The sequence below is a fragment of the Bacillus sp. SSR7 genome, from assembly GCF_055902415.1.
In genome coordinates this window covers 1-115,064 of record NZ_JBVVXV010000012.1, presented here as the reverse complement: position 1 = coordinate 115,064, position 115,064 = coordinate 1, and the positions used below count along the sequence as shown (strand labels likewise).

Genomic DNA, 115,064 nt, shown 5'->3' with positions numbered 1-115,064 from the left:
ACGTTCAGTTTGTTGCTAAAGGTCAAAAGTGCCTCGGATTGTTAGTTGGATCAAAAATAGCAATTGTTCCTGAGTTTGCAGACATCTTTCTTAAGTTAAACGAAAATAAATGTGCGATAGCTGTTATGGAAAATAGTTTGAATATGAATAAGAGTGTTCTTACGCAATACGGTATTGATGTAAGTTGGCAACATAGCGATGTTGTAGAGCGTGTAGAGCGTATTCGTTCGAATGGGGAAGAAGTATTATTTGTATGTGAAAATGATATTGAATTTCCGTCTGTATCTCACCATGAAATGAAAAATATATTTCAATCTATAGCCTATGCAGAACGAATCGATTTATTGGTGAAAGAACATTTTCGAGTAGCAAAAATGTGGAACATTGCTGGAGAGATGTTGGCTGTTTGGTCTATATTTACTGCACCTGTCATCGCTTTAATGGCGAATGCTCTATCTTTAACATTTTTATCTAGGGCGAAGCGGGTGAGTGAGAAGATTTTTTCTAATAAAGAGATAGGGAATAAGAACGACTCGCCAGTGAGAGAACCTTCTACTAAATGGTATACACTCTCGCAAGAAGATGTAATAAATGATTTACAAGTGGAGAAACAGCAGGGATTAAGTGAGCAAGAAGTGCAAGTGCGACAAGAAAAGTATGGGGTGAATACAATTGAACCGAAGCAGTCTGTTCCTTGGATTGTTTCATTTATGGGCCAATTTAAAGAGTTTACATCGCTTATTTTACTTGGAGCAGCTGGAGTGTCTGTATTATCAGGCGGTGTGTTTGACGGGTTAGCAATGGGCATAATCCTCGTTGTCAATGCAGTAATTGGAACTCTTCAAGAGCGGAAGGCCGAAAAAGTAGTGGAAGCTTTAAATCAATTCCATGCGCCGAATTGTACAGTACTTCGAGAAGGAGAAGAAGTAGAAATAGCAAGTAGTGAGCTTGTTCCCGGTGATATTGTTTGCCTGCAGGCTGGAGACCGTGTACCTGCTGATCTTCGTACTATACATTCTTGGAATTTGGAAGTGAATGAAGCGATGTTAACGGGGGAGTCTCTACCTGTTGAGAAGAAAGTGGATGCTATAGGAGAAGAATGTTCGTTAGCGGAGCGGAATAATATGCTCTTTATGGGTACGTCTGTAACGCGCGGTAAAGCGAGAGCTATAGTAGTAGAAACAGGGATGAGTACAGAAATGGGCTATATGATTTCCTTGATGAAAGGAGAAGAAACAGAGCCTACACCACTCCAGCAAAAGGTGACGTCTATTAGTAAAACATTTATTAAAGGGGCTTTTGTAGCTGGTGGTATTGTACTTGTAGCGGGATTACTACGTGGTTTACCAATTACGCAAATGATTACAACGTCAGTTGCTCTTACAGCATCAGCTGTTCCAGAAGGTTTGCCGATTATGATTACAATCGCTTTAAGCGCAGGGATATTCCGTATGCAGAAGCAAAATGCGCTCGTTCGGAAGCTTTCCAGTTTAGAAACGTTGGGTAGAACAACGGTTATTTGCTCTGATAAAACAGGTACTCTTACGAAGAACGAAATGACGGTTAAAGTGATCGCTACACCAAATCGTGTATGGGGTGTATCTGGTGACGGATATGAACCAGTTGGTAAGATTTCGGATGTAACGTCATCTAAAGTCGCTGCTGCTGTAGAGATGGAAGTAGAAGAAGCGACTTATCATGAAAGTGAAAACACACCATTAGAACATCCAGATTTAGTTCGCGTTCTGCAAATTAGTGTCCTTTGTAATAATAGTAAATTAGAACAAGAAGAGGATCAGTGGATTGTGAAAGGTGACCCGACTGAAGGAGCTTTGTTAAGTTTGGCCTCTAAAGCGGGGGTGTCACAAAAAGATATGACATCATTTGAACGACATCATGAAGAACCGTTCGACTCTGAGACGAAAATTATGAGTGTCGTTTGTAAGGAAAATGAATCAATCTATAAGTTTTCGAAAGGATCTGTAGAGGCGATTCTTACTAGATGTAAATGGTATCAACATAATGGCGAAATCTATCCGTTATGTGATCAAGAAAAAGAAGTGATTTTACAACAAAATGAAGGTTTTGCAGAACAGGCGCTGCGAGTATTAGGTTTTGCGTATAGTAATGGTGAAAATGATGACCTTATTTTTGTTGGATTAGTTGGTATGATTGATCCGCCGAAACCTGAAGTAGAAGAGAGTATTCGTGAAGCGATTGAACTTGGTGTAAAACCAGTCATGATTACTGGGGATCATCCGACTACGGCGATCTCTATTGCGAAGCAGACTGGCATTTGGAATCGTGATGATCATGTTTTAACAGGGATAGAAATTGATAATTTAACAGATGAAGAGTTGGAAAATATCGTGAAAAGCACGTCTGTGTTTGCGCGAGTAACGCCAGCCCATAAATTACGCATAGTAACTGCATATCAAGCTGACGGTCAAATTGTAGCGATGACCGGGGATGGTGTAAATGATACACCTGCTATAAAGAAAGCGAACATCGGTATTGCAATGGGGCAAACGGGAACAGAAGTAACGAAAGAGGCTGCCGATCTTATATTGAAAAAAGATCATTTCGGTTCCATTGTGGAAGGGGTAAAAGAAGGTAGAACGATCATTGGTAATATTCGAAAAGCAGTTGGGTGTTTATTAACGGGAAATTTAGCTGAAGTATTAGTGACAAGTGCAGCAGTTATTGCAGGAATGCCCATTCCGTTAGTGCCAATTCAAATTTTATTAATGAATCTCATTACGGATGCTTTACCAGCGATGATTTTAGCTGTAAATCCTGGAAACAAAACGAAGCAAACGAAACGTCAAGATATTGTTGATAAAGAGCTATACAAAAAGGTTGTAACGCGAGGCATACTGCTTGGAGCAGGTTCACTTGCTTTATTCGGTATGAGCTTAGCAGCTGGCGTGCCTCTTGCGGTAGCGCAAACATCAGCATTTGCTGCATTAGTTGCAGGTCAACTTATTCAAACGTTCTCTTGGAGACAAGAAGGATCGGACGAAACGATGCGTGATTGGTCAAAAGATCGTTTCTTTGTGACAGCGTTAGGAACGTCTTGGCTTGTATTATTATCAGCTATATATGTTCCGCCGTTTGCTCGTATATTCCATACCGTTCCATTGACATTTATGCAATGGGTACCTGTTCTTCTTGTAGCGGGCACAGTATCTCAAATTTCAAAACCTATTATTAATGTAGTTTCATATAAGAATGATGATTCAAAAAAATTGGCAGTTAATGAACTAGCATTATTAAAAACAGTGTAAAGGAGTAATGAAAATGATACGAAAAATTGTTATTGGATCTACTTTAGCGTTAGCAAGTGCCGCTTTATTACCTGTTGTAAGAAATACACTTCGTCCACTTGTTGAATCAGGGGCAAAAGGTGTGAAGTCTACTTTTGAAACGATTAAAGAAGAAGTGGAAGATATTATTGTAGAAGCGAAAATGGATAGAATGCAAAAACAATTTGAGAAAGAGCTTTCTTATGTTGAAGATGATCATGCTGAAGAGCAAGAGGTAATAGAAGCAGCTGCAAAGGTTGAGGAAAAGGAGGAAGTAAGAAATGACGCATAAAGCTGTTGAACAAAATGTAGATTACCATTTAGAAAAAGCGTTAGAGCATTTTGAACAGGCGCTAGACTTGAGTGTAAAGGTGGCATCAGAAAATAAAGAAATGCAAAAAGAGATTGCTACTAAAATGGGATCTTTTACGGGAGATATTTTTCAATCCGTTCGTGAAAAAGGAAAAGTGAATCGCATGAATATAATGAAGTGGTTCACTTTGCCTCGTTTTTAAAAAGAATTGTTAATTGAGAGGGATATAGGGAGTGTTGTCTCCCTTATCCATATTCCGTACTATGTATGTCACTTTGGATTCTGGAATGTTTAATGAATCGAAGGGGTGAACGAAATGGCAGCATGGATGATGGTCTTGGCATTAACATTTTCATCAAGTATCGATAACTTAGGGGTAGGAATTTCTTACGGCATTCGAAATATAAAAATTAGTCATCTATCAAACTTTATTATTTCGATAATTTGTTTTTTATTTAGTGTAGTAGGAATATATTTTGGCTTATGGCTGTCAAAAATTTTACCTGGGATTATGCCTGTTGTAATCGGTTCGTTCTTATTAGTGATAATTGGTCTCCGAATTATTTTACTAGCAATTCCTCGTAAAGTTCCGGTGCAAGAGACTGAGGGAGAAGTGGCAAGTACAGAAATAAATGGTTTAACGAAAAATATCGGTAAATCTGGTGAAATCGGTTTTGTAGAGTCTATTTTTCTTGGAATTGGTTTGTCTGCGAATGCACTAACGAATGGTTTAGGAGCAGGGTTGTTCGGTTTGAATCCAATTGCCATTTGTATTGCCGCTGCAGTGGGTAGTTTTATTACGGTATGGGGTGGAGTTGCGTTAGGGAGAAAGATTGCTCACGTTCGTATCGGTAAATTCACTTTAGGTCAGTTTGGAACATTGATTAGTGGAACATTATTATTAGTTATTGCGTTTGCTGCATTTTTTGATTAATTCATAGAAGGTGAGTGAAATTGAGATTACTGTATAAAAGGCTAAAATATTCGGAGTTAGAGTCGGAGTTGCAATTAGTTGAAAGTGTTTTAACTTCAGGATACTTTATTTTATTAGATTTGCTCTTTGTGTCTTTCTTATTGATGATACTAACCTTTTCTCTACATCATTCATTTTTTATGGCCATCGTCATATTCGTGAGTTCTTACATAATTTGCGGTAGTGTATTTGTATTATTACGGAAATGGTTAAAATAATTTTAAAAAGCTATCTTGAATATAAGATAGCTTTTTTGTTTGCAAAATATAAACATATAAAGGGACTTCTATCTTGTAAATGGTCAGAAAAATTTGTTAATATAAAATGTATAGTGATGTAGTTATTTTTCATATAATAACTATGGTTATTCTCGTGAATAAAGGGGAATGAGATATGTCTCAAGATCATGAAAAAAGTAATCTTGGATTGTTGTTGAAAAAATTGCTTAAGGAAAAGTCTTTATCGATGCGAAAGCTTAGTGCGCTCACTAATATTGATACCGCTACAATTTCAATGATTGTAAATGGTAAGCGAAAGGCGAATCCAAAGCATTTGCAAAAGTTTGCAGAGAGCCTTGATGTTCCGGTAGGTGATTTGTTTGTAGCGGCAGGTTATTCTATTGACACGAAACAGGAGGAGCAATCTGATATTCACGTTTCTATTAATAATATTGAACACTTACTTGAATCTGCTCAGCTATATGATCAAAAGTTTAGTATATCGAATGTAGAGCAGCAGTTAGCGAATTATGAACAATATTCGCAAACAGAAGAAGGGAAAGAAACAATTGAAAAGGGGTTTCTTGAAAAGATTCAAAAGGTAAGCAGTATTGGCCCATTTATTAATGATTTGAAAGAATTGTACGAGAGATTTTCGAAGAAGAAAGGAACGACTGCAGAACTTGCTTTAATGGGAAGTGCGCTTATTTACTTTATATTATCGGTCGATGTAATCCCAGATTATATATTTCCAATCGGCTATTTAGATGATGCGGTTGCGGTACAACTCGTTTTAAATGCACTAATGAAAAGATAAGATGTTTATATGAATAGATAGATGAAGATATTTATATACCAATAGTTTGGGATAATTGTATCGTTATGAATATACGAAAAAGGTGTACCCCGTGTTAGAACGGAGTACACCTTTTTCGTTTTAATTAGCCGATTTTTCTACATACTCATAAGCTTTCTCCCCATGCATTGAAATATCAAGTCCCATATGTTCCTCGTGCTCATCTACCCGGACAGGGAGGAAGAAGTTAATTGCTTTAATAATCGCGTACGTCATGATGATTGTGAACGCATATGTTGCGCCGATTGCTACAAGTTGTTTCAACAGTAACGCGGCGTTTCCGTAAAATAATCCGTTAGCACCATCGCCGTTTACGGCAGTAGTTGCAAATAGTCCTGTCGCAATGCCGCCCCAAGTTCCGCCGATGCCGTGACATCCGAATGCATCGAGTGTATCGTCGTATCCAAATTTTGTTTTTAAGAAAAAGACCGCTCCGAAGCATAATACGCCCCCAATTGCTCCGATAAGAAGAGCTGAGAAAGGTGTAACGAACCCGCAAGCTGGCGTAATAGCGACTAGACCGGAAACGACGCCACAAGCAGCTCCCATCGCAGTCGGTTTTGATTGGAAGAACCACTCTGAAAGCATCCAAGTTAATGCAGAGGCAGCGGCAGCTATATTTGTATTAATAAATGCAGTTAAAGCTACATCATTTAAAGATAATGCGCTTCCGACGTTAAAACCGAACCAGCCGAACCACAGTAAACCAGCTCCTAACATCGTAAATGGTAAATGATGAGGAGAAGAACCGTTTATGTTTTTTCGTTTTCCAAGGAAAATAGCTAATACAAGGCCAGCCACGCCAGATGTAATATGAACGACATTACCACCAGCGAAGTCTAACGCACCAATTTCTCTTAGCCATCCGCCAACGCCCCATACCCAATGAGCGACAGGATTGTAAACGATTGTTGTCCATAGAAGGATGAAAATAAGGAAAGCTGAAAATCGCATTCTTTCGGCAAATGCTCCTGAAATTAAAGCGGGAGTTAAAATAGCGAACATGAGTTGAAACATCATAAATAAATTGTGAGGAATGGTAGATGAGTAGTCTGGATTTGGTGCGTAGGTAACTCCGTTTAAACCGAACCAATCGAGTGTGCCGATAAGTCCGTGCCAATCTGGTCCGAATGATAAAGAATAACCAATTATAATCCATTGAATCGAAACGATAGCCATTGCGCTATAACTATGCATTGTTGTACTGAGTACGTTTTTACTGCGAACCATACCCCCATAAAAAAGTGCTAATCCTGGTGTCATTAACATGACCATTACTGTCGCTACAAACATAAAAACTGTATCTCCCGTATTCATTCTCTCTCCTCCTGTAATGTTAGAAAAAATAACATCAATTTGTTATGTTTCATATCATATTCGAAATGAAAGGAAAAATCAACTAAAAATTCAGAAAGCTTTATGTATCATGTTAGGAAATCTAACATGGAGTATTTTGAGAAGAGTGAAATCAACGTATGCGATTCGTTCGGATAATTGGTATAATATTCTTATAATTAAAAAACATGGGGGATGCGTGTGGGGAAAATACATACTAGGAAATTATTCATTTGTTTTTGTTTAACTGTCGTTTTGTTTGTACCAATACATACATTTGCAGACGAAAAAAGAGAGTGGCGAGACGAAGTTATATATTCCATTATGATTGATCGTTTTAATAATGGGGAACCAAAAAATGACAAACAGTTAGAAGTTGGCAATTTAGAAGGATATCAGGGCGGAGATATAAGAGGCATTATAAAAAGACTGGATTACATAAAAGAAATGGGATTTACCACTGTTATGCTTTCGCCGCTTTTTGAAAGTGTAAAATACGATGGGTTAGATGTGCGCAATTTTCAGAAGGTAAATGAACATTTCGGAACAGAAAATGATGTGAAAGAACTTGTGCAAGAAGCTCATGCAAAAGGAATGAAAGTTGTATTTCAATTTCCACTTGGAGAAAACGAACAACAAGTAATCGACTCGATGAAATGGTGGATCAAAGAAGTTGATTTAGATGCAAGTTATGTAATACATAGTGAAAAAAAGTCGCCTGCTTTTTGGGATGATGTGCAAAAAGATATGCAAGTGATAAAGAAAGATTTTCGAGTTATGACAAAAGAAGATAGTGAATACAACGAAAAAATAGTAGATGCGTTTTCCAAAGCGGACGTATCGGTGAAACCTTTATATGATGTGAGTAAAAAAGACGGAGCAGCCGCTACATTTTTAGATAATCAAGATACAAAAAGATTTGCTCGTATTGCAAAAGAGAATATGAATTATCCACCATCTCGTTTGAAACTCGCTCTTACATATTTATTAACAACACCAGGTATTCCGAATTTTTATTACGGAACTGAAATTGCATTGGATGGAGGAGGTACGCCAGATAATAGACGATTAATGGACTTCAAATCAGATGAAAAGTTTATGCAACACATAACGAAACTCGGTGAGCTTAGACAAGCGAGACCATCTTTACGCCGCGGTACGTTTGAGCTTCTATACGATAAAGATGGAATGAGTGTACTAAAGAGAAAGTATAAAGATGAAGTGACAGTAGTAGCGATTAATAATACGAGAGAAACACAAAAAGTTGCTTTACCTGCAAGTGCGGTTGGTGAAAAACAAGAGTTAAGGGGATTGTTAGAAGATGAAATTATAAGAGAAGAAAACGGAAAATTTTATCTCGTTTTAAAGCGTGAGGAATCAAATGTGTATAAAGTTAACGGGGAAACAGGTGTGAATTGGCTATTTATTTCTTTAATCGTCGGTGTGAACGTATTGTTTATTGCTTTTTTAATTGTGGTTAAAAAGAGGCGGAAATAAGGGGATATTCTCTTTTGTGTTCAATTAAAAGTGCGTGATGAGGTGAGATGTTTGAGTCTTCTTATCGTATTCGTAATTCTGTATTTTGTGGATAACAGTGACGATGGGGAATTTGTTCGGTGGGACAGGTTAAGGAGAAAACTTTCTCCCTAGTCTGTTTTTCTTTGAAGTAAGACTCTCACCTCGAAATGCAACTGAGCAAAGAAGTAAAAAAATCGATAGAAGCAACAATAATTGAAAATATACTAATTTTACATTACATTAAAGGGTGAAAAGTTTTTTGTTACTCATTGAGGGTTATATTTGAGGAGGAAAAATGGAATTTTACGATTTGGGTATTACCATTAAAGAACTTAGAATGAAAAAGAATATATCACAATCTGAATTGTGTCATGGAATATGTTCGCAAAGTCAAATTAGCAAAATAGAAAAAGGTATGATTTATCCATCTAGCATATTGTTATATCAATTATCTGAAAGACTTGGTATTGATCCAAATCATATTTTCGCACTAACTCAAAACAAAAAACTAAAATATGTAGAAAATGTAAAATGTGTAATGAGAGATTGTACAAAACAAAAACAATATAATGAACTTTATGAAATAGTGAAACAAGAGAAAACCGAAAATAATTTCCAGTTAAAAGAAGATAAACAATTTCTAATATGGCATGAAGCGATTGCTATATTTTATGTGAATAAATCAATAAAAACTGCTTTAAATCTTTTAAATAAGGCACTAAAACTAACTGTAACGAATGGTGATTTTTTATCAGAAAGAGAAATAGATATTATGCAGTCGATGGCTATATTTCATTGGGCAAATAAAGAATATGAAAAGAGTATTACTATATTAAGAAGATGTTTAACTAATTTTAATAAGTTAGATTTCCCTAGAGATAAAGAGGTTAAATTAAAAATCATTTTTAATTTGGGGAAAATGTTAGGTCATGTAAATCAACATGAAGAGGCAATAAAATACAATGATATGGGTATTAAATTAGCTATTAATCTAAATACTTTATATTTATTAGGCGAATTATACTATGGAAAAGCTTGGAACATGCTAAAGCTGAAACAATGTAATGAAGAAGATGTAGCTGATAATATGAAAAAAGCATTATTTATCTTTGAACTAACAGAAAAAGAAGATCTGATAAAAATAGTTAAAGAAAAATATTTTGAACAACAAAATAAAAAAATCACTCATAATTTCTGATGAACATCTTATTATTCTCTATAAAAAAAGCACCTTATGGTGTCTTTTTTATGACTTATATCATCAATTATTACAGTTCGTAGGTTTCTTATACCAAGCTTTGTTGATGTATTTACAATTCGCAGGTGTTGAAGTTTTAGATGTATCCCCAGGTGTAGTTATATTATTAGAACACCCTGCAATATATAGACAGAATGTAGTTAATAAAAAACATAGTATTAATTTCTTCAAATAACCACTTCTAACTCTTTTTAATTAACATTTTTCATAAAATAAATTCTTTACTAATTTTACATTACAGGAAAGGATGGAAAATATTCTTATACTCATAATTTGTTACATTTGATTGGGGAGGGAGGTTTTTGTTCCGATTTTTAAAAGGGTCTTCTTCATTTATGCATAAAATTTATCCGATTGCCCGTAAGCCTAGACTTTTACACGCTAAAAAGAAAAACATCCTCTACATAGAGGATGTTTTTCTTTTTAGCGGTAGTTAATAAATTGTACGTCAATCGGTAAATCAGCGCTACGAACTGCTGCGATAACTGCTTGTAAGTCATCACGGCTTTTTGCTGTAACACGTACTTGATCATCTTGTACTTGTGTTTTTACTTTTAATTTCATTTCTTTAATGATGTTGTTAATTTTTTTCGCGTTATCTTTATCGATACCTTGTTGAAGTGTTGCGCGTTGGCGAACAGTGTTACCAGCTGCCGCTTCAACTTTGCTATAATCTAAGTTCTTAATTGGAACGTTACGTTTTACAAGTTTAGAAATAAGAACGTCTTTTACTTGCTCTAATTTGAACTCGTCGTCAGAAGTTAAAACAAGTACTTCTTTTTCAAGTTTAATATCACTTTTACTTCCTTTAAAGTCATATCGGTTTTGGATTTCCTTTAATGCGATATTAATTGCGTTTGTTACTTCAGGTAATTCTACTTTCGAAACGATGTCAAAAGAACTATCTTTTGCCATAGTTAGCACCTCCAAATATATTTCTAATCTTTTTATGTACTGTACATACTAAAGTATAGCTGAAAACGAGCTTAGACTTAAGTGTTTTCATACTTATAATGATGTAACCTCATTTTATTATAGTGAATTTTGGGCAGTTGGACAAATAAAGGAAAAATCGTGTTATAATTAACTTTTGTTTGGAATGATAAAAAGATAAAAAAGTTAATTTTATATATATAGAAGGGAATTAAAAAATATGTATTTACAAATAGGATCGATTGAACAGGTAACTGTTTTACGCGAAACGGAAATCGGATATATGGTTGGAAATGAAGAAGAAGAAATTTTTCTACATAAAAATGAAGTAGCTGGAGAAATTGAAGAAGGCGATACGATTGATGTATTCTTATACCTTGATCACCAAAATCGTATTTCGGCAACAATGAAGGAACCAATTATTACAACGTATGATTGGAACTGGGTAAAGGTTGTAGAAGTCATTCCTAGTCTAGGTGTGTTTGTTGACATTGGTGTATCAAAAGATATACTAATTCCAGCTGATGAATTCCCAATTTATATGCCAGTATGGCCAGAAGTTGGAGACGAATTATATTGTACGTTAAAATTAACGAATCGTGATCGTTTAATTGCTCTTCCAGCAAGAGACAGTGATATGCAAGAAATCGTTGTAGATGCAACGCCATCTATGCGTAATAAAAACGTAAATGGACGTGTATATCGTTCACTTCAAGTTGGTTCATTCGTCTTAACAGATGAGCATTTCCGTGCATTTTTACATCATACAGAAAGAAAAGAACAAGTTCGCATCGGTCAGCGCGTAACGGGACGAATTATTGATGTAAAAGATGACGGCACAATTAACATTTCACTTCTTCCTCGTAAAGAAGAAGGAATGGAAGATGATGCTGCAGTGATTTATGCATATATGGAAGAACGAGGCGGAGCAATGCCATTTTGGGATAAGAGCTACCCAGAAGACATTAAAGAACGTTTCAATATGAGTAAAGCTGCATTTAAGCGTGCGCTTGGTAAGTTGATGAAAGAAGAAAAGGTTTACCAAGAAGAAGGTTGGACGTACTTTAAGAAATAAAGGAAATAAAAAGCACCACCTTATATTTTACCTATAAGGTGGTGCTTTTTTAATTTCCTTGCTCATGTACAAGAGTGAACGTATCTTTCAATTCACTATCATTTATTTTAATATTTGCTTTTTTTAATTCATTTTGCAATAGTTTTTTGCCGAATATAGGGTCAGAGATACGTTCTTCTTCTAAGTTTTTGCGAATAGAGTCTTTCACTTCATCATAAGGCTTTAAAGCTTTTTTATCAGTTAATTTAATAATATGATAACCGTTTGGTGATGCAACGGGATTGCTAATTTGTCCGACCTTTAGTTTATAGGCAGCAGTTTCAAATTCAGGTGCCATTCTACCTGAATTGAAGTATCCAAGGTCTCCGCCTTTCTCTTTTGATAGCAGGTCTTGTGATTCTTGTTTTGCTAGTTCTTCAAATGAAGCACCAGCATCTAATTTTTTCTTTATTTCTTTCGCTTCATTTTCGTCACTTACTAAAATGTGGCTTGCTTTAATTTCTGGTTTATAGTGGTCTTTTACGTCTTTTTCTGTAATACTTTTCTTAATCGCTTCATTCATAGCAAGTTTGAACTTAATTTGATTTTTGAAATCAGCTTCATCTTTTAAACCATTGTTTTTCAATACGTTTTTAAATTGGTCTCCGTATTGATTTTTCGCTTTTTGTACTTCTTTATCTACATCATCGTCAGATACTTTATATTTTTTCGTGATAACGTCTTGTGCCATCATTTCGTATAGCATGTCTTTTCCATAACGATCTTTTAACTGTTTTTCGAAGTCGCTCTTCGTAATGGTTGAGTCTGTTGCTGTAGCGACTGTATCTGAGTCGTTTTTTTGTCCACAAGCAGATAGCATTAATATACTTAGTAGTGCAGTAATAATGAAAATGTGTTTCCCTCTCATGCTAACACCTCATCCGAATATGTTATCGCTATTGTAGAATATAGAAGTGAACATGAAGTGAATTTTTAATGTTTTTTCCCTGTAAACTGTAAAAAAAGTACACCAACAATATTGTTGGTGTACGATGGAATCAAAGGTGATCGGTCTTTTTAGAATAGGCACGCTTACCTTGCTCTATATTCTTTTGTTCTTGCTCATTTTTTTGCGCGCGTTTTGCATTATTATCGCGTGCTTTTTTGTCGTTATCACTCGTATGTGGCATATGTATCAACTCCATTTCTAAACGTTGTACGTTTATCATTTCCTTTTTCGTAAAGACTATGTATAGCAGTGTATTCATGAATAATGAAGGTGGATTGGAAATGGATTTGAAGTTGAATTATACCGAACTTATAAAGAAGTTAATCGTTGTAATCGTCGCAGGTTTGTTAAATGCGATTGGAATGAATTTATTTTTAACGCCAGCGAAAGTGTATGCAAGTGGCTTTGCTGGATTGTCTCAATTGCTATCACAAATATTAGGTGATTTTTTATCTATTCACATATCAACCGGTATATTATTTAGCTTGTTTAATATTCCTGTCGTTATTTTAGCCTGGAAAAAGGTTGGAAAGGCCTTTACTTTCTTTAGTTTTCTTTGCGTTATCTTTATGACTATGTTTTTAGAAATTATCCCTGTTAGGGCAGTTTCGAACGACATCATATTAAATGCGATTTTTGGCGGGCTTATTTCAGCAATCGGGGTAGGGATTGCGTTGAAGTGGGGGGCTTCTACAGGTGGTTTAGATATAATCGCCATGATTTTATCAAAGATTAAAGACAAGCCTGTCGGTACGTATTTTTTCTTCTTTAATGCACTGATCATTATCGCTGCCGGCTATGTGTATGGATGGGAAAAAGCATTATATACTTTGGTGACTTTGTATGTGTCAACGCGAATCATCGATGCAATTCATACGCGTCATGTGAAGATTACGGCATTAATCGTTACGAAAAATGGGGCGGATGTAAGAAAGGCGATTCACTCACGCTTAGTGAGGGGGATTACAACTATACCGGCAACTGGTGCTTATACGAATGAAAATAAGGAAATGTTAATGATTGTTATTACTCGTTACGAACTGTATGAATTAGAGAGGGTTATTAAACAAGTAGATCCGGGGGCATTTACAAACGTTCTGCAAACGGTTGGGGTATTCGGATTGTTTCGAAAAGATTAAAGAGGACCAAAGCTGGTCCTCTTTTTTAATGTGCATTCGTAATGTTTTGCAACTGCTCTTGCATTTCACGTAGCTGAGCTTTTTCAGCTGTTGAAGAGTTTGCGTAAGCAGAGTGCAAAGCGTTTTTTGCTCTATATACGAGATCTTGTTGCTCGGTGCCGCTTGAACAAGATACGGCATTTGCAACAGCATCTCTAGCTTGTTGAAATAGTAAATTCCCCATTTAGACCCCTCCAAAAGAAGAGTTACTTCTCGCTTTTTCTGCCTCAGCTAATGTACCTCGGTACGGGAATCTTGCATCATGCTTCATAACAGCATCGGCTCCTTGTTGGATAAAACGTTTTGATTTATTCTTTTTACCCATTCGAAAAACCCCCTTTATTTAGCTGAAAACAATCGACGCGCTAACTTTTGCGTCTAATGATAGTATGAGCGTTTGGCGAGAAACTATAAGCAGGGAATTTTTAGATTACAACCCAAGAACCTCTTCTAAATATAGTGCAATGCCATCTTCTTCGTTCGTTAGCGTCGTATGGTTTGCGAGTGATTTTAATTCAGGGATGGCATTGCCCATTGCGATGCCGTGACCAGCAAATTCAATCATTTCAAAGTCGTTATCTTCATCACCGAAAGCGATAATTCGCTCTTGTGGAATGTTGTAATGACTAGAAATTTTTTGTAGTCCAACAGCTTTATTTAGTCCGCTTTTTACAATTTCAATAATCGGCCAAGGTGCGCCCCATTTTCTATGGTCAATTACTTCAGCATGCATATCAGTTAAATGTTGACGAATTGCACTGGAATGCTCGTCATGTGCGTCAATTAATAAGCAAGTTGGATGATCGTTTAAAATATTTAATAAGTCTCCTGTAAAAATGTTTGGAGAACCGAATTCAAAAATATGTTTTTTATCTTCATCAATTTCACGAACATACACATCGTCCATTACTTCAGCGTATATATTTTTTACGCCAAAATCAAAGCAAGCTCGGACAATTTCTTGTGCTGTTGCTAGCTCAAGAGGAGAGTGATGTGTGCCCCACTTTGAATCAAGAGGGTGATGTACGTAAGCGCCATTAAAGTTTACGATTGGTGTATTCAGACCAAGTTCTTTATAGTAATCATAACTAGCGCGGAATGGACGTCCTGTTGAAATAACGACAATATGTCCTTGTTCCTTTGCTTTTGCAATTGTATGTTTCGTTCGAGTGGAAATTATTTTGTTGTCTGTTAATAAAGTGCCGTCTAAGTCTAGTGCGATTAAATGCTGTTTGTTCATAATTTCACCTCTTATAATAATTTATTTTTGTTTCTATCTGTATTTCCGTTTTAATATGCAGAAATAAGAGGTTAAGCTGGGTGAGACCACCAAAGATGGAAACTTCACTATATATCCATCTTACGTCGCAAAGTGTTACGGTGTCTACTATTTCTCGCTGGAAATTAAGAAAAGTCAACATCTTTTTAGAAAGTTCAAACAATGTTTCTTTCATTATGGACAAAATGTGAAAAGGGTTACATTGTTCGTAGGATGAGGCTTATAATGAACATGTAATCTTCTCGTATATGTTTGACTCTCCTTTGAAACTGGCCTATAGTAGGTTGGTTTCTTTTTTTTTACAAATAGGAAAGAAATCCCTGCTTTAAGCTTGTGTCATTCATGTATATGTACAAGAATGAAATGTAGTACTTGTTTCCTAAACATGACAGACAAGCTTTCTTTTAAAATGGATATACTAATGAGGCAAAGATGTCATGGAAGGAGAATGGAAATGGGACAAAATCGTAGGTTTCGTTCTGGACAAAAAGCGCCGAATGATGGCATTTACGTAGAAATTGGTGAAACGGGAAGTATGGTGAAAGATCCGCAAATGGTAAAACTAACTGCTGGTGAAAAGTTTCCAGATAACACAAATCATAACCGCCAGTGGACATATAAAAGAAAACCGTAACAAAAGCCGCAATCATTATTGCGGCTTTTTTGTCGTTATCCATTTTAATTTCATTTACCGTATATTTTTCAGTCGTATCATGCATGCTCCCTTTTTCTTTTTCCAATAATAAGTTTGAAATACATAAGCAAAATTATTGTATAAAAAAGTCAGTTGGCGTATAATCAAATCAAAGGTCAAAGAAAGTCAAACATTTGGAGGACTGTAAAGATGGACTTAAATCAAATGACAACAAAAACACAAGAGGCGATTATGAGTGCTCAATCTTTAGCGGTATCTCATCATCATCAAGAAGTAGATACTGTTCATCTCTTGTTTACATTATTAGAAGAGCAAGATGGGTTAGCAGTACGTATTTTTCAAAAAATGAACGTCGATATAGAAGCATTAAAACAAGGCGCCGAAAATTTAATTAAGAAAAAGCCTTCCGTAACAGGAAGCGGTGCAGAAGCAGGTAAATTATATATAACAGGTGCTTTGCAACAACTACTTGTAAGGGCAGGAAAAGAAGCAGAGAAATTGCAAGATGATTACATTTCAGTTGAACATGTATTACTTGCTTTTACTGAAGAAAAAGGCGATATAAACCAATTATTTACAAGATTTCATATTACGAAAGATAACTTATTAAAGTCTTTAATGACAGTTCGGGGGAATCAAAGAGTGACTAGTCAAAATCCAGAAGCAACTTATGAAGCGTTAGAAAAATATGGTCGTGATTTAGTGGCGGAAGTAAGAGCGGGGAAAATTGACCCTGTTATCGGACGCGATAGTGAAATTCGCCGCGTAATCCGCATTCTTTCACGTAAAACGAAAAACAACCCGGTTTTAATCGGGGAGCCCGGTGTAGGTAAAACAGCAATCGTTGAAGGGTTAGCACAGCGTATTGTAAAAAAGGACGTACCAGAAGGATTAAAAGATAGAACAATCTTTGCATTAGATATGAGTGCGCTTGTAGCTGGAGCGAAATTCCGCGGTGAATTTGAAGAGCGTCTCCAAGCTGTATTAAATGAAATTAAAAAGAGTGAAGGACGCATTTTATTATTCATTGATGAACTTCACACAATCGTCGGCGCTGGTAAAACAGAAGGCGCAATGGATGCAGGAAATATGTTAAAACCGATGCTTGCGCGTGGTGAACTGCATTGCATTGGGGCGACGACGTTAGATGAATATCGTAAATATATTGAAAAAGATCCAGCGCTAGAAAGACGTTTCCAACAAGTATTAGCAGAAGAACCAACTGTTGAAGATACAATTTCCATTTTACGTGGTTTAAAAGAGCGTTTTGAAATTTATCACGGTGTAAATATTCATGACCGCGCGATTGTAGCAGCATCAGTTTTATCAGATCGATATATTTCGGATCGTTTCTTACCGGATAAAGCAATTGATCTTGTTGACGAAGCGTGCGCAACAATTCGTACAGAAATTGATTCTATGCCAACAGAATTAGATGAAGTAACGCGCCGCATTATGCAGCTAGAAATTGAAGAAGCAGCTCTTGGAAAAGAGAAAGACTTTGGTAGCCAAGAACGTCTAAAAACATTGCAACGTGAATTATCGGATTTAAAAGAAGTGGCAAGCGGTATGAGAGCCAAATGGGAGAAAGAAAAAGAAGATATTCACAAAGTTCGTGACTTACGTGAACATTTAGAGCGTCTGCGCCGTGAATTAGAAGAAGCAGAAGGTAATTACGATTTAAATAGAGCAGCGGAACTTCGCCACGGAAAAATTCCTGCAATTGAAAAAGAGTTAAAAGAAGCAGAAGAAATGGGCGCGAATAATAAACAAGAAAACCGTTTATTACGTGAGGAAGTAAGTGAAGAAGAGATTGCTGATATTGTTTCACGCTGGACTGGCATTCCTGTCGCAAAACTCGTTGAAGGTGAACGTGAGAAATTATTACGATTAGAGCAAATTTTATCAGAGCGTGTCATCGGACAAGAGGAAGCAGTAAGCTTAGTATCAGACGCAGTTCTTCGTGCACGCGCAGGTATTAAAGACCCGAACCGTCCAATTGGTTCCTTCATTTTCTTAGGACCGACTGGTGTTGGTAAAACAGAACTTGCAAAAACGTTAGCGCAGTCTTTATTTGATAGTGAAGAGCAAATGATTCGTATTGATATGTCTGAGTACATGGAGAAACACGCTGTGTCACGCTTAATTGGTGCACCTCCTGGATATGTTGGATATGAAGAAGGCGGTCAATTAACAGAAGCAGTAAGACGTAAACCGTATTCCGTTATTTTGTTAGACGAAATCGAAAAAGCACATCCAGAAGTATTCAACATTTTATTACAAATGTTAGATGACGGACGCATTACGGATTCGCAAGGACGTACAGTAGACTTTAAAAACACGGTTATTATTATGACTTCAAATATTGGATCTGCTCATTTATTAGATGGATTAGAAGAAGATGGTTCCATTAAAGAGGAATCAAGAGAACTTGTCATGGGACAATTAAGAGGACATTTCCGACCAGAGTTTTTAAATCGTGTCGACGAAATTATTTTATTCAAGCCTCTTACAACGAATGAAATTAAAGGTATTGTTGATAAAATTGTAAAAGAATTACAAGGCCGTTTAGCTGATCGTCATATTACGGTACAATTAACAGACGCAGCGAAAGAGTTTGTTGTCGAAGCTGGCTTCGATCCAATGTACGGAGCTCGTCCGTTAAAACGATATGTACAGCGTCAAGTTGAGACAAAATTAGCGAGAGAATTAATTGCAGGTACGATTACTGACAATAGTCATGTAGTGGTTGATGTAGAAAATAACGAATTAGTTGTTCATGTGAAGTAAAATAAAAAAGAGTTCGGATAAAATCCGGACTCTTTTTTTAGTGTTGTTCTACTGGCTCGTTTGGAATTGCAGCTGAAATTGCTAGTACTAATACCGCAAGAACAACTGAGAAAATAGACGCTTGGTTAAAATCGTATGTACCGCCAGTCATAGAGCCGATTACGTAGCTCATCATATGTACAAGCAAGAACGACCAAATTAATGCCCAAATGAAACGCATATTTTACACCTCTATTCGTTCAATCTGTCCTTATTGTAACACAATTGAAAAAAGAATATAGAAAAATATTTGTAGATTTTTCAACGCAAATTTGCATTCCGTTCATACATTATAAAAGAGTACTTTTATACGTTTAGAAAATAAGGCGGGGGAAAAATGAGTATTACGGAACGTTTTTTTTACTTAGAAAAAGAACCATGTGTCATTTATTTACCGGAGAAGCCAAATGGATTTTCTGTCATGCTTCTAGGTGATTACAACTACTTTATTGAGAATGGTACAAGTTTATGGACACAGCATGCGGGTAGATCTTATTTTTTACATGGCCTTATTGAGGAAGGCTATACAGTCTTTTCTTCTAATTTATACGGAAGGCATTGGGGAAACGATCAATCTGTTCGTCTAGCAAAACGCCTATATGACGTTGTTCTGAGAAAAGAGACATTGAATGCGAAAATGCACATTATGGCAGATGGTATGGGGGCACTTGTAGCGCTTGAAATGATGAATAAATACCCTGAATGTATACGCTCTGTCATTATGCTAAATCCGTGTTTAGATTTACCAGAATATGTCGAGTTTGAGAAAGAGCATAAGTTTTTTTACAAGAGACTCGTGAAGGAATTATGTTTAGCGTATGATTCCAAAGAAGAAGAATTAGAATCCAAAATAAATAAGAAATCATTTACGCTTCTTCCGTCTTGTGTACCTGTTAAAGTTTTCGTATCAACACAAGAAAAAAGAGGAAGAAAACAGTTGTTACGTAAATATGAGAAAATGAGGCAATTCAATCAATGTGATACTTCTGTCTTATTCCATCTGCAAGATGTGAAATATAAAATGGTTAGGCAAACGACTGATTTCTTTAAAAAATATGAAGAAGAATTGTGAAGCTCCCATATACATAAATGAGGAGCTATTTGTTTCAAGGGGAAAGGGTTGGTGGTATGGAACGCGTGCTAATTATAGGTGCACTTACGTTTGTAGGTTATCACCTTGTGAATAAAATGATTGCAGAAGGAGTAGAAGTATATGGTCTTGATTTTGATGAATTTGATAGTATGACAAAAATTAATGAAGAGAAGTTATTGTTAATTGGGCGAAATGCGTTATTTACGTATTATTCGATAAGAGATGAAGACGGATGGAGATCCGTAGAGGAAGAGAAATTTGATGCCGTTTACTTTTGTCTGTATGAGCCTAACCAACAAAGGGGCTTTCGAAATGAAAGAGTTATATTACAGTATTTAAAGCGAATTATAAGACTGTGTGAAGAACATAAAGTGAAGTTAAATCTAATTTCTTCTATTGAAGTAGGAAACGCAGATAAGTCCGAAAATAAACGTTTATTTTCGAAAGTGGAAGAAGGATTGAAAAAAGGAGAGGTACAATATAGTGTATTTCGAGTTCCTACATTATATGGTCCATGGCAACCATCTTTTATGATGTATCATCAGCTCATTTTATCAGAACTGGGTGAGAAAGAGTGCCATTATGCGAGTGAGGAAAACGCCAGTGATCTACTGTACGTTGAAGATGTATGTGAATACTTATGGGAAAATGGAAGGAACGAGGAGCATCTCGGTATATATAATTTACTTAGTGGCAAAAAATCATTATGGAAAAAAGGTATGAACCTTTTACGCGCAGAGGATAAAGTGAATAAAGAGAATGCGGAAGAAAGAGATGGAGCGGCCGAGGATATTTCAATAAAAAGAAATACCCCGTTAGAATACGGTTTAAATAAACAATTGGCACATATGAAAAAATATAAAGAATTATACGAAGGATAGCGAGCGTGTTACACTATGTATGTGAAAGTTTTAATGGAGAGGAAGAACATAATATGAATGAGAAAAGCATGCAATTTTTACAAATCGCAATGAAGCACTTACCAGAAGCAAAGGCCATTTTAGATGATAATGGAATTGCGCTTGATATGGAGAAAGCTCAACCAGTATTAGAGTTATTGATGAAAGTTATGAACGAAGCATATGAGCTTGGGAAAGCAGATAAAGAATAAAAAGCATCTTTTTAAGATGGAAGAGAGGCCTGAACCGTGGATAGAAGCGGTTCGGGCCTTTTTATATTTCGAAAGAACAGGGAAAGGTATGTTTCCTTTTCTTTTCATAAACAATAAGGTGAATAATGCGTTAGCTTTATGTTTTAGCTGAAATATATTCTAGACAAAAATACATTTATGTTTTAAAATTAGTACCAAGTCATAATAATTGATATAAAACGGAGGGCTGCGATGTGAACGTGGGCATTTTAGGGATCGGAAGATATGTGCCGGAAAAAGTAGTCACAAATCACGATTTAGAGAAAATAATGGATACATCCGATGAATGGATTCGTACGAGAACAGGGATTGCGGAAAGACGCATTGCCGATGATACAATAGATACTTCATATATGGCCGTAGAGGCTTCTAAAAAAGCGCTTGAAGATGCAGGGGTTAGCGGAGAGGATATCGATCTTATTTTAGTGGCAACAGTAACGCCAGATCGTGCTTTTCCAGCAGTAGCTTGTGTTATTCAAGAAGCGATTGGCGCAAAACATGCAGCCGCAATGGATTTAAGTGCAGCGTGTGCTGGTTTTATGTACGGAATGATTACAGCACAGCAATTTATTCAAACGGGAACTTATAAAAATATACTAGTAGTTGGTAGTGATAAACTATCTAAAATTGTAGACTGGAACGATCGAAATACAGCAGTACTATTTGGAGACGGAGCCGGTGCGATCGTAATGGGAGCTGTTTCAGAAGGTAAAGGCGTTCTATCTTTCGAATTAGGAGCGGACGGAAGTGGCGGTAAGCATCTTTATCAAGATGAGTATGTTATGATGAATGGCAGAGAAGTCTTTAAATTTGCTGTTCGTCAACTTGGGGATTCTTGTCTTCGCGTTCTAGATAAAGCTGGTCTTACGAAAGAAGATGTGGATTTCTTAGTACCGCATCAAGCGAATATTCGTATTATGGAATCTGCAAGAGAGAGATTAAATTTACCACAAGAAAAAATGAGTATGACAATTGAAAAGTTCGGTAATACATCAGCTTCTTCCATTCCGATTGCGATGGTAGAGGAATTGCAAAACGGACGTATTCAAGATGGTGATTTAATTATACTTGTTGGTTTTGGCGGCGGATTAACATGGGGAGCAGTCGCTCTTCGTTGGGGTAAATAAGGACTGAGAGAAAAAAAGGAGTGTATTTTGTATGGAAAAAAAGAGGGTCGTAATTACAGGACTAGGAGCTGTTACACCGGTCGGTACAGATGTTGAAACAGCATGGGAAAACATAAAAAAAGGTGTATCTGGAATCGGACGACTTACAAGAATTGATCCGGAACTATTTCCAGCAAAAGTAGCAGCAGAAATTAACGACTTTGAAGTCGAGAAATATATTGATAAAAAAGAAGCGCGCCGTATGGATCGCTTTACACAATATGCAGTAGCAGCAGCGAAAATGGCAGTTGCAGATGCAAAGCTTGAGATTACAGAAGAAAACGGACCTCGAATTGGTGTATGGATTGGTTCTGGTATTGGCGGTATGGAAACATACGAAGAACAATTTAAGATTTTTACTGAGAAAGGTCCGCGCCGCGTGAGCCCATTCTTCGTACCAATGATGATTCCAGATATGGCAGCAGGCCAAGTATCAATCGCAACTGGAGCAAAAGGAATTAACACTTGTTCTGTGACGGCTTGTGCATCTGGTGCAAACTCAATTGGTGATGCGTTTAAAGCGATTCAGCGCGGTGATGCTGATGCAATGATTACAGGCGGAGCAGAGGCGCCGTTAACAAGTATGGCATTCGCAGGATTTAGCTCAGCAAAAGCATTAACATTCAATGAAGATCCAGCAACAGCTTGCCGTCCATTCGATAAAAACCGTAGTGGTTTCGTAATGGGTGAAGGTTCAGGTATTTTAATTCTTGAAGAATTAGAGCACGCATTAGCTCGTGGTGCTCACATTTATGCGGAAATCGCTGGTTACGGTGCAACTGGTGATGCGTTCCATATTACAATGCCGGCTCCTGGCGGTGAAGGTGGCGTGCGCGCAATGCGTCAAGCTTTAGCAGATGCAGGTCTACAGCCAGAAGATATTGATTACATTAATGCGCATGGTACAAGTACGGATGCGAATGAAAAGTATGAAACGATGGCAATTAAAGAAACGTTCGGTGAGCATGCGTATAAAGTAGCAATTAGCTCAACGAAATCAATGACAGGTCACTTATTAGGAGCAGCTGGTGCTGTTGAAGCGATCTTCTCTATTAAATCAATTACAGACGGAGTAATCCCTCCAACAATTAACTATGAAACACCAGATCCAGAATGTGACTTAGATTACGTACCGAATAATGCGAGACATCAAGAAGTAAACGCGGTGTTAAGTAATTCATTAGGATTCGGTGGTCATAACGCAGTATTAGTATTTAAAGCGTATAAATAATAGATGAGATAAGGAGTTTTTTCGCGATATATTGCGAAAAAACTCCTTATTTATTTTTACGTCTTTTTCTCCTTTTGCATATACATAAGAAAAAGGAGGGATAAAGATGGGGATTGTTGAAACTGCTGAGTGGTTACATCTATATTATGGACGGCCAGAAAAGCTGTGTGAGAAGTTTACGAAGTATATCCCGCTGCCAAAAGAAAGGTTGTATCGCTTTTTAATTTCTAAAGGTATGTATCGCCCTGTTATGCGAGGAGAACGAGAAATTAAAGAGTTAGAGAAAAAGGAAGTTTGGAAAGAGTTACGTGCGGAGTATGAGAAACTGAAAAATTGGTTAAAAGGTCCAGATGTCCCTGTCTTTATTCTATTATCAGATTCCTATAATCGAACTGTACAAGAAGAGTATAACGGCAGGGCTGGATTATCTATGCGTCACGTTATTTTCTTATTTGTATGTGGACGGAATTCGGTGGAAGAATTAAAAGTGTTACTAGCGCATGAATATCATCACATATGCAGGTTGCATCAAATTGAGACGAAAGAAACGGAATATACATTACTTGATACGATGATTATGGAAGGGTTAGCTGAGCAAGCGGTAACGGAAAGATATTCAGAAAAAAACAATGCACCGTGGACGACGTATCTTTCAAAAGAAGAGGCTATATATTATTGGAAAAACGTTGTACATGAAAGAATAAGTATAAAGCGAGGAACAAGGGAGCACGACATCTTATTAAATGGATTTCATTCTTATCCGAAGATGCTTGGCTATGCGCTTGGATTTCATATTGTCAAAGATTGTGTAACTTTGGAAGGAGAAGATACACTTTCTTTATTGCCTATAGATGCGAAAGAAATATTGAATAAAGCAAATACATTTCATATATAAAAAAACAGGAGCTCTCTTTCCTGTTTTTTTAGTATTAATAGAAGAAAAAATAATAATTAGAATATATTTCCTTAGGTGGAATAAAGTTAAGAAAAATTGAACATAATGATGGATACAAACAGTAGTGAAGTGAGGGGTAGTGAATGTTATATCTACATGATGTATGGGTAAATTGGTTTGAAGGTGAAGAAAATGGGTATAACGTTTGTCATTTTTACGAATGGCGGAAAGATGATACGATTGAGCTATTAGATCAAGTGCCATTATTAAAAGTAGATGCCACATTATATCATTACATCGAGAACGAATTGTTAGAGCTTCCGCAAAAAATGTTGGAAGACGTACATCATAAGGCTTATATTCGTAAAAATCATGAACGTTTGCAGCAAGAGTATTGCTTTGTAGTTACAGATGGAAAAGGAATTATTGCGATTGACACAATTGGTTACAATGTACCGATTCGAAAAAGTAGACTTATACCGCGCCAAGAGCAGATGGTATATGAGATGGTAGAAAACGTACAAGCAGAAAAGTATGAGTTCCAAGTAGAAGAAATAGAAAAAGAACATCATATTTTATCACCATCACCATTCATTATGAATGGCTTAACTCGTAAAGAAAGACAGCTTAAACAATTATTATTTATGGCGTTAGATCAATTACATACAACGAAAAACACAGCAGAGATTCGCTATTGGTTCACAGAGTGGGATCCATCAGCATACGGAATGGTTCAACATATGGAATTTGAAGATATTTGGGCTAAGCTGTATGAGGAAGCGAAAGCAGGTTGGTCTGAGAAGCACGAACAATTATGCGAGCGTCTCGTAAAAGGACAACCATTTTTTGAAAAGTTATGGGAAATGGAAAACGAGCAAAAGGTAAATTAAAAAAACCGCCAATTGGCGGTTTTTTTTAATTTGGTATAACTTAGCTTCAGCAACAAGCTCTTCGTGTCTAAGAACCTTCCGCATAAGAAGACAAAAAGCGTCTTCTATGCGAAAGAACCTTAGCCGTCAGGGCTAAGCAGTCGCCTCCGCTTTATATGTTACCTACGTTTTCTGCTTAGTCCCATTGCGTTTTCTACTTTGCGTAGTTGTTTGAATGCGACGCGGTTTGCTTTTTCAGCACCTTTGTCTAGAATTTCGTCTAGTTCTGGTGAGTTGATTAGTTCGTTATATTTGTCTTGGATTGGACGAATCGCTTCTACGACTACTTGTGCTAGGTCGCCTTTGAAGTCGCCATATCCTTTTCCTTCGTACATTGCTTCGATTTCTTCAACTGTTTTTCCAGAGAATGAAGAGTAAATTGTTAATAAGTTAGAGATACCAGGTTTGTTTTCTTTATCGAATTTCACGATACCTTCAGAGTCAGTTACAGCACTCTTAATTTTCTTTTCAATTGTTTTTGGTTCATCAAGCATACTGATCATTGATTTTGGATTCGGATCAGATTTACTCATTTTTTTCGTAGGCTCTGTTAGTGACATAACGCGAGCTCCTACTTTTGGAATGCGAATTTCAGGAATTGTGAATACTTCACGGAAGCGTTTGTTGAAACGCTCTGCTAGGTCACGTGTTAATTCCATATGTTGCTTTTGGTCATCACCAACAGGCACGATCTCAGTGTTGTAAAGTAAAATATCAGCAGCCATTAATGGTGGATAAGTTAGTAATCCAGCTGGTACTGAATCTCTACCTGACGCTTTATCTTTATATTGCGTCATACGCTCTAATTCTCCAACGTAAGCAACTGATTGCATAATCCATCCTAGTTGAGCGTGTGCCGGTACTTCTGATTGTACAAATAAAGTAGCTTTTTCAGGATCGATGCCGCATGCTACATAAAGTGCAGCAAGACTGCGGATGTTTTTACGAAGCCCGACGGGATCTTGAGGTACTGTAATCGCATGTTGATTTACAATACAGAAATAACAGTCGTGTTCATTTTGAAGCTCTGTAAATTGCTTCATAGCTCCTAAATAGTTTCCAAGTGTAATCGTTCCACTCGGCTGAATACCAGAAAAGATAACTGACATAAGTAATTCCTCCTAAATTTGAATGCGTGATAGGGAAGAGAAGGCAAACAAAAAAGCCCATTCATCCCAAAAAACTATAGGGACGAATGGACCGCGGTACCACCCTAATTATTTCACTACTGTGAAATCTCTCTAATCCATAATAACGTTTGGATATAACGCCAAAGCCTACTACTCTCGGTTCGGTTTGGAGCTCAAAAGCCCATTCCATACTGTACAATTACTTGTTCACACCAGCCACAAGCTCTCTGAAATTGCCTCAATATGTACTCTTCTTTATCATCGCATACATATAAATTTATTTATTGTTACCTGAGCTCTTTTAAATATGAAAGAACTAAAGTTTTATAACAAAATGTTTTGCTGATTATTATATCATATGGGATAGTGTTTGCAAACTACATCAAAATAGTAAAGCTAATGAAGGTCGAGAACAATCCAAGAACGATACCTGTAATGCAAATTGGATACGTCCATTTGAATGAATATGTTTTATAAATACGTTCTTTCTTATCGACAGGTTCCTCTACTTCTTCAATTAAAGAGTCAATTTTTTTGTTCGTACCAAATACTCTTTGGAAGGCGTAAATTGTTACGTTAAAAAATCCATTTTGAAATATGAATAAAAAACCGCCTATAAGAATAAAAAATAGTGCAATATAAAACGAGATGTTGACAAAATTCAACAAAAAATGCGATGAAACGAGGAATGCGCCAATACTAGAAGCGATTATCGCTATGAAAATTAGTATACAAGTATGAAAAAAAACTTTATTCAAAATGTTCCCCTCCGTCAAAATATTACTAGAATTATTATACTATAAAAGCTATAATATGTACTAGAACTAATTTTTTGAAAATTATACGCAATTAAAGGTCTGATTGCAAGATGATGGTAGCAATGTTAACGTATCCCTTTACAAAAAAATAAAAATATAAACATTTTATTAAAAATTTTAACAAAAAAACAAAAAACTATATTCACAATTGTTGTATTATATGTATAATGAAAATTGTAGAAACTTGGAGATTATTCTTTCAATTCTACTTTTTTACAAGTGAGGGTACAGGAAGTGCAATTAGGGGAGGCAACACAACATGAAGAAAAAGATACCGTTATTACTTGCATCGACGTTGACTGTCAGTATGTTAGGAGCTTGTAGTTACCAAAAAGAGGATAATAAAGCAGGCGCAAAAGAAAAATCCTCAAACAAGCAAGTGTTAAATTTAACTGAGACAGCTGAAATTCCAACTATGGATACGACGTTATCAACGGATGCAGCATCTTCTAACATCATGAATAACACAATGGAAGGGTTATATCGTCTGGGGAAAGATGATAAACTTGTTCCGGGTGTCGCTAAATCTTATGAGAAATCAGAGGATGGCAAAAAGTATGTGTTTAAGTTACGGGAAGATGCGAAATGGTCTAATGGTGAACCTGTAACAGCGAAGGACTTCGTTTATTCTTGGCGAAGAGCTGTAGATTCAAACACGGGTGCCAAGTTTGCTTACATACTATTTGATGTTAAAAATGCGGAGAAAGTTAACAAAAAAGAGTTACCAGTTGAAGAACTTGGTGTAAAGGCAATTGATGATCATACACTTGAAGTGGAATTAGATAACCCTGTTCCTTATTTTGTAAGTTTAACAGTCTATCCAACATTGTATCCTTTGAATGAGAAGTTTGTAACAGAACAAGGAGCAAAATTTGGATTAGAATCCAATACGACACTTTATAATGGTCCATTCGTATTAAATGAATGGAAGCATGAACAAAGTTTCCAACTTAAGAAGAATCCAACGTATTGGGAAAATAAAGAAGTAAAACTTGAGGAAATAAACTTCAATATTGTTAAGGATCGTTCAACTGCTATAAATTTATATGAAACGAAAGCAATTGATCGTGTAGTCTTAACATCAGAGTTTGTAGATAAATACAAATCAGATGCTGACTTTAAAACGATTAAGAGACCATCTACACAATTTATTCGTTTAAATGAAAAGAATAAATTTTTAGCAAATAAAAATATCCGAAAAGCAATTGCAATGTCCTTTGAACGTGAAAACATCGGAAAAGTGATTTTAAACGATGGTTCAGAGGGGATATATGGTTTTGTTCCGAAAGGCTTAGCAAAAGGTCCGAATGGGAAAGACTTCCGTGAAGAAAACGGAAAGCTTATAAAAGAGGATATGAAAGAAGCACAAAAATACTGGGAAGCTGGTAAGAAAGAACTTGGTGTAGAAAAAGTAGAGTTAGAGCTATTAAACTTTGATACTGATGATGCTAAAAAAATCGGAGAGTATTTAAAAGGCCAATTTGAAAAGAACTTACCAGGTTTAACAGTTCCAACAAAAATGCAGCCATTTGCACAAAAATTAAAACTTGAAGCGAGTGGAGATTATGCAATGTCATATGCGGGATGGAGTCCAGATTATATGGACCCAATGTCATTCCTTGAAATGTATACGACAGGTAATGCGCAAAACAAAGTACATTACGCAAACCCAGCGTATGATGATTTAATTAAAAAAGCAAAAACAGAAGTTGATGTACAAGCTCGTTGGGAGGCATTATTACAAGCAGAAAAACAACTGCTTGAAGATGCAGCAATTGCTCCAGTATATCAACCAGGAAAAGCTTATTTACAACGTGGCTCAATTACTGGCCTATTAGAACATAAATATGGCGGGGAATTTAGCTATAAGTGGGTTGAACTCAAAAACTAAAAATGGTTTCCATCATGAATAAGGGTATATGCCTATGATGGGCATGTACTCTTATTTTAAAAAAATAAAAGTAAGAATATTTAAAACTATCTTATTGCTTTTGAGAAAAACGGGGAGGTGCTTGACTATGGGACGTTATGTATTAAAACGTTTCGTGTACATGGCTTTGACATTATTTTTAATTACTACACTGACTTTCTTTTTAATGAAATTACTTCCGGGTTCTCCGCTTAAAAACCAGGAGAAGTTATCACCGGCACAAAAAGAAATCATTCTTGAAAAATATGGCTTAAATGATCCAGTACCAGTTCAATATGCACGTTACTTAGGTAACTTAGCAAAAGGTGATTTAGGGGTATCATTCCAATATGATAACCGTCCAGTAACAGACATGATTGTGGATCGCATTGGACCATCAGCACAACTTGGTTTACAAGCGATTATATTAGGTACATTTATCGGTTTAATTTTAGGAATCGTTGCGGCACTTCGTAATAATACGTGGGTCGATTATGGGGCGACAATTATTTCCGTACTCGGGATGTCGGTACCATCATTCGTATTCGCCGCATTACTACAATATTTCGTAGGGGTAAAACTTGGATGGTTCCCAGTAGCATTCTGGAAAGGACCAGAGTTTACAGTAATGCCTACAATTGCTTTATCGATGGCAGTTATCGCAACAATCGCACGTTTCGCTCGTGCAGAGTTAATTGAAGTTATGCAAGCTGACTACATTTTAACAGCGAAAGCGAAAGGAATTAGCCAAGGCGTTATCATTATTAAACACGCACTTCGTAACGCATTAATTCCAGTTGTAACAATTTTAGGACCAATGGTTGCAGGGTTAATTACAGGTACATTAGTTATTGAGCAAATTTATGCTGTACCAGGACTAGGGGAACAGTTCGTTAAATCGATTACAGTGAATGACTATACAGTTATTATGGGAACTACAATTTTCTATAGTGCAATCTTCATCTTAGTTATTTTCATTGTCGATATTTTATACGGAATTATTGATCCTCGAATTCGTTTAGCGGGAGGGAAAAAATGATGAAAGATGTACAAAAATTATCTCCAGACTTATTTCAACAAGCCAATCAAAATAATGTGGATAATGAAGTCATTGCCCGTCCAAGCTTAACGTTTTGGCAAGATGTAAGAAGACGTTTGTTCCAACATAAAGGAGCGATGTTCGGTTTCGTTTTATTAACGCTTATTATCTTACTAGCGATTTTCGGACCGATGGTAAGTAAGCACTCATATAAAGAGCAAGATTTAGGACGTGCGAAATTACCACCGAAAATTCCTGTTATTGAAAATGTTCATTGGCTACCATTTGACGGTACAGATCAATACGGTGTTGACCAATATGAAAAACGTGATATTAAAGAGTATTTCTGGTTTGGTACAGATGATCTTGGCCGCGATTTATGGACAAGAACATGGGAAGGTACGCGTGTATCATTATATATCGCTCTTTTAGCAGCAGCAATTGACTTAGTAATTGGGGTTGCATACGGAGGTATTTCAGCGTTCTATGGCGGTAGAGTAGATAACATTATGCAACGTATTATGGAGATTATTAACGGTATTCCATACTTAATTATCGTTATTTTAATGGTAATCATTATGGGATCTGGTATATGGTCAATTACACTCGCAATGGCAATTACAGGTTGGATAGGGATGTCGCGTATCGTTCGTGGACAAATCCTAAAATTAAAAAATCAAGAATACGTATTAGCATCTCGTACATTAGGTGCAACAAATACACAATTAATTGTAAAGCACTTAATCCCGAACGTAATGGGACCAATTATCGTAATGACAATGTTTACAATTCCAACAGCGGTGTTTGGTGAGGCGTTCTTAAGCTTCATCGGTTTAGGTATTCAGCCGCCATTCGCGTCACTTGGTTCTCTTGTAAATGACGGTTATAAATCAATTCAAACGTATCCGCATATGATGTTCATCCCTGCGGTTGTCATCAGTATATTAATTTTAGCGTTTAACTTAATGGCAGACGGATTACGCGATGCGTTAGATCCAAAAATGCGTAAGTAAAAGAGGGGAGAGGTAAAGATGAAAACATTGTTAGAGGTAAAAGATTTACAAGTCTCCTTTGATACACATGCAGGTGAAGTACAAGCTGTACGCGGCGTTACTTTTGATTTGAAAAAAGGAGAAACATTAGCGATTGTAGGAGAATCTGGTTCTGGGAAATCAGTTACTTCTAAAGCGTTAATGGGATTAATTCCGAATCCTCCTGGACGTATTAAAAATGGTGAAATCGTATTTGAAGGTCGTGACTTAACGAAATTAACAGAAAAAGAAATGCAGCAAGTACGTGGTAAAGATATTGCGATGATTTTCCAAGATCCAATGACATCATTAAACCCAACGATGACAATTGGAAATCAAATTATGGAAGGTCTTATTAAACACCAAGGGATGAGTAAAGCAGATGCACGTAAAGTTGCGTTGGAATTAATCGACCTTGTAGGTATTCCAAATCCAGAAGCTCGTTTAAAGCAATATCCGCACCAATTCTCTGGTGGTATGAGACAGCGTGTAGTTATTGCGATGGCGTTAGCTTGTAACCCGAAATTATTGATTGCCGATGAGCCGACAACAGCGCTAGACGTTACAATTCAGGCGCAAATTTTAGAGCTTATGAAAGACATTCAGCAAAAAACAGAAGCAGCAATCATTTTCATTACGCATGACTTAGGTGTAGTGGCAAACGTTGCGGACCGCGTAGCAGTTATGTACGCTGGTAAAGTTGTTGAAATCGGAACTGTAGATGAAATTTTCTACAATCCAAAACATCCGTATACTTGGGGCTTAATCGCATCTATGCCAAGTTTAGATGGTTCAGAGGAAGAGTTATACGCAATTCCTGGAACGCCTCCAGATTTATTGAAGCCGCCAAAGGGAGATGCTTTTGCACCACGTAACCCACAGGCACTGAAAATTGATTTTGAAATGGACCCACCTTTATTTAAAGTAAGTGATACACACTATGCGGCAACTTGGTTACTTCATGAGCAAGCTCCAGAAGTAAAACCGCCGGCAGTCGTTGAAAAACGCATTCTTCAAATGAAAGCAGGTGAACAACATGACTAAACAACGTGAGAAATTAATTGAAGTAAAAAATGTAAAGCAGCACTTCGACGTGAGTGGTGGTGTTGTCAAAGCGGTTAATGATATTTCATTTGATATTTACCGCGGAGAAACATTTGGTCTTGTAGGAGAATCAGGTTGTGGTAAATCAACAACTGGAAGAACGATTATTCGTTTATATGATGCAACTGCTGGTGAAGTATTGTTCGACGGTGAAAATGTACATGGTAAAAAATCACGCGCAGAGCTGAAGAAGTTCAACCGTAAAATGCAAATGATTTTCCAAGATCCATATGCATCATTAAACCCTCGTATGACAGTAGGGGATATTATTGCAGAAGGTATTGATATTCATGGATTAGCGAAAAACAAAAAAGAGCGTATGGACCGTGTGCATGAATTATTAAACACAGTTGGTTTAAATAAAGAGCACGCAAACCGTTTCCCGCATGAATTCTCAGGTGGACAACGTCAACGTATCGGTATCGCTCGTGCACTTGCTGTAGAACCTGAATTTATCATTGCCGATGAGCCAATCTCAGCACTTGACGTATCAATCCAGGCGCAAGTTGTAAACTTACTGAAAAAGTTACAAAAAGAAAAAGGTTTAACATACTTATTCATTGCCCATGATTTATCAATGGTAAAATACATTAGTGACCGCATTGGCGTAATGTATCGTGGTCAAATCGTTGAATTAACAACAAGTGATGAGTTATATGCGAATCCAATTCATCCATATACGAAATCACTATTATCAGCGATTCCACTTCCAGATCCAGATTATGAGCGCAATCGTAAACGTATCGTATACGATCCATCTCAACATAATTATGGTAGTGAAGAACCGACAATGCGTGAAATTCGCCCAGGACATTTCGTACTATGTTCTGAAGCGGAGTATAAGAAATATAAAGAGATTTATCAATAATAAAAAATCCATTCTTCTATCAAAGAAGAATGGATTTTTTTACTATTTAAAAGAATTGTCAATATTTCTCGGTAAGTCGATATATTTAAAGAATCACAGATATAAGTTGCCTTTACTAAAGGCTACGCCTTAATTAAACGAGTATTATTGCACCTGAACAGAAACAATCTCCTCTTGTTCTTCAGGTTTAACAAGTGCGTAACGCTCCCACGCTCTACTTTTCCAGCGGAAGAACATAATAATGGCACGTGTCCATTCATCAATAGCAATTGCTAGCCAAATACCAACGAGCCCCATATCTAAATGGAAGGCGAAAAAGTAACCGAGTGGCAAACTCATTAACACCATAGAGAATGCGCCGATTAAAACTGGGTACTTTGCATCACCAGCTGCGCGAAGTGAATTGATGATGACGATATTCATCGTACGCCCTGTTTCAAGTAGTACACTTAGTAAAAGAACGCTTGCACCTAACGCAATAATGTGCGGATTATCTGTAAATAGTCCCATTAATTGTGTACGGAATGTAATAACAAGAGCGACCATACATAAAGTGACTCCAATTGCCCACTTTACACTTTTCCATACGCGTTCATACGCTTCGTCTTTTTCACCACCGCCAACGAGGCGTCCGATAATAATGGCTGTTCCCATACCGATCGCAATCGCGAATAAATAAGTGAACATAGAAATGTTTGTAGCGTATTGTCTCGCCGCTAATGATTCCGTTCCTAAGTATGTTGCATAGTATAAGAAGACAATTTGGCAAGCTTGATACATAACCTGCTCAAATGCAGATGGAATCCCGATTTTTAAAATTTTCCCGATATATTCTTTTGATAAGGTGAAGTAGTATTGTAATTTCACACGGTACTCCATAACGCGGTACAGTAACCAGAAGAAAACGATAAGCGCTATAAGTCGGCTGACAGCAGAAGAAATGGCAGCCCCTTGTACACCAAGCTCCGGAAAACCAAATTTCCCAAAAATGAGTACGTAGTTTCCAGCGATATGAATAATATTCATTCCAAGTGAAATAAACATCGCTTGCTTTGTGAAGCCATGTACGCGGATAATTGCGGCTAATGAATTAATAATAGCTTGAAGGAAAATAGCTCCTCCGACGATGGATAAATAGCTCTGTGCATACATAAGTACATCGCCTTGTAAGTTCATTGCCATCATCATATGTTTTGAAAATAAAAGAAAACCAGCGCTTATAACGAGTCCGACCACTAAATTTAATGTGACGGCTAAAGCTGATATTTTAGATGCTTCCATAAAACGTTTGGAACCGAGGTATTGAGATACGACGATAGCTGCGCCGTTCCCGATGACTTCTAGTACCAAAATAGCGATATGGAGATATTGATTCGCTGCACCAACCCCAGATACAGCATCGTCTGATAATGCACTTAACATGAAAGTATCAGCGATCCCCATCAACATAAATAGAAAAACTTCTAGAAAAATAGGCCATGTTAATAAGAATAAACTTAATTTCTCAGTAGGCCCGTTTTTTGCCTGAATTGCTGCCATGTCCGTCCCCTCTTTATCGATATCTATTTTTAGCAAAGTGTATCGTAACATACTTTCTTATCCTTTGCACTCATTTTAACCTACATATCTTTATTATGAAGGAAGTGCTATTTTATGATAAAAAGAGGAGGATAATTATGCAAAAAGTATTATGGAATATAAAATTCATTTTTTTCTAATAATTTAGAAAAATATAAAAATTATTATTTCTAACACTTTAGTAGGGGAAATCAGCAATATGAAACGTTTACAAAGGTTTATTTTTAAACAGAAAATTTTAATAAAATAGAAATATAAATATACAAAAAATATATTTGTGTGTATAATATGAATTGTTAGAACATATATATATTTCTATTTGTTTGAAAATGAAAGGGCTAACATTTTTGTGGAGGGTGGAAATATGAAAAAAAAGATGCCAGTTTTTGTAGTATCAACAGTAGCGATGAGCATGATGTTAGGGGCATGTAGCTACCAAAAAGATGAACCGCAAGCGAACGCAAAAGGGGATAGCGGGAAAAGCGGTACTAAGCAAGTTATTAACTTAATTGAAACGCAAGAAATTCCAACGATGGATCCAGCGTTATCAGCTGATGCAGTTTCTTCAAGAGTAATGACTAATACGATGGAAGGCTTATACAGTTTAGGAAAAGATGATAAGCTTGTTCCAGGTGTAGCGAAGGAATTCAAAAAGTCAGAAGACGGTAAAAAATATACATTTACATTACGTGAAGACGCAAAATGGTCAAATGGTGAGCCTGTGACGGCGAAAGATTTTGTATACGCATGGCAAAGAGCAATTAACCCAGATACAGCTGCGAAATCAGCGTACATTATGTATGATATAAAAAATGCTGAGAAAATCAATAAAAAAGAGATGAGTCCAGATCAATTAGGTGTAAAAGCAATTGATGATTATACATTAGAAGTGGAATTAGACAATTCCATTCCATATCTTGTAGATTTAATGGTATATCCAATCTTCTATCCTGTGAATGAAAAGTTCGTGAAAGAGCAAGGTACGAAGTTTGGTTTGGAAGCGAATACAACACTTTATAACGGACCATTTACATTAAGTGATTGGCAACATGAACGTAGCTTTAAAATGACAAAGAGCGCGTCATATTGGGACAATAAAGAAGTGAAGATTGAGGAAGTAAACTTTAATATTGTAAAAGATACGTCTACACCAATTAATTTATATGAAACAAACGCAGTCGATCGAGCGACGTTATTAGCGGAGTTCATCGATAAATATAAAGGAAAACCAGATTTCCAAACAGTAGAAGATACATCTGTATTCTTCCTTCGTTTAAATCAAAAAGATCCAGCGTTAGCAAATAAAAATATTCGTAAAGCAATTTCACTTGCTTTTGAACGTAAACCGTTCGTTGATACATTATTAAATAACGGTTCTAAGCCAGCAACAGGATTAATTCCTGATAACTTCATTAAAGGACCGGATAAAAAGGACTTCCGTGCTGTAAATGGAGATATTGTAAAACCAAACGTGAAAGAAGCGAAGAAATATTGGGAAGCTGGTAAAAAAGAGCTTGGTAAAAATGAAATTGAATTAGAGTTATTAAACGAAGATGTTGAATTATCGAAGAAAACGGGGGAATATTTAAAAGGTGAGTTAGAAAAGAATTTACCAGGTTTAACAGTGAAAATTAAACAACAACCATTCGCGCAAAAACTAAAATTGGAAGATGCGGGCGATTTCGTCATGTCATTCTCTGGATGGAGTGCAGACTTCCCAGATCCAATTACATATCTTGATATGTTTGTAACGGATGGATCACAAAATAAAATGAAATATTCTAATCCGAAATATGATGAGATCATCATGAAAGCGAAAAAAGATGGAAGCGATGTAAATGCTCGTTGGAAAAGTTTACTAGAAGCAGAAAAAATGTTATTTGATGACGCTGCGATTGTTCCAGTATATCAACGTGGTAGAGCATACTTACAAAGAGAATCAATTAAAAATATGTACAACCATAAATATGGCGGCGATTTAAGCTTTAAATGGGCGTCAGTAGAGAAATAAGAAAAAAGCAGGTGATTACCTGCTTTTTTTAATACGTACGTTTCTTATAAATACCTTTCCCGCCAACCTCGTTCCAGCCGGATTGTACATCCAAACTTTTATTAACAAACTTCATCTTTTCTTTTCCGCCAAAGAGTTTTTCACCAATGCTATTTGTAATGACACCAATCAATGCTGTTATTCCGATGATGAGGGCAGCAACCGTGACAAAATCAATAAAAAAAGCAATCATTTGCAAATTCCCCCTTTGCCTGTCTGTATGTTTATTGTATGAGATAAAAGATAAAAAAGAAAGAAATGTCAGAAAAATATTTAATATATTTTAGAAATCGTATAGACATGAATGAGAATGTTTGTTAAGATAAGAACAAATGTTCTTTTGATTCTCACTTATATAGTCTTACATTTCTTAATTGATTTATCAAAAAAAGGTAAGAAAACGTTCTCTTTTTCATAGAAAAGATTATGAGGAAATAACTATAAATCATATGAAAAATCTATGAAAAGCAAGTGTTAAGAGGGTTGAAGGTTATTGTTAAAGAACAGCTGAAGTAAGTGTGATTATGTTACATAGCAGTGGAATACACGGAAGAGTTTTCTCAATTAGAAGGAAATTTACTGTATATTTCTTGCAAAATCTATTGTATAATGATTATAGAAGTTACTTATTAAAAGTAATTGTTGTTTACTAAAAGTTGTTGCTTACATGAAAAGCAATTTTTGCACTTTGTTTTAAGACAAGGTATCGCGAAAAATTGCTGAATTAAGAAATTTAAACTGTAATTAGTACAGAATTTGTACTCTTTAAGGAGAGTGAGCTTTGTATGGTAACATTATATAGTTCTCCAAGCTGTACGTCTTGTAGAAAGGCGAAATTATGGCTAGAGGAAAATCATATTCCTTATACAGAACGTAATATTTTCTCAGATCCGTTAACGATTGAGGAAATTAAAGAGATTTTACGTATGACAGAGAGCGGAACGGATGAGATTATTTCTACTCGTTCGAAAGTTTTCCAAGAATTAAATGTAAACTTAGAGTCTTTACCACTTCAAGATTTATATAAGATGATTCGTGACTATCCAGGGATTTTACGTCGTCCAATTATGATTGACGAGAAACGCCTTCAAGTAGGTTACAATGAAGACGAAATCCGCCGTTTCTTACCACGTACAGTAAGAACGTTCCAATTACGTGAAGCACAGCGTCTTGTAAATTAATTATAATAATATGAAAACCTTCTACCTATTATATAGTAGAAGGTTTTTTTTAATGTTTCACATTTCGTAATCGAACTCGTTGAACGATAAAGCCGATGCATAAGATGGTAAAAATAAATAAGTAAGGAATGCCTGCAGTGAAACTTGGGTTGTTATGAAAAAAGGTTGCCAGTCTGTCTTCATGTGTGACCATTTTCCCTGCTGTATAAGCGAGAATTGCTGCCCCGCAATAAATGAGGAATGGAAAGCGTTCCATAAGTATTAAAATGAGTTTGCTGCCCCAAATAATAATCGGGATAGAAATGAGTAAACCGATTATTACGAGTAAAAATCTTCCGTGAGCTGCCCCTGCAATGGCGATAACGTTGTCAAATCCCATAACAAGGTCCGCGAATACAATTGTACGCACAGCTTGAAATAAAGTTGTTTTTCCTTGAATAGAAGAAAGATCGTTGCTATTATCAGTTAGTAAATTTACTGCAATTAATGTAAGTAAAATGCCCCCGATAAGTTGCAGAAATGGAATGTCGAGCAAATAGACAGCTAGTATAGTAAGGATAATTCTTAGTACGATTGCTAAAAGAGTACCGATCAAAATAGCTTTATTTCGTTTCGATTCAGGTAAATTTCGGCTAGCTAGTGCGATGACAATTGCGTTGTCACCACCTAATACAACATCGATACCGACAATCATTAGTACAGATGTTAAAAACTCTAAGTCCATTCGTCTGCCTCCATTTATGATGTTTTAATAAGCGAACTATATGTATGCGGTGAAAAAAGAGACTAAAGGATTTTCTCTAATAAAAGTTTCACTTTAGTACAGTGTACGGGGGAAGATGGAAATGTATGTCCAAATTTTTTATAAGTGAGAAATCGCCATAATGATATATTTGTGTATAACATCGAATGAAGATAGGTATATAACTATTTTTGTAAAATAAATCGATTTTATTTCCATTCTGGAGAATCTTATCATAAAATGAGAGTACAAGAATCTATTGATTTGTCATATGAGTGGGGAATCCCTTCATAACAATTCTAAGCAGGAAGGGAGAGTTGTATTTTGGATATTGAAAGAATTAATGATCATACGATGAAATTTTTTATTACGTACATTGATATAGAGGACAGAGGCTTTAATCGTGAGGAAATTTGGTATGACCGCGAAAGAAGCGAAGAGCTCTTTTGGGAAATGATGGACGAAGCTCGTGATCATGACGATTTCTTTATTGATGGGCCGTTATGGATTCAAGTGCAAGCAGTCGATAAAGGGATTGAAGTACTTGTAACGAAAGCAGAACTTTCAAAGGATGGACAAAAGTTAGAACTACCAATAGGTGTAGATAAAATTATAGACATTCCTCTAGATGAAGGTATTGAATCATTATTCCAGCAAGAATTAGTGGAAGAGGTAGAGGAACAAGCAGGTACAAACTTTAACGAAGATGGTACGTTTGGTTTTTTAATTAAGTTTAATGATTTTGAAGATGTCATTTCATTAAGCCACCGTCTTATCTTTGAAGATATAAAAGATGAGCTGTATTCATTTGAGGACCGCTATTATGTATATGTGGAATTCGATGAAGTGCTACATGATGAAGAAGAAATTGATCGTATTTTAAGCATTGTTTTAGAATACGGGGAAGAATCCACTTTAACAATTCATCGTGTAAGTGAGTATGGGAAACAAATTGTGAAAGAGCATGCGCTTGAAACAATTCGCAATAATTTTCCTGCTAAAACGTAGGCCGATTTCTGTAGTATGAAATCGGCTTTTTATATGAAGAATAGGAAAGCTTTCTTAGTAAGGAGGTAAGAGATGAAAAATACGTTGAAGTTGATTTTCTTTGTATTACTATTGTTTGCATTATTTGTGTCATTACGTATGTTTATTGATGTAGCATTTTATTCGGATGTAATTGGGATAAAAGATGTTTCGATTTTAGGTATTATTAGTATTTTATTTACGGTATCTGCATTTTTAATTGGCTGCGTTATTTTCTTAGAGAACCGTCATCCGTCAAAAACACTTACATGGCTCATTGTGTTAGGGATTTTTCCGGTATTTGGATTCTTCGCTTATTTATTATTCGGACAGAACTTTCGGAGGAAGAGAATGTTCCAAAAGAAGGCTTTGCTCGATGAACAAGCGTTTTTACAATATAAGGGGCATGAAGATTACGAAGAACGGATTTTGCGCAATCATAAGCATCAAGAGCTGTTATTTCGTTTAGCGGATCGCTTAGGCGCTTTAAATATTTCATTTCAAACTGAAACGAGAACATTAACAAATGGAGATGAAACGTTTCAGGCCATTTTAGATGGATTAAAACGAGCGAAACATCACATTCATATGGAATATTACATTGTGCGTGATGATAAGCTTGGAACAGAAATTAAAGATATTTTAATACAAAAATCAAAAGAGGGCGTAGTCGTACGTTTTTTATATGATGCGGTTGGAAGTTTTAAATTATCAAAATCATATATTGAAGAATTAAACGACGCGGGTGTCGAAATGATTCCGTTCTTCCCTGTGCGCTTTCCGATTTTAAACGATAAGATTAATTATCGAAACCACCGAAAAATCGTTATTATTGATGGAAACGAAGGATTCGTAGGTGGATTAAATATTGGTGATGAATATTTAGGGAAGGATAAGTACTTCGGCTTTTGGCGAGACACACATTTATATTTGCGTGGTGAAGCTGTGCAAAGTTTGCAACTTATTTTCCTTCAAGATTGGTTTTATATGACTGGTGAGGCGGTGCTAGCCCCTGAATATTTACAAGCGAAAGCAGTTGAGGGGGAGCATTGGGGAGGCGTGCAGCTCGTTGCAGGTGGGCCGGATAATAAATGGGAAACAATTAAACATTTATATTTTGCTATGATTGCTTCTGCGCGGAAATCCATTTGGATTGCAACGCCGTATTTCATCCCGGATGATGATATTTTGTCCGCATTAAAAGTAGCGGCACTTGCTGGTATTGATGTTCGTTTGTTAATGCCGAGTAAGCCTGATAAGCGCACTGTCTTTTATGCATCAAGATCGTACTTCCCAGAGCTTTTAGATGCAGGGGTAAAGATCTATGAATACGAAAAAGGTTTTCTCCATAGTAAAGTTGTCATTGTTGATTCTGATTTAGCTTCAATTGGGACAGCTAATATGGATATGAGAAGTTTTCATTTGAACTTTGAAGTAAATGCCTTTTTATATGATACAGATAGCATTCGAAAGCTTGTTCAAGATTTTAAAGACGATTTAGAAGAATCCAGTGAAATTCACGTCGATCGTTTTCATAAAAGGCGTCTGCATAGACGAATTGTTGAATCAACGTATCGGCTATTATCGCCATTATTATAAAAAGAGATGTCCGAAATTGGGACATCTCTTTTTTAAAGGAATTTGTAATAAATTGTAGAATATAAGGAGCTGAAAGGATGTGATTACGATGTTTATTGCTAAAAGAGAAAACGGAGAAAAAATTAATCTACTCTATCATCATGATGAAGAGCTTTTACACCGTATGCGGAAAAGGGAAAGTTTCTATTGTATAGCTTGTGGGAAGAAAGTACTAATGAGATTAGGAAAACAAAAAAAGTGGCATTTTGCTCATAAGAAAGAAGATTCATGTTTAGCCTTTTATGAAGCAGAATCTATGTATCATAGGCACGGTAAAGAATTGTTATATAGATGGTTCAAACGTCAAAACTTTCATGTAGATATAGAGCATTATTTACCAGAGATTCAGCAACGTCCGGATATTCTTATAGAGAGAGCAGGGAGAAAGGTTGCGATTGAATACCAGTGCGCGAATCTCTCTATAGAACAGCTGTACAAACGAACCTATTCGTATTGGCGAGCTGGTATACAGGTCATTTGGATTATCGGTGGAAATCAATTGGAAAAGCACTCTGTCTATTGGATGAAATTCTCCTCCCTTATGGCTTTCTCCTTACAATCTTACCCTCAACCACTTCTTATTTTCTTCTGTTCAAAACAAAAATCATTTATGAAATGCACGTTTATGACTTCAGTTTCTACAAGCGTCTCTTTTTCACATATTATATATTTACCAACTGAAACGACTACTTTTGAAATGCTCTTTTCTTCTGTTACTTTTCAAAAGGAGATATTAGAACGAGAATGGAAGAAGCGAAAGGACTATTTTCGAAAAAATGCTTTGCCTATTTGGAATTATAATCATAAGTCACTATTACGCCTCTTGTATCAATGTAAATGTACCCCAGCAAATTTCCCTTCTGAAATTGGTGTGCCGCTTCCGTCCTCATTTGCTTTTCAAACAAATCCATTTATATGGCAAGCTTTTTTATATATGAAGTGTATAGGTGAGCTTGCGGTAGGGGATTATATTTCCCTTCCATACGTGTGTAGTTATATAAAAAAGTATACGAAAAGGCGTATGCTCCCGTACTTTTCACAGCATATATGGAAAGTAGCAGTTACTGAATATATGACATTTTTATGCTATGTAGGTGTATTGCAGAAAGTAGGGACATATAAGTACCAAAAAAAAAGGAGGATAGTTATGCTGAAAACAGAGGAAGAAGTTATGAAATATGATGAAGTTTGCTTAGCGTATGCCTTATCTTTATTTGAGGAAAAGTACAACATGAGAGAAGGAAAAGGGGATATAATAAAGACTGATCGTGAAGGAATTACATAAGAAAAATCGAATTGTATGTAAGTAGAGATATTTAAAGGAGGGCTTAAAGGATGTCTGAACAAAACACAGCAAAAACATTACCAGATCGTAACGAGATTGAAGAATCAAGTACGTGGCGATTAGAAGATATTTTCCAAACAGATGCAGAATGGGAACAAGAATTCCAAGCTATTAAAGAGTTATTACCGAAGTTAACTGAATTTAAAGGGAAACTTGGTGACTCTGCGAACAATTTACTTGAAGCATTGCAATATGAAGATGAAATTTCAATGCGATTAGGTAAGCTATATACATATGCACATATGCGTTACGATCAAGATACAACAAACTCTGTGTATCAAGCGTTAAATGACCGCGCGACAAATTTATATTCACAAGTATCTAGTAGCACAGCATATATTGTGCCTGAAATTTTATCGATTTCAGAAGATACACTGCAAACATTCTTGAAAGAAAATAGAGACTTAAGTGTATATGAACATGCATTAGAAGAAATTACGCGCCAACGTCCGCACGTATTATCTGAAGCGGAAGAGGCTTTATTAGCAGAAGCATCTGAAGTAATGAGTGCGTCAAGTAATACATTTGGCATGTTGAATAATGCGGATTTGAAATTTCCATCTATTAAAGGTGAGGATGGAGAAGAAGTAGAAATCACACATGGTCGTTACATTCAGTTTTTAGAAAGTGATGATCGTCGTGTGCGCGAAGATGCGTTCAAAGCTGTATATGAAACGTACGGAAAATATAAGAACACATTTGCAAGTACGTTAAGCGGAGCTGTAAAGCGTAATAATTTTAATGCACGCGTTCGTAAATATGACTCTGCACGTCAAGCAGCATTAAGTAATAATAATATTCCTGAAGCGGTGTACGATCAACTCGTTGAATCTGTAAATGATAATTTACACTTGCTACATCGTTACATTGATATTCGTAAGCGTGCACTAGGGCTTGATGAGCTTCATATGTATGATTTATATACACCACTTGTACCAGAAGTGAAAATGAATGTGAAGTATGAAGAAGCGCAAGACATGTTATTAAAGTCTTTACATGTACTTGGTGATGAGTATGTTGATATTTTGAAAGAAGCATATGAAAATCGCTGGGTAGATGTGTATGAGAATAAAGGAAAACGAAGCGGAGCATATTCATCTGGTGCATATGGAACAAATCCTTATATTTTAATGAACTGGCATGATAATGTAAATAATTTATTTACACTTGCTCATGAATTTGGCCATTCTGTCCATAGTTACTACACAAGAAAAACGCAGCCGCACGTATACGGTGACTATTCAATCTTCGTTGCGGAAGTAGCATCAACTTGTAATGAAGCGCTTCTAAACGATTATTTATTAAAAACGACAGAAGATAAGAAAGAGCGTCTATACTTATTAAATCATTATTTAGAAGGATTCCGTGGTACTGTATTCCGTCAAACGATGTTCGCAGAGTTTGAGCATATTATTCATAAGAAAGTACAAGAGGGACATGCGGTAACGCCAGACATGTTAACGGAGATCTACTATGATTTAAATAAGAAATATTTCGGTGATGCTTTAGTAATTGATGAAGAAATTGGTTTAGAGTGGTCTCGTATTCCGCACTTCTACTACAACTATTACGTATACCAATACGCAACAGGATTTAGTGCAGCAACGGCTCTATCTAAACAAATTTTAGAAGAAGGGCAACCAGCAGTAGAACGTTACATTAATGAGTTCTTAAAAGCAGGAAGCTCAGATTATCCAATTGAAGTGCTGAAGAAAGCTGGAGTAGATATGGCATCTCCAGAACCAGTAAAAGAAGCATTGCAAGTATTTGAAGAGAAATTAAATGAATTAGAAGCATTATTATTTGAAGAGAAGTAATAGAAAAGACGAGGAATTTGCCTCGTCTTTTTCTTAATGTCATTTTGTCGATATTTGTCGAGAAAATAAAGTGAATTGTCTTCTTTTTTCTAAATTAGAAGGCAGTTTTACAGTCCATTAAAACCCTTTAAATCGTTTCTTATGGTTGAAATAAGAGAGAGCGATGACAATGACTCCAAATAAAAGAGGGAAGGCAATCATTTTAGGAAAAGCTTGTAGTAGAGAGAGGATGTACAAGAAAAAAGAAACAATGATAGCTAGAATGATAAGTAAAATATACGTTTTTTTCATACAGAACACCTCCAAAATAGCTTTTTTATAGCTTATTCAAAAATGAAAACGTTTAGAATGTGACAAAAGTGTGAAATTCGACAAAAGGGGTTGTCATCTGACGTCGAATCTTGTAATATAATAAGCGTGAACGAATTCACATACAAACATATACCCCTTTGTTTGAACGTGAAAATTTCTCCCATCCCCTTTAATATTTTTATAAGCCGTAAAGAAAAAGACCTGGTGTTTACACCAGGTCTTTTTCTTTTGCTATCCATTTCCAATAACGCTCACATTTTACATCAATCATTTGTACTTTTCGTTTCAGTTGTAATTTTTTTAGTTCACGCTCAATTTCTTGCTTCGAGCAGTCATATATAAATGCTACTTCTTTTGAAGATATAAATTGCGTTGCTTCTAGTAATACCTCTAAAGATGGTAATGGTTCTGGCTCAATTTCACATTTTACAAGTTCTTTTAATAATTGTACGTATACGTCATAGGAATACGTTCCAGCGATTTTAATACCTTCTTCATCTGAATTTGCATGAAAAAATACGAGAGAAGGTATTTCTGTAATATGCATCTCATTTGTAAATTTCAAGTCACATTGGAAAGCTTTTTTTGCGCTAGCTGAATATAGGTCTTTTTTAAATTCTTCTACATCAATATCGCTATCTTTTGCGCATGCAAGTAATAATTCGCAGTTAGGATTTGATACATTTTCAAGGAAAATGTATTCTTGGAGTTTTCGCAAAAACTTCGAACCTGCTTTTCGGCCTTGCAACTCAGCTGCCTTAATTGCCATCGAAACTAAATATGGTGTTGACGATGCCTCTTGCATATGTACCTTTCCATCACATGAAAAACCTTGTAAACTTGTTGTCTTTTCCCACACAAATCGAATATTAGCAGGTTTATTCCATTTGTGTGAGGAAGCGTTCGTTCCGTCCACTTTTCCTGTTACGATATGACGAATAGAGAAGTATTTCCCATATTCAAGCCATAGTTTAATAATAAAGGGCTCAATTTCCCAGCAATCTTTACAAAGTGGATCAATAAATAAATATGCTTCTACAGACTTATGCTCACATGCGGAAGGAGATGGCATATTGATATGCTTTGCTTCCTGTTTATCCATTATATTTCACCTGTTTCGTCTGGAGTATTAACCATATGCTGAGCAGTTAATGCTAAACGTTCAAAAACGAACTCTCTTATATGACCGTGCACTCCTGTATCATCCATTGCTTGCTCCATGCACGATAGCCAAGACTCTGCTCGTTTTGGAGTAATCTCAAACGGGAGATGGCGTGCTCTTAACATAGGATGACCATGTTCTTCAGTGTACAAATTAGGACCACCTAAATATTGTGTTAAAAATTGCTTCTGCTTCCTAGCTGTTTCTGTTAAATCATCCGGGAAGATGGGAGATAGGTCAGGGTGTTTACTGACATAGGAATAAAATGTGTCTACTAATATTGCAATGCATTGTTCACCGCCAATTGCTTCAAATGGTGTCATCGGTTGCTTGCTCATCCTTTTAAACTCCTTTTTCCATGAAATGTATATCTATTGTAGCAATGGAATGTTAGGGAGGGCAAATAAACAGCCTTCATAACGTTCTTTGCTTATTCTACAGATGTAAAAGAATCTTTTCTTTTTCAAAAAGTGAGATGTATCCACTAGTAGAACGTATTCACTAGTGGAATTTTCACTTTAGCGTGCTTTGTTTTGTTTGGCAAGGAAAAAGCGTTTTACTTTATTATTTGTATGACGGATTGGTATGTCGTGTTGCTTTAACAAATGAATAAATGCAGCTTTGCCTGCTTCTTCATCTTGCACTTCAAATTCAATTTCATAATCATCGTGATTGTAATAGAAACTATGATCAAAGACAAGCGTTCCGCCTTCAAATAGTGTTTCGGCTCTTTCAGTTGTTAAACTACCCATATAAGTTAAAGCAGAAACAGGAATTTGTAATTTGTGTAGTTGATCTACTACAGCGCCTTGAATAATTGTATTTGTTTCCATCATCAATCTTGCTTCATCTGCTGTTATAACTTGATGCGTTTCCAACAAGCCGACTTCTGCAGGTTGTTTCAATGTTAATGTATAAGTTTCTCCTTTATGACGAATACGAAGTGCAGAGCCAGCTTCTTTTAATGAGAAGTTGGGTGTTTCAAAGTAGTGATTCACCTGTTTCATAAATCCTTCAATAGAGAATGATTTACATAATGTATTGAATTCTTCTTCTGTAACAATATTTTTAAATTCAATTTCAATTTCTTGTGTCATTGTATGCGCGCTCCTTTTGAAAAATAATTCTTTACACATTATCGCTTTTTCGCAAATTTGGTTCAATGTTTTATTTGTTTGCGTCCATGTTATGATACAATAATACTGTTAAGTAAGACAGGAAGTTGAGATGGAGGAGTTAGAGCATGCAAAATAAAATCCAAGTTAAGAGCGTAGAAAAGAGAGAGAATGCTCTTATTTTTTGTGCGGAAAATAGTGAAATAGCGGTAAAGGAGTTAAGTGCGCGTAATCACGTACTTGTAGACTCAGATAATTTATCATTTTTATATATCTTAGAAAACGAATCATCTTTCATTTATGTAAGCATTCCACACACATGCTGGGAAGCAATGCATGAAGCGATGAATAACGACGTGGTTATGTTCGTTCGCGTGAATGACATTGAAATGGAATTAGAAGGGTTAAAAGAAGAAGTAGAATATTTAGTTGAAAATATTGAAGGTAATGCAAATTACGGAGAAGAACTAGTAACTGCTGTAGAAAAAGTATTTCTATAAGCAAATGGATTGATTTTGGTGGTGGTTGAAATGAATCGAAATTGGGAAGAATTTTTAGCACCTTACCACCAAGCGGTGGCAGAGCTGAAAGTGAAACTAAAAGGAATGCGTACTCAATTTGCAATGTTAACAGAGCATTCTCCAATTGAGTTTGTAACAGGAAGGGTAAAGTCGGTTGCAAGTATTATTGATAAAGCGGAGAAGAGAAATGTACCGTTAGACCGGTTACGAGAAGATATGCAAGATATCGCGGGCCTTCGAATGATGTGTCAATTTGTTGATGAGATTAAGCCTGTTGTAGAATATCTTCGAAAACGAAATGACTTTGAAATTGTGGAAGAACGTGATTACGTCACGCAGAAGAAAGATAGCGGTTATCGTTCTTATCACGTTGTCATTAGTTACCCAGTTCAAACGATTCAGGGTGAACAAAAAGTATTGGTAGAAATCCAAATACGTACGCTAGCAATGAACTTTTGGGCAACAATTGAGCATTCTTTAAATTATAAATATAGTGGACGTTTTCCTGAAGATATTAAAATACGCTTGCAACGTGCAGCGGAAGCAGCATTTTTATTAGATGAAGAAATGTCTTCTATCCGTCTTGAAATTCAAGAAGCGCAAAAAGCTTTTTCAAGAAAGCAAGAAACGAAAGATTCCGAATCATAAACTAAAGGGTGTTGGGCGATGAAATTTACAATTATGTCAAAGGGAGATCAATCATCAGATGCACTGGCAAGCACGATGAAAGAATACTTGCTAGATTTTGGATTTATAATGGATGAACAGGAACCCGATATTGTAATTTCTGTTGGGGGAGATGGAACGCTTTTATATGCATTTCATCGTTATTATAATCGATTGGATGAAACAGCATTTGTTGGTGTACATACAGGGCATTTAGGTTTCTATGCAGATTGGTTACCGACAGAAGTAGAGAAATTAGTAATTGCAATTGCTAAAACACCATTCCAAGTGGTGGAATATCCGCTTTTAGAAGTGATTATTCGCTATGTGAATGGGAGCAAAGAGTCACAGTATTTAGCGATGAATGAAGCGACTGTGAAAAGTGCAGAAGGTACATTAGTAACAGAAGTGGAAATACGCGGAGAGTACTTTGAAACGTTCCGCGGGGATGGCCTTTGTATTTCTACTCCTTCGGGAAGTACTGCGTATAATAAGGCGCTTGGCGGAGCAATTATTCACCCTTCTATTGAAGCGATTCAAATTGCAGAAATGGCATCTATTAATAACCGTGTGTTTCGTACGGTAGGTTCGCCGCTCGTATTGCCGAAACATCATACATGCGTGCTGAAGCCGACTGCAGGAATGAACTTACAAATTACGGTGGACCATTTAACGATGGTTCATCAAGATGTGAAATCAATTCAGTATCGCGTGGCAAACGAGAAAGTACGGTTTGTTCGTTTCCGTCCATTTCCGTTCTGGAAACGAGTTCGTGACTCGTTTGTTGCAGATAAATAGAAAGGGTTTATATATTTGAACAGATTTACATTGAAATGGGATATAGACTCGGCTGAGGAAGGAACTTTGGTTAGAGAATTTTTAAAAACAAAAGGGATCTCCAAAGCCGCATTAACGGATATAAAGTTTCACGGCGGAGCAATTGAAGTAAATGGTCAACATGCGAGCGTTCGCCATCAGTTGCAAGCTGGTGAAGAATTACGTGTCTTTTTTCCGGTGGAGGAAAGAAGTGAAGGGATGATTGCAGAAGATATCCCTTTATGTATTGTATACGAAGATGATGCAGTTCTTGTCATAAACAAAGAGGCGAACATGTCAACGATTCCGTCTAGAGAACACCCGGCCGGAAGTGTTGCAAATGCGCTTTTATCTCATTATGATAAGCAACATCTTGCAAGTACGGTGCACATCGTAACGAGGTTAGACCGTGATACTTCAGGGCTTATGCTTATTGCAAAAAATCGTTTCGTACATCATCTTTTATCGAAACAGCATCAACAAAAAGCTGTGAAAAGAACGTATGAAGCGATCGTTCACGGTGAGATGGTAGAAAGAGAAGGAACGATTGACGCACCGATTGGACGAAAATCGGATAGCATTATTGAGCGAACCGTTTGTGAGGAGGGGCAAAGAGCCGTTACTCATTTTAGAGTGATCGATAGCGCCAATCATAAGACGCATGTATCACTTGAGCTCGATACAGGGAGAACGCATCAAATTCGTGTACATATGGCGCACATAGGACATCCGCTACTTGGTGATAATTTATATGGTGGAAAAAGAGATGAAATGAAACGACAAGCGCTTCACAGTACATCCCTGACGTTTTATCATCCTATTTTAGAGAAAGAAATGTCTTTCACTACACCGATTCCAAGCGATATGCAAGCGGTAGTAACGCATACTTAAAAAGGGAACAAAATTCTTATGTAACGAAGAATTTTGTTCCCTTTTTTCTTAGCGGAATAATATTAAAATTTGATTGTCGCCCGTGCGCTTTATAACGAAAAAGCCACTTTTAGATTTTGTAGCAATGCCATCGTTATTTGGACGACAATATCCATGCGTTTCGCAAGTGCCGTCATCACGTACTAACATTTGTCCGATTAATCCGACAGGAAGCCACTCGGTACGATCTTTTCTTGCTATATATTTGCAAGCTGGATCCCATTCTGTATTTAAAAGAGGTTGTATGTCTTGCGATTCCGTACGTACATATTGACGTTTTCCAAAGCTATCTGTTTTATAGCGTTTTTGCCAACTTAAAGCGCCGCTATTTCCTATAAGAGCGGGGGTGGCGCTAGATATTCCTAAGATGAATGAATCGTTTGAAGTAGCGATTCGAATTTTTTCTTCGCTACTAAATGTAACGAAATAACCTACATCAATAAAAGTATTGTCTACTGTTTCAAACATTTGTGCAAAATCAGTTCCGCTTGCATTGTAAGAAGCGCCATCAATGTACATTTCTCCATTATGAGCAAGCCACTTTGCACCGATATTATGATCGGTTTCATTTGTGCCGTTTGCAATAAACCAAGAATAAGATTCATCTGCTGTGCCGAAGCGCCCCATAATATGGCTACCTGCAAAATGAGCTGTTGATGTATGATTACCTTCCGCATGAGAAGAAAATCCGTTAGCGATAGTCGCGGTTCCTTCTGCATGTGCTGCTTCGCCTAAAGCGATTGTATGTTTACCTTCCGCATGAGAATAAGCGCCACCTGCTGTCGTTTCACTTCCTTCACTATGGGAACTATGTCCAGTTGCTTTCGTTTTTGATCCTTCTGCATGAGAGAAAGAACCTTTTGCATGTGTCAGAAGTCCTTCTGCATGTGAAGCCGTACCCTCTGCATTAGAGTGAAGACCCTCTGCATGTGCATACCTCCCCCCTTTTTTTACTTTTGTATTTTCAGGTGTAGGGGTTTGAATTATGATAGTCTTTTCTGTTTGTATATCGCCTGATGGTGCTAATGCTTCTTTAATTTTTTTTACTTGATTTATAATAGCAGCTGGAATTTCTGCTTCCGCTTTTTTATTTATCGCTACAGGGCTGTTTTCTTCCGTATTCTTCTCTACTTGCTCAGAAGGCACAATCTGTTCAGTATGAGTAGAGAGAGGTTTATCTTTTTGCTGCCTTTTTGTTTTTCGATTATCAATTATGCGGCTCATTACAGCATTTTCTAAAGAGACATATTTGGGTCGAGCTTTGATTTTTGGGGAAGCCTCTTGTCCTTCCAGTTCTTCTAAAGCGGCAGCTCGAATGCTGCACCAGTTGTTAATTCCGTACATGGGCAGATAAAAAGGCGGGCATTTTCTTTTTTGTTTAGAAGATTTTTTCTTCATTCTGTCACCTCCTGCGACAGTATATGCCGTGTAATGAAAAAAAGATGCACTTTATTGCATCTTTTTTTCATTGCTTTAAGCAGTTTTTATATGAGAGCGACCTAAATGATCTGGCATCCCTCGTAAGTTATGAAATTGGGCGGAATTTCTCAGGGACAAAAGGCAGGGAGGAAGGAACGGAAACAGTCTCCATTTCAGGATAACGTAGTCCAGTTAATTTCCCACCAAATACAGCGCCAGTGTCAATATTGACTGTATGATTTACAAAGCGGGGTTCTTTTACGGGTGTATGTCCATATACAACCCAAGCTGTTCCTTTATACTCCTTTGCCCAGTCGCGACGGACAGGAGAGCCGTCAGCATGTTTTTCTCCTGTAATATCGCCGTATAATACAAAGGTTTGTACTTTTTTATCTTGTCTTCCTATGTAATCTTGCCGAATGCCGGCGTGACACACAATTAACCTTTTTTCATCGAGTACATGATATAAAGGGGAGTGCTCGTAAAGTGTGATGAATTTTTCTTTTATCATGTTTTGTTGATGAGAAGGCAGTGCTTCATATTCGGCAACAGTTGTTTCGAGTCCATGAGCGATTGTCACATTACGTCCAAGGAAAAATCGGTATAGTTTATTGCAGTGATTTCCCGGAGCGTAATACGCTACTTTTTTATTTATGACAAGTTCCCATACAATTTCAATCATACGTAATGAATGAGGACCACGATCTGTGATATCGCCAACAAAAGCAAGCTTGCGTTGATCAGGGTGAATCGGCAAGTCACTATTCCAGTTATATCCGAGTTTTTTGGTTAAATCTTGAAACTCTTGGAAGCATCCATGAATATCCCCTATAATGTCATATTTCATATGTAAACCTCCATCATATTTTTCATTAGTATATCTAAAAAAGGATAGAGATAAAAATATACCGTTTTTGTGCTTCAGTTGAACATAAAGATTTTCGTTCTTGAGCGGACGTTTAAAACAAATCCAATCGCTATCATGTATGTGAGTAAGGAGCTTCCTCCGTAGCTCATAAGGGGTAGTGTGATGCCTGTAATAGGTAGTAATCCGATTGTCATCCCGATATTTTGAAATACTTGAAAAGTAAACATTCCGATTGTACCAGCGCAGATGTAACTACCGAAAGGGTCATTACTCTCTATAGCGATATGAATCATGCGGAAAATAAGTAGGAAAAAAAGTGCAATAATGACGCTTGCGCCTAAAAATCCGAATTGCTCAGCGACATTCGTGAAAATAAAATCTGTATGTGGTTCTGGAAAGTATACTTGTCCATTTTCCCAACCTTTTCCTTGCATTTCTCCTGATCCGGTAGCTAAGAAAGCTTGTCTTAATTGATAGCCTTGCGCATCATATTTGTATGGCGCTAACCAGCCGTAGAAGCGATTTAGTTGATATTCTTGTAAAATGTGTGCTTTAAAGAATTTTGTATGAGTGAAAAAAATATACGTTAATGTAAAGCCAGATACAAAGATACCAGAAACTAACCCGAAAATAAAACGCCAACGTATACCAGAAACTAATATCATTGCTGCGAGCATAGCTGAAATTACCATTGTGTTTCCTAAATCAGGTTCCTTTGCAATCAGTAGTAGTGGCGGCAAACTTGTTGCGCATATTTTTCCGAGTAATAGAAAATCGTCGTGTATTGTTCGGTAAAAATATTTCTCATTATGATTAGCTATAATTCGTCCGATGACGATAATTAAAAACAATTTCATAATTTCGGAAGGCTGGAAATTTCCGATGCCTGGGAGCCTGTACCAAGCGGTCGCACCTTTAATTGTAACGGCACCTGGTACTTGAAATTCTAGTCCAATAAGTAGTACCAATGCAAAGCTATATAAATACCAAGCAATTTTTTGATAACGATCGAAATCAATAATCATAATTATACCAATGGCTATGAATCCAATGAAGTACCACTGGATTTGCTTTAATACAAAATTTACATGTTGCAAAAATGGTGGTAAAGAGGCTTGTGCACTTGCAATTGCAAAACAACTAACAATCCCAATGGCAAATAAAATGAATAGTAATACGTAGTCTATTTGATATTGAGAATTTGGATCTTTCAATGTGTGTATTCCTTTCTATCGCCTAGTAAGTATATGGATCATGTCATGATAAAAATAATATACAAGCAGACTATGCATACATTTATTCCACTATTTGTGGGAAGTCATACATCACACGGAAGGAGTAGTGCCTACCGTGTGATGGACTATATGGCATGGAGTTCTTTTGTAATGATATTTAAACAATGGGAGAGACGGGCATGTGTATCGGAAGTTGGAATGAGGTTTGGGAATAACTGATAAAAATTCACGGCATCATCGTGCCATTCGCAAGCTTTTAACAGACTCGATTTATAATGGGTGCTATCTTGTAAGAAACCATATTTTTTGGAGGTTAAAACGAGATGTGAAAAATCTTCACAACCTTCAAGGAATTTGTGATGTACTTGCTGCCCCGTGTGAAGGCGGAATGAACTTAAGGGCTCAGTTATATACATCGCATCACCTTTTGACAGTAAACTGATCCAAGAGGCCATATCAACACTACAACCATATTTTCTACCATTTAAAGTGCCGAAAGGTTCTGCTAATAGATGTTTTCGAAAGAGTACAGTCGTAGGTTCACCAATAATGTTTTGTCCCAGTATAAGCATATGGTTTCCAAAATCTTCCCCGTTTAGTAGAGTATCTTCATCATATAATTTTTTCATGGAGGGATGTTGTTCAATTATATCTCCATTATCATCAATCCAAGTGCGATAGGAGGTGATAAGTGCAATGTCTTGATTTAAATCTTGTTGGAAATAAAACATCATTTTTTCGATTTTATTATTATAAAATATATCATCGTCCATTAAGAAATTTATGTACTCTCCATTTGATTGCTTTAAGAGCATAAGGGCGTTATGAAATTGCCCTAGAGTAGTGGCATTTCGAATGTATGTTATATTTTTATGCTTATGTAAATAATGTCGGTATATTAATTTTTCTGTTTCATTATTTGTACTATCGTCTCCTACAATGATTTCAATATTGGAATACGTTTGTGCTAATGCACTTTCTAGAGCAATTTTAAAATAATGTGGTCGATTATAGGTGGGAATAAGGATGGAAACGAGCGGCAGATTTTTTATATTATTCATATACAACTACCTTTCAGAAATTTTTTGAGTAAGAATAATATCTTGATAACTTGTATGCTCAGTTCTGCCACACCATGAGCCATAATGGGGAGGAGTCTGCATTTCTAGTCCATACTTATTTAATAGGGTAAGAATATCTTTCTCAAGATAGGCAACTGCGAAATTCGGGATTTCTTTATTTAGAACATAACAATTGTCAATTTGATGATAAAAACCTAACGTACTTAGACCTGCATTTAAAAAATAGGAAGATTCAGGGTTAATTAAAAAGAAAGTAATGAAACATCTCCCATCCTTTTTTAAAACTCGAGAAATTTCACTTAAGTAATGTTCCAATTCTTTCGGAAGGAGGTGGGTAAATATAGACGTTAAAAAAATAAAATCAAATGATTCATCTTCATATGGAAACTTGTATTGGGAAGCATCTTCTTTTCCATCAGGATTATAGAATTGATTATATATATCGACATGTTCAAAATGGAAATTGTTACGGCGTGTTGAAATGTTATTTTTGCACCATGTAATTCCCTTAGTGAATAAGTCAAATCCATAATAAGTACCATCATCGTTTAAATAATCCATTAATGGAACCGCCATCCGGCCGATACCGCAACCTATATCTAACACTGTTTCATTTGGTTTTACATTGCCAATTTCAATAAAATACTGCATAAACTCTTTTCCAACTTCTTCAAAGTCACCACCTACATATTGAACGAGTTCTGGAGGTGGAATTAATGTGGATTTTCTCTTATTTTCGTTCATACATTCACTCCGTCCTTATAGTAAAGTAGGGGATTTCTATTGTATATAAGTTCATCAGTTATAGTGAGGGGAACTTTACACGATTGGTTCTTATGAATAAGTAGTGTAAAGTTCCTCTCAAAAAAATAAACTTGTATTCTATTCTTTCCGCCAATAAATACCGAAATCATCAATTTTAGTAATAGGAGCTTGTAAGTTTCTTTCATTTCTGAAATCTGTTACAGCTTCTGCGCATGTTACTAATCCGTAGTCATCAATAATAATAAAGCCACCTGTTGACACTTTATCGTATAAGTTTACAAGACTATCCATCGTTGATTCATACATATCACCATCAAGGCGAGCAATTGCAATTTTTTCTACCGGTGCTGAAGGTAATGTATCTTTAAACCAACCCTTTAAAAATTTCACCTGATCATTTAATAAATCATATTTTCTAAAGTTCTCTTGCACTGTTTCTAAAGAAACCCGTAAGTAATCGAATGTGTGCAAGTAATCACCGTAATCTTTCGGGTATTGTTCTAAGTTAGGTGCTGGTAGACCTTCAAACGAATCGGCAACCCACACAGTACGATCCGTAATGTTGTTTGCTTGTAAAAAACCATTCATAAAAATGCATGATCCTCCGCGCCATACACCAGTTTCAATAAAATCACCTTCTATATTTTCACGGACAACAGTTTCCATAGCTTCGTGTAATTGATTCATACGTTTTCGGCCAATCATACTATGTGCTGCTCTTGGCCAATCTTTGCCGCCTTGCCGCTCACTTTTTGAAACGTTAGGGTCAACGATTTTTAAATTGTGATTTTCTACGTACTGCTTAAGAAATAAAGGAAGCGGAACAGTAACTGGTTCATATGATAGCTCTTTAGATATATGTAACGAAGCAGGTAAGTATGGTTCGTATTCTAACCATATTTCAAATAAAATTGTTTTCTTTAATAATTCAAGATAAAGCTGAACAGCTGATTTATTTTCCATATAAGTGCCTCCTGCGGAATGTCATACAACATTATGACTATGTAGAAAAGAAAGATTTAATGATTGAATTTACAAATGAAAAAGCAGTAAGACTAATACCAGTCTTACTGCTAAGTACAAAATTAAGCAATTTTCTCAATAATAATTGATGCACTTGTACCAAGAGCTAGTGATAATCCAATTCCTGTAACAACTGCTTCAACGAGTGATGGTGTTGTCGTAATTTGTGTAATGGCTTGGATAACGATAGGAGCTCCAAGTGAAATTAAACTTGTGCCCGCTCCCGGCACAGTAACCCCATTAACTTGAATTGCAAGACTTCCTAATACACTTACTGCCGCTGTATAAGCAATAACCGTAATTTTATAAAAACCAGTTTCACTAATTACGAAAGTATCGGCATCCATTTGAGAAATTGCCGTACCAAATTGAGATCCAACGGTATTAAATGGTACTGGATCATTAATTCCAAGAGCTACAGAAATTGCAGCTGAGTTAAAGGCATACAATCCTGCTGGCAGTCCTAACCCAGAAGGTCCAGTTGGCCCAGTAGCACCAGTAGCACCAGTTGGTCCAGTCGCGCCAGTAGCACCAGTTGGCCCAGTCGGTCCAGTAGCACCAGTAGCACCAGTAGCACCAGTTGGCCCAGTTGCGCCGGTAGCACCAGTAGCACCAGTCGGCCCAGTCGGCCCAGTCGGTCCAGTTGGTCCAGTTGGTCCAGTTGGTCCAGTTGGTCCAGTCGGTCCAGTTGGTGCAGTCGGCCCAGTTGGTGCAGTTGGCCCAGTCGGTCCAGTCGGTCCAGTCGGTCCAGTCGGCCCAGTCGGAAGGGTAAACGGCGGTATCGGTGGTAATGTTGGTCCTACAAGATTAGGGTCAAATGCACTAGCTGATAAAGATTCATCGGGATTTAATCCATCTGAATAATTATTATTTGACATAAATTCACCTCCATAAAGCGTTCATTATATAGTAGATGCAAAACCGGAAGAAAATGACACGGACATTTGAATTATTGAAAAGAAATCTTAAACTGCTTGTGCAAGTTAAAAAAGTGGAAAGTTTATTGTATGTATAACATATGAATGATTTGGAAGAGGGTGATTATGTTGACCAAGCAAGGAATTACAATTAGTTTATGTATGATTGTTCGAGATGAGGAAGATACAATCGGTCGATGTTTAGACGCAGTAGAAAAAATTGTTGATGAAATTATTATAGTGGATACAGGTTCCATTGATCGGACGAAAGAAATTGTAGCTCAATATACTTCTAACATATATGACTTTCCATGGATTAATGATTTTGCGGCAGCTAGAAATTTTTCTTTTTCGAAAGCAACGCAAGAATATATATTCTGGTTAGATGCTGATGATGTGTTATTAGAAGATGCGCAAGAGGCATTGAACTTATTAAAAAGAGAATTAGATCCTAATGTGGATGCCGTTTCGATGCCATATCATCTTGTAATGGATTCTAACGGGAAACCTTTATATTGTACAAGAAGATATCGACTTGTAAAGCGTGAAAAACAATTTCAATGGTTTGGAAAGGTGCATGAGTATTTAGCTATTTTTGGTGAGATTTTTAATAGTAATGTTGCGATTACGCATAAAAAAGAAAAGAAAGTAACGAATCGTAATTTGAAAATTTTTCAAGATGCTGTAGTAGCTGGGGAAGAATTGAGTCCGAGAGATTTGTTTTATTATGCGAATGAATCTATGGATAATCAAAAATATGATGATGCAGTTTTACTATATGAAACATTTCTTAATCAAGAAGAGGGTTGGTATGAAGAGAAAATTTATGCATGTGGTAAATTAGGAGATTGCTATGCAAAGCTTGGATCATGGGAAAAGGCAATTGAATCTTGCGTGAAGTCGTTTCGATATGATGTTCCAAGAGGAGAGAATTGTACAAGAATAGGATATATATATATGGAACAACAAAAGTATAACGAAGCGATATTTTGGTTTAAACTTGCAACGGAAGTACCAATGGCGACGGAGAGTCCGTTTCATAGTCCGGCGAGCTACACATGGCTTCCTTATTTACAAATGTGTATTTGTTATAGCAAGTTAGGTGAGCAAGATAAAGCTTATTATTACAATGAATTAGCAGCTTCTTATGTTCCGAATAATGCTGCAATTGAATATAACCGCAAATATTTTCGGAGTGTTTTTGATAAACAATATAAATCGTTATAGGCAGCTTTTTTTAGAATTGGCTCATTGCGATTCTAACTCTAATAGATTAGCTATATAGTAAAGTATCGGCAATGTAACTAGTACTGGTTACATCTATAGACTTTAGATGAAATTTATATTTCAAATTCAATTTGCATAAGGAGTGTGTAAAATGAATTCTCCAAAAAATTCTTTATATGAAGAAAAGTCTGGGCATTATTATAATGCAGTGAATCCGAATGTATTAAAACATATAAAAAAGGAATGGAAAGAAGTTCTTGATATCGGTTGTTCGAGTGGTGCACTTGGAGCTGCCATAAAAGAAAATGGCACACGTGTATCTGGAATTGAGGCATTCCCAGAGGCGGCAGAACAAGCAAAAGAAAAACTAGATCATGTTGTTTTAGGCGATATAGAAACAATGGATATGCCGTATGAGGAGGAGCAATTTGATTGCGTTATATTTGGTGACGTATTAGAGCATTTATTTGATCCGTGGGCGGTAATAGAAAAAGTAAAACCGTATATAAAGCAAAATGGTGTGATTTTGGCTAGTATACCGAATGTTTCACACATTTCAGTATTAGCTCCCTTACTTGCTGGAAATTGGACGTATACAGAATATGGTTTATTAGATAAAACACATATTCGCTTCTTTACATTTAATGAAATGCTACGAATGTTTTTAAAAGCAGGCTATTCAATTAGTAAAGTAGATCGTGTATATGTTGATCATAAAATGTATGAGCCGCTTATTGAGGAATTATATGGTATTTGTAAAAAATATCGTCTTGGAAGTGGCTTCATGGCTGAGACGGTTGTATTTCAATACATTATTGAAGCAGAAAAATCACAATTATGAGTGCAGCAGATAAAACAATATTATTTGTTACGTGTATAAATGATCGGAAAATGTATGCACAATGTGCACGACATATATTACAATTGCCAGTTCCTCCAGGATACACGATACAGTTTATGCCGATTCGGAATGCGAAAAGTATGACGAGCGGATATAATCAAGCAATTTCGCATCCGGCAAAATATAAAGTGTATATACATCAAGATGTTTTCATTGTAAATGTAGGGTTTTTATATGGATTACTTCAATTGTTTCAAGAACATGAACATCTTGGAATGATTGGTATGGTTGGAGCCCAATATGTTCCTCCAAATGGAATATGGAATGTAGGCAGAGGAGTTGTTGGAAAAGTCATTGGTTATATGAATGATTTATTTTATATGGCAAGTCAAGAAAAGCCGTATCATGACTCAAAAACATTTATGCCTGTAGAATGTATTGACGGTTTATTAATGGCAACACAATACGATATTCCATGGCGGGAAGACTTGTTTGATGGGTTTGACTATTATGATGTGTCTCAATCGTTTGAATTTAGAAAAGCGGGCTATACAGTTGGGGTTCCTGTACAGCGTGATGCGTGGTGCATTCACTATCATATCGATGTGGATATGACCAACTATGAAAAGTATAGAAAGATATTTGTAGAGCACTATATGTCAGATGTAAATCAAGACGAATAGAGGGGCTACAAAATGAAAGATCATACAATATTAGTCGTTGTTTGTATAAATAATGAAGAGCTATTTGAACAATGCGAGAGACAAATAAGAAACCTTTTTGTTCCCCCTGGTTATGTCGTACAAATTTTTCCGATACGAGATGCGAAAAGTATGGCGAGTGCATATAACCGAGCGCTTTCATATCCCGCGAAGTATAAGGTTTATATACATCAAGATACTTATCTTATTAATCGAGAGATGTTTTATACACTCATTTCTCTTTTTAAAGATAACGAAAAACTAGGTTTAATTGGAGTAGCTGGCGCCCAGTTTTTACCGAGCAACGGGATATGGTGGGAAGGGAAAAATTTAGTAGGGAAAGTGATTGAGTACAGGAGACAGAATTATCAATTATTAAATTTAGATCAAGTTTTTTATGGGAATCAACCATTTTTGTCAGTTCAGGCAATTGATGGTTTATTGATGGCAACGCAATATGATATTCCGTGGCGAGAAGATTTATTTCAAGGATTCCACTTTTATGATGTGTCGCAGTCTTTAGAGTTTCAAAAGGCGGGTTATTTAATTGGTATCCCTAATCAAGCAAATGTATGGTGTATTCACTACAACGGGGATGAGTTTGATGCGGATACATATGAGAAGGATCGGAAAGTGTTTGTAGAACATTACAAAGATATATTATCTCCATCATAAGGGAGAGATGCAGGGTGAAAGGAATTATTTTAGCAGGTGGAACTGGGTCGAGATTATATCCCATAACGAAAGTAACGAATAAACATTTGCTTCCTGTTGGACGTTATCCAATGATTTATCATGCGGTATATAAGCTAAAACAATGCGAGATTACAGATATTATGATTATTACAGGTAAAGAGCATATGGGAGATGTTGTTAGTTTTTTAGGGAGCGGTCAAGAGTTTGGCGTGTCCTTTACGTATCGTGTGCAAGATAAGGCTGGCGGAATTGCGCAAGCATTAGGGCTTTGTGAAGATTTCGTTGGGAATGATCGCATGGTAGTTATATTAGGAGATAATATCTTTTCTGATGATATTCGTTCGTATGTTGAAGAGTTTGCAAATCAAAAAGAGGGTGCGAAAGTACTGCTGCAATCTGTAGATGATCCGGAGAGATTTGGCGTAGCGCATATTCAAAACGACAAAATAATTGAAATTGAAGAAAAGCCGAAAGAGCCGAAAAGTTCCTATGCAGTCACAGGAATTTATTTGTATGATTCGAAAGTCTTTTCTTATATAAAAGAATTAAAACCTTCCGCAAGGGGAGAACTTGAAATTACAGATATTAATAATTGGTATTTAAAACGAGGTGTACTTACTTATAATGAAATGAGCGGTTGGTGGACGGATGCAGGAACTCACATTTCTCTTCAAAGGGCGAATACGTTAGCGCGGGATATAAACTTTGGTAAACAGTTTAACGGAGAATAGGTGAGAATATGAAAGTTATAGAAACAAACTTTACTGACGCAAAATTGTTAGAACCGAGGTTATTTGGAGATGGGCGTGGCTTTTTTACTGAAAGTTATAATAAGAAGGTGTTAGAAACATTAGGGATTACGTATTCATTTGTACAGGATAATGTTTCATATTCAGCGGAAGCGGGAACGATTCGGGGATTACACTTTCAAAAAAATCCGAAAGCACAAACGAAACTTATTCAAGTTATGCAAGGAGCAATCTATGACGTTATCGTCGATTTGCGAAAAGATTCTCCAACGTTTAGGCAGTGGAGAGGATATATTTTAAGTGCAGATAATCATCGGCAATTATTAGTACCAAAAGGATTTGCGCACGGTTTTTGTACACTTGTTCCGCATACGATTGTTATGTATAAAGTAGATGAGTATTATAGTGCTGATCATGATTCAGGGGTGCTTTGGGGTGATAAAGAATTAGCAATTCCATGGCCGGTAACAAGTCCTATTTTGTCTGACAAAGATCGAATATTACCATCACTCCAGGAATGTGAAGATAGTTTTTGAGTAGGAGAGTTGTTTATGAATATATTAGTAACAGGTGGAGCTGGATTTATTGGAAGTAATTTTGTGCATTATATGTTACAAAGCTATGAAACATATAAAATTATTAATTTCGATGCATTAACATATAGCGGGAATTTAAATAATGTGAAGTCTCTTCAAAATCACCCGAATTACTCTTTTGTAAAAGGGGAAATTCAAAATGGAGAGCTGCTGGAGCATGTTATTCAGGAACGTGATGTGCAAGTCATTGTCAATTTCGCAGCTGAATCACATGTGGACCGTAGTATTGAAAATCCGATCCCTTTTTATGATACAAATGTAATTGGGACAGTCACCTTATTAGAATTAGTAAAAAAATATCCGCATATTAAACTCGTGCAAGTATCAACGGATGAGGTGTATGGATCTTTAGGAAAAACAGGGCGATTTACCGAGGAAACCCCGTTAGCTCCAAATAGTCCATATTCTTCAAGCAAAGCGAGCGCCGATATGATAGCTTTATCTTATTATAAAACATATCAATTACCAGTTATCGTAACGCGTTGTTCCAATAACTATGGACCGTATCAATATCCTGAAAAATTAATTCCGTTAATGGTTACGAATGCGCTCGAAGGAAAAAAATTACCGTTATATGGAGATGGATTAAATGTAAGAGATTGGCTACATGTAACGGATCATTGCAGTGCGATTGATGTTGTTTTGCATAAGGGACGTATAGGAGAAGTATATAATATAGGTGGAAATAATGAAAAAACAAATATAGATGTTGTGGAACAAATTATTACTCTCTTAGGAAAAACGGAAAAGGATATTGAATATGTGACAGACCGTTTAGGACACGACCGCCGTTATGCGATTGATGCAGAGAAAATGAAGAATGAATTTGATTGGGAACCGAAGTATACGTTTGAGCAAGGGTTACAAGAAACGGTGCAATGGTATGAGAAGAATGAGGAATGGTGGAAACCATTAAAAAAGTAAGGGGCATATAAATGAGAGAACGGATTATCATAACAGGAGCAAATGGTCAATTGGGAAAGCAACTACAAGAAGAGTTAAATCCTGAAGAATATGACATATATCCATTTGATAAAAAGTTACTAGATATAACAAATATATCCAAAGTGCAGCAAGTAGTACAAGAAATAAGGCCACATATCATTATTCATTGTGCAGCGTATACGAAGGTTGATCAAGCTGAGAAAGAACGAGATCTTGCTTTTAGAATAAATGCAATAGGGGCTCGAAATGTAGCAGTTGCCTCACAATTAGTGGGGGCGAAGTTAGTTTATATTAGTACGGATTATGTATTTCAAGGTGATAGACCGGAAGGGTACGATGAATTTCATAATCCGGCGCCGATAAATATATATGGGGCTTCTAAATATGCGGGAGAGCAGTTCGTCAAAGAGTTACATAATAAATACTTTATCGTTCGTACATCGTGGTTATATGGTAAGTATGGAAATAATTTTGTGAAAACGATGATGCGATTAGGGAAAGAAAGAGAAGAAGTATCTGTTGTAGTGGATCAAATCGGTTCTCCTACGTATGTGGCGGATTTAAATGTAATGATTAATAAGCTCATTCATACTTCTTTATACGGTACGTATCACGTATCCAATAGAGGATCATGTTCTTGGTTTGAATTTGCAAAGAAAATATTTTCGTATGCAAATATGAAAGTGGATGTATTACCGGTTTCAACTGAAGAATTTGGAGCGGCGGCAGCGAGACCAAAATATTCTATTTTCCAACATAATATGCTACGATTAAATGGTTTTTTACAAATGCCTTCCTGGGAAGAAGGGTTAGAGCGTTTTTTTATAGAAACAAAAAGTCATTAACATTTTAAGTTAATGACTTTTTTGTTTGCCTTTAAGAGGTTTTATGATACTATAATTATAGTATCAGGTACTAATAACAAGTATAAGTATTTCTGGGAGGATATATCATGGAACTATTACAAGGGAAAACATTTGTTGTTATGGGCGTTGCGAACCAAAGAAGTATTGCATGGGGAATTGCTCGCTCTTTGCATAATGCAGGTGCAAAATTAATCTTCACATATGCAGGAGAACGTTTGGAGAGAAACGTTCGTGAATTAGCGGATACATTAGAAGGACAAGAATCACTTGTATTACCTTGTGATGTAACAAATGATGAAGAACTTACCGCTTGTTTTGAAACAATCAAGCAAGAAGTTGGTACAATTCACGGTGTTGCACACTGTATTGCTTTTGCAAATCGTGACGACTTAAAAGGTGAATTTGTAGATACTTCTCGCGACGGATTTTTACTTGCACAAAATATTAGTGCATTCTCCTTAACAGCTGTAGCAAGAGAAGCGAAGAAAGTAATGACAGAAGGCGGAAATATTTTAACGTTAACATATCTTGGCGGCGAGCGCGTTGTGAAAAACTATAACGTTATGGGCGTTGCAAAAGCTTCATTAGAAGCGAGCGTGAAATATTTAGCGAACGATTTAGGTCAACATGGCATTCGCGTTAACGCTATTTCAGCAGGTCCAATTCGTACGTTATCTGCAAAAGGTGTAGGCGACTTTAACTCAATCTTAAGAGAAATTGAGGAGCGCGCACCACTTCGTCGTACAACAACTCCAGAAGAAGTTGGGGATACGGCAGTATTCTTATTCAGTGATTTAGCACGCGGCGTAACAGGAGAAAACATTCACGTTGATTCAGGGTATCATATCCTAGGATAATTATAATATTAAATGTTAAAGGACAATCTCAACATGTAGAGATTGTCCTTTTTATTTGTTCTTCGAAAGAACGATTTTTAACGAAAGTTCTTACCATGTGATGAATATAACTATAGTAGTACACGATTTATCCGACTTTAATGGGCAGTAAGACCCCCACCTCAAAATTCAGCGAAAGCAAAGAAGTTAGGTGGGGGATCAACTGCCCATAAAAGTCCGATTGGTTAGGGCTAATAATCAGTGGGGGATGAAGAACCCCCCCACTGATTAAAGTTTCACTTTATCCAGCTACGTATGGAAGTGGGAGGGACGAGTGTGAAGAATAAAAATAAAAGTTCAACAGTTGGAAAACCGTTGTTATATATTGCGCAAGTAAGTTTGGAACTTGCTGCACCGAAAATAAAAAGAATTATCTTAACAAACTTTGAAAATGAGGATCGAAGAGAGGAAAGTAATAGAAACGAAAATGTTGTAAGTAGTGCTGTGGAAGAGGTCATAGAACAAGAACAGGAACAACAAGAGGAGCAGCAAGTGGAAGGGAAAATAGAAGAAGAGGAACGAGTACAAGAACAGCAAGAGCCAGTGAGAACTGTTCCATATAATAAATCATTTAAGGATATGAATAACGAAGAGAGAATTCATTTTTTATTAAATCGCCCTCATTATATTCCGAAAGTAAGGTGCAGAATAAAAACAGCTACAGTCTCATATGTTGGATCAATCATATCGTATCGTAATGGAATTGTAGCGATTATGCCACCAAATAGCATGCGAGATATTAAGTTGTCTATAGATGATATCCAATCAATTAGTATGGCTGGCTTTTAAATATGTAAAGGTGGTAGAAATCTTCTACCACCCCAATAGTTTTTTAGTTTACTTCACTTATTAGATAGAAACGTCGCGTAAGCACTGGATAGCACAGAAACAGCTTAAATCAACAGTAAGGCAAGTGTTAGTCGATACTAATCTTGCATTTGGTACAGCTAAAAACGTACAAATTGGATTATCACCAGGCGGTACAGGAGAACCGTCACCTAATACAACAGTTAATACACGTAGCACAGCACAGCTATCATCATCTACACTTTCCACACGGAAAATTGGAGATTGGCAGCTAACAAGGCTTGCAGATGGTGCAAATGCTTCAAATGCTGTTCCAGCTTTTGTGTATAAAATAAAAGGACGTGTATTTGCTACTGAAGCACTATTGTGTGCCCCTAAAAATGGGATTTCACAACCAGATCCACACGTTGTTGTAGAACAATCTTGTAATTCATTGATGAATTTTACAACGTCAACTACACAATGAGAAGAGCCATGGTGTTTATTTTCGTTACAACTCATTAATGTCACTCCTTATCTTCTTGTTTGTATTTACATTAATAAGATATTGGAGTCGAGGAGATTTGGTCACAATCTCAAGACCTTTTTTTTTAAATAGGCGAAAGAAGATAAGGGAAGGTGGAATCATGCTGTTTACAAGTTGGCTTTTATTTTTTATTTTCGCGTTAGCGGCTTTTAGGCTCACCCGTTTAATTGTTTATGATAAAATTACAGCTTTTTTGCGAAGACCGTTTATTGACGAATTAGAGATTAAAGAGCCGGATGGAAGTGTATCAACTTTTACAAAAGTAAAAGGTAAAGGATTAAGAAAGTGGATTGGCGAATTATTAAGCTGTTATTGGTGTACAGGTGTATGGGTTAGTGCTTTTTTATTAGTGTTATATAATTGGATCCCTATCGTTGCAGAACCGTTACTTGCGTTATTAGCTATTGCAGGAGCAGCAGCAATCATTGAAACGATTACAGGATACTTTATGGGAGAATAATATATTTTCATAATACGAGAAAAAGCGGAGTTTAAAAGAATGAGGGAACGGAAATAAAGAGTTGTTCATATAGTAAATAGACAGAATTGACAGTAGAGGAGATGTTTGCTGTGAGCAATAATCCAAGGCGAAATTCATATGACCTGCAGCAATGGTATAACATACAGCAACAGCACCATGCACAACAACAGGCATATCAAGAACAATTGCAACAACAAGGATTTGTGAAGAAAAAAGGATGCAATTGTGGGAAAAAGAAGAATACAATAAAACACTATGAAGAATGAAACACTCATGCTACTGTGAGTGTTTTTTATTATACATATAAAAAGCGGTATTTCAATGAAGAAATACCGCTTTTTACTAACCAATTTGTGAAACTGTTAATGCTGCAGCACGGATGTCTACAGTTCCAATTAACTCAACTGGTACAATTTGAATTAAGTCACCAGGGTTTAAGTTAATAAGAATAACACCACTGGATACGTCTACTTCACCAGTACCAATAACGTTAGAACGAACCGCTGTACCTGATCCAGGAATAATGTTAGCCGGTGTACCTAATGATAAGAAGAAACGACCAGCCTCTGGTGCAGTAGGTACATTATCAAGACTAATTGTTAATGTATAACTGATTTGATAAATACCAGCTCGTAGAATTCGAATGCCATCTCCGACACTTACTGTATCATTTATTACAGGAACAGGAATATTTGGGTTTGGACTTACGCTAGGTAATAGTAGTGGTGTAAATAATGAAGCGAACTGAGGTGCAGACGCGTTGAAAGCAAAACCGAAGGCAGGTAGTGTACTAGCTGGTTTCGCCTCACAATCGATTTTTGTAAATTCGCAATCAGAAGAGAACATGTTTTTCACTCCTTTATCTGTTTCTACTTTCAGTTAATGAAAGGGACAGGTTCTATGTTCTAGACAAGTTCCCAATTTTAAGAAATTTACATAATAATACTCGTTAAGCATGGATTGGGTGGCAGATAATTCTGCCACCCAATCCATGCTTAACTCATTATTTAGTTTTAAATCGTAACATCACGTAAGCATTGAATAGCGCAGAAGCAACTTAAATCAACAGTAAGACAAGTGTTGGTCGATATTAATCTTGCATTTGGTACAGCCAAAAACGTACAGATTGGATCGTCACCAGGTGGCACAGGAGAAGTATCACCTAATACTACAGTTAATACACGCAATACAGCGCAATCATCATCATCTATACTCTCGACACGGAAAATTGGAGATTGGCAGCTAGAAAGGCTTGCAGATGGCGCGAATGCTTCAAATGGTGTTCCGGCTTTTGTGTATAAAATAAAAGGACGTGTATTTGCTACTGATGCGCTATTATGTGCTCCTAAAAATGGGACTTCACAACCAGATCCGCATGTTGTTGTTGCACATTCTTGTAGTTCATGTATAAAACGAACGACATTAGATACACAGTTGAAATCAAAATCATGTTGATGATCTTCGTTACAATTGCAGCTCATTATGTTCACTCCTTCTCGTGAGTTCTGACATACACTATTACAATATGAGTGGGATATGGTTGATATTACGTTAATTCTTATGATAAAAAGAGGGAATTTATATAGGAGGGATGTACATATTGCAATATAAAAAAAGACATCCTTATTTCGTGGATGTCTTTTCAGGTAAATCTTTTCGCACAGTATACAAAAAGCGAGATATATCTAATTTTTTTCCTCTAAAAAATTGCGGAGAGGAAATATACAATTCTTCTTTCGCACGTGTAATTGCGACATAAAGTAGTCGGCGTTCTTCTTCTAAAGCTTCAGAAGTCTCTGTAACACGATCATTTGCATCTTTTAAAGAAGAAGTATGAGGCAGAATACCATCGCTCGCCCCGAGTAAAAAGACACATGGAAATTCAAGGCCTTTTGCGTTATGAATAGACATAAGCGAAACAGCATCTTTTTGTGGCATTGTTTTTAATGCTTCCATTTCTTTTTGCCCTTGAATTGCTTCATCAATAAATTGTAAATAAGCTGGAATGTCGGTGAAACGAGTAGCAGACTCCATTAATTCTTCTAACATTTCTTCTTGTATATCTTTATGCATCGTAAAGGAAGAACGATCGTTACTTTGTAAGTACTCTAAATACTTTCCTTTACCATGAATAATTTCTTTTAATGCTTTTTTCGGTTCTAATTCTTTTATAAATTTAATAAAATCGATACGCTCATTTACCTTTTTCACTTGAAAAGGTTTTAAGCTCGGATTTAATAATAAGAAATGAAGAAGAGAAGGGAAACGACCTTCCCCATATTTCCATTGTTCACGTTCAATAAATGAAATACAATCATCACGTCCGATATACATCGTTGGCAATATGTTTGAAAGTGATTCTAATCGAAATGGTTCAATTACTAGTCGTAAATGATCCAATACAGGCTTAATTAACGAATGTTCATAAAATGACTGACTCGCACCGTGCTTAATAAATGGGATTTTATGAATGGTAAGCTGATCAAGTAACGAACGGCTTACAGAATGTGTACGATACAGCAAACAAAAATCTTTATAGCTTCGTTCACCGCTATCAACCTTTTCTTGAATGAGCTGCAAAATTTGATTTGCTTCATCAAGAGTTGTAGCCGGTCTTGCGTAAAAAGGTTGTACGCCTTCTTCACGAACAGAATATAGCTCTTTATCAAACCGTTCTTGATTTAGTTTGATCACTTCATTTCCAAGTCCGACGATAAAAGGATTGGATCGATAATTCGTATTAAGGGCGATAATTGTAGTGTTATCAAATTCTTTTGGAAAAGATAAAATAATTTGGTGACTTGCCCCTCGCCAACCGTATATCGCCTGATCGTCATCACCTGCGATAAATAAATTATTTCTTGGCGAAGCTAACAATTTTACAATTTCATATTGAGCATACGATGTATCTTGGAACTCATCTACTTCAATATAGTGGAAACGTTGTTGTAATTGGGTAAGCAAAGGAGCGTTATTTTCTAACATATAATATGTTTCTAATAAGATGTCATCGAAATCAATATAATTATATCGTTGTTTCACTTCTTCAAAACGCTCGTATACTTCTTTAAATTCTTGTTCAACGGGTGTTTTTGCTTTTACATCTTTCGGACGATTCAATTTGTTTTTCTCAAGTGAAATCATCGCGAGCATCGTTTCAGCATCATAATCGTCTTTTAAACGTAATTCTTTTAAAATTTTCTTTATCATAATTTGTTTATGTTTTTCGTTTGCTAAAATTTGTTGATTATATCCTTGACTACGAAGTAATTTTAAAAAGACAGAGTGGAACGTACCAGCAACAACGTAGCTACTTGCGGCATGATTCATACCTGGTAAATTCGCTACACGATTTCGGATTTCTTCAGCCGCTTTTTGTGTAAATGTAAGCAATAAAATATTTCGCGGATGAACTTGTTTCACATTTACTAAATAACCTACGCGAGTTGTTAAAACAGATGTTTTCCCGCTTCCGGCACCAGCTAATGTAAGAACAGGACCTTCTGTCGTTCGAACGGCCTCTAATTGTTTTTCGTTTAAAAATACATTTTGTTGTTCGAGAGCGCGGAAATACGCCGCATCTGCATCTTCTTCCATAATTAAATGGGTAGATGTTTTCGGAATATGATATGTTGCACGCGGAATATCAGCGTGCGTTAATGATTTTTGTGAAAATTTTTCTTGTGTCATACATTCACCTTCAAAACTATAGCATCAACATTTAACTTTAGCGGAAGAAAAAGAAAATAGCAATGTAAAAAACAGGAGGGGATACCTCCTGTTTTCAAATTACAATTCTTTTATCATAACGACGTGAGGAATATTTGCTTCCATGAATACATCAGAACTCGTTACATATCCAAGTTTCTTATAGAAATCTTCAGCATGTGTTTGAGCATGCAACTTCAATTTTTGTAGCGAGTTTTCCTTCGCATATGCTTCAAGTGCATCCATAACAATTTTTCCAATTCCTTTTTTACGATGGGAAGCTAGTACGCAAATGCGTTCCATTTTTCCAATCCCATCAATGGTGCGAAAACGCCCAGCACCAACGGGAACATCATTATCATATATAACGACGTGTATGGAAGTTTCTTCAAACTCATCATACTCTTCTTTGGCAGAAACTTGCTGTTCATTTACAAATACTTGCTTACGTACAGAGAATGCATCTCTTAGTTGTTCGTCCGTTTGTACGATCTGTGCATGCAAATTAGTTGTTCCCCTTTCCAAGGCGGAATGTTTCGTGTACAGTCCATGTTCCGTTTTCTAATTGATATAGAAGGTGGAAGCGGTCAATTGGTTGTTCATAATAGAAATCTTTCATACGTAATCGACCTAGTACATCAGCATGCTCTGCATCAGATAAGCCTTGTCCGATTGTTAAATGAGGTACGAAAGCGTATTCGCGTTCTTGTGTAAAGAACCCGCTGTGCATTTCCTCATTTAAGAAAGTAAGTTCTGGTGTTTTTTCTACTTTAAAATAAAGAACATTATTAACAGGTGCGAATGAACCAACTTTTCCAACGTGAAGGGTAAAAGGGTTCGTTTTACTTGCGATTGTATGTAACTCGTTTACAATCGATTCTAATTGTTCGTCTTGCGTCTCAAAGGGTGTTTTCAATGTAATATGTGGCGGAACTAATGCGTAGTGTGGATCATAACGTTTACGCAATCCGTTCGCTTTATCTTGAATCATTTTAGATGGAAAAATTACAATGCCTAATTTCATGTTCCAATTCCTCCCTTTGTAAGTCTAGTTAGATTTTGAGAAAATAACTCTCTTAATCTATTATATCAAATTATTCTGAATACTGCTCTCTATTATTTCATTGATAGCATATGAGATAAAGCTTTCGGTAAATCAGTTTGCCAATATTTCCACGTATGATTACCTTCAAACTCCTCGTAATGCGTGATGAAATTTCTATCTGTCAGAAGCGTATTCAGTTCACGGTTCGGCCCTACGAAATCAGATACTTGTCCATCAGTACGCTTTACAGCCGTTTCTTCTGTCCCAATAACGTGATAAAGCTCTAGCGCCTCCGGATTTTTGAAGTCTTTTGCTAAGTTCATTACTGTTTCATCCACAAATGGTGATTGCATAACGACTTTACCGAATGTATGCGGATACATCAGTGCGGTCATAAAGGAAACCGTTCCGCCAAGTGAATCACCAATTAACACACGACCTTTTCCCATTTGGTACGTTGGATAATTTTCATCGATATATGGCGCAAGTTCATGAGCAAGGAAACGAATATAAGCAGCGTTTTTAACTTCGCTTGGGAAATATTTTTCTTTACGATCGTGTACATTTTTATATGGAATACCGACAATAATTGTACGGTCAATTTCTTCAGTTTCACGAAGGCGCTCAATTACACGGTGTGCTTTACCAAGCTGAAAATAATCTCTGCCATCTTGTGCAATGACTACTGTATGTTTGTGCAGCGGTGTGTAATTTACTGGTAAGTAAACGAGAAGTGTAACATCTTCTTGAAGTGATGCACTATAAAATGAAATCTCTTCAATTCTCCCAATTGTTTGATTCATGTAGATCCCCCTAAATAAAAATTTACTGTAATGATTGTAAGAGCGACGCTTGTAGTGAAAAAGAAAGAAATATTCACTAATAGGTGCTTTCGTTTCTATTTTACCATAATGGTACGAAGAATCTAAAAAATTAGTATTTAAGTTAGGGAAGAAAACGGATATAATGAAGTGGGATTTTTGACAGGTGAGAGGGGAGACGGAATTTGAAACAAGAAAGATCAATCGCGCTACCATTAGCTATTTCCATTATAGCCATTTCATTCGCAGCAGTTTTTGTAAAGATGTCCTCGGCACCATCTTCCATATTAAGTATGTATCGATTATGGATTATCGTACTTCTTATGCTGCCTATTGTTTGGAAAAAACGGGAAGAGTTTAGTAAGATTCAAATAAAAGATTGGGGATTTTTAATCGGATCTGGTTTCTTTTTAGCACTTCATTTTCTTTTATGGTTTGAATCTTTAAAGCATACAACAGTTGCGAGTTCGACAATTATTTTAGCGCTTCAACCAATCGTATCTTTAGTTGGAGGTTTTTTCTTATTTAAAGAAAGAACAACATACTCAGCCATTGCGACAATGGGAATTGCGATATTAGGTGTAGTGTGTATTGGTTGGGGAGATTTAGGACTAAGTGAACAAGCAATTTATGGCGATATATTATCCTTTTTAAGTGTAATAGCAGTTGTCGGTTATTTATTTATCGGCCAAACGACAGTAAAGAAAGTATCACACTGGATTTACAGCTTTACCGTTTTTGCATTCGCAGGTATTTTTATGGGGATTTATAATATAGTGTTGCAAGTGCCTTTTACGGGTTATACAAAGTGGGATTGGACCGTTTTTCTTTTACTTGCGGTCGTGCCGACAGTGTCACACGTCATTAATAATTGGTTATTAAACTACGTAAATGCAACAACAATTTCGATGAGTATTTTAGGAGAACCCGTTGGAGCATCTATACTAGCGTTCTTCTTACTCGGTGAAAGACTAAATGCTATGCAAATGATCGGTAGCATGCTCGTATTGTTTGGTGTATCTGTTTTCTTACTACAGCAACAAAAACGAACAGCAAAAAATGTAGTAAATGAGCCGGCTTATACACAGGAATTATAATGTTAGAGGGGAAAAGAGAAGTTGTAATACTTCTCTTTTTGTTTTACAGAAATATAGGGGAGGAAGGGGGAGGGAAATGGAAGAAATATTAAAGAAGTATATGCAGAACCTTACAACACTAAGTGAAGAAGAGCAGCACATGATTCTCAGTGAATTACAAATTGGAGAATATAAAAAAGGAACAGTGCTCTTAAGGCAAGGAGATGTCCCTTCGAAATGTTATTTTGTATTACAGGGATGTATTAGGCAACATTGTATAGATGAAACAGGGAAAGAGGTTACATCAAATTTCTATACAGAAGAACAAGCAATCGTAAATTTTAATCACCATAAACAAGATAAAGCATCCCCGCATACGTTAACGTGTTTAGAAGATTGTCTAGTTGTAGTTGGCGACCTGCACAGTGAAAAGGACATGTATAAGAAATATTCACAATTAGAAGAAATGACACGCCAAATGATTGAATACAATTTCGGTGAGGTACAAGAAGAACTTTCATTATTCATTGCATCGACACCAGAAGAGCGTTACAAATCATTATTACAAAAACGACCGCATTTAATCAATCGTGTTCCTCAATATCAATTGGCAAGTTATCTAGGTATTACGCCAGAATCATTAAGCAGAATTAAGAAACGACTCAAACAGTAGTGTTTTTTCCACCTTTAATCAATAGCCATATACTAAATCCGAGTTCACCTGCGATCATCGGTAGTTGAAAGACAACATTAAGAATGGAAATCATCGCATCATATTGTGAAAACATTGTATTTATGACGTGAATTACGATATAACCGATAGAAGCCAAGAATAGTAGTATACTAATACATTTCGGTATATGTTTACATAGAAAAGCTACATAACCTAAAACGAAAAGATGTAAGCCGAAAATGATTAACCCTACAGACCAAATGTATTCGAATGCACTGAGAGACAACATCACATATGTTTCTGGATTCGCAATCATACTTTTTGAAAGTAGCAATGCCAATATTAAATTGAATATGGCGATTCCAAGTATTGCTGTATACATAAGACGAAGCAAGGCAGCTAGTAATGAGAGGCTAGTATGAATTGGTTTTAGAAAGAAATAAAGAGCCCACGCGGCGACAATATCAGTAATGAAAATGATAATCCAACCGAAGATTTCCGCTTTGAAAAGTGAATTTGAAGTTTGGATATTATGGAATGTCACGCTCGCGTTTTCTTGTACAACGAGATTTCCATGAACAAAACCGTAAGAAAAAAATGCAATGAATGCCATAACAAGAAGAGAAGAGCCAGCAAGTAATGCATACTTTCGTTCAGTCATAATACGTCCTCCTATCCTAATGGTGTTTTCATTGTAATAGAGAAGAAGAGGAGGTTCATTGACTTAAATCAAGAGAGGAGAAGTTTAGTGGAATTTCCATCAAAAAAAGATGTATGGTTATATCCGATTTTTTTCGTTGTCATTGGAGCCTGTTTTGCTCCAATATTTGCAGGAAGAGAATATTTTCTTTTATTTTTCACAATCCCATTGGCCATCTTATTTATGTGGAGTTGGTTTTCAACAAAATATATCGTCGGAGAAGAAAGAATTACTATTAAATCGGGTTTCGTTAAAAAGCGCATATTTATACGAGATATAAAACGAATTTCAAATACGAAAAATCCAGTAGCAGCCTATGCCTTATCGTTTGATCGACTTGAAATTGTTTACGGTGCACATCAAACAGAAATTATTTCTCCTAAAGATAAAGAGCAATTCATCAATCTCGTTACAAGTAAAAATTCACACATTGAAACAAAGTAAAAGAGTGGCTACGAAGCCACTCTTTTACTTTGGATTTGTCATATAAGGTTGTACATGAATCATACATAGGTCACGGAACTTTCCTTCAGCAGTTGTAACAATTACGACTGCTCTACCTGCACTTTTTCCAGTAATCGTTACCGTGTCTCCTTTTGGATACAGTGTGATAACATCAGCATTCATATTTGTCCAAATAAGTTCTTTATTCGTTGCTTGCACTGGCAAAACAGAAGCTGATAGCTCAGTGCTTTGTCCCGTTCTTACTTTTAACTTGTTTTTTTCCATATGAACACCAATGACTGAAATAACAGAAGGAGCAATTGAAATTTTAGGTGGATTAGGTTGTATGTTCAAACAAGACGCAGAAGTATTTGTGATAGGTGAAAATTTTCGTGTTTGTTGTTGCTGGAAAGCTGCTAACATGTTGGAGTCCCCTTTCTGTATAAGTGCTGATAGTACTACTATAAAGGAGTAGTGTTACGTTTAATTTAATGAAACATAAAGAAATTGTTAAATTCGAGCAGAAGATTGTCGAACTTTGATATAAAGAAAGCTCTGCTGATACAATAACAGCAGAGCTTTTCCTTTATAGATTATGATTATGTTGTTTTTCGAAATTCTCAAATTGCTCTTCAATTTCTTTTGAAGGTTGTGTTAGTAAACTAACAATTACGATTACTAGTAAACTAATAGTGAAACCAGGAATCATTTCATATAAGAATTCTTTTAAGAATTTGAATTGAGTCCAAATAATGACTGTAGCGGCACCAGAAATCATACCAGCAAGTGCGCCCCACTTCGTCATGCGTTTCCAATATAAGCTTAATAAAATAGCAGGTCCGAATGAAGAACCAAATCCAGCCCAAGCGTATCCAACAAGAGCTAAAATCGTATCATTTTGTTTAAACGCTAAAGCGCACCCAACTAATGCAATAACAAGTACAGCCATACGACCGACAAATACAAGTTCTTTATCAGAAGCAGAACGTTTAAAGAATGTACGATATAAATCTTCTGTTATAGCACTAGAAGTAACGAGTAACTGAGATGAGATTGTACTCATAATCGCTGCTAAAATCGCTGCTAATAAAAATCCAGTAATAAGTGGGTGGAATAAAATTTTTCCTAGTTCAAGGAAAATTGTTTCTGGGTTAGATAATGTTAACTCTTGTTGTGAGTAGTAAGCAATACCGATAAGGCCAGTAAACATAGCTCCGACAACAGAGAAAATCATCCAGCTCATACCAATTCTTCGTGCGCTTTTAATTTCTTTTACAGAGGAAATCGCCATAAAGCGTACGATAATATGAGGTTGTCCAACATAACCAAGGCCCCATGCAAATAAAGAAATAATCCCTAAAGTAGAGGCACCTTTAAAAATATCTAAACGTGTTGGATCTACAGAACGAATTGTATCAAATGCAGGTCCAAGTCCGTTCGAATTCATAATTGTTACGATAGGAACAAGAATAAGAGCAACTACCATAATGATTCCTTGCACGAAGTCTGTCCAACTTACTGCTAAGAAACCACCAAATAATGTGTAAGCGACAACAACACCAGCTACAATGAATAATCCAACATGGTAGTTCATACCAAATGAATTTTCAAATAATACAGCGCCTGAAACTAATCCTGAAGCTACATAAAAAGTAAAGAAAATCATAATAACAAGTCCGGATACTAAGCGTAGCATGTGAGATTTGTCGTGGAAACGGTGTTCCAAAAATTCTGGGATAGTAATAGAGTTGTTTGCAATTTCAGAGTAGGTACGTAAGCGAGGAGCGACATATAGCCAGTTTGCGTATGCGCCTAGTGTCAGGCCGATCGCAATCCAACTACTACTTAATCCAACGCTAAACATTGCACCGGGTAATCCCATTAAAAGCCAACCACTCATATCGGATGCTCCAGCACTTAATGCTGTTACTGCGGGGCCTAGTGTACGCCCGCCAAGCATATAATCTGTTAAGTTGGACGTTCGTTTGTAGGCGAAATAGCCAATTACTAACATCCCGAGCATGTAAATAGAGATAGAAGTTAAAGTTAACATCTGCGTACTCATGTAGTTCCCCTTCCTTTTGTCATGTCTTTTGATGCGTTATGCATATTTATAATCTATCATGATTATTCTGAAAAATCCATACAGAAATATGAATTTTCAGAAATGTAAGCGTTTTTTGATGTTATTTTACTTTTTTAATATATAATATTCATACAAAAAAACCTTATTTTTAATAGAGTATTTATTATATTTACATAAAAAGCGGTTGTTTTGTCAATATAATATTGAAAGGAAAGAAAAATAAAATTTTTAAAAAAGTATTGACTTGTGAAAAAAGTCAGGTCTATAATGAGTGCAACTTAAAAAAATGCAAGCGTTGATGAAGAAGAGTACACATGATGAACATGTCAGAGAGCTGATGGTTGGTGCGAATCAGTATGGAATTGATGTGGAATGGGCTTCGGAGCTTCCAAACCGAAACGAAAGAAGTAGGCTTTGGCGACATGATCTCATCGATACAAGAGACACGTATTGTTTTTGATACGGTAAAGTGCGTTACATTCGTAACGAATTAAGGTGGCACCACGGGAGTACCCGTCCTTTTTATAGGATGAGTACTCCCTTTTTGTGTATAAAAAATTAAATAAATGAAATCGTTGAAGTAAGAAGAGTACGTATATTGGAGACGTTACAGAGAGCCGGGGATAGGTGGGAACCCGGTGCGGTGTCATATACGGAATGGGCTTACGAGAGGTATGCTGAACAATTATTTTCAGTAGGCAACCCGGGTTCCGCCGTTACAAGGATAAGGTATATATTTTGTACCTGAACAAAGCGGGATGCTTTTGCATCCAACACGAGGTGGTACCGCGGTATATTTATCGTCCTCTACATATTTTCGATATGTAGGGGACTTTTTTATTTTTCAGGGCGAGGTGAAGGACATGATGACGAAAGAAGAATTTATAAAACAAAAAAGAGAGAGAAAGACATTTTTAGTAATCGCTGAAGAAGAAGGAGATAGCATTACGCCAATTTCTTTATATAGACGTATGAAAGGGAAGAAGAAATTCTTATTAGAAAGTTCACAGCTTCATCAAGATAAAGGGCGTTATTCTTACTTAGGATGTAATCCTTATGGAGAAGTGAAAAGCGTTGGTACGGAAGTGGAACGAACGATTTTCGGTCAAACAGAAAAGTTACAAGGTAACGTACTACAAGTGTTAGAAGAAGTGATTGCGTCAGCTCAAGTAGACAGTCCATTTCCTTTTTGCGGAGGAGCAGTTGGTTATATTGGCTATGACGTTATTCGGCAATATGAAAACATTGGAACAGATTTACACGATCCATTGAATATTCCAGAGGTACACCTTTTACTGTACCGTGAGTTTATCGTGTATGACCACTTACGTCAAAAGTTGTCGTTTGTATATGTATGTAGGGAAGATGATTCAGCAGATTATGAAGAAGTATACGAAAGGCTGCGAGTATACAAAGAGGAAGTGCTACAGGGAGAAGAAGCGGAAGTAACTGAAATAAGATCAACATTATCATTCACTTCTTCTATAACGGAAAAAGAATTTTGCGTTATGGTAGAAACGGCGAAAGAATACATCGGGGCTGGGGACATATTCCAAGTCGTATTATCCCAGCGTTTACAAAGTGAATGTATTGGTGATCCATTCGCGTTATACCGAAAACTACGAATTGCCAATCCATCACCATATATGTTCTATATCGAGTTTCAAGATTATGTTGTACTCGGTTCTTCGCCAGAAAGTTTGCTATCGGTAAGAGAGGATAAAGTGATGACAAATCCAATTGCTGGTACGAGGCCGAGAGGGAAGACAAAGCAGGAAGATACGGAAATTGAAAAAGAGCTGTTAGAAAATGAGAAAGAACGAGCAGAGCATATGATGCTTGTAGATCTTGGGCGAAATGATATTGGTAGAGTGAGTGAAATCGGCTCGGTTACGATAGATAAATATATGAAAGTAGAAAAATACTCTCACGTTATGCACATTGTATCTGAAGTTTACGGAATATTGCGAAAACAAATGGGCGGATTTGATGCATTAGCGTACTGTTTACCAGCGGGGACGGTATCAGGTGCTCCGAAAATTAGAGCGATGGAAATTATAAATGAGCTAGAGAATGAAAAAAGAAATGTATACGCCGGTGCAGTTGGATACGTTAGTTTTTCAGGAAATCTTGATATGGCGCTCGCCATTCGAACGATGGTTGTGAAAGATGAGAAAGCATACGTTCAGGCAGGAGCGGGTATTGTCTACGATTCAGACCCAGTTGATGAATATGAAGAAACGTTAAATAAAGCGAGAGCGCTTTTGGAGGTAATGAAATGATTGTACTGATTGATAATTACGATTCATTCACATATAACTTGTATCAACTGTTAGGTGAATACGAAGAGGATATTGTTGTCGTAAGAAATGATCAAATAACGATAGAACAATTAGAAGAAATGAAGCCGAAAGGAATTGTGCTTTCACCAGGACCAGGAAAACCAGAGGATGCTGGCATTTGTATTGAAGTGATTCGTCATTTTTATAAGAACGTTCCCATATTAGGTATTTGTCTTGGACATCAAGCAATTATATCAGCATTTGGAGGAGATATTGTAAGAGCAGAGCGCATTAAACACGGAAAAACATCCCGTGTGAAACATAACGGAACGTCAATCTTTTCATACGTGACACAGCCGCTAACAGCGATGCGCTACCATTCTCTTGTTGCAGAGCAAACGAGCTTGCCAGAGTGTTTTGACATATTAGCGACAGCGATGGAAGACGGAGAAATAATGGCAGTCCGTCACAATTATTATCCGCTCTTCGGATTACAGTTTCATCCGGAATCAATCGCGACAGAAGAAGGCGGAAAGTTAATATGTGCCTTTTTAGGCGAAGTGAAAGAGGAGGAAAGAGTATGAATAACTATCTTCGTAAATTAGTGGAGGGACAACATTTAACAGAAGAGGAAATGTATAAAGCAGGGCTTCTTTTATTAAATGAAAACATATTGGAAAGTGAAATTGCAGCTTTCTTAGTCTTACTGAAAGCGAAAGGTGAAACTGCAGAAGAAATATACGGTCTCGTCCGAGCTCTTCGTGAAAAGGCATTACCGTTTTCGAATCATATAAAAGGAGCGATGGACAATTGCGGGACAGGTGGTGACGGTGCCCAAACGTTTAATATTAGTACAACATCGGCATTTGTACTGGCAGGAGCTGGTGTAAAGGTTGCAAAACATGGTAACCGTGCTGTTTCTAGTAAAACAGGAAGTGCAGATTTATTAGAAGAACTCGGTGTAAATATTAGCAGTACGCCAAACGAAATTGATTATTTATTAGAGCATGTCGGCATTGCATTTTTATTCGCACCAGCGATGCATCCAGCATTAAGGCGCATTATGAAAATAAGAAAAGAATTAAATGTGCCGACGATCTTTAATTTAATTGGTCCTTTAACGAATCCGGTGAATTTAGAAACACAATTTGTCGGCATTTATAAACGAGACATGTTACTACCAGTTGCGCAAGTATTACAGAAACTAGGAAGAAAACAAGCACTTGTCGTAAATGGAAGTGGATTTTTAGATGAAGCATCATTGCAAGGAGAAAATCGTGTTGTCATTTTAAAAGATAATGAAATAGTAGAAACGAGTATTGAACCTGAGAAATATGGTTTCTCAATAGTGAAAAATGAAGAGATTAGAGGCGGAAATTCGAAAGAAAATGCAAAGATTACGCTCGGCGTATTAAGTGGAGAAAAGAGTGTCTATCGCGATACTGTTTTATTAAATGCAGGCCTAGCCCTTTTCGCAAATGGAAAAGCAGAAACGATTGAAGAAGGAATTACACTAGCGGCACATAGTATTGACTCAGGAAAAGCATTAGCCAAACTAAACTTATTAATTGCAGCAAGTAACGAAAAATTAGAAAGGGTGAATTAAAGTGGGGACGATTTTAGACAAAATTGTAGACCAAAAGAAAAAGGAAGTTGCGGCATTATATGAAACATATACACCAATAAAAGAAAGTAGAAAGACACATTCACTCGTAGAAGCATTACAGCAGTTTACTGTTATTGCAGAAGTAAAGCGAGCATCACCATCAAAAGGAGATATCAATTTACACGTGGATGTACGAAAACAAGTGAAAACATACGAAGAATGCGGCGCAGGAGCAGTTTCTGTTTTAACAGACGGTCAATTTTTTAAAGGATCGTTTCATGATTTACAAACCGCAAGAGCAGAAAGTAACATTCCGCTTTTATGTAAAGATTTCATAATCGATACAATTCAAATTGATAGAGCGTATGAAGCTGGCGCAGATATTATTTTATTAATTGTAGCAGCTTTAACGAAAGAGAAATTAAAAGAGCTATATAGCTACGTACGAGAAAAAGGGTTAGAAGCAATTGTTGAAGTTCATGATGAACAGGAATTAGAAATTGCGATCCAATTAAATCCGCACATTATCGGTATTAACAACCGTAATTTAAAAACATTCGAAGTCGATTTAAGCCAAACAGAAAAGCTTGGAAAACGATTAAACGAGGAGAAATTACTTTGGATTAGTGAAAGCGGGATTCATTCAAAAGAAGATATTATTCGCGTCAAACGAGCTGGAGCGAAAGGTGTATTAGTTGGAGAAGCACTTATGACATCATCTTCTATTCGTACCTTTTTTGAAGATTGTAAGGTGAACATATGAAAGTGAAAATTTGCGGCATCACTGATGTTGAAACGGCAAAACGTGCTTGTGAATACGGAGCTGATGCACTCGGATTTGTTTTTGCAGAAAGTAAGCGGAAAATCAATCCAAAGAGAGCGAAAGAAATCATTCAGGAGATTCCAGCAACCGTATTAAAAATCGGTGTTTTCGTAAATGAATCAGTAGAAGAGATTCAGAAAATTGCAGATGAATGCGGGTTAACGCATGTGCAACTACATGGGGATGAAGATAATCATCAAATCAGAAGATTGAATATTCCGTCTATAAAATCACTCGGAGTAACTGCAAAGGACGATATGAAAAAGGCTCAAACATATGAAGCGGATTATATATTGTTTGATAGCCCAAAAGAAAAGTTTCACGGAGGAAATGGAAAGAAATTTTCATGGGAGTTACTCACGCATATGCCAAAAGAGTTGCGAGAGAAAACGATATTAGCTGGTGGCTTAAACGCTCTTAATATAGAAGAAGCGATTCGAACTATTCAGCCGTGCATGGTCGATGTAAGTAGCGGAGTAGAGACAGAAGGAAAGAAAGATGTAGAGAAAATAAAACAATTTATTATAAAAGCAAAGGAGTGTTCCAAATGAACTATGCATATCCAGATGAAAAAGGTCACTACGGTATATATGGAGGACGATACGTTCCAGAAACGTTAATGCAATCTGTATTAGAACTAGAAGAAGCATATAAAGAGGCAATGGAAGATGAAGCGTTTCAAAAAGAATTAAATTATTATTTAAAAACGTATGTCGGAAGAGAAACACCGCTTTATTTCGCTGAAAATATGACGAAGTATTGCGGCGGTGCAAAGATTTATTTAAAACGTGAAGATTTGAACCATACAGGAGCTCATAAAATTAATAATACAATTGGTCAGGCACTTCTTGCAGTACGAATGGGCAAGAAAAAAGTTGTTGCTGAAACAGGGGCTGGACAACACGGTGTTGCAACAGCTACTGTATGTGCCCTTCTCGGTTTAGAATGCGTCATCTTTATGGGAGAAGAAGATGTGAGACGCCAAAAATTAAACGTGTTTCGAATGGAATTACTCGGAGCGAAAGTAGAAAGTGTAGCGGCAGGTAGCGGCACATTAAAAGATGCGGTGAACGAGGCGCTTCGTTACTGGGTTTCACACGTGCATGATACGCACTACATTATGGGATCCGTTCTTGGACCACATCCATTCCCGCAAATTGTCCGTGATTTCCAAAGTGTAATTGGAAATGAAACGAAAAAACAATATGAAGCGTTAGAAGGGAAATTACCAGAAGCAGTTGTTGCTTGTATTGGCGGTGGTAGTAATGCGATGGGAATGTTTTATCCGTTCGTACACGATGAAGAAGTTGCTCTTTACGGCGTAGAAGCAGCTGGAAAAGGCGTTCATACAGAACAGCATGCAGCTACTTTAACGAAAGGAAGCGTCGGAGTTTTACACGGATCGATGATGTATCTTCTACAAAATGAAGAGGGACAAATTCAAGAAGCTCATTCTATTTCAGCAGGACTAGATTATCCAGGTGTTGGGCCGGAACATAGCTTGCTAAAAGATATTGGCCGCGTTTCGTATCACTCGATTACAGATGAAGAAGCGTTAGAAGCATTTCAATTATTAACGAAAAAAGAAGGGATTATCCCGGCGTTAGAAAGCTCGCATGCTGTCGCATACGCATTAAAATTAGCACCGCAAATGAAGAAAGACGAGGGGCTTGTCATTTGTTTATCTGGCCGCGGTGATAAAGATGTAGAGAGTATAAAACGTTATATGGAAGAGGTGTAAAAAATGGGAGTAGAAAAAATTAAAGCAGCATTTGAAAATGGCAAGAAAGCATTTATTCCGTACGTAATGGGTGGAGATGGTGGCCTTGAAAAATTAAAAGAAAGAATTCGTTTTCTAGATGAGGCTGGAGCAAGCATCGTTGAAATTGGTATTCCGTTTTCAGATCCAGTTGCAGATGGCCCAACGATTCAAAGAGCAGGGAAACGAGCACTAGATAGCGGTGTAACAGTAAAAGGCATTTTTCAAGCATTAATAGAGGTAAGGAAAGAAGTACAAATTCCGTTTGTACTTATGACATATTTAAATCCAGTACTCGCATTCGGAAAAGAACAATTCATTGAAAATTGTATAGAAGCAAGGGTAGACGGTATTATTGTTCCAGATTTACCGTATGAAGAACAAGACATTATTGCACCGCTTCTCCGAACGGCAAATATCGCTTTAATCCCACTCGTTACCGTAACGAGCCCAATTGAGCGAATCGAAAAAATTACAAGTGAATCAGAAGGATTCGTCTACGCCGTTACAGTAGCGGGCGTAACAGGAGTACGTCAAAATTTTAAAGAGGAGATTCATAGTTACTTAGAAAAAGTAAAATCACATACGAATTTACCGGTAGTAGCAGGGTTCGGTATTTCAACGAAGGAACATGTAGAAGAAATGATTACAATATGTGACGGAGTTGTGGTTGGAAGTAAAGTGATCGAGCTGTTAGAAAATGAAAAACGAGAAGAAATATGTGAATTCATACAGGCAACAAAACAAAAAGAAGAGGCATAAGTCTCTTCTTTTTGTTTTGCGTAATAAATGTTAAAATATACAGAAAATACATATAATATAGAGGGTGAGAAGGCATGCTAAGACGTAAACTACTATATCTACTTCTAACTGTACCACTATACGCTTGGCTCATTAGCATGACAAAAATAGAGTTGATGGCTCTATTTTTAGGATATGTATTCATCTTTTCCAACTTAAATCGCATTCAAGAACAGTCTATTTTAGAAATATGTCTATTTTCGATTAGTATAGAATTATTTAGTATCGTTTCGATTGTATTATTAAATGAATTATTCAGATGGATCCGTTCATTTGAATTAATGAAATTTGGGAATGTTGTATTGCAAGTCATATGTGCTTATATTGTGTTTGTTGTGTTAGACAAAATAATCAGGCAGCAGAGAGTTTTTCAAGATAAGAGAAAATGGAACTGATTCAAAAAAGGAGCTAAATGGCTCCTTTTTTAAATCTGTTGCAAAAACAATTGAAATTTATGTCATCTGTTATATAATAGTTAAAAATTGTATTTTTAATGAAAAGAGATGATAACATGGCCATATTGTTGGCACTTAACCCAATTATGATGATTTTCATTTGTTTATTTTTATTTAAACAAACGTCATTAAGGTCTTCTTTAATTGCTTACGTTGTGTCTGTTGGAATCGTTTTACTCTCGCCAACGTTTCAACTAGGGATAAGTGAAACTGTGCACGCAACGATTAAAGGTTCGTTAATTTGTTTTATTGTTGGGTACGTTTTGTTTTTCGGCATTTTTTTATTTCACCTCATGAACAAAATGGGGTACATCGATCAAGTAGCACGTTTTTTAGAAGAAGTTACGCACGATCGTTTATTACAAATGCTTCTTATGTGTTTTGGTATTTGCCCACTAATTGAATCAGTAAGTGGATTTGGAATTGGCTTTATGGTTGCAGCACCTATTTTTCTATCATTAGGCTATAAACCGTTTCAATCTGTACTGCTCTCGTTTATCGGCTTACTAGCTAGTTCATGGGGAGCAATGGCAACTGGTACGATTATCGGTTCGCAACTTATCAATATGCCTCTTACAACACTCGGTACAAATACAGCGCTATTAAGTATCCCGATGTTTGCTTATTTCGTCATTCTTTCTTTATATGTTGTTGGCGGCTGGCAGGCGGTTATTGAAAAGTGGAAGGAAGGATTCGGTTTCTTTCTATTATTTTCTCTTGGAATCTATCTTTCTAACGCATACGTAAGTGTTGAACTAGCAGGTATATTAAGTTCCATCGTTACCATTACATTTGGCTTTCTTATTGTTAAATTAAAAGGAAAAAACGAACAAAACCTAATAACAGAACATGCTGCTACAACGGAGAGAGAAGTATCTATTATAAAAATTATTAGCCCTTATATATTTCTAACAGTTTGTATTTTACTTTCTCGCCTTGTACCAGTATTCCATGACTTATTGAGATCATATGCGGTTCTTGATTTAAAATCATACTCTTACAAACTAGAGCTACTATATTCGCCAGGTTTTTGGCTAGGTATGACTTGTTTATTTACAATCATTTTCTTCCGAATTCCATCAAATATTATTAAACAATCACTCTCGCAAACGATAAAACAATGGATTCCCTTTGCGATTACGACGACAATGTTTATCGCCATTTCAGAACTAATGGGTGCATCTGGCATGCATGCATTACTGGCAAAAACAGCTGGTGAAACGTTTGGAACTTTTTTCGTTTTCGTTGCTCCGTTTATCGGCGGAATCGGTGGCTTTTTAACAGGTAGTAACGCAGGCTCAAATGCGATGTTTATAAAACTACAAATGCAAACGGCACAAAACGTAGCACTCCCGTGGCAATACGTTACAACACTTCAAAACACCGCCTCGTCAGTAGCGACAATTGCTTGTCCGTCACGGATTACACTAGGTGCGTATTTATGTAACATCCCGTATCGTGAAAATGAACTATTAAAGAAGACGACGTTAATGATTTTGGGTGCGGTGTTACTTGTAGTGGTAGAGGTTATTGTTTGGTATATGTTGAGAAATTAAAAATCCTCCTAACATAGGAGGATTTTTTGCACGATTGGATAATGTTTTAAATATGAACAGCTTCTACTAAATGAATAGGAGATGAAATATATGCCCCTAAAAAACTACGGCGTGTTAAAAGGTACCGTTATACAATCTAAGATCGGAAAAGGGAAAACTCCTCATTATCAAGTTCATTTACAAGGTGAAGCAGAAGTAGATTATCGTATTGCAATTAATGTAAAGTCGCAAAGTTACCCGTCAGAAGTTTTATATTTTGCAAGCGACAATATTCGGTCAGAAGCGATTCATATTTTACCGACGTTACCGTTTGGTTTTACAGAAATAAAAAACAATGAGCCGAAAGTAGCTTTAGATTATGTAAGAGGTAATGTATTTGATTCGAAACAAATGATTCCTTTACCTGCTGAAAAAGCAGGAGTAGACAATGATTTAAATGAAAAAATAGAACATTATATAAAACGAGCGATAGAAGAAAAAGCAATTATTTACGCGTTCGGTGAAAGATGGGGACCAGAAGAAAATACACCCGATTCTTACTTTCATTTCGAACCAGGAAACGGGATACACGATATTCACATGAATCAAGGAAATGTAGAGAAATGGAAAGGTGATGATGGCATATGGCAAGACGGAGGAATACTCATTCACTTCGAGAAGGAAGAAGAATGGATCGGTATTTTTCTTGCCTTCCAATCACAGTCATGGTGTACCGATGAAGAGGGACATGCTCGTGTGCCGGTTGAGAACTGTAATTATACAAATAAGAGGTTATTATATAAGTAAAGGCCATTGCAAGTTAGATGGCCTTTTTTGCATAATACAATTATTTACAATTGAGTTTACTTTGGTAGAATTGAATAGTCAGAATAAAAGGGGAGGGTGGAAATGAAAGAAAATAAACCGAAAGTTCTAATACTGGGATCTTGTCATATGAGTGAGCATGAAGAATTATTATCGGAAAAGAGGCAAGCCGAAATTAGAGAGCTTGTTTCTATCATACAGAAATTCCAGCCAACAAAAATTGCAGTTGAAAGTATTACAGATAAGCAGGATAAATTAAATGAGAATTTTAAACAGTACAAGATAGGTGCATACGAATTAGCATTAAATGAAATAGATCAAATTGGTTTTAGAATGGCAACAAACTTAAAGCATAAACAGGTATATGCAATTGATTGGATGGGTGGAAATGAAGTTACTGATGTTTGGGATGTACATAAATGGGTGAAAGAAAATCAACCAGATTTATTTGAAGAAATATTTAGTTTGGTACCAGAAATAAATTTAGCGGATACTAAAAGTGTTCTTGAGTTTTACCAAGAAATGAATAATCAAGAAGTATTTAATCAGCTACATAAGTTATATGTAAATATGGCACGCATTGGTGATTTCGGTCAATATGTTGGGATGGAATGGTTAACATGGTGGTATAAAAGAAATTTAATTATGTATTCAAATATTGTTCGTTTAATTGAATCAACTGATGAGCGTATTTTATTTATAGTTGGTGTGTCACATTGTTCGATTGTTGCTAGATTCCTTGAAGAAGGAGAGAATTGTGAGGTCGTATTAGCAGACAAATATCTGTATGAAGAACATGCATTTAAATAAAAGGGTATCCAGTTGTAATTGGATACCCTTTTATTTAAATAGAACGCCCTCCTCTTATTTTATAAAAACCAAAACTAACAAGTGTAGAAATACAAGAGAACAACAGTGCCACACTAGAAAACGCAATGAGATACATATTATACTTCATCATTTTTCCAATAAGCTGGTTACTATCGTACTGAAACAGTCCCGCTATTATATTGAATAAAAATAACACGATAAACATGACGATAATGCCGTCTATTGATCCTTTAATGTCTGGTTTACTTAAAGCGATATGGGCCGAAATACAAATAGCGATAAATAAAAATAGCCAAAAGGAAGGATTCAATAAATTGCTTATTGTAAATAAGCTTTTCAACAATACAAATGTTGAAAAGAGCATGTTTTGAACCATTTCTACATTAATAGAAGTAGAAGCGATTGTTTTTTCGAGAGTTGTATGAAATAAGAAATATGAATTTGGTACGAAATAGCGCATTAAAAGGATTAGTGCAGTAATACCGGAAATAATAGGACCAATTCCAATGAAGAAATTCCCAATTCGTTGATATACACTTTTTTGATTGTATTGATGTTGTACGTAACCTAAAGCACCTTGACTTGTATCTGTTGGAAAGAACTGCGTTGCTACAATTTTATGACGGAACAGCACGCACATAATGGCATGTCCAAGTTCGTGAATAGGAACACCAATCCAAGCCGTTAATAGGAATCCTTTTCTTCCGAAAGCTCTCGACCAATACATTCGTGTGAGAGATTCTAAATAACCTAATAGAAATCCAATTACAATGATAACACCAATTAAGGAAAATAATTGGATTACGCTTGTAAGGAGTATTTGAAAAATTGAGTTTAACAATTCCATTGTTTTTCATCCAATCTGTTAAAAATATTATTTATCCGACTTTAATGGGCAGTAAGACTCCCATCTCAAAATTCAGCGAAAGCAAAGAAGTTAGGTAGGGGGCGGGCTGCCCATAAAAGTCCGATTGGTGAGGGCTGATAATCAGTGGGGGATGAAGAAAACCCCCACTGATTAAAGTTTCACTTTATTCTGTTTCATAATAGCATTATTTTTCAAGATTGCTAACATATATATTTCTTTTGAAAGAAGGATTTCATAATCTTTTTCTAGTAGTCATGTTTTATGTCCCAAGTCATATATTGAATTTGTAACACCCTATATGGTATCTACTTAAGGGGGGGAATGCGAGAATGAAATGTCCGGCGTGTCATACAGAAAATACAGCAGAGGCAAAGTTTTGCGGGAATTGTGGACATTCGTTAACGGAGGGAGCAGTAGCGAGTAGTTCACAGGAAGAAGGTGAGCAACAGGCACGCGTAGCACAAGCGAAGGAAGCTCGACCAAATGAAACGGTAGAGCAAGCAAAGCAGTTTGCAAGTGACTATTTTCAGTTTTTTAAACACGCATTACAAGCACCGACAGCTATTATGAAAAGTGGTAAGGTTGAAGTACGAAATGGAATTGTAAGTCTTGTTCTTATTTGTTTTTTAGGGGCATGTATTTTTTATAGAATGATGAGTGCTGGGGCAGCACTTACGAGAACATTAGCGCCAGATTTATCTACTCCTTCTTTCTTTGGAGACTCTATAACAGTCTTTTTATTTTTACTCATTTTAACTTTATTTGTCGGATTTATTATCTTTGTAAGTGGAAAGATGATGAAATCTTCATTTTCATTTCTTGAAGTATTTGGTGTGTGGGGAATGATAGCGACGCCAGCTATTGCTATATTAGTTCTTTCTTTTCTGTTTAGCTTTTTATTAATCTTTTTCTTACCAATTTTATTAGGGCTGTCTACAACGTATATGGCAATTAGTATAATTGTAGCTATAGTAAAACTAGATAACGGCGGATTAGATTCTATTTATACACTACTTATCGCAAATGTTTTAATTGGAATTGCAACATTCATTGTACTGTGGTCTTACATTAGCACGATAATTCAAACCTTTACACAGGGAATAACTGGTCTCTAAAGAAAAGGTGGATGAATGAATGAATGTATGTATGTACAAAGTGTGGGACTCAGTTTGAAGATTGAATCTTATAATGTTGAACTGAATAAATCAAGAGAATAGAACATATGAAAAAGGTACAGTGCATAACTGTACCTTTTCTATGGTTTTTTAGCTGGACCAGGTTCTCTTGAGAAAAAGATATGAAAGAGGAATGTGACTTTGCTTGCTCCTCCTGATGTACTGGCTTGCACATCAGATAAAGAACTAGATGTTAAAGCTGCTTCGGAACGAGGCGGGACGACTATTTTGAGAGTATCATCTGATTCTGAGGATATAGTAACTGTTATTGTATCATCAGAAAAATTTATAATTTTCACAGTACCAACTGGGAAGATTGATTTATTGGCGTGTGATGCAGAAGAGAAGCGAGTGGCTTTCCAAATAGTTTGTGGGAAAGTGTCATTGTCAGATAACCAAGCGCGAGCGCTGTATAAAGTTGCACTAACGGTAAACTCTTGTTCAAGTGGAAGGGCGGGTTTTGGTTCTCTCGGTTCTTCTGGGAGCTGGACGAGAAGGCCGGCGCACATGTATGTTTCACCTACTTTCGGTAGTTACTGTTATAGCATATTAAACATGTTGTTTATAAGACACGACGGTTACCTATTTAGGCATAGGTTTGTGCACAAAATTTGAAGATGAAATTCTCTTTCTTTACAATGGAAGTAGGTGTTATTTCTATAAAATATGGAAAACGTAAAGAGTATGTAAAAAAGAAGGAGTGGTAAAGTGAACTATGTCATTATTGGCGGAGATGCAGCTGGTATGAGTGCAGCGATGCAAATTGTTAGAAACGATGAAAATGCAAATGTTGTGACGTTAGAAAAAGGTGAGATTTATTCATACGCCCAGTGTGGGTTACCGTATGTCATTAGTGGTGCTATCGCTTCAACGGAAAAATTAATTGCGCGTAATGTGAAGACGTTTCGTGATAAATATGGAATTGATGCGAAAGTACGACATGAAGTAACGAAAGTAGATACGGAAAAGAAAATGGTATACGCAGAGCATACGAAGACGAAAGATGTCTTTGAATTTCCGTATGATCGATTATTAATTGCGACCGGAGTACGTCCTGTTATGCCGGAATGGGAAGGCCGAGATTTACAAGGGGTTCATCTTTTAAAAACAATTCCGGATGCTGAGCGCATATTAAAAACGTTAGAAACGAATAAAGTTGAAGATGTAACCATTATTGGCGGCGGTGCAATTGGACTTGAGATGGCAGAAACATTCGTCGAACTTGGTAAGAAAGTAAGAATGATTGAGCGAAATGATCATATCGGTACAATTTATGATGCAGATATGGCGGAATATATACATAAAGAAGCAGATAAACATCATATTGAAATTTTAACGAATGAAAATGTAAAAGCGTTCAAAGGGAATGAACGAGTAGAAGAAGTTGAAACGGATAAAGGTACGTATAAAGCGGATCTTGTTTTAGTATCTGTCGGAGTGAAGCCAAATACTGATTTTCTTGAAGGAACAAATATACGTACAAATCATAAAGGGGCAATTGAAGTAAATGCATATATGCAAACGAATGTGCAAGACGTATATGCAGCTGGTGATTGCGCAACACATTACCACGTTATAAAAGAAATTCATGATCATATCCCGCTCGGCACGACTGCCAATAAACAAGGGCGACTTGCTGGACTGAATATGCTGGATAAACGAAGAGCCTTTAAAGGTACGTTAGGTACAGGCATTATTAAATTTATGGATTTGACGCTTGCAAGAACAGGTTTAAATGAAAAAGAAGCAAACGGACTACATATCCCGTATAAAACAGTCAAAGTAGATTCGACAAATATGGCGGGCTATTATCCAAATGCGAAACCACTTTACTTGAAATTACTATACCGTTCTGACACGAAACAATTATTAGGTGGACAAGTAATAGGAGAAGAAGGTGTAGATAAACGTATTGATGTAATCGCAATGGCACTTTTCAATAAAATGAGCATTCACGATTTAGAAGATGTCGACTTAAGTTACGCACCGCCATATAACAGCGTTTGGGATCCAATTCAGCAAGCGGCAAGGCGAGCGGAATAGCACTTTTTAAGTGCTATTTTTTTTCGTTAAAAGGGGAATCATCATTTTTGTCGAATGAAGAGGATTGGGAAATGGTTACATATAGGAAAGGGGATCATTAAAAATGTTTGCAACACTTCAAACCGTTCAAGAATCAGAAAAAGAAATATTACGTAATTTGTACGCACTATATCTTCATGACCTCTCTACATTCACTCCTAATATAACGATCGGGCCAAATGGATTTTTTGAATACGAAGATTTGCATACGTTTTGGGTAAATGATGGAATTACTCCGTATTTTATAAAAGTTGAAAATAGCATTGTAGGATTTTTATTATTGTTGGAACGTCCATTTTTGAAGAAGGAAAACGACTTTAGTATTCATGACATTTTCTTATTGAATCAGTACAAAGGAAAAGGAATCGGTAAACAAGTTATTGAGAGTTTGCTAAAAGAGAAACGAGGAAAATATTTCGTTATCGAACTTGTGAAAAATGTACCAGCTGTTTCTTTTTGGAAGAAAGTATATAGGGAGCTAAACATCGAATTTGATGAGAAAATACAGTTAATCGATGATGAAGAATGTCTCGTTCAAACGTTTGAAATATAATGAAATGGATTCTTTTAGTATATTACTTTGAAATTTAACTTTATTTTGAATATATCTTTCACCCTTGAAAACATAGTATGTATCGCTTATATTGTCATATAGTATTTATTTTAAAACAAAGCAATGAACGAACCAGGGGGCACAGTATGGCAATTAATATGAAAACAATCGAAGAATGGATTGCTGAATCAAACACAAGACATGAAGAAGACTTTGGACACGTTATTGAAGAGATGAAAGAAGTATGCGTCGGACTTGATAATGCGACATTAATTTATACGAAAAATGTATTTTGTTTCGGTAAGAAAGTAGAAGTCTTTTTCTTCTTCCAAGACCATGTCGTGATCGGACAAGAAAAAGACGAATATGTTGAAATTGAAAAATTAAAGTATGATGCCATTACAAATAGTAATTTAAAAACAAATGACAAAAATACAACGTTAGAATTAAAGTTTGCTAACGGACAATTTATCAATTTAGATAGTTTAAATGATAACTACGGTACGAAAAATTGGTTATTTGCAAGACAAATTAAAAGTATCTTTAAATTAATCTAGTAAAAAGCAGACCTCAAAGGGTCTGCTTTTTATTTCATTCCTATTACACAAAGGCATCCTCTTTCTTCATAACATTTCACATTTGTAAATCCTGTCTTATAAAATAGATTTATTAATTCTTCAGTCGTTTTATATTTCTCCATATGATATTGAATTTTGAAAGTTTCGGCTACTAATAAAAAAGATCCTTTCGGTTGTAAGACGCGAAATACTTCTTTTATATCTTGTTCCACATCAGGCCAAAAGTAGTGTGTTTGAAAAGCGGTTATGAGATCGAAGAAGTTTGTATTGTGAGGAATAGAGGAGACACTTGCTTGATGAATGATTACTTTCCTTGTTTTTACGTCCTGTATATTGGCTTTCTTTGAGTTTTCAACAGCTTGTTCTGCATAGTCAATTCCATATATTTTCCCAAACGGAATTCTTTTGGAAAGAGTATGTATTGTTTTGCCTCCGCCACAACCAATATCTAAAGTAATCGCATCTTTACGTATATGTATTTTTTGTAAAGCCCAATTTGTTAGTCTCGTATGTGCACTGTTCATAATACAAAGCATGGAAGAACCAATTGTCCCGCGAGGATTTTTTGCTTGCTGGATTAATCGTTGTAAAATGCTCAAGTTAAACTCTCCTTTTATGTAAGAATATATACTCATTTCGCTTTTTATAAATTAAGTCCTTTAAAAAAGCACGCCGTTCACCGGCGTGCTTCTAAATACGTAAATCCCCTTTTAACCAATTCCGCGCTCGGTAGGCTCCAACAGGAATTTGAATCAGTGCCGTTTCATTCCCAGCCTCTATCCCGTACAACTGATCACATGAATTTGTATCAAAACTTAGTAAAGGATGCCCAGCCATTCCCATTGCGGTCGCTGCAAAAACGAGTTTATGAACGAGTATACCTGCTTCCATTTGGTGAATGCGGTATCCTCTATAGCCTAATGCATTTGTATAATAATCTTTCTTTCCGACTACATGTAGGCAAAGTGGTACTTGAAAAAGATTTACGTTATCCATCGTCATACTAGATTGAAGGGGATAACGAAGATCTCCGTACCGAAGTGGTTGTATGGAATGCGTTTTACTGTTATAAGCGTAAGCGCCGTTTTCTATATCTGTTACATTATAGAAACATCCATATAATGAGACGCGCGCATTTTCATTTACATACTGACCATCAAGGTCGTTGTAATAAGGGAAGGAGAGGCTCGCTTCTTGTAGTAAAGTAGCGAGCTCGGCTGCATCCCATTTCGTTAAAATAAAGTCAGCATCAGGGGAATACCGTTTTTTGCAAAGTTGTAAGAAATCATAAGATAAACGCTCTACTTTTGGCAGTTGTACAGCGTGCACATGATGTTGAAAGTGCTCTTCATGAGCTAGTGTTTGGAAGTGTGTTGTCGATTCAATCATAGAAGCTTCATTTATTTTTGTTATCATCGGATATTCATCAACATGTTTTGACCGAATGAAATGTTCATGTGGGAGCGGCGGGATTTGTTGTAACAACTCATGAGAAGTAACTGTTTTATTTTCACGGTAATCATTGTAAAACCAATCAATTTGCGGCTCTGTGCTGAAAGGAAGAACAGCATACACGCTTTCTTCGCCTTCTGACAGTCCGAGTAAATGATTGATTGCACGATCTAAAAACTGAAAATATACGCCATTTGTGTAACCGAACTGTTTGGCACATTCAAGTAATTGTCCGATGAGAACACCACTATCTAACCCTTGAAGCCGATACGAAAAGTTATTGTATTTAAAGTAGTTTTTCCAAAACATAGTGGATACGAATGCAGCACCAAAACAAGAATGTAAGTTACAACGATTTCCAAGTGCTTCCGAAAGATAAGAATCGAAATTTCCTTCGCGTAGTAAGATAAGTCGGTGATGCGCGGCGTCGTAATGGTAAATACCGTCTGGATAATCGTCAATCTTTAAATATATATACAATTCATTTGGATATAAAGCACCGCCGGAAGGGATAGATCTTCGGAATAAAATTTTCTCGCTATTTAGCTGACATAATTGTGTTAAACCAAATGAGCACCAAAGGTAATGACCAATCTCATTCAAAGTAGGTGTAGTAGAAGAGTTAGGTAAAGATAATGGGATTTCTAAAGAGAGAGGAATGATAGGTACATTTCGATATAGTTTATAAGGGAGCGGTGCATCTTCCCAGTCCACTTCATGATTCGGCATAATTTCGTCTATAGAAAAATGGAGATGATGTAAAAAAGTATCCAGCTGCATAGATTCCCTCCTTTACTATGGAAATGGATGCGGATGCGGATTTAATTGTTCATTCGTTAAAGGTTCATTTGTATATCCAAGTGTCATCGGTACAGTATACACTCTATCCAGTCCTGTAACCCGAGTGAGATGGTGACCGAACGTCATCGGTAGCATGCCTGGAATAATGACTTTTACACAATGTAATCCGTTTTTTTCTATAAGAGGCACTGTTTGATTTACAACGATTACCTCAAGTCCAGATTGCCCTAGACGATTTAAAAGTTGATGAAGATCGGATGTTAAATCAAGATCAAATGATTGTAATCCGTTCATTTCTTGGAACGTTTGCATCGGAGCATCGTCACGTAAAAGAAAGTGGAGACGTTCTTCTGCTTCTTTCAATCCGTACAGCATACTGTGGTCTCCCATTTGGCTAACGAGATAAGGGTCTTGTAAGCAGTTTTCGTAGTGCTCTCTTTTTTGTTCAAGCTCATCGTCTGTTATAAGTAACATGCCTGCTATTTCGTGAATGGCACTCTTTAAAGCGCGGATTGGGTCTAAATGAGAGCCACCAGCACAAACAACGTTCATTCCATTTTCACGCGTATTTTTCGCAATTACCCATAGGCTTGGGATGCCGTGTTCCATCGTTGCGTTAAAAGCATGTAATTCATAACCGGTAATCGTGTATAGCCGCTGAATCATTAATTGTAATTCCGTATCATTTGCTGAACTAAGATCAAGGCGGGGAAGAGGTAATGCAGCATACCAAGTGAGCAAAAAGGCGTCACGCTCTACAACTTCTAAAATGCCGTGAAAAATTGCTTCTTCTAAACTACCACCAATGGCACATCCATTTGATGTTTCATATACGAAGGCATCTCGATGCCCGAGGCTATAATAAGCGATTGATTCTGGAATTAAAATTGGCCGGTTTTGTGACAACGAATATCCCCATACCCAGTTTTGTTCAAAGTCAGGATCAAACTGTTTAAATGGAAAACCATCACGATTATAATGTTCATTTGTATGCACACCGAGCGTAAGGGGATTTAGTGCATAATCCTCTAAATCATGAAAACTACCATGCACATTTGTCTTTTTTCCTCGAGGTGACATACCACAATATCGTTCTAAACCTTCTAAAATGGCAGTTGCTTCACTTATTGCAAATGAAAGAGTTCGGCCTGCAACCCCTTCATTTCCAAACATTAATGGCATGTTTATAATAACGTCAGCAAATGGTAATAAAGAATGCTGCATTTTTCCGTTCAACATACCGACTCGGTAATCTAAATAGTCCTTCGTTAAAAATGTGTTTAGTTCATGAATGGAACGACAGCGATATGTTGCATCACTTGTTTTTAAGCTCGGTTGTAATGAAATCGCTGCTGCATCTGCTGTGTCATCAGGTAAATTACTACATACAGGGCAGAGCGGATCTGGAAGAAAAGAATGCCGCGTACATTGCAGCGTTTGTAAGTTTAGTAAAATGAGTTCATTTTCTAAAGAAGAATGAGTATGAGTTAATATTTTCTCTGTTTCTGCGCAAATAAGATGGCACATTTGCAGAATACCATTTTGGGTGGCACGTACATCCCGCCTCGTTACGTTTTCTTCCTTTACCGCATATTTTCGTTGTAGCTCCCACATTTCTTTTTGATCAAATCCAGCGATAAAGCGTCGTCCATCGGCACAATGAGTACATCCTGCTGCAAGAGGATGAATATAAGGACCGATAACCCCTTCACCAAATGAAGTAAAACCACGTAGCCACGGAATATGATTTGACCGGAAAGTTAGCTCAGCGTCATGATGAATCGTAGAAGGAGAGCCGTCGTGTAATACGAGAGCGAGGTCGATATTTTCAGGGATTTCGTCTGCAATTGTGTGTTGGCGAATGATGGAATATTGTTTGCATAATTGATCATGTACATAGTCTGCAAGAACGCCATCTCCTATAAGTAATATATTTTGAGTCATAGACCGTCCTCCTTTGCAATTAATACCCCGTACACACCATCTAAGTTCTCTTTCAAAAATGGTTCGATAGCTAAATCAAACACGAATGGATAAAAATTATGTTCTTCTAAATGTTGCAAGGCAAGCTGTACAGATTGCGTGCTTGGAATTTCTTCTTCCGCTTGTATTTCTAATCTAAAAGAATCTGTGTCATATAAAATAATAGAGGATTCCGGCAAGATATTAGCTCTGTATGGAGTCTCTTCATTTTGAATATGAAGAAGGGATAGTTGTAGTGCGTTTCGTAACGCTAACGTTGTATTAATATTAGATGCGCCGTACCATCGATCATTTATACCGACCCAAACGACTGGAAAACTGAGAATCTCTTCACTTACCGCTATTTTAGGTGTTTCATGAATTGTAGCGAGAGCATCGTAATAAAATCTACAATGTTTATCATGAATTTCGGTTAAATCGACCGTCGTAATTTCTTCTAGCATATGTGAATGCCGCTCATACAATTTATTATTTAAATGTTGTTGTAGCGCCCGGTATACACCTTCTGTCATCGTTTCCCCAGCGCCAATACCGATATCGTTATGTTCAGGAATAAGGCGGTGCATAATTTCTGTTACATATGTTTCAATTCCTGCTAAACCAGCTTCTCGGCGCGCTTCGTTATGAGTCAAACCAGCGCAAATCATAAGAGGCAGGAGGGAAGCTGGACCATCTGATAGCGGTGTAGCTACTTGAATATTACATTGTGATAATGGTAATTGATATAAATCTTGTTCATCCCATACATGGAATATACCAGCTTCTTTAGAAGTTAATGAATCGAAAAAACGGAATAATTCAGTTGAAGTATGTTGGCTAGACCGATGCTCAAGTTGTTCAGAAAAGTCTTCTATCGTATCAATTGTAAAACTTTCATCAGTTGCGAGAGGGTGTTTTATAAAAGGATGCCATGCTCCTTCGAGTGTTTCATAATTTAATAAAAAGAATTGAGGTTCTTTTTCTCGGTAAGAATCATTAGCAACGTGCTTAAATAATTCAAAAACGATTATATTTGCTAGCATTGCAGATGTAATAGGGGAGAAGGCGGCTGATGAATTTTCATTTTGTAAAGTCGTTTCATGTAGCCGATGCCATGCGGATTCCCAGCATTCTTCACGATTAGCCATTACGACAGGACCAGCTATACCAAGTGTTGATAAACAAACGGCTGGTATGAAGTTCTTTCCTACTTCCTTGCAAATCGTGTGAGCTGCTCTTAGGCCATCAATATCTCCATTTTGAGAAACGTACAAAATCCAGTCGAAAGGCTCGAACACTTCATGCAGAGGACGATCAATTGTCGTGTCTATTTCTTGAACAAGTACAGTATTATCTACTTCATGTGCAAGTTCTATTAGCTCATGAATGCGGTCGTAATTCGTTTCTTCATAATCTGTCACAAGGTAATGAAAGGTAGGTAATCCGGATTCTAATAAAGAAGAAACTAAGGAAGTAAGCATATCTCCAGAACCAATTATAAGGACATTCCCTTTGCGGTACGTTTCGAATTTTAATGCGCCTGAATGAGAATCTGCTTCTAGAAATTCAATTTGCGAAGCGTATCTATCAAGCAATGCACTGTTTAATTCATGAGGTGCGTCTTGACTTACATCACGGACAAACCCATTTGTATATAAAATCTCTCCAATTTCAAACACACGATTTTGATAGGGAAGAGGGAGACCATCCGTTATTTCTGCTAAAGAATAATTACCGTTAAACATCGGCATTAATTTTTCAATCCAATTATAAATTCCATCACCGTCCATACGAAATGAACTGGCGTTATTTCGAAAATAGACACCCCCGTTTGAGTCGGGGAGGAAGAAAGTATCCTTATTTGCTTTCAATTTTGCATGAATTGGAAGGTTACTCATTTTAATCCTCCTTACGTTATAGGCATACATTATTAGCTTATGTCATGCGATTTGTCCCATATGAACGCAAAAAAGGCTGTAGAATGATTATTCTACAGCCTTTATATAATAGATTATTAATCTATCAACCTTCTAATAATAATGATTTTGGATCTTCAAGCATATCTTTAACAGCAACAAGGAAGCTAACTGCTTCTTTACCATCAACAATACGGTGATCGTAAGATAAAGCGATGTACATCATTGGACGGTTTTCCATACGCTCGTTATCAATTGCAACTGGACGTACTTGGATTTTGTGCATTCCTAAAATACCAACTTGTGGACTGTTTAGGATCGGTGTTGACATTAGAGAACCGAACACACCACCGTTTGTAATTGTAAATGTACCACCTTGTAGTTCTTTTAATGAAAGTTTGTTGTCACGTGCTTTTTTACCTAATTCACGAATTTCGCTTTCGATTTCAGCGAAGTTTAATTGGTTCGCATCGCGTACAACTGGAACAACTAATCCATCTGGAGCTGCTACTGCAATACCGATATCATAGAATTTTTTAATGATAAGCTCGTCACCTTGAATTTCAGCATTTAATAATGGGAATTGTTTTAATGCTGCAACAACTGCTTTTGTGAAGAATGACATGAAACCAAGACGTACATCATGTTTTTTCTCGAAAGCATCTTTACGCTCTTTACGTAATTCCATGATTGCAGTCATATCAACTTCGTTAAATGTTGTTAACATTGCAGATGTTTGTTGAACTTCTACAAGACGTTTTGCAATTGTTTGACGGCGGCGGGACATTTTCACGCGCTCAACTGGTTTTTCGAATTCAGTTTTTGCAACTGGAGCAGGAGCTGGACTTTTTGGAGCAGCTGGTGCTTCTTTTGGTGCTGCAGCATGAGCTTGTACATCGTGTGGTCTCACACGTCCAAGTGGATCTGTGCTACGTACGTCGTTTAAGTCGATTCCTAATTCACGAGCCATTTTTCTAGCAGCTGGTGATGCGATAGGACGGTTTGTATTTGGTAAACCTTGTAGAGTTGCAGTTTGTTCAGCACTTGGTGCCGCAGCTTTTGGTGCTTCAGCTGTTTCTTGTTTTGGTTGCTCAGCAGCCGGTGCAGGTGTACTTACTGCAACTGGTGCTCCGTTTGCATCTAAAATTGCGATAGTTGCGCCAACTTCAACTGTATCCCCAGGTTCGCCTAGTAACTTCGATACAATACCTGAATCTTCTGCAATGATTTCTACATTGACTTTATCAGTTTCAAGCTCAACAACGCTGCCACCTTTCTCAACTTTGTCGCCTACGTTGATAAGCCATTGTGAGATAGTTCCTTCAGTAATAGATTCTGCAAGCTCAGGTACTTTAATTTCGATCATTTTAAATGTCCTCCCCTTATTTGCCTAACGGTGTGTTTTTTCTTCTTTTGTCTTCGGTAATCTCCATTTGTTAGCCTGACCTTGGGCAGAATATCTGCCCAAGGAACAAGCTAGAAATCTTCATTGTTACTTTTTAGTTGCTGAAAACTTCAATTTCTAGTTTATCTTGACGGAAGTTATACTTTACATCTAAAGCGTGTGCAACAATTAGTTCTTGCTCAGCTTTGTGAGCGAATGGATCGCCGCCAGATGGGCTAGAGCGGTCTGGACGTCCGATGTAACCTGTTTTCACTTTATCTCTAGCTAGTTCGAACAGAATTGGAGCCATGTAATGCCATGCGCCCATATTACGAGGCTCTTCCTGAACCCAAATAATTTCTTCTAAGTTTTTAAAGCGTTTAATAATAGATTGAACTTTCTCAGCAGGGAATGGGTACAACTGTTCAATACGAACGATATGAATTTCATCTAAGTTGTACTCATGCTTACCAGACTCGATTTCTGCTGCTAAGTCAATCGCCATTTTACCTGTACTTAAAACAAGACGTTTTACTTTGTTTGGTTTTGTACCAAGGTTTTCTTGTTCTAAAGCAGGTTGGAAACGTCCTTCGCTTAACTGACTAGCAGTTGAAAGCGTAAGTGGGTGACGTAATAAACTCTTCGGCGTCATCAGTACTAATGGTCGAACAGCTTCTGTTCCTAAGATAGATGCTTGACGACGTAAAATATGGAAGTATTGTGCCGCGCTCGTTAAGTTTGCAACTGTCCAGTTGTTCTCAGCAGCTAACTGTAAGAATCGCTCTGGACGTGCACTAGAGTGCTCTGGTCCTTGACCTTCATAACCGTGTGGTAATAGAAGAACTAAACCAGATTTTTGACCCCATTTTGCTCTTCCAGCTGAAACATATTGATCAAATAATGCTTGCGCAGTATTTGAGAAGTCACCATATTGCGCTTCCCACATAACAAGCGTTTCTGGAGCGAATACGTTATAACCATACTCGTAACCAACAACAGCAGCTTCTGATAACGGACTGTTATGAACAGAGAATGAAGCGTTGATGTTTGGTAAGCGATGTAATGGTGAATATGTTTCATTTGTATCAGTATCGTGTAATACGATGTGACGATGCGCGAATGTACCACGCTGTGAATCTTGACCAGTTAAACGAATTGGCGTACCTTCTTGTAAAATAGAAGCGAATGCTAATGACTCAGCAAGTGCCCATTCAATTTTACCGTTCTCTTCAAGAGCATCTTTACGGCGCTCAAGAATTTTCTTCACCTTCGGATATACGTTAAATCCTTCTGGCCAAGATAATAGACCTTCATTAATTGCACGAAGTGAATCAAGCTCAACACCAGTATCGATTGGCTGAATGCCTTTTGCAACAACATCTGGCACTTTAACGTGAATTGTTGCATCGCTCGTATCAGCTGGCGGTACTTGTGCATAGTCAGATTTTAATTGCTCTTGTGTAAACTGTGTAATTGTTTCAATCTCATCTGCATTTAGAACACCAGCAGCTTGTAATTGATCTGCATAAATTGCTCTTACCGTTGGGTGATTTTTAATCTTTTTGTACACTTGTGGTTGTGTAACTGCTGGGTCATCCATTTCGTTATGACCGTAGCGGCGGTAACCAATTAAATCGATTAAGAAATCTTTTTTGAACAACATGCGATATTGAATCGCAAGGTTAGCAGCAGCAAGACAAGCTTCCGGATCATCAGCATTTACGTGGACAATCGGAATATCGAAACCTTTTGCAAGGTCACTTGAATATTTTGTTGAACGAGAATCATAGCTATCAGTAGTAAAACCAACTGCATTGTTTGCGATAACATGAATTGTTCCACCCGTTTGGTACGCGTTCAATCTGCTTAAGTTCAACGTCTCAGATACAATACCTTGACCAGGGAATGCAGCATCACCGTGAACTAAAATTACGAATGACTTTGAAGTATCTTGTTCTGGAAGACCAGATTTTTTACGGTTTTCTTGAGCCGCACGTGCGAAACCTTCTACAACAGGGTTAACGAACTCAAGGTGACTTGGATTATTTGCTAATGTAACGCGAGTGCTAACTTCCTCGTTACTAACGACTTGTTCTCTACCTAAATGGTATTTCACGTCGCCAGTCCAGCCAGAATTTGCTACTGCGCCTTCTATTTTTGCATGTTTGAACTCAGCAAACATGTGACTATATGGTTTTTCTAATACGTGTGCAAGTACGCTTAGACGACCGCGATGAGCCATACCAATCATGACATCTTCTACGCCGTTCTTGGCACCTTCTAGCACAATTTCATCTAGAACAGGTACAAGCATATCAACGCCCTCGATAGAGAAACGCTTTTGCCCAACGAATGTTTTATGCAAGAATTGCTCGAAACCTTCAACAGCTGTTAAACGTTTTAAAAGAGCAGTTCGTTTTTTATTTGATAGTGGTTGACGCAATGAATTTGATTCCACCATTTGATGCAACCACGCGCGTTCTTCACTATCTTGTATATGAGAAAATTCATAAGCTAAAGATTGTGTATACACTTCTTTTAATCTATGAATTACATCAAGTGCAGTGTGAATACCTTCTGGTGCATCTTGCCATACTGTTTTAGCTGGAATCGCTTTCAAATCAGCATCGCTCAGTTCGTTCATTGCTTTCTCAAGAAGAGATTGTCCATTTGCAGCATCCTCCATCGGATTGATGTGAGCCAACGTATGCCCGAAAGAACGAATCTGTTCAACAAGCTGAACGACTTTAAGAATCTTTTCAATGTTACCTGTGTTTTGAGGAGAAAAATGTGTTGCTGTGTTGTCCCCTGTTACGACATCATCTTGAAACGAAGGAGCTCCAAAAATTTCAAAAAGCTCTTGTAATTCCGGATCAACAGAACCTGCTCCAGTTACGTAAAGATCATACTGTTCAATAACATAACCAAGGTTCGGACCGTGGAACTTGGCCCAAGGGTTTGTCGTTGTATTCTTCCTCGTCATTTGTTTAAACCTCCCAATGCATATAATCCTTTTTCCATACAAAAAGGTGCATTTTGCTCTTTTCAATAATTGATGAACCAATAATCAATGTAAATGTTTTTCTTTACTCTTATGTTATTACAATAATTTACATAATACCAAACACTATTACTTATCTGTTTTGTAAAAAAACATTCACAATAACTTATCACCCAAGTTAATCTTTCATGTTATAAAGTAATTTTACAGAAAAATAGGGTGGATATATTTGGTATACCTATACGAATAACTAAAATTGTTGCATGTAAATATAAGTATAATAGTTAGAATGTTTCGATAAAAATAAGTTCGAATTATGTATATTGAAATAATAAGCGCTTTCATTGATATTATACAACAATATAACGGAATATAGTATAAAAAATAAAAAATTATGAATTTAGCGTAAACTTTATTTAGATAGTGTTAAATATTGAAAGGAAAGTGAAGGATTTCTACAAAAAAAGTTGCTAAACATAAAAAATGCTTCATAAACAGTTAGTTTCTATAAATATGACGAAAAACACCGTAAAATCAATAACGCATTTCGTGGAATAAAGAGAGAAATGAAATATTTTAAAAGGATAAAACAAATATGGAGATATTAAATTTTAAAAAAAGAGAGGTGGAGATATAGTAACAGTTATTTACATTGTTCCATGTTTCATTACAAAATAGACGTACTGAAATTCAAAAAGTTTCTTCTATATAAATAGCGTGAATAATAATTAAAATGAATGTAAAGGAAGCTTGACGTAAAGTTTGCTTTACGTATATACTCGGTATAAGGGAGGAGGGAGAAAATTCCTTGGAAAATAAAATGGTCGAATACCGAAAAAAATTTGGACTATCTCAAGAAAAATTGGCTGAGAAACTTGGCGTTTCCAGACAAACCATCATTTCAATTGAAAAAGGAAAATACGATCCGTCACTTCCGTTAGCATTTGAAATAGCAAAAACATTTCAGACAACGATAGAACATGTATTTATTTATGAAGGAAAAGAAGGGGAGGAGTAAAGATGAACTATTCACAAAAGTACTTCGTAATTATGGGGATTATTTTTCTATTTATGAGTGGATTTATGATATTAACAGGTATAATGACGCATTCTGCACCGCCGGCTATAACGTATCCATTGCTTGGGATGATGATTATGAGTTTTTGCCTAAGTTACCTGCACCCACAATTTAAAGAAAAAGACGAACGAATGAAACTCATTCGTTATAAAGGAATGTTCGTGACCTTTTTTGCATTAACAGCATATTATCTTCTTTTCTCTATCGGCTTAAACTTAAAAATACTTACACTATCTGCTACTGAACTATTGAACATACTTATGGCACTCACGATGAGTACCGTCTTTATCTCGTTTGTTGTTTTGGCAAAAAGATATTAAGATGGAAAAGAGAAAGGAAGATTAACATATGCAAATGATGTATGCTTTTGGCATTGGACTTGTATTATTTTTAGCCGTATTCTTATTTATTCGGAAAGACGTGCAAGGTGGGACGTTAACGAAACGAGGCTTTTATAAAATGATCGGCTGTTTAGTTGTTATGTTTATAGCGATTATCGTAATGATCGTTTTAATAAATCAGTCACTATAGAATGAACCTTACTTGAGTAAGGTTTTTCTTTTTGTTATAAAATCCTAAAATCCCCACTAAATCCATTTGTTGCATATAGTAGATATTATATAATTTAATAAAATGATAGATAGAGAGCATATTATATGAATAAAAAAACTATCTTCTTTTTATTAATATTTCTATTACTTGTAGCTAGTACTACTTATATAATATGTAACAAACGAGAACAAGTGCCACCAGTCAGAATTTCTATCAAATGTTTAACGAAGCGAAACCAAGGATTTTTGAAGTTAATAATCTATTGGATGAAATTTCAGAAGAACTCAAACACTCTGCCAAGAAATTCCGCGAAGCAGATCAAATGAATTATATGATTGCGAAGGCGAAGTCCCAAAAAAATGTAGAATATTTAAAAGGTAGTATGGACGCGAATTTTGGTGATGGTAGAGTGTCACTTAAAGGTAGTGGAACTGTGATAAATGCCGAACATGAGTTATTTGATAATGCAAACTTTACCTTTAAAGCATTAAACGGTTCAGCAGAATTCAACATACCATATACGGTCGAGGCTGCTAAAGAAGATGTTTTACAACGAAATATTATAGGGGTAAAAATAGAAGGTGCTGTTGCACAAGAGACGATAGCTTATAAATATAATTCTTCTAAAGGTTTTGGAGAGGAATTAACTCTTACTAGCAAACAAGGAGTAGCTTCTTATGTACAGGGGATTGAGGGATTTTCTTTTAAAAGTGAAAACATGATAGCTTTGCAAGTATACGAAGCGGAAATTACGAAGATTAAGATACCTGATTATATCCCTGTATTAGGTGACTATGATATAGATGTTAAAGGTGAAATCATACTGGGGGGATATGGTTATAAAATCCGTGCAGGTGAAGAATCAGGATTTTCCGCAACAGCACCTAATGGTTATGGTGGAGGATTCTCATTTAAATTTAAGAAGGAAGAGTGAGGATGGGGTTAAAATGCGTAGAGTCACACAAGTAGTAATATGTATTGCAGCGGTACTATTAATTACACTAGCTATGATAAATGGAGAAACGTGGAAAGATAAAATTGTTATTTCGCTGGCTGTTCTTATATTTACTGGATTTTCTCTAGTGTGGAACTCATTTGTTATAAATTTTATGGAAAAAGTCAATAAAAAAAGGGGGAATAAATAAATGAAACTTTTACCGATTGGAACAGTTGTGAAGCTAGAAGATATAGAACAATTTGTGATGATTATTGGAAGAATGGTTACTTCAGCGGATAAGCGTGAGTTCGATTATATAGGTGTTCCTTATCCAGTGAGCTATCTAGGTGATGAAAAAGTATTATGTTTTAATCATGATAAAATTGTAGAGGAAATGCATAGAGGGTATATGACTGAGAGTGAATTGGTCCTACGTGAGAAATTAGTAGAATTGTAAAAAAACGTAAATCTTAAAGATATGATAGGAGAAACAAAATGGGGAAGATAATGAGAATTATTGTAATCATTGGTATTCTTATTCCTCCAGCGTTACTGTGGAGTGCACCTGATATCCCTCTAAATGTTAAACTTCTGTTTACAGGTTTACAACTAACTGTAGGATTCATCGCAGTAGTAGTATTAGAGGTAATATTTAGAAATCGAAAAAAGAAGAGGGCAAAATAGATATAAATTGTATAGAATGACAGATGAAAATATTGGTAGCTAATCTTCTCAATAAAAGAAATTAACAGAAGCAGGGAGAAATCCTTGCTTTATTTTTGTATAGAATTATTAAGTAGAGTATCGTTAAATTAGGATATCTGAGGGGGATAGGGATCTGAGTTAAAGAAACAGTAGTCTTAAGAGTTATCTCACTGATTTCAATGAGTGTAAAAACTATAATTTTAATTACTATACAAACTTAAGTAGCATTTTCTTTTCAGCCCTTTCTTAGTTTTATGGAAACAAAAAAGAGGACTACTTATGGTGTCTGATAGAGATCACCACAAGTTTAGCTTGTGAGAATACCCTATCAAGCCTTGATACTATTAGGTTTTATGCCCCCGGAGAGGCTCGAACACAGGATCTCTATCAACAATCTTTCATGATTATAGCAGATGATAGAGGATGAAAGTTGTTGTAGCGCCGTTCCATAGAGATACTAAACAGGAAACAGTTGATAGGCACACTTCAGAGGGAGAAGTGCTAGATGTAACTGTTAAGGAGATTAGTGAGCTGGAATATAAAAGAGAGAACACTAATATGAACAAATATATTAAAGTAGCTGTTGCTTATAAGTTTAAACCTGAGGGAGAAGTCTATAAACAGGCACAATATAGAAAAGTAACACCTGAGGAAGATATCCAGCAAGTTCAAAACGATGTGTTACACATATTTAGTAATCTGTTTGATAAGTTAGTCTACCTGGAGGGGATTAATGTTACTGAGGTAAGTGAGATAGAATACCGAGCAGGTAGGATAGAGGAAGATGCTGAATTGAGATTCCTCCAACAGATCACACTGGATGGTTGTGTCTCGTGAGGCAGCAATTCAAAGCTACCTCTTTAGTTTTACCTAGAAAGATACTAGGGGTAGGGAGTTTTCGGATTTTTAAGAGTATAAAAAATATTATTCTGTAAAATTAATTTTATATGGTAAAATATCCTATATAAATATTTAAAAGGGGAATGGCTATGGGGAATATAAAAGTTACTCCTGAACAGTTGCGAAAAGTGGCAGGGACTATTAGATCAACTATCACGAATGCAACTGCAACACAGGAGCGACTAAAACGAGATATTGATATGATTTCTAGTAATTGGTTGGGCTCAACCTATATGAAATTTAATACGGATTTCCGTGATTCATCATTTAAAATGGCACAATTTATAACCATATTAGAGCCGCTTGAGAAGTTTCTACTTGCAACCGCAAAAAAATTTGAAGAAACTGATAATATGGAGGTTGCTAGTTCTGTGGGGTCATTGTATCTACAAGACCGCGTAAATGGTCAAACTGAGTTTTTTATAGGTTCAGCTGAATGGAAAGAAGATGGCCGCCTTGGCGGGAAAGCGGAGGGGGATTTAGTAACAGGAAAGTTTGATATTTCAGAAAACACTCAATTCATGTTTAAGGCAGGACATGGGGAGATTGATGTAAATGCTCCTTATTCCTTTGATACCATAAAGGAAGACTTGTTTACAGGCAACATTATTGGAGGAAAAGCAGGTGTTACAGGTCTAGAGAATACCATTACAACTAGTGCTATATTCGATCAGGAGATGAAGGCAACGCAAAAATTCCTAGATGGTTCTGTAGCTTTTGGAATTGAGGATTACACCTTAAAAGATGATGCAGAGTTAACGGTTCAAAAATATGAATTATCAACAAAAATTGATATCCCAGACTTTATCCCAATAATAGGTGAATATGATTTTGAAGTACGTGGAGAATTAGGATTAGGAACATTTGGTTATAAGCTTCATGCTGGCCAAGAAACTGGTGCGTATGTCGGTGGTGGAAAAGTTGGTGGTGGTTTGTTTGGTAAATTTGTTAAGGAAGGACAAGAGTAATTATGTTTAAACAAGCAAGAGTTATAAAAATTTTTGGATTTTCAGCTTTACTTATATTTAGTTTATTTGCTCCTTATGGGTGGGGGAAAAAATTAGCGTTAATTGCTTTTATAATATTGCTAGCTCTTTTGTCTTTTGGTACAACGAACTTATTAGAATACATAACTAATAAATTTAAAAAAAATAGAGATAAGTAGTTTACTTAAACAAGGAAGAATTCAATTATTGTAAGTATGCTCTGTGTATTATGATAGGGGATACCTATGGTCACAAGTACAGAGGAATTATTTGTGATTTTGAGGGTACTTTAACTTGTAGATTTTAATAATATTTGATTGGTTTTTATAACAATGAAAAGGAGAATATATATGAAACTTTTACCAATAGGAACAGTAGTAAAACTAGAAGAAGTAGAACCGATTATTATGATCATTGGAAGAATGGTTGTATCAGCAGATAAACGTGATTTTGATTATGTGGGCGTCCCTTACCCAGTGGGCTATTTAGGTGATGAAAAAGTATTGTGTTTTAATCATAATAAGATTGTAGAGGAAATGCATAGAGGGTATATGACTGAAAGTGAATTAGTTCTACGTGAGAAATTAGTCGAATTGTAGATTAGTTTAAAAATACATATAGATTTTAAAAACACGATAGGAGAAACAAAATGGGTAAGATAATGAGAACTCTTGTAATTATAGGTATACTTATCCCTCCGGTACTACTGTGGAGTGCACCTGATATTCCTCTAAATGATAAACTGCTGTTTACAGGTTTACAGCTAACTGTAGGATTCACCACAGTAGTAGTGTTAGAGGTTATATTTAGAAATCGAAAAAAGAAGAGGGCAGAATAGATATAAATTGTATAGAATGGCAGATAAGAATATTGGTGGTTAATTATCTCAATAAAAGAAGCTAACAGAAGCAGGGAGAAATCCTTGCTTTATTTTTTTTATAGAATTGCTAAGTAGAGTATCGTTAAATTAGGATATTTGAAGGGGAGTACTGTAGGTGAACTGGCGATCTGGTTAAATAAATAGTAGTCTTAAGAGTTATCTCACTGATTTCAATGAGTGTAAAAACTATAATTTTAATTACTATACAAACTTAAGTAGCATTTTCTTTTCAGTCCTTTCTCAGTTTTATGGAAACAAAAAAGAGGACGCCCCCTGAGCCAGCTGGTTTGCTGACTAGAATTAGTCCTCTGTGAACTTGTAGTGTCTGATGGAGACCCCACAGTTTTAGCTTTTGAGAATACCTTCTCAAGCCTTGATACTATTAGGTTTTATGACCCCGGAGAGGCTCGAACTCACGACCTCCACCCTGTCAAGGTGGCGCTCTCCCTGCTGAGCTACGGGATCTTCAAAAGTGCGTATGTAACAGCCTCTTCAATCTTTATGCTAAAGCAATTATATATAATTAACTGAAATTTAGCGATATTTTTTCAGTAAGTTTTAAAAGGGAAATCATATGCAATTATGCGAGTAGTATCTGAAGGGATAATAATGAGAAAAAACTTAGTAGGATGTAGCGGTCGTATTATTTAAGATATTTATCCAAAGGGTTTTCATCGTTTAAATCAACAAGTAAAGGACATAGGAATAATAGAGGTAGAGCGGCATTAGCATGATGAAAGGTGTCATTAGATAGATACTGCCTTCCAAAACAATACGGGCAATCCTTTTCAAATGTCACGAGTATCGACCACACATCTTTTACTTTCCACTTCGTTTTACAATACGTACAACGCGCCATGGAGTTCCTCCTCATTATAAGTTTTCTTCTAGTATATTCCATTCTATTGTACGAAAGTCATTTGTATTTGGTGTGATACAATGTAAGTTGTTTTATTTTTATGTGAATGTATTTAGTAATTTATGATCATTTGCATATCGTTTCATATTTTTGCAGGATGATAGATTTTCAGTTTCAATATTCAAATTGGCCAATATATCCTTTTTACAATTTACTGAAAATCATGTATAACAGAGATACAAGATTATTTTACCCCGCATTAACGGGCAGTAAGATCCCCGCTCAAAATTCAGCGAAAGCAAAGAATTTAGGTGGGAGATCAACTGCCCGTAAAAGCCCGATTGGTTCAACTAATAATCAGTGGGGAATGAAGCCCCCCCACTGATTAAAGTTTCACTTTATAAATATTCAGAAGTAGAGGGAGAATTATTGTAATGGTAAGGAAGACGTTCAAGATGCGCGTATCTAGAAATAGAACGATTTTGATTAATGGTTCGATTCTTGATGTGGATGTTACACATGATGAGTTTTTACAAGAGTTTGTTGAGTGGGTCGATTCTAAAGGTTGGTCGTTTATGGGGATGACAGATGAGATTACACCTGAGGAAGCTAGTCAAAATTTAATTGATTCATTGATTGATGAGAAGGATAAGAAAGAATAATTCTTTCTTATTTTTTATTGTATATTTATGTTCTTCATCGTAAAAGTATGATATAGTAAAAAACAGTAAATGTTCTTCCAATTTAATACAAATTACATGTAGATTGGTAGATTCAATTTTTAAACTGTGAGAGTATAGTGAAAAGGGAGAGTCATATGGTAAATTTTAAGAAAATTTTGGCTTTTATTACCGTTATTTGTTTATTTTTTTTGACACCTATGACGTTACGTGCTGAGACGAATATTGGAGTGAATCCAGAACAAGTGGCACCACCACCTAAGGAAGGGCCAAATGTTTTTGGTCAGTTTGCAACTACGATTGATGCGAAAACTGGAGATGTTTTGTATGACAAAAACGCACATCATCGTGCATTTCCGGCTAGTATGACGAAAGTGTTAACGGCGATTTTACTTATGGAACATACGAAGCCAGAGGATCAATTTACGTTTTCACAATTAGCATTAGATCAAGAGAAGAGTAATTATCAAATTGAGTTTCAACCTGGTGAGACGATTAATAGAAATACTGCACTTATGATTTTAATGGTACTGAGTGCAAATGATGTGTCGTATGCGATTGCGGAGCGTATTGGCGGAAGTGTTGAGAATTTCGCTAATATGATGAATGAGAAAGCGAAGCAATTAGGGGCGACAGATAGTCACTTTGTCACGCCAAATGGATTGCATGATCCGAATCATTATACAACACCATTTGATATGGCTATGATTACGAGAGGTGTGCAAAAGTACCCTGAGATTTTGCAAGCGATGAATACGAAAAGGACGACAGTTACGACATCTAGGCAGACGGTTTCTATTTTTAATAAATCTACTTATTTTGAAAATCCATTTAGTATTGGCGGTAAGACAGGTTTTACAAATGAAGCACGCAATACGCTCGTTCTATTAAATGAGAAGGATGGAAATCGTATTATAAATGTAGTAATGGCTTCTCAAAGACCTGAAATTTATGAAGATTTAAAGCAGATGGCGGACTATTCTTTTGGTCAATTTGTGAAGCAAACTGTACTAGATAAACATAGTTGGCATCAAAAGACAACGTATTTAAATAAAGATATTGATAGCGAGCTTGAAAAAAGTGCAGAAGTGATGCTTAAGAAAGATGAAGGAAAAAATGTGAGGACGATTTTCCGTGCGGCTTCATTAGATAAAGATTCTTTGTATCATAAAGGAATTCATCGTGGTGAGGTAGTTGGGGCAGTTGATATCACAAAGAATAATCAAACAATTGCGACGGTTAATGTTCTTTCTAAAGAAGATGTTACTTTTGCAATGCCTAAAAAAGATACGATCGAGCCTGAAGTAAATGAATCAAACGTGAAAATAATAAGCATTGGGATAGGTGCTGCCATATTATTTGGAGCCATTTTATTTGTAGTGTTACGCCGAAATACAAAAGGAATGAAATCAGAAGAAAAATAAATTACTAGTTTAAAGGGCTGTGAAGAGAATTTGTCACAGTCCTTTTTTATATTTAAAATAACTAATAATTGTAAATTTTCTTATTGCATTTCCGTTTCGTTCGTTATATTATTTACTTGTGTTCTTGTTAAAGAACAATAGTGGATATTGCATACTTCAAATAATATAAAACAACGGAGAGGGAGAGAAACGATGAAATTAATTTGGAAGGTGATTAGCAACGTTATCTCATTTGTTTTATTTGCATTAATGGTTTGCTTAGCTTTTGTAGTTATTTCTTCAAAAGCTAGCGGTGGGGATCCAACGGTGATGGGATATCAATTTAAATCAGTGTTATCAGGATCAATGGAACCAACATTTTTAACAGGATCAATCATTGCGATAGAACCGACGAAAGATGGCTCTAAATATCAAAAAGGTGATGTTATTACCTTTAAAGAAAAAGATGAAAAAATTATCACTCACCGTATTATCGGTGTGAAAGATACAAATGGAAAAGTAATGTATGAAACAAAAGGGGATAACAACAACGGCCCTGATTTAGAACCAGTACTTGCGGAGAATGTCATTGGGAAATATGCAGATATTACAGTTCCATATGCAGGGTATGCATTAAATTATGCGAATTCAAAAGCTGGAGCTGCTTTGCTTCTTATTATTCCAGGTGTCTTTTTACTAGGCTATTCCGCGATTTCTATTTTTAGTGCTATTCGTAGCATTGACGGAGAAAAAAAAGAGAAAAAAGTAGAACAATCCGTCTAGTTCGTTTGGTTATACTTTCCTTTTAGGAAGTTAACAAATATATATTAAGGGGATATGGACATGACTTTAAAGAAAAAATTAGGGATGGGTATCGCATCAGCAGTATTAGGAGCGGCATTAGTTGGCGGAGGAACATTTGCATACTTTAGCGATAAAGAAGTGTCAAATAATACATTTGCGTCTGGTACGCTTGATTTAGCATTAAATCCATCAACAGTTGTTAATGTATCGAATTTAAAGCCTGGTGATACAGTTGAAAAAGAATTTAAATTAGAAAATAAAGGGACATTAGATATTAAAAAAGTACTACTAAAAACAGATTACAATGTAGAAGATGTGAAGAAAGATAATAAAGATGATTTTGGTAAACATATTAAAGTAACATTCTTAAAAAATGTAGACAAGCATGAAACAATCGTAAAAGAAACAACGCTAGATAAATTGAAGGGTGACACACTTACTGCGGTAAATAACGATTTAGCTGCTTGGTTCTGGGATGAAAAAGGTATTTCAGCAGGTAAATCTGATAAATTCAAAGTGAAATTTGAATTCGTTGATAATAAAAAAGATCAAAATGAATTCCAAGGCGATAAGTTACAATTAACTTGGACGTTTGATGCACAGCAAGGCGATGGTGAAACAAAATAATAAGGACAACAAAAAGAGACTATCGAAAGTGATAGTCTCTTTTTCTGCTAAAAGTGAAATGTAAAAAGAAACATAATTTTTATATCATTTTGTAATTCATTTTATTATAATAAAGATATAGTTCTTGATAAAGAACACGTTGTTCGATAGGAGAGATTAAAATGCTGAAGCCACCTCGTAAATTCAAAAAGATGCTTATATTGCCATGTTTGTGTTCGATTACTTTTTATTTAGGCTCTCAAATGATGACTTATACAGAAGCAGCTTTCATTCATGAAACGAAAGTAGCGGCTACTATTTCTACAGCAAGTATTTTTCCGAAAACAGTTGATCAATTAATAGAACAAGCTAAGCAGCATAAGGAAGTTATTTTGAATGAGTATGAAGGGATGAAATCAAAATTAACTGTTAGCTCCGCTCAAGAGTTAGAACAGGCGCTTGTTATATGGAAGAAAGGGCGAGAGAAAATAGCAATTGAGAGAGAATCGTTACAAAAAGTATATAAATCAATAGAAGAACCTTATAATCAAGTACAAGAAGAGTTAAAAGGAAATACAACTGAATCGAATAAGCAAGTATTCTCGTATGTGAATGCTGGTTTTCATATAGTGAAAGAAAACTGTGAGTATGTTGATAAAGAAGTTAATTTACAGGTGATTGATAAACAAATTCAAGATTTTGAGAAGCTACTAGTAGATGAAACAGCAAAACAATTGAGCGAGGCTGAGAAACAAAAGGAATTAGAAGAGAGTAAGAAACAAGAGGAAGCGAAAAAACTAGAAGAGAGTAAGAAACA

At 36.4% G+C, this 115,064-nt stretch carries 124 protein-coding genes, 1 tRNA gene and 3 other annotated features (1 of these 128 running past the window's edge); of the genes, 81 read left to right on the top strand and 44 right to left on the bottom strand.

The window, feature by feature from the left end:
- The 6 genes from AC0NJG_RS19840 to AC0NJG_RS19815 form a co-directional block, all read left to right on the top strand.
- Positions 1-3,287: the 3' portion of a cation-translocating P-type ATPase gene (locus AC0NJG_RS19840; RefSeq protein ID WP_173601727.1), read on the top strand. Its footprint begins 1,252 nt before the window's first position; only the last 3,287 of its 4,539 coding nucleotides appear in the window; the start codon falls outside the window, past its left edge; the stop codon is at positions 3,285-3,287.
- Positions 3,288-3,300: 13 nt separating this feature from the next.
- Positions 3,301-3,597, top strand: coding sequence for a hypothetical protein (locus AC0NJG_RS19835; RefSeq protein WP_000619723.1), 297 nt, complete (start codon positions 3,301-3,303; stop codon positions 3,595-3,597).
- Positions 3,587-3,820: a hypothetical protein gene (locus AC0NJG_RS19830; protein ID WP_016716854.1), complete on the top strand. Its 234-nt coding sequence runs from the start codon at positions 3,587-3,589 to the stop codon at positions 3,818-3,820. The genes AC0NJG_RS19835 and AC0NJG_RS19830 overlap by 11 nt, the downstream gene beginning before the upstream one ends.
- 114 nt (positions 3,821-3,934) lie before the next feature.
- A complete protein-coding gene (gene ytaF / locus AC0NJG_RS19825; protein WP_016716855.1) occupies positions 3,935-4,552 on the top strand; it encodes a sporulation membrane protein YtaF in 618 nt (205 codons plus the stop codon).
- Between the two features lie 20 nt (positions 4,553-4,572).
- Complete coding sequence (locus tag AC0NJG_RS19820; RefSeq protein WP_074585542.1) at positions 4,573-4,809, top strand: hypothetical protein; 237 nt, start codon at positions 4,573-4,575, stop codon at positions 4,807-4,809.
- 175 nt (positions 4,810-4,984) lie between these two features.
- On the top strand, positions 4,985-5,626 hold the full coding sequence (locus AC0NJG_RS19815) for a helix-turn-helix domain-containing protein (protein ID WP_087951651.1): 642 nt from the start codon (positions 4,985-4,987) through the stop codon (positions 5,624-5,626).
- A gap of 120 nt (positions 5,627-5,746) precedes the next feature.
- Here AC0NJG_RS19815 and AC0NJG_RS19810 read toward each other — a convergent pair whose 3' ends face one another.
- A complete protein-coding gene (locus AC0NJG_RS19810; RefSeq protein WP_087951652.1) occupies positions 5,747-6,982 on the bottom strand; it encodes an ammonium transporter in 1,236 nt (411 codons plus the stop codon).
- A gap of 213 nt (positions 6,983-7,195) precedes the next feature.
- On the opposite strand from AC0NJG_RS19810, the gene AC0NJG_RS19805 reads away from it, so the two are divergent.
- A complete protein-coding gene (locus AC0NJG_RS19805; RefSeq protein WP_474063322.1) occupies positions 7,196-8,497 on the top strand; it encodes an alpha-amylase family glycosyl hydrolase in 1,302 nt (433 codons plus the stop codon).
- Positions 8,498-8,813: 316 nt separating this feature from the next.
- Positions 8,814-9,716 (top strand): helix-turn-helix domain-containing protein, encoded by a 903-nt coding sequence (locus tag AC0NJG_RS19800; RefSeq protein WP_087994578.1) that lies wholly within the window; start codon positions 8,814-8,816, stop codon positions 9,714-9,716.
- Positions 9,717-10,199: 483 nt separating this feature from the next.
- Here the strand turns inward: AC0NJG_RS19800 and AC0NJG_RS19795 are convergent, their stop codons facing one another.
- A complete protein-coding gene (locus AC0NJG_RS19795) occupies positions 10,200-10,691 on the bottom strand; it encodes a YajQ family cyclic di-GMP-binding protein (RefSeq protein ID WP_001040152.1) in 492 nt (163 codons plus the stop codon).
- 238 nt (positions 10,692-10,929) lie between these two features.
- Between AC0NJG_RS19795 and AC0NJG_RS19790 the strand changes: the two genes are divergently transcribed.
- Positions 10,930-11,784 (top strand): CvfB family protein, encoded by an 855-nt coding sequence (locus AC0NJG_RS19790; protein WP_000281266.1) that lies wholly within the window; start codon positions 10,930-10,932, stop codon positions 11,782-11,784.
- A gap of 49 nt (positions 11,785-11,833) precedes the next feature.
- On the opposite strand, the gene prsA is transcribed toward AC0NJG_RS19790, so the two are convergent.
- Together prsA and AC0NJG_RS19780 are read right to left on the bottom strand one after the other, a co-directional pair.
- A complete protein-coding gene (gene prsA, locus AC0NJG_RS19785; RefSeq protein ID WP_087951656.1) occupies positions 11,834-12,691 on the bottom strand; it encodes a peptidylprolyl isomerase PrsA in 858 nt (285 codons plus the stop codon).
- Positions 12,692-12,821: 130 nt separating this feature from the next.
- Positions 12,822-12,953 carry a DUF3941 domain-containing protein gene (locus AC0NJG_RS19780; protein ID WP_001120845.1) on the bottom strand — a complete coding sequence of 44 codons (132 nt, stop codon included), beginning with the start codon at positions 12,951-12,953 and terminating at the stop codon, positions 12,822-12,824.
- A gap of 100 nt (positions 12,954-13,053) precedes the next feature.
- On the opposite strand from AC0NJG_RS19780, the gene AC0NJG_RS19775 reads away from it, so the two are divergent.
- Entirely contained in the window at positions 13,054-13,911 is an 858-nt protein-coding gene (locus AC0NJG_RS19775) for a YitT family protein (RefSeq protein WP_087951657.1), read from the top strand.
- A 25-nt stretch (positions 13,912-13,936) separates the two neighbouring features.
- Here the strand turns inward: AC0NJG_RS19775 and AC0NJG_RS19770 are convergent, their stop codons facing one another.
- The 3 genes from AC0NJG_RS19770 to AC0NJG_RS19760 form a co-directional block, all read right to left on the bottom strand.
- Positions 13,937-14,134 carry a DUF3813 domain-containing protein gene (locus tag AC0NJG_RS19770; protein WP_087951658.1) on the bottom strand — a complete coding sequence of 66 codons (198 nt, stop codon included), beginning with the start codon at positions 14,132-14,134 and terminating at the stop codon, positions 13,937-13,939.
- Positions 14,135-14,275 carry a hypothetical protein gene (locus AC0NJG_RS19765; protein ID WP_000516816.1) on the bottom strand — a complete coding sequence of 47 codons (141 nt, stop codon included), beginning with the start codon at positions 14,273-14,275 and terminating at the stop codon, positions 14,135-14,137. It lies immediately after the preceding gene.
- A 105-nt stretch (positions 14,276-14,380) separates the two neighbouring features.
- Entirely contained in the window at positions 14,381-15,190 is an 810-nt protein-coding gene (locus AC0NJG_RS19760) for a Cof-type HAD-IIB family hydrolase (RefSeq protein ID WP_001041235.1), read from the bottom strand.
- Between the two features lie 493 nt (positions 15,191-15,683).
- On the opposite strand from AC0NJG_RS19760, the gene AC0NJG_RS19755 reads away from it, so the two are divergent.
- Both AC0NJG_RS19755 and clpB read left to right on the top strand, forming a co-directional pair.
- Entirely contained in the window at positions 15,684-15,863 is a 180-nt protein-coding gene (locus AC0NJG_RS19755; protein ID WP_000531421.1) for a YjzC family protein, read from the top strand.
- Between the two features lie 210 nt (positions 15,864-16,073).
- On the top strand, positions 16,074-18,674 hold the full coding sequence (gene clpB, locus AC0NJG_RS19750) for an ATP-dependent chaperone ClpB (protein WP_087951659.1): 2,601 nt from the start codon (positions 16,074-16,076) through the stop codon (positions 18,672-18,674).
- 37 nt (positions 18,675-18,711) lie between these two features.
- Here clpB and AC0NJG_RS19745 read toward each other — a convergent pair whose 3' ends face one another.
- A complete protein-coding gene (locus AC0NJG_RS19745) occupies positions 18,712-18,894 on the bottom strand; it encodes a YjzD family protein (protein WP_001211116.1) in 183 nt (60 codons plus the stop codon).
- Between the two features lie 156 nt (positions 18,895-19,050).
- Here AC0NJG_RS19745 and AC0NJG_RS19740 point away from each other — a divergent pair, with 156 nt between their 5' ends.
- The 7 genes from AC0NJG_RS19740 (at position 19,051) to AC0NJG_RS19710 (ending at position 25,138) form a co-directional block, all read left to right on the top strand.
- The gene (locus tag AC0NJG_RS19740) at positions 19,051-19,785 is read left to right on the top strand and encodes a lipase family protein (protein ID WP_000028705.1); all 735 of its coding nucleotides are present in this window, start codon (positions 19,051-19,053) and stop codon (positions 19,783-19,785) included.
- Positions 19,786-19,814: 29 nt separating this feature from the next.
- Entirely contained in the window at positions 19,815-20,687 is an 873-nt protein-coding gene (locus AC0NJG_RS19735) for an NAD-dependent epimerase/dehydratase family protein (protein ID WP_140168481.1), read from the top strand.
- 53 nt (positions 20,688-20,740) lie between these two features.
- Positions 20,741-20,917: a ComZ family protein gene (locus tag AC0NJG_RS19730; RefSeq protein ID WP_001986215.1), complete on the top strand. Its 177-nt coding sequence runs from the start codon at positions 20,741-20,743 to the stop codon at positions 20,915-20,917.
- 233 nt (positions 20,918-21,150) lie between these two features.
- The gene (fabH, locus tag AC0NJG_RS19725) at positions 21,151-22,083 is read left to right on the top strand and encodes a beta-ketoacyl-ACP synthase III (RefSeq protein ID WP_001100541.1); all 933 of its coding nucleotides are present in this window, start codon (positions 21,151-21,153) and stop codon (positions 22,081-22,083) included.
- A gap of 31 nt (positions 22,084-22,114) precedes the next feature.
- Positions 22,115-23,353, top strand: coding sequence for a beta-ketoacyl-ACP synthase II (gene fabF, locus AC0NJG_RS19720; RefSeq protein WP_000412651.1), 1,239 nt, complete (start codon positions 22,115-22,117; stop codon positions 23,351-23,353).
- A gap of 106 nt (positions 23,354-23,459) precedes the next feature.
- On the top strand, positions 23,460-24,248 hold the full coding sequence (locus tag AC0NJG_RS19715) for a DUF2268 domain-containing putative Zn-dependent protease (protein WP_002194672.1): 789 nt from the start codon (positions 23,460-23,462) through the stop codon (positions 24,246-24,248).
- Between the two features lie 143 nt (positions 24,249-24,391).
- Positions 24,392-25,138, top strand: coding sequence for a YjbA family protein (locus tag AC0NJG_RS19710; protein WP_087951661.1), 747 nt, complete (start codon positions 24,392-24,394; stop codon positions 25,136-25,138).
- Between the two features lie 158 nt (positions 25,139-25,296).
- Here AC0NJG_RS19710 and trpS read toward each other — a convergent pair whose 3' ends face one another.
- On the bottom strand, positions 25,297-26,286 hold the full coding sequence (trpS, locus tag AC0NJG_RS19705; RefSeq protein ID WP_000110985.1) for a tryptophan--tRNA ligase: 990 nt from the start codon (positions 26,284-26,286) through the stop codon (positions 25,297-25,299).
- Positions 26,287-26,361: 75 nt separating this feature from the next.
- Positions 26,362-26,578 (bottom strand) — a binding site (T-box leader).
- A 106-nt stretch (positions 26,579-26,684) separates the two neighbouring features.
- Entirely contained in the window at positions 26,685-27,065 is a 381-nt protein-coding gene (locus tag AC0NJG_RS19700) for a DUF3899 domain-containing protein (protein ID WP_071727854.1), read from the bottom strand.
- A gap of 319 nt (positions 27,066-27,384) precedes the next feature.
- Between AC0NJG_RS19700 and AC0NJG_RS19695 the strand changes: the two genes are divergently transcribed.
- From AC0NJG_RS19695 to AC0NJG_RS19675, 5 genes are all read left to right on the top strand, one after another.
- The gene (locus tag AC0NJG_RS19695; protein ID WP_087994575.1) at positions 27,385-29,016 is read left to right on the top strand and encodes a peptide ABC transporter substrate-binding protein; all 1,632 of its coding nucleotides are present in this window, start codon (positions 27,385-27,387) and stop codon (positions 29,014-29,016) included.
- A gap of 127 nt (positions 29,017-29,143) precedes the next feature.
- Positions 29,144-30,073, top strand: a complete 930-nt coding sequence (gene opp3b / locus AC0NJG_RS19690) for an oligopeptide ABC transporter permease (RefSeq protein WP_000534165.1) — start codon at positions 29,144-29,146, stop codon at positions 30,071-30,073.
- A complete protein-coding gene (opp3C, locus tag AC0NJG_RS19685; RefSeq protein ID WP_048553963.1) occupies positions 30,070-31,086 on the top strand; it encodes an oligopeptide ABC transporter permease in 1,017 nt (338 codons plus the stop codon). The genes opp3b and opp3C overlap by 4 nt, the downstream gene beginning before the upstream one ends.
- Before the next feature lie 18 nt (positions 31,087-31,104).
- A complete protein-coding gene (locus AC0NJG_RS19680) occupies positions 31,105-32,148 on the top strand; it encodes an ABC transporter ATP-binding protein (RefSeq protein WP_000854346.1) in 1,044 nt (347 codons plus the stop codon).
- Positions 32,141-33,076 (top strand): ABC transporter ATP-binding protein, encoded by a 936-nt coding sequence (locus AC0NJG_RS19675; protein ID WP_000166346.1) that lies wholly within the window; start codon positions 32,141-32,143, stop codon positions 33,074-33,076. Before AC0NJG_RS19680 ends, AC0NJG_RS19675 begins: the two co-directional genes overlap by 8 nt.
- A gap of 144 nt (positions 33,077-33,220) precedes the next feature.
- Here the strand turns inward: AC0NJG_RS19675 and AC0NJG_RS19670 are convergent, their stop codons facing one another.
- Positions 33,221-34,666 carry an MATE family efflux transporter gene (locus AC0NJG_RS19670; RefSeq protein ID WP_140421274.1) on the bottom strand — a complete coding sequence of 482 codons (1,446 nt, stop codon included), beginning with the start codon at positions 34,664-34,666 and terminating at the stop codon, positions 33,221-33,223.
- A 352-nt stretch (positions 34,667-35,018) separates the two neighbouring features.
- Between AC0NJG_RS19670 and AC0NJG_RS19665 the strand changes: the two genes are divergently transcribed.
- Positions 35,019-36,665, top strand: a complete 1,647-nt coding sequence (locus tag AC0NJG_RS19665; protein WP_474063321.1) for a peptide ABC transporter substrate-binding protein — start codon at positions 35,019-35,021, stop codon at positions 36,663-36,665.
- Positions 36,666-36,693: 28 nt separating this feature from the next.
- On the opposite strand, the gene AC0NJG_RS19660 is transcribed toward AC0NJG_RS19665, so the two are convergent.
- Complete coding sequence (locus tag AC0NJG_RS19660) at positions 36,694-36,897, bottom strand: hypothetical protein (RefSeq protein WP_000559976.1); 204 nt, start codon at positions 36,895-36,897, stop codon at positions 36,694-36,696.
- A gap of 592 nt (positions 36,898-37,489) precedes the next feature.
- On the opposite strand from AC0NJG_RS19660, the gene spx reads away from it, so the two are divergent.
- Positions 37,490-37,885: a transcriptional regulator Spx gene (gene spx / locus AC0NJG_RS19655; protein WP_000258267.1), complete on the top strand. Its 396-nt coding sequence runs from the start codon at positions 37,490-37,492 to the stop codon at positions 37,883-37,885.
- Between the two features lie 49 nt (positions 37,886-37,934).
- Here spx and AC0NJG_RS19650 read toward each other — a convergent pair whose 3' ends face one another.
- A complete protein-coding gene (locus tag AC0NJG_RS19650) occupies positions 37,935-38,609 on the bottom strand; it encodes a TerC family protein (protein ID WP_048553954.1) in 675 nt (224 codons plus the stop codon).
- A 342-nt stretch (positions 38,610-38,951) separates the two neighbouring features.
- Between AC0NJG_RS19650 and mecA the strand changes: the two genes are divergently transcribed.
- From mecA to pepF, 4 genes are all read left to right on the top strand, one after another.
- The gene (gene mecA, locus AC0NJG_RS19645) at positions 38,952-39,635 is read left to right on the top strand and encodes an adaptor protein MecA (protein ID WP_000350710.1); all 684 of its coding nucleotides are present in this window, start codon (positions 38,952-38,954) and stop codon (positions 39,633-39,635) included.
- A gap of 72 nt (positions 39,636-39,707) precedes the next feature.
- Positions 39,708-41,252, top strand: coding sequence for a cardiolipin synthase (locus AC0NJG_RS19640; protein WP_000799204.1), 1,545 nt, complete (start codon positions 39,708-39,710; stop codon positions 41,250-41,252).
- Positions 41,253-41,331: 79 nt separating this feature from the next.
- The gene (locus AC0NJG_RS19635; protein ID WP_087994573.1) at positions 41,332-42,576 is read left to right on the top strand and encodes a competence protein CoiA; all 1,245 of its coding nucleotides are present in this window, start codon (positions 41,332-41,334) and stop codon (positions 42,574-42,576) included.
- A 50-nt stretch (positions 42,577-42,626) separates the two neighbouring features.
- Positions 42,627-44,453, top strand: coding sequence for an oligoendopeptidase F (pepF, locus tag AC0NJG_RS19630; RefSeq protein WP_048553950.1), 1,827 nt, complete (start codon positions 42,627-42,629; stop codon positions 44,451-44,453).
- 117 nt (positions 44,454-44,570) lie between these two features.
- On the opposite strand, the gene AC0NJG_RS19625 is transcribed toward pepF, so the two are convergent.
- From AC0NJG_RS19625 to AC0NJG_RS19610, 4 genes are all read right to left on the bottom strand, one after another.
- On the bottom strand, positions 44,571-44,744 hold the full coding sequence (locus tag AC0NJG_RS19625; RefSeq protein ID WP_000754592.1) for a hypothetical protein: 174 nt from the start codon (positions 44,742-44,744) through the stop codon (positions 44,571-44,573).
- A 229-nt stretch (positions 44,745-44,973) separates the two neighbouring features.
- Positions 44,974-45,867, bottom strand: a complete 894-nt coding sequence (locus AC0NJG_RS19620) for a ClpXP adapter SpxH family protein (protein WP_087951667.1) — start codon at positions 45,865-45,867, stop codon at positions 44,974-44,976.
- Positions 45,867-46,265, bottom strand: coding sequence for a globin domain-containing protein (locus AC0NJG_RS19615; RefSeq protein WP_087951668.1), 399 nt, complete (start codon positions 46,263-46,265; stop codon positions 45,867-45,869). The genes AC0NJG_RS19620 and AC0NJG_RS19615 overlap by 1 nt, the downstream gene beginning before the upstream one ends.
- 180 nt (positions 46,266-46,445) lie before the next feature.
- The gene (locus AC0NJG_RS19610) at positions 46,446-47,024 is read right to left on the bottom strand and encodes a CYTH domain-containing protein (protein ID WP_087951669.1); all 579 of its coding nucleotides are present in this window, start codon (positions 47,022-47,024) and stop codon (positions 46,446-46,448) included.
- Between the two features lie 146 nt (positions 47,025-47,170).
- On the opposite strand from AC0NJG_RS19610, the gene AC0NJG_RS19605 reads away from it, so the two are divergent.
- From AC0NJG_RS19605 to AC0NJG_RS19590, 4 genes are read left to right on the top strand one after another with little or no spacing between them, the layout of a single operon-like run.
- Positions 47,171-47,542 carry a UPF0738 family protein gene (locus AC0NJG_RS19605; RefSeq protein WP_048553937.1) on the top strand — a complete coding sequence of 124 codons (372 nt, stop codon included), beginning with the start codon at positions 47,171-47,173 and terminating at the stop codon, positions 47,540-47,542.
- Positions 47,543-47,572: 30 nt separating this feature from the next.
- Complete coding sequence (gene yjbM, locus AC0NJG_RS19600) at positions 47,573-48,211, top strand: GTP diphosphokinase (RefSeq protein ID WP_001081482.1); 639 nt, start codon at positions 47,573-47,575, stop codon at positions 48,209-48,211.
- 18 nt (positions 48,212-48,229) lie between these two features.
- Positions 48,230-49,027: an NAD kinase gene (locus AC0NJG_RS19595; protein WP_000673185.1), complete on the top strand. Its 798-nt coding sequence runs from the start codon at positions 48,230-48,232 to the stop codon at positions 49,025-49,027.
- A 15-nt stretch (positions 49,028-49,042) separates the two neighbouring features.
- A complete protein-coding gene (locus AC0NJG_RS19590) occupies positions 49,043-49,936 on the top strand; it encodes an RluA family pseudouridine synthase (RefSeq protein WP_087951670.1) in 894 nt (297 codons plus the stop codon).
- Between the two features lie 48 nt (positions 49,937-49,984).
- Here the strand turns inward: AC0NJG_RS19590 and AC0NJG_RS19585 are convergent, their stop codons facing one another.
- The 7 genes from AC0NJG_RS19585 to AC0NJG_RS19555 form a co-directional block, all read right to left on the bottom strand.
- Positions 49,985-51,373, bottom strand: a complete 1,389-nt coding sequence (locus AC0NJG_RS19585) for a peptidase G2 autoproteolytic cleavage domain-containing protein (RefSeq protein WP_474063320.1) — start codon at positions 51,371-51,373, stop codon at positions 49,985-49,987.
- Positions 51,374-51,500: 127 nt separating this feature from the next.
- Positions 51,501-52,241, bottom strand: a complete 741-nt coding sequence (gene prpE / locus AC0NJG_RS19580) for a bis(5'-nucleosyl)-tetraphosphatase PrpE (RefSeq protein WP_087951672.1) — start codon at positions 52,239-52,241, stop codon at positions 51,501-51,503.
- Positions 52,242-52,315: 74 nt separating this feature from the next.
- On the bottom strand, positions 52,316-53,476 hold the full coding sequence (locus AC0NJG_RS19575) for an FtsW/RodA/SpoVE family cell cycle protein (RefSeq protein WP_088327848.1): 1,161 nt from the start codon (positions 53,474-53,476) through the stop codon (positions 52,316-52,318).
- A 146-nt stretch (positions 53,477-53,622) separates the two neighbouring features.
- Positions 53,623-54,558 (bottom strand): glycosyltransferase family 2 protein, encoded by a 936-nt coding sequence (locus tag AC0NJG_RS19570; protein ID WP_087994568.1) that lies wholly within the window; start codon positions 54,556-54,558, stop codon positions 53,623-53,625.
- 6 nt (positions 54,559-54,564) lie between these two features.
- Positions 54,565-55,323, bottom strand: a complete 759-nt coding sequence (locus AC0NJG_RS19565) for a class I SAM-dependent methyltransferase (protein WP_087951675.1) — start codon at positions 55,321-55,323, stop codon at positions 54,565-54,567.
- Between the two features lie 138 nt (positions 55,324-55,461).
- Positions 55,462-56,307 carry a TylF/MycF family methyltransferase gene (locus AC0NJG_RS19560; protein ID WP_061183201.1) on the bottom strand — a complete coding sequence of 282 codons (846 nt, stop codon included), beginning with the start codon at positions 56,305-56,307 and terminating at the stop codon, positions 55,462-55,464.
- A gap of 122 nt (positions 56,308-56,429) precedes the next feature.
- A complete protein-coding gene (locus AC0NJG_RS19555; RefSeq protein ID WP_474063319.1) occupies positions 56,430-57,245 on the bottom strand; it encodes a BclA C-terminal domain-containing protein in 816 nt (271 codons plus the stop codon).
- A 165-nt stretch (positions 57,246-57,410) separates the two neighbouring features.
- On the opposite strand from AC0NJG_RS19555, the gene AC0NJG_RS19550 reads away from it, so the two are divergent.
- The 10 genes from AC0NJG_RS19550 (at position 57,411) to AC0NJG_RS19505 (ending at position 65,590) form a co-directional block, all read left to right on the top strand.
- Positions 57,411-58,511 carry a glycosyltransferase gene (locus AC0NJG_RS19550; RefSeq protein WP_061183199.1) on the top strand — a complete coding sequence of 367 codons (1,101 nt, stop codon included), beginning with the start codon at positions 57,411-57,413 and terminating at the stop codon, positions 58,509-58,511.
- A 151-nt stretch (positions 58,512-58,662) separates the two neighbouring features.
- Entirely contained in the window at positions 58,663-59,352 is a 690-nt protein-coding gene (locus AC0NJG_RS19545) for a class I SAM-dependent methyltransferase (protein WP_016716878.1), read from the top strand.
- Entirely contained in the window at positions 59,349-60,035 is a 687-nt protein-coding gene (locus tag AC0NJG_RS19540; protein WP_001271197.1) for a glycosyltransferase family protein, read from the top strand. Before AC0NJG_RS19545 ends, AC0NJG_RS19540 begins: the two co-directional genes overlap by 4 nt.
- A 12-nt stretch (positions 60,036-60,047) precedes the next feature.
- On the top strand, positions 60,048-60,728 hold the full coding sequence (locus AC0NJG_RS19535; protein WP_000651514.1) for a glycosyltransferase family protein: 681 nt from the start codon (positions 60,048-60,050) through the stop codon (positions 60,726-60,728).
- 14 nt (positions 60,729-60,742) lie between these two features.
- Complete coding sequence (locus AC0NJG_RS19530; protein WP_087951678.1) at positions 60,743-61,480, top strand: sugar phosphate nucleotidyltransferase; 738 nt, start codon at positions 60,743-60,745, stop codon at positions 61,478-61,480.
- A gap of 8 nt (positions 61,481-61,488) precedes the next feature.
- Positions 61,489-62,034 carry a dTDP-4-dehydrorhamnose 3,5-epimerase gene (gene rfbC, locus AC0NJG_RS19525; protein ID WP_087951679.1) on the top strand — a complete coding sequence of 182 codons (546 nt, stop codon included), beginning with the start codon at positions 61,489-61,491 and terminating at the stop codon, positions 62,032-62,034.
- Between the two features lie 15 nt (positions 62,035-62,049).
- On the top strand, positions 62,050-63,018 hold the full coding sequence (rfbB, locus tag AC0NJG_RS19520) for a dTDP-glucose 4,6-dehydratase (RefSeq protein WP_088327846.1): 969 nt from the start codon (positions 62,050-62,052) through the stop codon (positions 63,016-63,018).
- An 11-nt stretch (positions 63,019-63,029) separates the two neighbouring features.
- Positions 63,030-63,884 carry a dTDP-4-dehydrorhamnose reductase gene (rfbD, locus tag AC0NJG_RS19515; protein WP_087951681.1) on the top strand — a complete coding sequence of 285 codons (855 nt, stop codon included), beginning with the start codon at positions 63,030-63,032 and terminating at the stop codon, positions 63,882-63,884.
- A 107-nt stretch (positions 63,885-63,991) separates the two neighbouring features.
- Positions 63,992-64,762: an enoyl-ACP reductase FabI gene (gene fabI, locus AC0NJG_RS19510; RefSeq protein WP_000421885.1), complete on the top strand. Its 771-nt coding sequence runs from the start codon at positions 63,992-63,994 to the stop codon at positions 64,760-64,762.
- Between the two features lie 294 nt (positions 64,763-65,056).
- Entirely contained in the window at positions 65,057-65,590 is a 534-nt protein-coding gene (locus AC0NJG_RS19505; protein WP_087951682.1) for a spore coat CotO family protein, read from the top strand.
- A gap of 60 nt (positions 65,591-65,650) precedes the next feature.
- On the opposite strand, the gene exsY is transcribed toward AC0NJG_RS19505, so the two are convergent.
- Positions 65,651-66,109, bottom strand: coding sequence for an exosporium assembly protein ExsY (gene exsY, locus AC0NJG_RS19500; protein ID WP_001277726.1), 459 nt, complete (start codon positions 66,107-66,109; stop codon positions 65,651-65,653).
- A gap of 125 nt (positions 66,110-66,234) precedes the next feature.
- Here exsY and AC0NJG_RS19495 point away from each other — a divergent pair, with 125 nt between their 5' ends.
- Both AC0NJG_RS19495 and AC0NJG_RS19490 read left to right on the top strand, forming a co-directional pair.
- Positions 66,235-66,594: a DUF1360 domain-containing protein gene (locus AC0NJG_RS19495; protein WP_087951683.1), complete on the top strand. Its 360-nt coding sequence runs from the start codon at positions 66,235-66,237 to the stop codon at positions 66,592-66,594.
- A gap of 101 nt (positions 66,595-66,695) precedes the next feature.
- Positions 66,696-66,881: a cytochrome C oxidase subunit III gene (locus AC0NJG_RS19490; RefSeq protein WP_087951684.1), complete on the top strand. Its 186-nt coding sequence runs from the start codon at positions 66,696-66,698 to the stop codon at positions 66,879-66,881.
- 76 nt (positions 66,882-66,957) lie between these two features.
- Here the strand turns inward: AC0NJG_RS19490 and exsF are convergent, their stop codons facing one another.
- The 6 genes from exsF to AC0NJG_RS19460 form a co-directional block, all read right to left on the bottom strand.
- The gene (gene exsF, locus AC0NJG_RS19485) at positions 66,958-67,461 is read right to left on the bottom strand and encodes an exosporium protein ExsF (protein WP_000492932.1); all 504 of its coding nucleotides are present in this window, start codon (positions 67,459-67,461) and stop codon (positions 66,958-66,960) included.
- A gap of 167 nt (positions 67,462-67,628) precedes the next feature.
- Positions 67,629-68,096, bottom strand: a complete 468-nt coding sequence (cotY, locus tag AC0NJG_RS19480; protein WP_001277715.1) for a spore coat protein CotY — start codon at positions 68,094-68,096, stop codon at positions 67,629-67,631.
- Between the two features lie 142 nt (positions 68,097-68,238).
- Positions 68,239-70,305, bottom strand: a complete 2,067-nt coding sequence (locus AC0NJG_RS19475) for an ATP-dependent helicase (RefSeq protein ID WP_087951686.1) — start codon at positions 70,303-70,305, stop codon at positions 68,239-68,241.
- A gap of 99 nt (positions 70,306-70,404) precedes the next feature.
- Positions 70,405-70,827: a GNAT family N-acetyltransferase gene (locus AC0NJG_RS19470; protein ID WP_087951687.1), complete on the bottom strand. Its 423-nt coding sequence runs from the start codon at positions 70,825-70,827 to the stop codon at positions 70,405-70,407.
- 1 nt (position 70,828) lies between these two features.
- Complete coding sequence (locus AC0NJG_RS19465; protein WP_000765878.1) at positions 70,829-71,347, bottom strand: YjcG family protein; 519 nt, start codon at positions 71,345-71,347, stop codon at positions 70,829-70,831.
- Positions 71,348-71,439: 92 nt separating this feature from the next.
- Positions 71,440-72,171, bottom strand: coding sequence for an alpha/beta hydrolase (locus tag AC0NJG_RS19460; RefSeq protein ID WP_087951688.1), 732 nt, complete (start codon positions 72,169-72,171; stop codon positions 71,440-71,442).
- Positions 72,172-72,374: 203 nt separating this feature from the next.
- Here AC0NJG_RS19460 and AC0NJG_RS19455 point away from each other — a divergent pair, with 203 nt between their 5' ends.
- Positions 72,375-73,286 (top strand): DMT family transporter, encoded by a 912-nt coding sequence (locus AC0NJG_RS19455; RefSeq protein WP_087951689.1) that lies wholly within the window; start codon positions 72,375-72,377, stop codon positions 73,284-73,286.
- Between the two features lie 76 nt (positions 73,287-73,362).
- Positions 73,363-73,938, top strand: coding sequence for a Crp/Fnr family transcriptional regulator (locus AC0NJG_RS19450; RefSeq protein ID WP_087951690.1), 576 nt, complete (start codon positions 73,363-73,365; stop codon positions 73,936-73,938).
- On the opposite strand, the gene AC0NJG_RS19445 is transcribed toward AC0NJG_RS19450, so the two are convergent.
- The gene (locus tag AC0NJG_RS19445; protein ID WP_087951691.1) at positions 73,928-74,599 is read right to left on the bottom strand and encodes a DUF4386 domain-containing protein; all 672 of its coding nucleotides are present in this window, start codon (positions 74,597-74,599) and stop codon (positions 73,928-73,930) included. The genes AC0NJG_RS19450 and AC0NJG_RS19445 overlap by 11 nt on opposite strands.
- An 87-nt stretch (positions 74,600-74,686) precedes the next feature.
- On the opposite strand from AC0NJG_RS19445, the gene AC0NJG_RS19440 reads away from it, so the two are divergent.
- Positions 74,687-75,082 (top strand): PH domain-containing protein, encoded by a 396-nt coding sequence (locus AC0NJG_RS19440; protein ID WP_087951692.1) that lies wholly within the window; start codon positions 74,687-74,689, stop codon positions 75,080-75,082.
- 24 nt (positions 75,083-75,106) lie between these two features.
- On the opposite strand, the gene AC0NJG_RS19435 is transcribed toward AC0NJG_RS19440, so the two are convergent.
- The gene (locus tag AC0NJG_RS19435; RefSeq protein WP_087951693.1) at positions 75,107-75,505 is read right to left on the bottom strand and encodes an Ig-like domain-containing protein; all 399 of its coding nucleotides are present in this window, start codon (positions 75,503-75,505) and stop codon (positions 75,107-75,109) included.
- A 163-nt stretch (positions 75,506-75,668) separates the two neighbouring features.
- Positions 75,669-77,147 (bottom strand): sodium/proline symporter PutP, encoded by a 1,479-nt coding sequence (putP, locus tag AC0NJG_RS19430; protein ID WP_087951694.1) that lies wholly within the window; start codon positions 77,145-77,147, stop codon positions 75,669-75,671.
- 307 nt (positions 77,148-77,454) lie between these two features.
- Positions 77,455-77,692: a binding site (T-box leader), on the top strand.
- A 42-nt stretch (positions 77,693-77,734) separates the two neighbouring features.
- Positions 77,735-77,979, top strand: a binding site (T-box leader).
- Positions 77,980-78,031: 52 nt separating this feature from the next.
- On the opposite strand from putP, the gene trpE reads away from it, so the two are divergent.
- The 11 genes from trpE (at position 78,032) to AC0NJG_RS19375 (ending at position 88,064) form a co-directional block, all read left to right on the top strand.
- Entirely contained in the window at positions 78,032-79,450 is a 1,419-nt protein-coding gene (gene trpE / locus AC0NJG_RS19425; protein ID WP_474063318.1) for an anthranilate synthase component I, read from the top strand.
- Entirely contained in the window at positions 79,447-80,034 is a 588-nt protein-coding gene (locus AC0NJG_RS19420) for an anthranilate synthase component II (RefSeq protein WP_087994561.1), read from the top strand. The genes trpE and AC0NJG_RS19420 overlap by 4 nt, the downstream gene beginning before the upstream one ends.
- Positions 80,031-81,056, top strand: a complete 1,026-nt coding sequence (gene trpD, locus AC0NJG_RS19415; RefSeq protein WP_087994560.1) for an anthranilate phosphoribosyltransferase — start codon at positions 80,031-80,033, stop codon at positions 81,054-81,056. The genes AC0NJG_RS19420 and trpD overlap by 4 nt, the downstream gene beginning before the upstream one ends.
- Before the next feature lies 1 nt (position 81,057).
- Complete coding sequence (gene trpC, locus AC0NJG_RS19410) at positions 81,058-81,819, top strand: indole-3-glycerol phosphate synthase TrpC (protein WP_088327842.1); 762 nt, start codon at positions 81,058-81,060, stop codon at positions 81,817-81,819.
- Positions 81,816-82,430: a phosphoribosylanthranilate isomerase gene (locus tag AC0NJG_RS19405; protein WP_087951699.1), complete on the top strand. Its 615-nt coding sequence runs from the start codon at positions 81,816-81,818 to the stop codon at positions 82,428-82,430. The genes trpC and AC0NJG_RS19405 overlap by 4 nt, the downstream gene beginning before the upstream one ends.
- A complete protein-coding gene (trpB, locus tag AC0NJG_RS19400; protein ID WP_087951700.1) occupies positions 82,427-83,620 on the top strand; it encodes a tryptophan synthase subunit beta in 1,194 nt (397 codons plus the stop codon). Before AC0NJG_RS19405 ends, trpB begins: the two co-directional genes overlap by 4 nt.
- Positions 83,621-83,623: 3 nt before the next feature.
- Positions 83,624-84,400, top strand: coding sequence for a tryptophan synthase subunit alpha (trpA, locus tag AC0NJG_RS19395; RefSeq protein ID WP_087951701.1), 777 nt, complete (start codon positions 83,624-83,626; stop codon positions 84,398-84,400).
- A gap of 74 nt (positions 84,401-84,474) precedes the next feature.
- Positions 84,475-84,834 (top strand): DUF4029 domain-containing protein, encoded by a 360-nt coding sequence (locus AC0NJG_RS19390; protein WP_088327841.1) that lies wholly within the window; start codon positions 84,475-84,477, stop codon positions 84,832-84,834.
- A gap of 116 nt (positions 84,835-84,950) precedes the next feature.
- A complete protein-coding gene (locus AC0NJG_RS19385; protein ID WP_474063317.1) occupies positions 84,951-86,450 on the top strand; it encodes an L-lactate permease in 1,500 nt (499 codons plus the stop codon).
- 90 nt (positions 86,451-86,540) lie between these two features.
- The gene (locus AC0NJG_RS19380) at positions 86,541-87,236 is read left to right on the top strand and encodes a DUF2278 family protein (protein ID WP_087951704.1); all 696 of its coding nucleotides are present in this window, start codon (positions 86,541-86,543) and stop codon (positions 87,234-87,236) included.
- Positions 87,237-87,338: 102 nt separating this feature from the next.
- Positions 87,339-88,064 carry a DUF5694 domain-containing protein gene (locus AC0NJG_RS19375; RefSeq protein ID WP_087951705.1) on the top strand — a complete coding sequence of 242 codons (726 nt, stop codon included), beginning with the start codon at positions 87,339-87,341 and terminating at the stop codon, positions 88,062-88,064.
- A 34-nt stretch (positions 88,065-88,098) separates the two neighbouring features.
- Here AC0NJG_RS19375 and AC0NJG_RS19370 read toward each other — a convergent pair whose 3' ends face one another.
- Positions 88,099-88,932, bottom strand: a complete 834-nt coding sequence (locus AC0NJG_RS19370) for a hypothetical protein (RefSeq protein WP_087951706.1) — start codon at positions 88,930-88,932, stop codon at positions 88,099-88,101.
- Between the two features lie 350 nt (positions 88,933-89,282).
- On the opposite strand from AC0NJG_RS19370, the gene AC0NJG_RS19365 reads away from it, so the two are divergent.
- Positions 89,283-90,068: a zinc ribbon domain-containing protein gene (locus AC0NJG_RS19365; protein ID WP_474063316.1), complete on the top strand. Its 786-nt coding sequence runs from the start codon at positions 89,283-89,285 to the stop codon at positions 90,066-90,068.
- A 140-nt stretch (positions 90,069-90,208) separates the two neighbouring features.
- Here the strand turns inward: AC0NJG_RS19365 and AC0NJG_RS19360 are convergent, their stop codons facing one another.
- Entirely contained in the window at positions 90,209-90,637 is a 429-nt protein-coding gene (locus AC0NJG_RS19360; protein ID WP_074567599.1) for a hypothetical protein, read from the bottom strand.
- Positions 90,638-90,836: 199 nt separating this feature from the next.
- On the opposite strand from AC0NJG_RS19360, the gene AC0NJG_RS19355 reads away from it, so the two are divergent.
- The 3 genes from AC0NJG_RS19355 to AC0NJG_RS19345 all read left to right on the top strand — a co-directional run bounded on the left by AC0NJG_RS19355 (position 90,837) and on the right by AC0NJG_RS19345 (position 93,320).
- On the top strand, positions 90,837-92,171 hold the full coding sequence (locus AC0NJG_RS19355) for an FAD-dependent oxidoreductase (RefSeq protein WP_087951708.1): 1,335 nt from the start codon (positions 90,837-90,839) through the stop codon (positions 92,169-92,171).
- Between the two features lie 103 nt (positions 92,172-92,274).
- Positions 92,275-92,763, top strand: a complete 489-nt coding sequence (locus AC0NJG_RS19350) for a GNAT family N-acetyltransferase (RefSeq protein ID WP_474063315.1) — start codon at positions 92,275-92,277, stop codon at positions 92,761-92,763.
- 146 nt (positions 92,764-92,909) lie between these two features.
- Positions 92,910-93,320 carry a DUF3908 family protein gene (locus AC0NJG_RS19345; protein WP_474063314.1) on the top strand — a complete coding sequence of 137 codons (411 nt, stop codon included), beginning with the start codon at positions 92,910-92,912 and terminating at the stop codon, positions 93,318-93,320.
- A 29-nt stretch (positions 93,321-93,349) separates the two neighbouring features.
- Here AC0NJG_RS19345 and AC0NJG_RS19340 read toward each other — a convergent pair whose 3' ends face one another.
- The 6 genes from AC0NJG_RS19340 to odhA all read right to left on the bottom strand — a co-directional run bounded on the left by AC0NJG_RS19340 (position 93,350) and on the right by odhA (position 103,839).
- The gene (locus tag AC0NJG_RS19340; RefSeq protein WP_087994550.1) at positions 93,350-93,940 is read right to left on the bottom strand and encodes a class I SAM-dependent methyltransferase; all 591 of its coding nucleotides are present in this window, start codon (positions 93,938-93,940) and stop codon (positions 93,350-93,352) included.
- Between the two features lie 91 nt (positions 93,941-94,031).
- Positions 94,032-95,573 carry a SagB family peptide dehydrogenase gene (locus AC0NJG_RS19335; RefSeq protein ID WP_474063313.1) on the bottom strand — a complete coding sequence of 514 codons (1,542 nt, stop codon included), beginning with the start codon at positions 95,571-95,573 and terminating at the stop codon, positions 94,032-94,034.
- A 15-nt stretch (positions 95,574-95,588) separates the two neighbouring features.
- Positions 95,589-97,538 (bottom strand): TOMM precursor leader peptide-binding protein, encoded by a 1,950-nt coding sequence (locus AC0NJG_RS19330; protein WP_087994548.1) that lies wholly within the window; start codon positions 97,536-97,538, stop codon positions 95,589-95,591.
- Entirely contained in the window at positions 97,535-99,454 is a 1,920-nt protein-coding gene (locus AC0NJG_RS19325) for a putative thiazole-containing bacteriocin maturation protein (RefSeq protein WP_474063312.1), read from the bottom strand. The genes AC0NJG_RS19330 and AC0NJG_RS19325 overlap by 4 nt, the downstream gene beginning before the upstream one ends.
- 124 nt (positions 99,455-99,578) lie before the next feature.
- The gene (odhB, locus tag AC0NJG_RS19320; protein ID WP_000569898.1) at positions 99,579-100,838 is read right to left on the bottom strand and encodes a 2-oxoglutarate dehydrogenase complex dihydrolipoyllysine-residue succinyltransferase; all 1,260 of its coding nucleotides are present in this window, start codon (positions 100,836-100,838) and stop codon (positions 99,579-99,581) included.
- Positions 100,839-100,971: 133 nt separating this feature from the next.
- Positions 100,972-103,839 carry a 2-oxoglutarate dehydrogenase E1 component gene (odhA, locus tag AC0NJG_RS19315; RefSeq protein WP_474063311.1) on the bottom strand — a complete coding sequence of 956 codons (2,868 nt, stop codon included), beginning with the start codon at positions 103,837-103,839 and terminating at the stop codon, positions 100,972-100,974.
- A gap of 826 nt (positions 103,840-104,665) precedes the next feature.
- Here odhA and AC0NJG_RS19310 point away from each other — a divergent pair.
- The 12 genes from AC0NJG_RS19310 (at position 104,666) to AC0NJG_RS19255 (ending at position 109,853) form a co-directional block, all read left to right on the top strand.
- Positions 104,666-104,875 carry a helix-turn-helix transcriptional regulator gene (locus AC0NJG_RS19310; protein ID WP_000428510.1) on the top strand — a complete coding sequence of 70 codons (210 nt, stop codon included), beginning with the start codon at positions 104,666-104,668 and terminating at the stop codon, positions 104,873-104,875.
- Positions 104,876-104,877: 2 nt separating this feature from the next.
- Complete coding sequence (locus tag AC0NJG_RS19305) at positions 104,878-105,255, top strand: hypothetical protein (RefSeq protein ID WP_001109901.1); 378 nt, start codon at positions 104,878-104,880, stop codon at positions 105,253-105,255.
- A 28-nt stretch (positions 105,256-105,283) separates the two neighbouring features.
- A complete protein-coding gene (locus AC0NJG_RS19300) occupies positions 105,284-105,466 on the top strand; it encodes a DUF3976 domain-containing protein (RefSeq protein WP_001178300.1) in 183 nt (60 codons plus the stop codon).
- A 238-nt stretch (positions 105,467-105,704) separates the two neighbouring features.
- The gene (locus AC0NJG_RS19295) at positions 105,705-106,421 is read left to right on the top strand and encodes a WXG100 family type VII secretion target (RefSeq protein WP_474063310.1); all 717 of its coding nucleotides are present in this window, start codon (positions 105,705-105,707) and stop codon (positions 106,419-106,421) included.
- A 13-nt stretch (positions 106,422-106,434) separates the two neighbouring features.
- On the top strand, positions 106,435-106,632 hold the full coding sequence (locus tag AC0NJG_RS19290) for a hypothetical protein (RefSeq protein ID WP_474063309.1): 198 nt from the start codon (positions 106,435-106,437) through the stop codon (positions 106,630-106,632).
- Complete coding sequence (locus AC0NJG_RS19285) at positions 106,633-106,881, top strand: DUF4176 domain-containing protein (protein WP_087994546.1); 249 nt, start codon at positions 106,633-106,635, stop codon at positions 106,879-106,881.
- Positions 106,882-106,919: 38 nt separating this feature from the next.
- Positions 106,920-107,108, top strand: coding sequence for a hypothetical protein (locus tag AC0NJG_RS19280; RefSeq protein WP_000516413.1), 189 nt, complete (start codon positions 106,920-106,922; stop codon positions 107,106-107,108).
- A gap of 444 nt (positions 107,109-107,552) precedes the next feature.
- On the top strand, positions 107,553-107,966 hold the full coding sequence (locus AC0NJG_RS19275; RefSeq protein WP_223290782.1) for a hypothetical protein: 414 nt from the start codon (positions 107,553-107,555) through the stop codon (positions 107,964-107,966).
- Positions 107,967-108,118: 152 nt separating this feature from the next.
- Positions 108,119-108,997 (top strand): WXG100 family type VII secretion target, encoded by an 879-nt coding sequence (locus AC0NJG_RS19270; protein WP_087994545.1) that lies wholly within the window; start codon positions 108,119-108,121, stop codon positions 108,995-108,997.
- 2 nt (positions 108,998-108,999) lie between these two features.
- The gene (locus AC0NJG_RS19265) at positions 109,000-109,194 is read left to right on the top strand and encodes a hypothetical protein (protein ID WP_077316981.1); all 195 of its coding nucleotides are present in this window, start codon (positions 109,000-109,002) and stop codon (positions 109,192-109,194) included.
- Between the two features lie 171 nt (positions 109,195-109,365).
- Complete coding sequence (locus AC0NJG_RS19260) at positions 109,366-109,614, top strand: DUF4176 domain-containing protein (RefSeq protein ID WP_071727897.1); 249 nt, start codon at positions 109,366-109,368, stop codon at positions 109,612-109,614.
- Between the two features lie 50 nt (positions 109,615-109,664).
- Complete coding sequence (locus tag AC0NJG_RS19255) at positions 109,665-109,853, top strand: hypothetical protein (protein ID WP_087994544.1); 189 nt, start codon at positions 109,665-109,667, stop codon at positions 109,851-109,853.
- A 434-nt stretch (positions 109,854-110,287) separates the two neighbouring features.
- Here AC0NJG_RS19255 and AC0NJG_RS19250 read toward each other — a convergent pair.
- Positions 110,288-110,360: transfer RNA gene (locus AC0NJG_RS19250), tRNA-Val, on the bottom strand.
- Between the two features lie 178 nt (positions 110,361-110,538).
- The gene (locus AC0NJG_RS19245) at positions 110,539-110,754 is read right to left on the bottom strand and encodes a hypothetical protein (RefSeq protein WP_049111720.1); all 216 of its coding nucleotides are present in this window, start codon (positions 110,752-110,754) and stop codon (positions 110,539-110,541) included.
- 434 nt (positions 110,755-111,188) lie between these two features.
- Here AC0NJG_RS19245 and AC0NJG_RS19240 point away from each other — a divergent pair, with 434 nt between their 5' ends.
- From AC0NJG_RS19240 to AC0NJG_RS19220, 5 genes are all read left to right on the top strand, one after another.
- Entirely contained in the window at positions 111,189-111,416 is a 228-nt protein-coding gene (locus tag AC0NJG_RS19240) for a hypothetical protein (RefSeq protein ID WP_087951723.1), read from the top strand.
- Positions 111,417-111,571: 155 nt separating this feature from the next.
- The gene (locus AC0NJG_RS19235; protein ID WP_087994540.1) at positions 111,572-112,858 is read left to right on the top strand and encodes a D-alanyl-D-alanine carboxypeptidase family protein; all 1,287 of its coding nucleotides are present in this window, start codon (positions 111,572-111,574) and stop codon (positions 112,856-112,858) included.
- Between the two features lie 192 nt (positions 112,859-113,050).
- The gene (sipW, locus tag AC0NJG_RS19230) at positions 113,051-113,620 is read left to right on the top strand and encodes a signal peptidase I SipW (protein ID WP_087951725.1); all 570 of its coding nucleotides are present in this window, start codon (positions 113,051-113,053) and stop codon (positions 113,618-113,620) included.
- Positions 113,621-113,680: 60 nt separating this feature from the next.
- Positions 113,681-114,268: a CalY family protein gene (locus tag AC0NJG_RS19225; protein WP_000172849.1), complete on the top strand. Its 588-nt coding sequence runs from the start codon at positions 113,681-113,683 to the stop codon at positions 114,266-114,268.
- 161 nt (positions 114,269-114,429) lie between these two features.
- Positions 114,430-115,064: DUF4047 domain-containing protein (locus AC0NJG_RS19220; protein ID WP_474063308.1), on the top strand; the 635-nt coding region annotated here is incomplete at its 3' end.

What these genes read in the sequence shown, in the direction of transcription:
- trpE (WP_474063318.1), top strand. Translation starts at nt 78,032, where the DNA reads ATGATGACGAAAGAAGAATTTATAAAACAAAAAAGAGAGAGAAAGACA.
- AC0NJG_RS19610 (WP_087951669.1), bottom strand. Translation starts at nt 47,024, where the DNA reads ATGACACAAGAAATTGAAATTGAATTTAAAAATATTGTTACAGAAGAA.
- AC0NJG_RS19350 (WP_474063315.1), top strand. Translation starts at nt 92,275, where the DNA reads ATGTTTGCAACACTTCAAACCGTTCAAGAATCAGAAAAAGAAATATTA.
- AC0NJG_RS19375 (WP_087951705.1), top strand. Translation starts at nt 87,339, where the DNA reads ATGAAAGAAAATAAACCGAAAGTTCTAATACTGGGATCTTGTCATATG.
- AC0NJG_RS19670 (WP_140421274.1), bottom strand. Translation starts at nt 34,666, where the DNA reads ATGTTACGATACACTTTGCTAAAAATAGATATCGATAAAGAGGGGACG.
- prpE (WP_087951672.1), bottom strand. Translation starts at nt 52,241, where the DNA reads ATGAAATATGACATTATAGGGGATATTCATGGATGCTTCCAAGAGTTT.
- AC0NJG_RS19445 (WP_087951691.1), bottom strand. Translation starts at nt 74,599, where the DNA reads ATGACTGAACGAAAGTATGCATTACTTGCTGGCTCTTCTCTTCTTGTT.
- AC0NJG_RS19450 (WP_087951690.1), top strand. Translation starts at nt 73,363, where the DNA reads ATGGAAGAAATATTAAAGAAGTATATGCAGAACCTTACAACACTAAGT.
- AC0NJG_RS19505 (WP_087951682.1), top strand. Translation starts at nt 65,057, where the DNA reads ATGGAAGTGGGAGGGACGAGTGTGAAGAATAAAAATAAAAGTTCAACA.
- AC0NJG_RS19255 (WP_087994544.1), top strand. Translation starts at nt 109,665, where the DNA reads ATGGGTAAGATAATGAGAACTCTTGTAATTATAGGTATACTTATCCCT.
- AC0NJG_RS19545 (WP_016716878.1), top strand. Translation starts at nt 58,663, where the DNA reads ATGAATTCTCCAAAAAATTCTTTATATGAAGAAAAGTCTGGGCATTAT.
- rfbC (WP_087951679.1), top strand. Translation starts at nt 61,489, where the DNA reads ATGAAAGTTATAGAAACAAACTTTACTGACGCAAAATTGTTAGAACCG.
- AC0NJG_RS19465 (WP_000765878.1), bottom strand. Translation starts at nt 71,347, where the DNA reads ATGAAATTAGGCATTGTAATTTTTCCATCTAAAATGATTCAAGATAAA.
- AC0NJG_RS19280 (WP_000516413.1), top strand. Translation starts at nt 106,920, where the DNA reads ATGGGGAAGATAATGAGAATTATTGTAATCATTGGTATTCTTATTCCT.
- AC0NJG_RS19460 (WP_087951688.1), bottom strand. Translation starts at nt 72,171, where the DNA reads ATGAATCAAACAATTGGGAGAATTGAAGAGATTTCATTTTATAGTGCA.
- AC0NJG_RS19275 (WP_223290782.1), top strand. Translation starts at nt 107,553, where the DNA reads ATGAAAGTTGTTGTAGCGCCGTTCCATAGAGATACTAAACAGGAAACA.
- AC0NJG_RS19295 (WP_474063310.1), top strand. Translation starts at nt 105,705, where the DNA reads ATGTTTAACGAAGCGAAACCAAGGATTTTTGAAGTTAATAATCTATTG.
- AC0NJG_RS19800 (WP_087994578.1), top strand. Translation starts at nt 8,814, where the DNA reads ATGGAATTTTACGATTTGGGTATTACCATTAAAGAACTTAGAATGAAA.
- AC0NJG_RS19285 (WP_087994546.1), top strand. Translation starts at nt 106,633, where the DNA reads ATGAAACTTTTACCGATTGGAACAGTTGTGAAGCTAGAAGATATAGAA.
- AC0NJG_RS19235 (WP_087994540.1), top strand. Translation starts at nt 111,572, where the DNA reads ATGGTAAATTTTAAGAAAATTTTGGCTTTTATTACCGTTATTTGTTTA.
- AC0NJG_RS19300 (WP_001178300.1), top strand. Translation starts at nt 105,284, where the DNA reads ATGCAAATGATGTATGCTTTTGGCATTGGACTTGTATTATTTTTAGCC.
- AC0NJG_RS19695 (WP_087994575.1), top strand. Translation starts at nt 27,385, where the DNA reads ATGAAGAAAAAGATACCGTTATTACTTGCATCGACGTTGACTGTCAGT.
- AC0NJG_RS19615 (WP_087951668.1), bottom strand. Translation starts at nt 46,265, where the DNA reads ATGAGCAAGCAACCGATGACACCATTTGAAGCAATTGGCGGTGAACAA.
- AC0NJG_RS19650 (WP_048553954.1), bottom strand. Translation starts at nt 38,609, where the DNA reads ATGGACTTAGAGTTTTTAACATCTGTACTAATGATTGTCGGTATCGAT.
- AC0NJG_RS19240 (WP_087951723.1), top strand. Translation starts at nt 111,189, where the DNA reads ATGGTAAGGAAGACGTTCAAGATGCGCGTATCTAGAAATAGAACGATT.
- exsY (WP_001277726.1), bottom strand. Translation starts at nt 66,109, where the DNA reads ATGAGTTGTAACGAAAATAAACACCATGGCTCTTCTCATTGTGTAGTT.
- AC0NJG_RS19245 (WP_049111720.1), bottom strand. Translation starts at nt 110,754, where the DNA reads ATGGCGCGTTGTACGTATTGTAAAACGAAGTGGAAAGTAAAAGATGTG.
- AC0NJG_RS19585 (WP_474063320.1), bottom strand. Translation starts at nt 51,373, where the DNA reads ATGAAGAAAAAATCTTCTAAACAAAAAAGAAAATGCCCGCCTTTTTAT.
- AC0NJG_RS19765 (WP_000516816.1), bottom strand. Translation starts at nt 14,275, where the DNA reads ATGGGTAAAAAGAATAAATCAAAACGTTTTATCCAACAAGGAGCCGAT.
- AC0NJG_RS19565 (WP_087951675.1), bottom strand. Translation starts at nt 55,323, where the DNA reads ATGAACGAAAATAAGAGAAAATCCACATTAATTCCACCTCCAGAACTC.
- rfbB (WP_088327846.1), top strand. Translation starts at nt 62,050, where the DNA reads ATGAATATATTAGTAACAGGTGGAGCTGGATTTATTGGAAGTAATTTT.
- AC0NJG_RS19815 (WP_087951651.1), top strand. Translation starts at nt 4,985, where the DNA reads ATGTCTCAAGATCATGAAAAAAGTAATCTTGGATTGTTGTTGAAAAAA.
- AC0NJG_RS19570 (WP_087994568.1), bottom strand. Translation starts at nt 54,558, where the DNA reads ATGAATAATATAAAAAATCTGCCGCTCGTTTCCATCCTTATTCCCACC.
- AC0NJG_RS19325 (WP_474063312.1), bottom strand. Translation starts at nt 99,454, where the DNA reads ATGAGTAACCTTCCAATTCATGCAAAATTGAAAGCAAATAAGGATACT.
- AC0NJG_RS19540 (WP_001271197.1), top strand. Translation starts at nt 59,349, where the DNA reads ATGAGTGCAGCAGATAAAACAATATTATTTGTTACGTGTATAAATGAT.
- AC0NJG_RS19740 (WP_000028705.1), top strand. Translation starts at nt 19,051, where the DNA reads ATGAGTATTACGGAACGTTTTTTTTACTTAGAAAAAGAACCATGTGTC.
- trpB (WP_087951700.1), top strand. Translation starts at nt 82,427, where the DNA reads ATGAACTATGCATATCCAGATGAAAAAGGTCACTACGGTATATATGGA.
- AC0NJG_RS19550 (WP_061183199.1), top strand. Translation starts at nt 57,411, where the DNA reads ATGTTGACCAAGCAAGGAATTACAATTAGTTTATGTATGATTGTTCGA.
- AC0NJG_RS19730 (WP_001986215.1), top strand. Translation starts at nt 20,741, where the DNA reads ATGAATGAGAAAAGCATGCAATTTTTACAAATCGCAATGAAGCACTTA.
- AC0NJG_RS19640 (WP_000799204.1), top strand. Translation starts at nt 39,708, where the DNA reads ATGAAAAATACGTTGAAGTTGATTTTCTTTGTATTACTATTGTTTGCA.
- cotY (WP_001277715.1), bottom strand. Translation starts at nt 68,096, where the DNA reads ATGAGCTGCAATTGTAACGAAGATCATCAACATGATTTTGATTTCAAC.
- AC0NJG_RS19620 (WP_087951667.1), bottom strand. Translation starts at nt 45,867, where the DNA reads ATGGATAAACAGGAAGCAAAGCATATCAATATGCCATCTCCTTCCGCA.
- AC0NJG_RS19760 (WP_001041235.1), bottom strand. Translation starts at nt 15,190, where the DNA reads ATGAACAAACAGCATTTAATCGCACTAGACTTAGACGGCACTTTATTA.
- clpB (WP_087951659.1), top strand. Translation starts at nt 16,074, where the DNA reads ATGGACTTAAATCAAATGACAACAAAAACACAAGAGGCGATTATGAGT.
- AC0NJG_RS19745 (WP_001211116.1), bottom strand. Translation starts at nt 18,894, where the DNA reads ATGCGTTTCATTTGGGCATTAATTTGGTCGTTCTTGCTTGTACATATG.
- AC0NJG_RS19360 (WP_074567599.1), bottom strand. Translation starts at nt 90,637, where the DNA reads ATGTGCGCCGGCCTTCTCGTCCAGCTCCCAGAAGAACCGAGAGAACCA.
- AC0NJG_RS19715 (WP_002194672.1), top strand. Translation starts at nt 23,460, where the DNA reads ATGGGGATTGTTGAAACTGCTGAGTGGTTACATCTATATTATGGACGG.
- AC0NJG_RS19605 (WP_048553937.1), top strand. Translation starts at nt 47,171, where the DNA reads ATGCAAAATAAAATCCAAGTTAAGAGCGTAGAAAAGAGAGAGAATGCT.
- AC0NJG_RS19305 (WP_001109901.1), top strand. Translation starts at nt 104,878, where the DNA reads ATGAACTATTCACAAAAGTACTTCGTAATTATGGGGATTATTTTTCTA.
- AC0NJG_RS19555 (WP_474063319.1), bottom strand. Translation starts at nt 57,245, where the DNA reads ATGTCAAATAATAATTATTCAGATGGATTAAATCCCGATGAATCTTTA.
- AC0NJG_RS19780 (WP_001120845.1), bottom strand. Translation starts at nt 12,953, where the DNA reads ATGCCACATACGAGTGATAACGACAAAAAAGCACGCGATAATAATGCA.
- sipW (WP_087951725.1), top strand. Translation starts at nt 113,051, where the DNA reads ATGAAATTAATTTGGAAGGTGATTAGCAACGTTATCTCATTTGTTTTA.
- AC0NJG_RS19625 (WP_000754592.1), bottom strand. Translation starts at nt 44,744, where the DNA reads ATGAAAAAAACGTATATTTTACTTATCATTCTAGCTATCATTGTTTCT.
- AC0NJG_RS19770 (WP_087951658.1), bottom strand. Translation starts at nt 14,134, where the DNA reads ATGGGGAATTTACTATTTCAACAAGCTAGAGATGCTGTTGCAAATGCC.
- trpS (WP_000110985.1), bottom strand. Translation starts at nt 26,286, where the DNA reads ATGTCAGTTATCTTTTCTGGTATTCAGCCGAGTGGAACGATTACACTT.
- fabF (WP_000412651.1), top strand. Translation starts at nt 22,115, where the DNA reads ATGGAAAAAAAGAGGGTCGTAATTACAGGACTAGGAGCTGTTACACCG.
- AC0NJG_RS19335 (WP_474063313.1), bottom strand. Translation starts at nt 95,573, where the DNA reads ATGCAGCTGGATACTTTTTTACATCATCTCCATTTTTCTATAGACGAA.
- AC0NJG_RS19260 (WP_071727897.1), top strand. Translation starts at nt 109,366, where the DNA reads ATGAAACTTTTACCAATAGGAACAGTAGTAAAACTAGAAGAAGTAGAA.
- AC0NJG_RS19270 (WP_087994545.1), top strand. Translation starts at nt 108,119, where the DNA reads ATGGGGAATATAAAAGTTACTCCTGAACAGTTGCGAAAAGTGGCAGGG.
- AC0NJG_RS19345 (WP_474063314.1), top strand. Translation starts at nt 92,910, where the DNA reads ATGGCAATTAATATGAAAACAATCGAAGAATGGATTGCTGAATCAAAC.
- AC0NJG_RS19660 (WP_000559976.1), bottom strand. Translation starts at nt 36,897, where the DNA reads ATGATTGCTTTTTTTATTGATTTTGTCACGGTTGCTGCCCTCATCATC.
- spx (WP_000258267.1), top strand. Translation starts at nt 37,490, where the DNA reads ATGGTAACATTATATAGTTCTCCAAGCTGTACGTCTTGTAGAAAGGCG.
- yjbM (WP_001081482.1), top strand. Translation starts at nt 47,573, where the DNA reads ATGAATCGAAATTGGGAAGAATTTTTAGCACCTTACCACCAAGCGGTG.
- AC0NJG_RS19535 (WP_000651514.1), top strand. Translation starts at nt 60,048, where the DNA reads ATGAAAGATCATACAATATTAGTCGTTGTTTGTATAAATAATGAAGAG.
- AC0NJG_RS19810 (WP_087951652.1), bottom strand. Translation starts at nt 6,982, where the DNA reads ATGAATACGGGAGATACAGTTTTTATGTTTGTAGCGACAGTAATGGTC.
- exsF (WP_000492932.1), bottom strand. Translation starts at nt 67,461, where the DNA reads ATGTTCTCTTCTGATTGCGAATTTACAAAAATCGATTGTGAGGCGAAA.
- trpA (WP_087951701.1), top strand. Translation starts at nt 83,624, where the DNA reads ATGGGAGTAGAAAAAATTAAAGCAGCATTTGAAAATGGCAAGAAAGCA.
- AC0NJG_RS19390 (WP_088327841.1), top strand. Translation starts at nt 84,475, where the DNA reads ATGCTAAGACGTAAACTACTATATCTACTTCTAACTGTACCACTATAC.
- AC0NJG_RS19710 (WP_087951661.1), top strand. Translation starts at nt 24,392, where the DNA reads ATGTTATATCTACATGATGTATGGGTAAATTGGTTTGAAGGTGAAGAA.
- AC0NJG_RS19370 (WP_087951706.1), bottom strand. Translation starts at nt 88,932, where the DNA reads ATGGAATTGTTAAACTCAATTTTTCAAATACTCCTTACAAGCGTAATC.
- AC0NJG_RS19790 (WP_000281266.1), top strand. Translation starts at nt 10,930, where the DNA reads ATGTATTTACAAATAGGATCGATTGAACAGGTAACTGTTTTACGCGAA.
- pepF (WP_048553950.1), top strand. Translation starts at nt 42,627, where the DNA reads ATGTCTGAACAAAACACAGCAAAAACATTACCAGATCGTAACGAGATT.
- AC0NJG_RS19420 (WP_087994561.1), top strand. Translation starts at nt 79,447, where the DNA reads ATGATTGTACTGATTGATAATTACGATTCATTCACATATAACTTGTAT.
- AC0NJG_RS19380 (WP_087951704.1), top strand. Translation starts at nt 86,541, where the DNA reads ATGCCCCTAAAAAACTACGGCGTGTTAAAAGGTACCGTTATACAATCT.
- fabI (WP_000421885.1), top strand. Translation starts at nt 63,992, where the DNA reads ATGGAACTATTACAAGGGAAAACATTTGTTGTTATGGGCGTTGCGAAC.
- AC0NJG_RS19675 (WP_000166346.1), top strand. Translation starts at nt 32,141, where the DNA reads ATGACTAAACAACGTGAGAAATTAATTGAAGTAAAAAATGTAAAGCAG.
- odhB (WP_000569898.1), bottom strand. Translation starts at nt 100,838, where the DNA reads ATGATCGAAATTAAAGTACCTGAGCTTGCAGAATCTATTACTGAAGGA.
- AC0NJG_RS19835 (WP_000619723.1), top strand. Translation starts at nt 3,301, where the DNA reads ATGATACGAAAAATTGTTATTGGATCTACTTTAGCGTTAGCAAGTGCC.
- prsA (WP_087951656.1), bottom strand. Translation starts at nt 12,691, where the DNA reads ATGAGAGGGAAACACATTTTCATTATTACTGCACTACTAAGTATATTA.
- AC0NJG_RS19385 (WP_474063317.1), top strand. Translation starts at nt 84,951, where the DNA reads ATGGCCATATTGTTGGCACTTAACCCAATTATGATGATTTTCATTTGT.
- AC0NJG_RS19290 (WP_474063309.1), top strand. Translation starts at nt 106,435, where the DNA reads ATGCGTAGAGTCACACAAGTAGTAATATGTATTGCAGCGGTACTATTA.
- AC0NJG_RS19560 (WP_061183201.1), bottom strand. Translation starts at nt 56,307, where the DNA reads ATGGAAAATAAATCAGCTGTTCAGCTTTATCTTGAATTATTAAAGAAA.
- AC0NJG_RS19755 (WP_000531421.1), top strand. Translation starts at nt 15,684, where the DNA reads ATGGGACAAAATCGTAGGTTTCGTTCTGGACAAAAAGCGCCGAATGAT.
- AC0NJG_RS19665 (WP_474063321.1), top strand. Translation starts at nt 35,019, where the DNA reads ATGAAAAAAAAGATGCCAGTTTTTGTAGTATCAACAGTAGCGATGAGC.
- AC0NJG_RS19795 (WP_001040152.1), bottom strand. Translation starts at nt 10,691, where the DNA reads ATGGCAAAAGATAGTTCTTTTGACATCGTTTCGAAAGTAGAATTACCT.
- AC0NJG_RS19775 (WP_087951657.1), top strand. Translation starts at nt 13,054, where the DNA reads ATGGATTTGAAGTTGAATTATACCGAACTTATAAAGAAGTTAATCGTT.
- AC0NJG_RS19265 (WP_077316981.1), top strand. Translation starts at nt 109,000, where the DNA reads ATGTTTAAACAAGCAAGAGTTATAAAAATTTTTGGATTTTCAGCTTTA.
- AC0NJG_RS19365 (WP_474063316.1), top strand. Translation starts at nt 89,283, where the DNA reads ATGAAATGTCCGGCGTGTCATACAGAAAATACAGCAGAGGCAAAGTTT.
- odhA (WP_474063311.1), bottom strand. Translation starts at nt 103,839, where the DNA reads ATGACGAGGAAGAATACAACGACAAACCCTTGGGCCAAGTTCCACGGT.
- opp3C (WP_048553963.1), top strand. Translation starts at nt 30,070, where the DNA reads ATGATGAAAGATGTACAAAAATTATCTCCAGACTTATTTCAACAAGCC.
- AC0NJG_RS19475 (WP_087951686.1), bottom strand. Translation starts at nt 70,305, where the DNA reads ATGACACAAGAAAAATTTTCACAAAAATCATTAACGCACGCTGATATT.
- rfbD (WP_087951681.1), top strand. Translation starts at nt 63,030, where the DNA reads ATGAGAGAACGGATTATCATAACAGGAGCAAATGGTCAATTGGGAAAG.
- trpD (WP_087994560.1), top strand. Translation starts at nt 80,031, where the DNA reads ATGAATAACTATCTTCGTAAATTAGTGGAGGGACAACATTTAACAGAA.
- AC0NJG_RS19595 (WP_000673185.1), top strand. Translation starts at nt 48,230, where the DNA reads ATGAAATTTACAATTATGTCAAAGGGAGATCAATCATCAGATGCACTG.
- ytaF (WP_016716855.1), top strand. Translation starts at nt 3,935, where the DNA reads ATGGCAGCATGGATGATGGTCTTGGCATTAACATTTTCATCAAGTATC.
- AC0NJG_RS19830 (WP_016716854.1), top strand. Translation starts at nt 3,587, where the DNA reads ATGACGCATAAAGCTGTTGAACAAAATGTAGATTACCATTTAGAAAAA.
- AC0NJG_RS19225 (WP_000172849.1), top strand. Translation starts at nt 113,681, where the DNA reads ATGACTTTAAAGAAAAAATTAGGGATGGGTATCGCATCAGCAGTATTA.
- opp3b (WP_000534165.1), top strand. Translation starts at nt 29,144, where the DNA reads ATGGGACGTTATGTATTAAAACGTTTCGTGTACATGGCTTTGACATTA.
- AC0NJG_RS19495 (WP_087951683.1), top strand. Translation starts at nt 66,235, where the DNA reads ATGCTGTTTACAAGTTGGCTTTTATTTTTTATTTTCGCGTTAGCGGCT.
- putP (WP_087951694.1), bottom strand. Translation starts at nt 77,147, where the DNA reads ATGAGTACGCAGATGTTAACTTTAACTTCTATCTCTATTTACATGCTC.
- AC0NJG_RS19805 (WP_474063322.1), top strand. Translation starts at nt 7,196, where the DNA reads ATGCGTGTGGGGAAAATACATACTAGGAAATTATTCATTTGTTTTTGT.
- AC0NJG_RS19405 (WP_087951699.1), top strand. Translation starts at nt 81,816, where the DNA reads ATGAAAGTGAAAATTTGCGGCATCACTGATGTTGAAACGGCAAAACGT.
- AC0NJG_RS19435 (WP_087951693.1), bottom strand. Translation starts at nt 75,505, where the DNA reads ATGTTAGCAGCTTTCCAGCAACAACAAACACGAAAATTTTCACCTATC.
- AC0NJG_RS19330 (WP_087994548.1), bottom strand. Translation starts at nt 97,538, where the DNA reads ATGACTCAAAATATATTACTTATAGGAGATGGCGTTCTTGCAGACTAT.
- AC0NJG_RS19490 (WP_087951684.1), top strand. Translation starts at nt 66,696, where the DNA reads ATGTTTGCTGTGAGCAATAATCCAAGGCGAAATTCATATGACCTGCAG.
- AC0NJG_RS19680 (WP_000854346.1), top strand. Translation starts at nt 31,105, where the DNA reads ATGAAAACATTGTTAGAGGTAAAAGATTTACAAGTCTCCTTTGATACA.